This window comes from Variovorax sp. J22G73, assembly GCF_030317035.1.
In the GTDB taxonomy this organism is placed as follows: domain Bacteria; phylum Pseudomonadota; class Gammaproteobacteria; order Burkholderiales; family Burkholderiaceae_C; genus Variovorax.
The window spans coordinates 222,571-337,419 of record NZ_JASZYK010000005.1 but is presented as its reverse complement, the minus strand read 5'-3'; the positions used below and the strand labels follow the sequence as shown (position 1 = coordinate 337,419).

General features: G+C 68.6%; 95 protein-coding genes and 2 pseudogenes (2 of these 97 cut by a window edge). 41 read left to right on the top strand and 56 right to left on the bottom strand.

From position 1 onward, the window contains the following. The 3 genes in view from QTI51_RS21005 to QTI51_RS20995 are tightly spaced (at most 47 nt apart) and all read right to left on the bottom strand, a layout consistent with a single transcriptional unit that may run on beyond the window. Positions 1–340 carry the beginning of a lyase family protein gene (locus QTI51_RS21005; protein WP_286515550.1) on the bottom strand. It extends 1,118 nt beyond the left edge of the window, so 340 of the gene's 1,458 nt are visible here — the first part of the coding sequence; it begins with the start codon at positions 338–340; the stop codon falls past the left edge of the window. Between the two features lie 19 nt (positions 341–359). Next, complete coding sequence (locus QTI51_RS21000; RefSeq protein WP_286515549.1) at positions 360–1,469, bottom strand: mandelate racemase/muconate lactonizing enzyme family protein; 1,110 nt, start codon at positions 1,467–1,469, stop codon at positions 360–362. Between the two features lie 47 nt (positions 1,470–1,516). Further along, positions 1,517–2,458, bottom strand: a complete 942-nt coding sequence (locus QTI51_RS20995) for a Bug family tripartite tricarboxylate transporter substrate binding protein (RefSeq protein WP_286515548.1) — start codon at positions 2,456–2,458, stop codon at positions 1,517–1,519. Positions 2,459–2,607: 149 nt separating this feature from the next. On the opposite strand from QTI51_RS20995, the gene QTI51_RS20990 reads away from it, so the two are divergent. Continuing rightward, positions 2,608–3,522 (top strand): LysR substrate-binding domain-containing protein, encoded by a 915-nt coding sequence (locus QTI51_RS20990; RefSeq protein WP_286515547.1) that lies wholly within the window; start codon positions 2,608–2,610, stop codon positions 3,520–3,522. A 39-nt stretch (positions 3,523–3,561) separates the two neighbouring features. Here the strand turns inward: QTI51_RS20990 and QTI51_RS20985 are convergent, their stop codons facing one another. From QTI51_RS20985 to QTI51_RS20960, 6 genes are read right to left on the bottom strand one after another with little or no spacing between them, the layout of a single operon-like run. After that, positions 3,562–5,112 (bottom strand): Ldh family oxidoreductase, encoded by a 1,551-nt coding sequence (locus QTI51_RS20985; RefSeq protein WP_286515546.1) that lies wholly within the window; start codon positions 5,110–5,112, stop codon positions 3,562–3,564. Continuing rightward, positions 5,113–5,910 carry an ABC transporter permease gene (locus QTI51_RS20980; protein ID WP_286515545.1) on the bottom strand — a complete coding sequence of 266 codons (798 nt, stop codon included), beginning with the start codon at positions 5,908–5,910 and terminating at the stop codon, positions 5,113–5,115. Beyond that, positions 5,897–6,769: an ABC transporter permease gene (locus QTI51_RS20975; protein WP_286515544.1), complete on the bottom strand. Its 873-nt coding sequence runs from the start codon at positions 6,767–6,769 to the stop codon at positions 5,897–5,899. Before QTI51_RS20975 ends, QTI51_RS20980 begins: the two co-directional genes overlap by 14 nt. Beyond that, positions 6,766–7,584: an ABC transporter ATP-binding protein gene (locus tag QTI51_RS20970; RefSeq protein WP_286515543.1), complete on the bottom strand. Its 819-nt coding sequence runs from the start codon at positions 7,582–7,584 to the stop codon at positions 6,766–6,768. Before QTI51_RS20970 ends, QTI51_RS20975 begins: the two co-directional genes overlap by 4 nt. Continuing rightward, entirely contained in the window at positions 7,572–8,666 is a 1,095-nt protein-coding gene (locus QTI51_RS20965; protein WP_286515542.1) for an ABC transporter substrate-binding protein, read from the bottom strand. Before QTI51_RS20965 ends, QTI51_RS20970 begins: the two co-directional genes overlap by 13 nt. A 41-nt stretch (positions 8,667–8,707) precedes the next feature. Then, positions 8,708–10,039 (bottom strand): LLM class flavin-dependent oxidoreductase, encoded by a 1,332-nt coding sequence (locus QTI51_RS20960; protein ID WP_286515540.1) that lies wholly within the window; start codon positions 10,037–10,039, stop codon positions 8,708–8,710. Between the two features lie 343 nt (positions 10,040–10,382). On the opposite strand from QTI51_RS20960, the gene QTI51_RS20955 reads away from it, so the two are divergent. Further along, a complete protein-coding gene (locus tag QTI51_RS20955; protein WP_286515539.1) occupies positions 10,383–11,063 on the top strand; it encodes an XRE family transcriptional regulator in 681 nt (226 codons plus the stop codon). A 36-nt stretch (positions 11,064–11,099) separates the two neighbouring features. On the opposite strand, the gene QTI51_RS20950 is transcribed toward QTI51_RS20955, so the two are convergent. The 6 genes from QTI51_RS20950 to prpR form a co-directional block, all read right to left on the bottom strand. Then, positions 11,100–12,665 (bottom strand): esterase/lipase family protein, encoded by a 1,566-nt coding sequence (locus QTI51_RS20950; protein ID WP_286515538.1) that lies wholly within the window; start codon positions 12,663–12,665, stop codon positions 11,100–11,102. Positions 12,666–12,682: 17 nt separating this feature from the next. Further along, positions 12,683–14,908 (bottom strand): TCAD7 domain-containing protein, encoded by a 2,226-nt coding sequence (locus tag QTI51_RS20945; protein ID WP_286515537.1) that lies wholly within the window; start codon positions 14,906–14,908, stop codon positions 12,683–12,685. A 13-nt stretch (positions 14,909–14,921) separates the two neighbouring features. Continuing rightward, positions 14,922–15,269: a GYD domain-containing protein gene (locus QTI51_RS20940; RefSeq protein ID WP_116913113.1), complete on the bottom strand. Its 348-nt coding sequence runs from the start codon at positions 15,267–15,269 to the stop codon at positions 14,922–14,924. A 26-nt stretch (positions 15,270–15,295) separates the two neighbouring features. Beyond that, the gene (locus QTI51_RS20935; protein WP_286515535.1) at positions 15,296–16,948 is read right to left on the bottom strand and encodes an ABC transporter permease; all 1,653 of its coding nucleotides are present in this window, start codon (positions 16,946–16,948) and stop codon (positions 15,296–15,298) included. Further along, positions 16,945–18,240, bottom strand: a complete 1,296-nt coding sequence (locus tag QTI51_RS20930; RefSeq protein WP_286515533.1) for a CHAT domain-containing protein — start codon at positions 18,238–18,240, stop codon at positions 16,945–16,947. The genes QTI51_RS20935 and QTI51_RS20930 overlap by 4 nt, the downstream gene beginning before the upstream one ends. 187 nt (positions 18,241–18,427) lie before the next feature. Next, positions 18,428–20,386 (bottom strand): propionate catabolism operon regulatory protein PrpR, encoded by a 1,959-nt coding sequence (gene prpR, locus QTI51_RS20925; RefSeq protein WP_286515532.1) that lies wholly within the window; start codon positions 20,384–20,386, stop codon positions 18,428–18,430. A gap of 214 nt (positions 20,387–20,600) precedes the next feature. Between prpR and QTI51_RS20920 the strand changes: the two genes are divergently transcribed. From QTI51_RS20920 to QTI51_RS20885, 8 genes are all read left to right on the top strand, one after another. Next, the gene (locus QTI51_RS20920; RefSeq protein WP_286515531.1) at positions 20,601–21,578 is read left to right on the top strand and encodes a Bug family tripartite tricarboxylate transporter substrate binding protein; all 978 of its coding nucleotides are present in this window, start codon (positions 20,601–20,603) and stop codon (positions 21,576–21,578) included. 7 nt (positions 21,579–21,585) lie between these two features. Next, positions 21,586–22,485: an isocitrate lyase/PEP mutase family protein gene (locus QTI51_RS20915; RefSeq protein ID WP_286515530.1), complete on the top strand. Its 900-nt coding sequence runs from the start codon at positions 21,586–21,588 to the stop codon at positions 22,483–22,485. 266 nt (positions 22,486–22,751) lie between these two features. Then, positions 22,752–23,711, top strand: coding sequence for a helix-turn-helix transcriptional regulator (locus QTI51_RS20910; RefSeq protein ID WP_286515528.1), 960 nt, complete (start codon positions 22,752–22,754; stop codon positions 23,709–23,711). 18 nt (positions 23,712–23,729) lie between these two features. After that, positions 23,730–24,140 carry a RidA family protein gene (locus QTI51_RS20905; RefSeq protein ID WP_286515526.1) on the top strand — a complete coding sequence of 137 codons (411 nt, stop codon included), beginning with the start codon at positions 23,730–23,732 and terminating at the stop codon, positions 24,138–24,140. Beyond that, positions 24,137–24,835 (top strand): DJ-1/PfpI family protein, encoded by a 699-nt coding sequence (locus QTI51_RS20900; protein WP_286515524.1) that lies wholly within the window; start codon positions 24,137–24,139, stop codon positions 24,833–24,835. The genes QTI51_RS20905 and QTI51_RS20900 overlap by 4 nt, the downstream gene beginning before the upstream one ends. Before the next feature lie 117 nt (positions 24,836–24,952). Next, on the top strand, positions 24,953–25,954 hold the full coding sequence (locus QTI51_RS20895; RefSeq protein ID WP_286515522.1) for a tripartite tricarboxylate transporter substrate-binding protein: 1,002 nt from the start codon (positions 24,953–24,955) through the stop codon (positions 25,952–25,954). Continuing rightward, the gene (locus QTI51_RS20890; RefSeq protein ID WP_286515520.1) at positions 25,951–26,748 is read left to right on the top strand and encodes a creatininase family protein; all 798 of its coding nucleotides are present in this window, start codon (positions 25,951–25,953) and stop codon (positions 26,746–26,748) included. Before QTI51_RS20895 ends, QTI51_RS20890 begins: the two co-directional genes overlap by 4 nt. Beyond that, positions 26,745–27,095, top strand: coding sequence for a DUF3817 domain-containing protein (locus QTI51_RS20885; protein WP_286515519.1), 351 nt, complete (start codon positions 26,745–26,747; stop codon positions 27,093–27,095). Before QTI51_RS20890 ends, QTI51_RS20885 begins: the two co-directional genes overlap by 4 nt. 91 nt (positions 27,096–27,186) lie before the next feature. Here QTI51_RS20885 and QTI51_RS20880 read toward each other — a convergent pair whose 3' ends face one another. Continuing rightward, positions 27,187–28,296: an ABC transporter ATP-binding protein gene (locus QTI51_RS20880; RefSeq protein ID WP_286515518.1), complete on the bottom strand. Its 1,110-nt coding sequence runs from the start codon at positions 28,294–28,296 to the stop codon at positions 27,187–27,189. A gap of 36 nt (positions 28,297–28,332) precedes the next feature. Continuing rightward, entirely contained in the window at positions 28,333–29,106 is a 774-nt protein-coding gene (locus QTI51_RS20875; RefSeq protein WP_286515516.1) for a FadR/GntR family transcriptional regulator, read from the bottom strand. Between the two features lie 143 nt (positions 29,107–29,249). Between QTI51_RS20875 and QTI51_RS20870 the strand changes: the two genes are divergently transcribed. The 7 genes from QTI51_RS20870 (at position 29,250) to araD (ending at position 36,814) form a co-directional block, all read left to right on the top strand. Further along, a complete protein-coding gene (locus QTI51_RS20870) occupies positions 29,250–30,617 on the top strand; it encodes an ABC transporter substrate-binding protein (RefSeq protein WP_286515514.1) in 1,368 nt (455 codons plus the stop codon). An 11-nt stretch (positions 30,618–30,628) separates the two neighbouring features. After that, positions 30,629–31,525 carry a carbohydrate ABC transporter permease gene (locus QTI51_RS20865; RefSeq protein WP_116913128.1) on the top strand — a complete coding sequence of 299 codons (897 nt, stop codon included), beginning with the start codon at positions 30,629–30,631 and terminating at the stop codon, positions 31,523–31,525. Next, on the top strand, positions 31,522–32,349 hold the full coding sequence (locus QTI51_RS20860; RefSeq protein ID WP_286515513.1) for a carbohydrate ABC transporter permease: 828 nt from the start codon (positions 31,522–31,524) through the stop codon (positions 32,347–32,349). The genes QTI51_RS20865 and QTI51_RS20860 overlap by 4 nt, the downstream gene beginning before the upstream one ends. 7 nt (positions 32,350–32,356) lie before the next feature. Continuing rightward, positions 32,357–33,160 carry a shikimate dehydrogenase family protein gene (locus tag QTI51_RS20855; RefSeq protein WP_286515512.1) on the top strand — a complete coding sequence of 268 codons (804 nt, stop codon included), beginning with the start codon at positions 32,357–32,359 and terminating at the stop codon, positions 33,158–33,160. A gap of 16 nt (positions 33,161–33,176) precedes the next feature. Next, the gene (locus QTI51_RS20850; RefSeq protein ID WP_286515511.1) at positions 33,177–34,172 is read left to right on the top strand and encodes a Bug family tripartite tricarboxylate transporter substrate binding protein; all 996 of its coding nucleotides are present in this window, start codon (positions 33,177–33,179) and stop codon (positions 34,170–34,172) included. A gap of 15 nt (positions 34,173–34,187) precedes the next feature. Then, complete coding sequence (locus QTI51_RS20845; RefSeq protein WP_286515510.1) at positions 34,188–34,997, top strand: aldolase/citrate lyase family protein; 810 nt, start codon at positions 34,188–34,190, stop codon at positions 34,995–34,997. A gap of 68 nt (positions 34,998–35,065) precedes the next feature. Further along, positions 35,066–36,814, top strand: coding sequence for an L-arabinonate dehydratase (gene araD, locus QTI51_RS20840; RefSeq protein ID WP_286515508.1), 1,749 nt, complete (start codon positions 35,066–35,068; stop codon positions 36,812–36,814). Between the two features lie 3 nt (positions 36,815–36,817). On the opposite strand, the gene QTI51_RS20835 is transcribed toward araD, so the two are convergent. After that, positions 36,818–37,867: a LacI family DNA-binding transcriptional regulator gene (locus QTI51_RS20835; RefSeq protein WP_286515507.1), complete on the bottom strand. Its 1,050-nt coding sequence runs from the start codon at positions 37,865–37,867 to the stop codon at positions 36,818–36,820. Positions 37,868–37,998: 131 nt separating this feature from the next. On the opposite strand from QTI51_RS20835, the gene QTI51_RS20830 reads away from it, so the two are divergent. From QTI51_RS20830 to QTI51_RS20815, 4 genes are read left to right on the top strand one after another with little or no spacing between them, the layout of a single operon-like run. Beyond that, positions 37,999–38,937 (top strand): 2-hydroxyacid dehydrogenase, encoded by a 939-nt coding sequence (locus QTI51_RS20830; RefSeq protein ID WP_286515506.1) that lies wholly within the window; start codon positions 37,999–38,001, stop codon positions 38,935–38,937. A gap of 34 nt (positions 38,938–38,971) precedes the next feature. After that, complete coding sequence (locus QTI51_RS20825) at positions 38,972–39,943, top strand: Bug family tripartite tricarboxylate transporter substrate binding protein (RefSeq protein ID WP_286515505.1); 972 nt, start codon at positions 38,972–38,974, stop codon at positions 39,941–39,943. 14 nt (positions 39,944–39,957) lie between these two features. Next, positions 39,958–40,758 (top strand): HpcH/HpaI aldolase family protein, encoded by an 801-nt coding sequence (locus QTI51_RS20820; protein ID WP_286515504.1) that lies wholly within the window; start codon positions 39,958–39,960, stop codon positions 40,756–40,758. Positions 40,759–40,768: 10 nt separating this feature from the next. After that, positions 40,769–41,548: a sulfite exporter TauE/SafE family protein gene (locus tag QTI51_RS20815; RefSeq protein WP_286515502.1), complete on the top strand. Its 780-nt coding sequence runs from the start codon at positions 40,769–40,771 to the stop codon at positions 41,546–41,548. Between the two features lies 1 nt (position 41,549). Here the strand turns inward: QTI51_RS20815 and QTI51_RS20810 are convergent, their stop codons facing one another. Genes QTI51_RS20810 through QTI51_RS20770 form a run of 9 tightly spaced genes read right to left on the bottom strand, consistent with a single transcriptional unit; the run spans position 41,550 to position 50,552 of the window. After that, positions 41,550–42,731: a mandelate racemase/muconate lactonizing enzyme family protein gene (locus QTI51_RS20810; protein ID WP_286515501.1), complete on the bottom strand. Its 1,182-nt coding sequence runs from the start codon at positions 42,729–42,731 to the stop codon at positions 41,550–41,552. Between the two features lie 39 nt (positions 42,732–42,770). Beyond that, positions 42,771–43,820 (bottom strand): tagatose 1,6-diphosphate aldolase, encoded by a 1,050-nt coding sequence (locus tag QTI51_RS20805; protein ID WP_286515499.1) that lies wholly within the window; start codon positions 43,818–43,820, stop codon positions 42,771–42,773. Between the two features lie 6 nt (positions 43,821–43,826). Beyond that, complete coding sequence (locus tag QTI51_RS20800; RefSeq protein ID WP_286515497.1) at positions 43,827–44,750, bottom strand: sugar kinase; 924 nt, start codon at positions 44,748–44,750, stop codon at positions 43,827–43,829. A gap of 1 nt (position 44,751) precedes the next feature. Then, entirely contained in the window at positions 44,752–45,816 is a 1,065-nt protein-coding gene (locus tag QTI51_RS20795) for an ABC transporter ATP-binding protein (protein ID WP_286515495.1), read from the bottom strand. 20 nt (positions 45,817–45,836) lie between these two features. Further along, a complete protein-coding gene (locus tag QTI51_RS20790; protein WP_286515494.1) occupies positions 45,837–46,811 on the bottom strand; it encodes an alcohol dehydrogenase catalytic domain-containing protein in 975 nt (324 codons plus the stop codon). Between the two features lie 11 nt (positions 46,812–46,822). Further along, the gene (locus QTI51_RS20785; protein ID WP_286515492.1) at positions 46,823–47,635 is read right to left on the bottom strand and encodes a carbohydrate ABC transporter permease; all 813 of its coding nucleotides are present in this window, start codon (positions 47,633–47,635) and stop codon (positions 46,823–46,825) included. Positions 47,636–47,646: 11 nt separating this feature from the next. After that, positions 47,647–48,516, bottom strand: a complete 870-nt coding sequence (locus QTI51_RS20780; protein ID WP_286515491.1) for a carbohydrate ABC transporter permease — start codon at positions 48,514–48,516, stop codon at positions 47,647–47,649. A gap of 19 nt (positions 48,517–48,535) precedes the next feature. Beyond that, positions 48,536–49,267 (bottom strand): SDR family NAD(P)-dependent oxidoreductase, encoded by a 732-nt coding sequence (locus QTI51_RS20775; RefSeq protein WP_286515490.1) that lies wholly within the window; start codon positions 49,265–49,267, stop codon positions 48,536–48,538. Positions 49,268–49,271: 4 nt separating this feature from the next. After that, the gene (locus QTI51_RS20770) at positions 49,272–50,552 is read right to left on the bottom strand and encodes an ABC transporter substrate-binding protein (protein WP_286515489.1); all 1,281 of its coding nucleotides are present in this window, start codon (positions 50,550–50,552) and stop codon (positions 49,272–49,274) included. Between the two features lie 164 nt (positions 50,553–50,716). Between QTI51_RS20770 and QTI51_RS20765 the strand changes: the two genes are divergently transcribed. Then, positions 50,717–51,739, top strand: a complete 1,023-nt coding sequence (locus QTI51_RS20765; protein WP_286515488.1) for a LacI family DNA-binding transcriptional regulator — start codon at positions 50,717–50,719, stop codon at positions 51,737–51,739. Positions 51,740–51,816: 77 nt separating this feature from the next. Here QTI51_RS20765 and QTI51_RS20760 read toward each other — a convergent pair whose 3' ends face one another. The 5 genes from QTI51_RS20760 to QTI51_RS20740 all read right to left on the bottom strand — a co-directional run bounded on the left by QTI51_RS20760 (position 51,817) and on the right by QTI51_RS20740 (position 56,696). Continuing rightward, on the bottom strand, positions 51,817–52,503 hold the full coding sequence (locus QTI51_RS20760; protein WP_116913147.1) for a GntR family transcriptional regulator: 687 nt from the start codon (positions 52,501–52,503) through the stop codon (positions 51,817–51,819). A gap of 131 nt (positions 52,504–52,634) precedes the next feature. Continuing rightward, entirely contained in the window at positions 52,635–54,089 is a 1,455-nt protein-coding gene (gene hydA, locus QTI51_RS20755; protein ID WP_116913148.1) for a dihydropyrimidinase, read from the bottom strand. 25 nt (positions 54,090–54,114) lie between these two features. Next, positions 54,115–54,834: an amino acid ABC transporter permease gene (locus QTI51_RS20750; protein WP_286515487.1), complete on the bottom strand. Its 720-nt coding sequence runs from the start codon at positions 54,832–54,834 to the stop codon at positions 54,115–54,117. Positions 54,835–54,880: 46 nt separating this feature from the next. After that, entirely contained in the window at positions 54,881–55,711 is an 831-nt protein-coding gene (locus QTI51_RS20745) for an ABC transporter substrate-binding protein (protein ID WP_286515486.1), read from the bottom strand. 88 nt (positions 55,712–55,799) lie between these two features. Further along, positions 55,800–56,696, bottom strand: coding sequence for a dihydrodipicolinate synthase family protein (locus QTI51_RS20740; protein WP_286515484.1), 897 nt, complete (start codon positions 56,694–56,696; stop codon positions 55,800–55,802). A gap of 104 nt (positions 56,697–56,800) precedes the next feature. Here QTI51_RS20740 and QTI51_RS20735 point away from each other — a divergent pair, with 104 nt between their 5' ends. From QTI51_RS20735 to QTI51_RS20725, 3 genes are read left to right on the top strand one after another with little or no spacing between them, the layout of a single operon-like run. Continuing rightward, positions 56,801–59,767, top strand: a complete 2,967-nt coding sequence (locus QTI51_RS20735; RefSeq protein ID WP_286515483.1) for an FAD-dependent oxidoreductase — start codon at positions 56,801–56,803, stop codon at positions 59,765–59,767. A gap of 23 nt (positions 59,768–59,790) precedes the next feature. After that, positions 59,791–61,050 carry a M20/M25/M40 family metallo-hydrolase gene (locus QTI51_RS20730; RefSeq protein ID WP_286515740.1) on the top strand — a complete coding sequence of 420 codons (1,260 nt, stop codon included), beginning with the start codon at positions 59,791–59,793 and terminating at the stop codon, positions 61,048–61,050. Between the two features lie 19 nt (positions 61,051–61,069). Continuing rightward, positions 61,070–61,804: an amino acid ABC transporter ATP-binding protein gene (locus QTI51_RS20725; protein WP_116913153.1), complete on the top strand. Its 735-nt coding sequence runs from the start codon at positions 61,070–61,072 to the stop codon at positions 61,802–61,804. 78 nt (positions 61,805–61,882) lie between these two features. On the opposite strand, the gene QTI51_RS20720 is transcribed toward QTI51_RS20725, so the two are convergent. Then, positions 61,883–63,268 carry an FAD-containing oxidoreductase gene (locus QTI51_RS20720; RefSeq protein WP_286515480.1) on the bottom strand — a complete coding sequence of 462 codons (1,386 nt, stop codon included), beginning with the start codon at positions 63,266–63,268 and terminating at the stop codon, positions 61,883–61,885. A gap of 269 nt (positions 63,269–63,537) precedes the next feature. Here QTI51_RS20720 and QTI51_RS20715 point away from each other — a divergent pair, with 269 nt between their 5' ends. From QTI51_RS20715 to QTI51_RS20695, 5 genes and pseudogenes are all read left to right on the top strand, one after another. After that, complete coding sequence (locus tag QTI51_RS20715) at positions 63,538–64,227, top strand: GntR family transcriptional regulator (protein ID WP_286515478.1); 690 nt, start codon at positions 63,538–63,540, stop codon at positions 64,225–64,227. 74 nt (positions 64,228–64,301) lie between these two features. After that, positions 64,302–65,096 (top strand): transporter substrate-binding domain-containing protein, encoded by a 795-nt coding sequence (locus QTI51_RS20710; RefSeq protein ID WP_286515477.1) that lies wholly within the window; start codon positions 64,302–64,304, stop codon positions 65,094–65,096. 24 nt (positions 65,097–65,120) lie between these two features. Continuing rightward, positions 65,121–66,533, top strand: coding sequence for an amidase (locus tag QTI51_RS20705; protein ID WP_286515474.1), 1,413 nt, complete (start codon positions 65,121–65,123; stop codon positions 66,531–66,533). 308 nt (positions 66,534–66,841) lie between these two features. After that, a pseudogene (locus tag QTI51_RS20700) lies at positions 66,842–67,508 on the top strand (transposase); the annotation flags it as partial. Positions 67,509–67,781: 273 nt separating this feature from the next. Beyond that, positions 67,782–69,071 (top strand): O-antigen ligase family protein, encoded by a 1,290-nt coding sequence (locus tag QTI51_RS20695; RefSeq protein WP_286515473.1) that lies wholly within the window; start codon positions 67,782–67,784, stop codon positions 69,069–69,071. Here QTI51_RS20695 and QTI51_RS20690 read toward each other — a convergent pair. The 5 genes from QTI51_RS20690 to QTI51_RS20670 form a co-directional block, all read right to left on the bottom strand. After that, entirely contained in the window at positions 69,068–70,201 is a 1,134-nt protein-coding gene (locus tag QTI51_RS20690) for a glycosyltransferase family 4 protein (protein ID WP_286515472.1), read from the bottom strand. The two genes, QTI51_RS20695 and QTI51_RS20690, sit on opposite strands and share 4 nt — an antisense overlap. Before the next feature lie 12 nt (positions 70,202–70,213). Continuing rightward, positions 70,214–71,020, bottom strand: coding sequence for a WecB/TagA/CpsF family glycosyltransferase (locus tag QTI51_RS20685; RefSeq protein WP_286515470.1), 807 nt, complete (start codon positions 71,018–71,020; stop codon positions 70,214–70,216). Between the two features lie 67 nt (positions 71,021–71,087). Next, positions 71,088–73,469, bottom strand: a complete 2,382-nt coding sequence (locus tag QTI51_RS20680; RefSeq protein WP_286515468.1) for a beta propeller repeat protein — start codon at positions 73,467–73,469, stop codon at positions 71,088–71,090. 11 nt (positions 73,470–73,480) lie between these two features. After that, positions 73,481–75,706: a polysaccharide biosynthesis tyrosine autokinase gene (locus tag QTI51_RS20675; RefSeq protein WP_286515467.1), complete on the bottom strand. Its 2,226-nt coding sequence runs from the start codon at positions 75,704–75,706 to the stop codon at positions 73,481–73,483. A gap of 39 nt (positions 75,707–75,745) precedes the next feature. Further along, positions 75,746–76,843, bottom strand: coding sequence for a polysaccharide biosynthesis/export family protein (locus QTI51_RS20670; protein ID WP_286515466.1), 1,098 nt, complete (start codon positions 76,841–76,843; stop codon positions 75,746–75,748). 356 nt (positions 76,844–77,199) lie between these two features. On the opposite strand from QTI51_RS20670, the gene QTI51_RS20665 reads away from it, so the two are divergent. The 8 genes from QTI51_RS20665 (at position 77,200) to QTI51_RS20630 (ending at position 84,873) form a co-directional block, all read left to right on the top strand. Next, entirely contained in the window at positions 77,200–78,489 is a 1,290-nt protein-coding gene (locus tag QTI51_RS20665; RefSeq protein WP_286515465.1) for an MATE family efflux transporter, read from the top strand. Then, positions 78,483–79,475 carry a glycosyltransferase family 2 protein gene (locus QTI51_RS20660; protein ID WP_286515464.1) on the top strand — a complete coding sequence of 331 codons (993 nt, stop codon included), beginning with the start codon at positions 78,483–78,485 and terminating at the stop codon, positions 79,473–79,475. Before QTI51_RS20665 ends, QTI51_RS20660 begins: the two co-directional genes overlap by 7 nt. Further along, positions 79,472–80,500 carry a UDP-glucose 4-epimerase GalE gene (gene galE, locus QTI51_RS20655; protein ID WP_286515463.1) on the top strand — a complete coding sequence of 343 codons (1,029 nt, stop codon included), beginning with the start codon at positions 79,472–79,474 and terminating at the stop codon, positions 80,498–80,500. The genes QTI51_RS20660 and galE overlap by 4 nt, the downstream gene beginning before the upstream one ends. Positions 80,501–81,206: 706 nt before the next feature. Then, positions 81,207–81,434, top strand: a complete 228-nt coding sequence (locus tag QTI51_RS20650) for a hypothetical protein (protein WP_286515462.1) — start codon at positions 81,207–81,209, stop codon at positions 81,432–81,434. 75 nt (positions 81,435–81,509) lie between these two features. Continuing rightward, entirely contained in the window at positions 81,510–82,286 is a 777-nt protein-coding gene (locus QTI51_RS20645) for a helix-turn-helix domain-containing protein (RefSeq protein ID WP_286515461.1), read from the top strand. A 128-nt stretch (positions 82,287–82,414) separates the two neighbouring features. Further along, complete coding sequence (locus QTI51_RS20640) at positions 82,415–83,455, top strand: Bug family tripartite tricarboxylate transporter substrate binding protein (protein ID WP_286515460.1); 1,041 nt, start codon at positions 82,415–82,417, stop codon at positions 83,453–83,455. 18 nt (positions 83,456–83,473) lie between these two features. Continuing rightward, positions 83,474–84,382 carry a PhzF family phenazine biosynthesis protein gene (locus QTI51_RS20635; RefSeq protein WP_353506542.1) on the top strand — a complete coding sequence of 303 codons (909 nt, stop codon included), beginning with the start codon at positions 83,474–83,476 and terminating at the stop codon, positions 84,380–84,382. Beyond that, positions 84,379–84,873 (top strand): RidA family protein, encoded by a 495-nt coding sequence (locus QTI51_RS20630; RefSeq protein ID WP_286515458.1) that lies wholly within the window; start codon positions 84,379–84,381, stop codon positions 84,871–84,873. Before QTI51_RS20635 ends, QTI51_RS20630 begins: the two co-directional genes overlap by 4 nt. Before the next feature lie 34 nt (positions 84,874–84,907). On the opposite strand, the gene QTI51_RS20625 is transcribed toward QTI51_RS20630, so the two are convergent. Together QTI51_RS20625 and QTI51_RS20620 are read right to left on the bottom strand one after the other, a co-directional pair. Continuing rightward, entirely contained in the window at positions 84,908–85,183 is a 276-nt protein-coding gene (locus QTI51_RS20625; protein WP_286515457.1) for a hypothetical protein, read from the bottom strand. An 81-nt stretch (positions 85,184–85,264) separates the two neighbouring features. After that, positions 85,265–86,095, bottom strand: coding sequence for a helix-turn-helix domain-containing protein (locus QTI51_RS20620; RefSeq protein WP_286515455.1), 831 nt, complete (start codon positions 86,093–86,095; stop codon positions 85,265–85,267). 129 nt (positions 86,096–86,224) lie between these two features. Here QTI51_RS20620 and QTI51_RS20615 point away from each other — a divergent pair, with 129 nt between their 5' ends. Next, positions 86,225–86,593 carry a nuclear transport factor 2 family protein gene (locus tag QTI51_RS20615; RefSeq protein WP_286515437.1) on the top strand — a complete coding sequence of 123 codons (369 nt, stop codon included), beginning with the start codon at positions 86,225–86,227 and terminating at the stop codon, positions 86,591–86,593. A 59-nt stretch (positions 86,594–86,652) separates the two neighbouring features. After that, a complete protein-coding gene (locus QTI51_RS20610) occupies positions 86,653–87,174 on the top strand; it encodes a GNAT family N-acetyltransferase (RefSeq protein ID WP_286515436.1) in 522 nt (173 codons plus the stop codon). 78 nt (positions 87,175–87,252) lie between these two features. On the opposite strand, the gene QTI51_RS20605 is transcribed toward QTI51_RS20610, so the two are convergent. The 15 genes and pseudogenes from QTI51_RS20605 to QTI51_RS20540 all read right to left on the bottom strand — a co-directional run bounded on the left by QTI51_RS20605 (position 87,253) and on the right by QTI51_RS20540 (position 114,027). Next, complete coding sequence (locus QTI51_RS20605; protein ID WP_286515435.1) at positions 87,253–88,014, bottom strand: SDR family NAD(P)-dependent oxidoreductase; 762 nt, start codon at positions 88,012–88,014, stop codon at positions 87,253–87,255. Positions 88,015–88,078: 64 nt separating this feature from the next. Next, positions 88,079–88,399, bottom strand: coding sequence for a hypothetical protein (locus QTI51_RS20600; RefSeq protein ID WP_116913183.1), 321 nt, complete (start codon positions 88,397–88,399; stop codon positions 88,079–88,081). A 2-nt stretch (positions 88,400–88,401) separates the two neighbouring features. Then, on the bottom strand, positions 88,402–89,001 hold the full coding sequence (locus tag QTI51_RS20595) for a YbjN domain-containing protein (RefSeq protein ID WP_286515434.1): 600 nt from the start codon (positions 88,999–89,001) through the stop codon (positions 88,402–88,404). 43 nt (positions 89,002–89,044) lie between these two features. Then, the gene (locus QTI51_RS20590) at positions 89,045–89,983 is read right to left on the bottom strand and encodes a peptidylprolyl isomerase (RefSeq protein WP_286515433.1); all 939 of its coding nucleotides are present in this window, start codon (positions 89,981–89,983) and stop codon (positions 89,045–89,047) included. After that, a complete protein-coding gene (locus QTI51_RS20585) occupies positions 89,980–90,747 on the bottom strand; it encodes an HlyD family secretion protein (RefSeq protein WP_286515432.1) in 768 nt (255 codons plus the stop codon). The genes QTI51_RS20590 and QTI51_RS20585 overlap by 4 nt, the downstream gene beginning before the upstream one ends. Before the next feature lie 13 nt (positions 90,748–90,760). Further along, entirely contained in the window at positions 90,761–92,572 is a 1,812-nt protein-coding gene (locus tag QTI51_RS20580; RefSeq protein WP_286515431.1) for a putative porin, read from the bottom strand. Between the two features lie 71 nt (positions 92,573–92,643). Then, complete coding sequence (locus QTI51_RS20575) at positions 92,644–93,381, bottom strand: energy transducer TonB (RefSeq protein ID WP_286515430.1); 738 nt, start codon at positions 93,379–93,381, stop codon at positions 92,644–92,646. Positions 93,382–93,391: 10 nt separating this feature from the next. Next, the gene (locus tag QTI51_RS20570) at positions 93,392–93,802 is read right to left on the bottom strand and encodes an ExbD/TolR family protein (protein WP_116913185.1); all 411 of its coding nucleotides are present in this window, start codon (positions 93,800–93,802) and stop codon (positions 93,392–93,394) included. 13 nt (positions 93,803–93,815) lie between these two features. Beyond that, positions 93,816–95,636, bottom strand: coding sequence for a DUF2341 domain-containing protein (locus QTI51_RS20565; RefSeq protein WP_286515428.1), 1,821 nt, complete (start codon positions 95,634–95,636; stop codon positions 93,816–93,818). A gap of 66 nt (positions 95,637–95,702) precedes the next feature. Continuing rightward, positions 95,703–97,367: a ShlB/FhaC/HecB family hemolysin secretion/activation protein gene (locus QTI51_RS20560; protein WP_286515427.1), complete on the bottom strand. Its 1,665-nt coding sequence runs from the start codon at positions 97,365–97,367 to the stop codon at positions 95,703–95,705. Between the two features lie 296 nt (positions 97,368–97,663). Continuing rightward, a complete protein-coding gene (locus QTI51_RS20555; protein ID WP_286515425.1) occupies positions 97,664–111,439 on the bottom strand; it encodes a filamentous hemagglutinin family protein in 13,776 nt (4,591 codons plus the stop codon). Positions 111,440–111,609: 170 nt separating this feature from the next. Continuing rightward, entirely contained in the window at positions 111,610–112,464 is an 855-nt protein-coding gene (locus tag QTI51_RS20550; RefSeq protein ID WP_503011533.1) for a FecR family protein, read from the bottom strand. 24 nt (positions 112,465–112,488) lie between these two features. After that, positions 112,489–112,617: pseudogene (locus QTI51_RS39095) on the bottom strand (FecR/PupR family sigma factor regulator); the annotation flags it as partial. A 73-nt stretch (positions 112,618–112,690) separates the two neighbouring features. Then, positions 112,691–113,251: an RNA polymerase sigma factor gene (locus QTI51_RS20545; RefSeq protein ID WP_286515423.1), complete on the bottom strand. Its 561-nt coding sequence runs from the start codon at positions 113,249–113,251 to the stop codon at positions 112,691–112,693. An 11-nt stretch (positions 113,252–113,262) separates the two neighbouring features. Continuing rightward, the gene (locus tag QTI51_RS20540) at positions 113,263–114,027 is read right to left on the bottom strand and encodes a secretin and TonB N-terminal domain-containing protein (RefSeq protein WP_286515422.1); all 765 of its coding nucleotides are present in this window, start codon (positions 114,025–114,027) and stop codon (positions 113,263–113,265) included. A gap of 265 nt (positions 114,028–114,292) precedes the next feature. Here QTI51_RS20540 and QTI51_RS20535 point away from each other — a divergent pair, with 265 nt between their 5' ends. Beyond that, positions 114,293–114,721 carry a hypothetical protein gene (locus QTI51_RS20535; protein ID WP_286515420.1) on the top strand — a complete coding sequence of 143 codons (429 nt, stop codon included), beginning with the start codon at positions 114,293–114,295 and terminating at the stop codon, positions 114,719–114,721. 24 nt (positions 114,722–114,745) lie between these two features. Here the strand turns inward: QTI51_RS20535 and QTI51_RS20530 are convergent, their stop codons facing one another. Further along, positions 114,746–114,849, bottom strand: partial view of a hypothetical protein gene (locus tag QTI51_RS20530; RefSeq protein ID WP_132749050.1) — the 3' end only. It continues 274 nt past the right edge of the window; only the last 104 of its 378 coding nucleotides appear in the window; its start codon lies off the right edge, out of view — the gene reads right to left on this strand; the stop codon is at positions 114,746–114,748.

Genomic DNA, 114,849 nt, shown 5'->3' with positions numbered 1-114,849 from the left:
AGATGGTGGCTGCGATGTCCTGCCTGCTGCGCCCGAGGTGCAGAAGCGAGGCCTCCGGGCCGGCGAGCGCCTCCAGGCGCTGCTCGTAGTCGAGGTAATCCGACGACGCTGCAGCAGCAGCTGCGTCCGGTGATGCCTGCGCGCTGGCCATGCGGGTGTCGATCTCTTGCATGGCGGCCGCCAGCCTGGCGCACACCTCGCTGTCCAGGATGCCCGTCGACGCCAGCATCGACAGCGATGCGCGGTTGATCTCGCCGAGCATGCCGGCGCTGCGCGTGCCGCCGCGGAACTCGGAATTGGCATCGCGCCGGGGTTGGGTCATGTTGGTGAAGTCCGTCAAGTCCGTGGAACTCGTGAAGTCAGTTGATCCGGTACCGCTTCACCATGTCCCAGTCGAGCCGAATGTCGAACCCCGGGCCCTGCGGAATGCTCAACGTGCCGCGATCGATCCTGGGCGGGTTGACCCACATGCCCGGAAAGATCGGATCGCGGTCGGGATCCGGAAAGCACTCCACGCAGATGCCGTGCGGCAATGCGCCGAGCATGTGGGAGGCGATCTGCGGTTCTTCGTGGTGCGCCATCTTCACGCCCACCAGCGCGCAGGCCGCGGCGGCCCGACGCCATTCGGTGATGCCCCCGCCCTCGGAGGCGTCGAAGTTGACGATGTCGACCGCGTCGGCATCGAGCAGGCGGCGCACGCCCGCCGCGCTCACTTCGCTCTGGCCTGCGTTGATCGGGATCGATGTCGCGCGCCGCACCTGCGCCATTCCGCGCGCGTCGTCGTGCCAGTGGCACGGCTCTTCGAACCACGCGATCTCATAGGGTTCGACCAGCCGCGCAAAACGTGTCGCGTCGGCCACGCTCCAGCCGCGGTTCGCATCCACCGCGATCAGGAAGTCGTCGCCGCCGCCCCTGCGGGCGTGCTTGACGCGCTCCGCATCGATTTCCGGCGAGGCCTTGCCGACCTTCACCTTGCAGCCGGCCATGCCCACGGACTTGAGCCATTCCATCTCGGGCGCCAGGTCGGCCGGGACCTTGCCCGGCAGGTAGTAGCCCGCGATCGCGATGATGGGCAGCTCTTGCCGGTAGCCGCCGAGCAGGTTGCACACGTTGGTGCCGAGGGCCTTGCCCTTCAGGTCCCAGAGCGCCGTATCGACACAGGCGATGGCATTCATGACCAGCGGCCGATTCGCGGCGCCGATGGTCAGTTGAAAAAGCTGCTCCCATAGCAGCTCGTGCGCGAAGATGGATTCGCCCAGCAGCAGCGGTGCCATCGCACCTTCGATGAGGGCGGCGATTTCGAGGCCGTGCTCGCGCTCGTCACCGTTGTAGACCTCGCTCACGAGCCCGGTGTCGGTGTAGATGCGCGTGATGATGGTGGCGCGGGTATCGACCTGGTAAGAGCTACCGGAAAACACCTTGGCAAGCGGGATTCGCACGGCAATGGCCTCGACGCGTTCGATTTTCATGGTCAGTGTTCAGTTGGTTCTTGGGGTGGCGGGGGAATGCGCGCGCATCAATCGATGGTTGCGCCGGAGCGGCGCACGATGTCGGCCCACTTGGTCGACTCGGACTTGATGTAGGTGGCCAGCCCCTCGGGCGTCGAGCCGATCGGGACGATGCCGTCGTTGAGAAACGCCTTTTTCAGGTCGCCCTCTTTCAGCAGCGCGTTGATGTCGGTGTTGATGCGCTGGACGATGCTCGCGGGCGTTCCCTTGGGTGCCAGCAGCGCGTACCAGACGCCCGAGTCGTAGCCGGGCACGCCGGCCTCCGCGATGGTCGGAATGTCGGGCAGCGTCGGCGCGCGCTTCGACGACGACACCGCAATGGCGCGCAACTTGCCGGCCTTGATCTGCCCGGAGCCCACGCCGTAGCTCACGAACATCGCATCCACATCGCCCCCGAGCAGGGCGGGCATGGCCGGGCCGGTGCCCTTGAACGGCACGTGCAGCAGGTCGATCCCGGCCATGGACTTCAGCAGTTCCATCGACAGGTGCGGGCCGCTCCCGTTGCCCGAAGAACCGAACGAGTATTTGCCTGGATTGGCCTTGGCCAGCGCGATGAACTCCTTCAAGTCCTTCGCGGGCACCTTCGGGTTCAGGGCGAGGAAGTAGGGCGCGGAGGCGACCAGCGCGATCGGCTCGAAGTCCTTGGCGGGGTCGTAGCTCAGCTGCTTGTAGAGCGTCTGGTTGACGGCCAACTGCGACGTCAAGGCAAGTACCAGCGTGTAGCCGTCGGCCGGCGATTTCGCCACCAACTCCATGCCGATGTTGCCGTTGGCGCCGCCGCGGTTGTCCACCACGATCTGCTGGCCGAGCTTCTTCGACAGGTAGATGCCCAGCGGGCGCGCCGCCGTGTCTCCGCCGCCGCCGACGGGGTAGGGAACGATCAGCCGGACCGGGTGATCCGGCCACGACCCCGCCGCCCATGCCGTGCCGGTGCTGGCTGCCAACAACATGGCCGCTGCGCTTGCAAGTGCGGTCCTGCGTGTCTGATTCATGTCTGTCTCCTTGTGCCTGTTGTCTCTGGGTGCTGCTGGCTGGATTCTTGACGCCGGAGATCATTCTGTAAAATGACATATTTCGTCCGTTTCATAACCCAAAGAATATGATTTCGCTGGCGCAATTGCGGGCCGTGTTGGCGGTCGTGGACAACTCGCTGAGCGTGTCCAGGGCCGCGGCGGCCATCCACACCACGCAGCCCGCGGTGAGCAAGCTGGTGCGAACGCTCGAAGTGGATGTCGGCGTTGAAATGTTCGTTCGTAGGGGCAACCGCCTGGTGGCACTGACCGATGCGGGCCAGGAGGCGGTGTCGCTCGCGCGCCGGGCGCTCAACGACGTGCACGCCATCTCGACGCTGTCTCGGTCGTACCGATCGGAGCGTTCAGGCAGCCTGCGCGTGGGCACCACGCTGATTCATGCGCGCTATGCCTTGCTGCCCATCGTGCAGCGCTTCAATGCGGAGTACCCGGAGGTCGATTTCGAACTCGTGCAAGGCGCCCCCGCAGAGATCATCCGGTGGGTGAGCGAAGGGGCGGTCGACTTCGGCATATCGACCTTGCCGCGTTCGATTCCCGACGGCATCGAGGCCTTCGAGGCCTACGCGATCTCGCGTTGCCTGGTGGTCCCCAAGGGCCATCCGCTGGCGTCCGCAAGGCGGCTGACGCTGGAGCGAATCGCCGAGTACCCGCTGATCGCCTACGACGAGTCGTACAACTCGGGCTGGGTGGTGCAGGAAGAGTTCCGGCGTCATGGGCTCGCGCCGCGCATCGTCGTCCGCGCGACGGATGCCAATGTGATCAAGGCGTACGTCGCGGCCGGCCTGGGCATTGCCGTGCTCCAGGAGATGGCCATCGAGCGCGAAACCGATTCCGCGCTCGTCACGCGGAACACCAAGGGCCTGTTCCCGGACTCGTCGGCGCAGATCAGCATCCGCAGCGGGAAGTACCTGCGGGCGTACATGCAGGCCTTCATCGACATGGTGCTGGCGGCGAAGACGATCAGGCTGCCGAAGAGCCCTTGAGTTTGCGTGACCGGCAACCTGACGCCAGCAGCGCCAGCATCACGAATCTTCGAGGCGTACCGTGATGTTCGAACCGCCTCGAAGCAGCGTGTTGAAGATCGGGCAGCTCGACGTGAAGTGGTCGACGAGGTCTTGCGCAACATCGCGCGCGACGCCCTCGATCTGAAAAACCAGCTTGATGAAGTCGTACCGCGTGCCATCGTCGTCGGAGCGCTTCAACGACGTCTTCACCTTGGCAAGCCGAACCGCGGCGCCCGTTTCCTCGGCCCGCTTGTAGACAAGGGCCAGGCCGCAGGACCCCAGCGAGCTCAGCAGCAATTCAGCGGCGTTGACGGCGACACCCGGCCCGCCGTTGGACGCCTTCGCATCGGTGACGAAGCTGAAGCGGGCATTGCTGGCGGTGAACCGTCCGTGGGTATCGCTGGATGCCACGACGACATGGGCGTCGTGGACGACGTCGTGAGGGACATCGTGAAGGGTGACTGGGGTGGCGGACATCGTTGTCTTCGAGTGGGTGGGTGTGATCGGGTGTTGTTCGGCGTGCAGCGGTTGCTGCACAGGGCCTGGAAGAGGTAGGCCGGCAAGGTCGCCAATGCGCGTCAACGCGGCGACCAAGGCGGGGGCGATGGAAACCCCTTCATCGAGCGCCTGCGCAAGGCTGCGGATCGCGCGGTCGCCGGGCACGCGGGCCGCGGCGCCACCGGCCTGCTGGTAGATGTCGACCCATTCCTGCATCTTGCGGGCGTAGGCCTCCGGCCCCGCGATGTCGGGGCTGGCGACGAAGCCGAAGGCGCCGCATCCGGGTGCGGCAGACGGCTCCGCCAGGTCGGGGCTCGCGTTGGTCAATACGTCCGCCAGCACCTGCACGATCATGGCCAGCGCCAGCCCTTTGTGGCCCGCCATCGGCTGCATGGCACCCTGCAGCGCGGCCGCCGCGTCGGTCGTCGGTCGGCCTGATGAATCGATGGCCCAGTGGTCGGGAATCGGCCGGCCTTCGCGGTGCGCGTCGAGCACATGGCTGAACGCGACCTGGCTGGCTGCGAAGTCGATCAGCAGCGGCGCGGCGCCCGGCCGGGGCGCGGCGAATGCGATCGGGTTGTTGCCGATGGCCGGCCCGCTCGCGCCGATGCCGGCCATCACGGGTTGCGTCGACTGCATGAGCAGGGCCACGCTTCCCGCTTGCGCCGCGCGATAGACGTGGGTGGCGAGCGCACCCAGGTGACCCGCATCGTGGATCAGGAAGGGCACGAACCGGTGTTGCGCATTCAGCTGGCCTTGCGCGAGCATCAGCGCCTGTTCCCCAGCCCAGGGGCCGAAGCCCCGGTTCGTCTCGATGTGGAACACGCCGGCCTGCCAGCGGCCATGGACCGTCGCGTCGGCATGGAGCACCTTGCGACGCAACTGGTCCCAGTAGGTGGGCCAGCGCGCGAGCCCGTGCGTGTAGATGCCGAAGGCGTCCGCCAGCAGCAACTGCCGTGCGCCCCGGCGGGCCGCTTCCGTGGGAAGCGCGGCCTGCACGAGCAGCGCCGTGAGCCAGCGCTCCAGGTCCGCAAGGGCCCAGCGCGCAGCGGTGGTGTGGGGGCTCGGCATCTAGCGGCTCCAGCGGTGCTGCGCGTTGGCGATGAGCGAATCCGCCGCGTAGCCGACGGCCATGGTCAGCAGCACGCAGGCATAGACCTTCGACGTTTCGAAGTACCGCTGCGCGAGCACGATGACCTCGCCCAGCCCGCCGCCCGTGACCATTTCCGCCGTGAACACGGTGATGAGGCCGATGGGGAACGCGATGCGCAGCCCGGTGAGGATGGAAGGCAGCGTCGCAGGCAACACCACGCGCACGATCAGCGCGAGCGGCGACGTGCCCATCGAGCGGGCCGCCCACAGCATCTTGGTCGGAATCTGTTCGGCGGCGGCCTTGGCCGAAAGAAGAAAGGGAAACACGCAGGTCACCACGACCAGCACGATCTTGGACGCGTCCTCGATGCCGAACCACAGCGTGACCACGGGAATCAGCGCGATCTTCGGCATCGGAAAACCGAGCGCGGTGATGGGTTCGAAGGCCCAGCGCAGCCACTTGAAGCGCGCCAGCAGGTAGCCCAGGGGCACGCCGACCGCCAACGCGATGCCGATGCCGAGCACGGCGCGGTACAGGCTGGCCCACAGCGCGGGCAGCAGGTCGCCGCCCGCCAGGCCCGCGCCCAGCGCCTGGAGCACATCGCTGAACGTGGGCAGGAACAGCGGACGGACCCAGCCCGCCCGGGCCACGAATTCCCAGGCCAGCGCCAGCAGGACCAAGGGATAGACGGCGAGCCATGCGGCGCGCCCCAGGCCCACGGCATGTTGCGCCGTCTGCCGGACTGTGTGGCGAGCGGTGTGCTCAGTCCTGCCCATCCGACACCTCCTGCCAGCGCAGCGCGCGACGCGAAAAGCTCACCAGCGCAAGGTCGCTGAGGTAGGCCACGGCCACCACGACGACCAGCGACGCGAACATGTAGTCGTAGTTGCCCGAATCGCCGTACTGGAAGATGAGCTTGCCGATGCCCTGGTTGGACACGATCATTTCGCACGCGATCACCACCAGGAAGGCGAACCCCAGCGCGATGCGCAGGCCGATCAAGATCGCAGGCACCGTCGCGGGCAGCAGCACGCGCACCAGAACGGCCAGCTTCGAAGCGCCCATCGATTGCGCGCTCCACCGCAACACCCTGGGCACATCGCACGCCCCGCGGTAGGTGTAGAGCACGATGGGCAGCAGCGAGGTCACCGCGACGATCACCACGTTGGTCGCGGTGCCGACGCCGAACCACAGCACCAGCAACGGAATGAGCGTGGTCTTGGGCAGCGCGTAGGTCGCCTTGAGCAGCGGGTTGAAAAAGCCTTCGGCCCCGCGGCTCGTGGCCATCCAGAGGCCGAGCGGCACGCCGACGACAAGGCCCACGCCCAGGCCCACCGCACCCGAACGCAGCGTGGCGCCGAGGTTGGCGGCCAGTTCGCCGCCCTTCAGCAGGTCCGCGAAAGCCTTGGCCACGGCCGCGAGCGATGGCAGGAACGCCGGATCGACCCAGCCCCATCGGGTCGCGCATTGCCACAGCGTGAGCAACGCGGCGAGCGTGAGCAGGCCGCAGGCTCGTCGCTTCCAGATTGAAGACGTCGAAGACGTCGAAGATGAGGAGGACGGTGACAACGTCGACGCGGTCACCTGCGAGAGTGGCGACGAGGAGGGCGGCAACGAGGCATCAGCGCTGCTCAAGCCTGTGCCCCCGACGTGGAAAGCGAAGCCTTCACCTGTTCGCGCACCGACAGCCAGACGCGGTTGTGCAGCTCGGTGAACTCGGGCGACAGCATGATCTGCTCGCGCTCGAGCGTGTGGTCGATGGTGCTCGCGTAGTGCGCCACGACCTGGCCCGGGCGCTTGGACATCACGTAGATGTCGTCGGACAGGTACGCGGCTTCGTGCAGGTCGTGCGTGACCATCAGCACCGTCATGCCCGATGACTGCCACATGCGAAGCAGCTCGTCCTGCATGAGTTCGCGCGTCTGCGAGTCGAGCGCGCCGAAGGGTTCGTCCAGCAGCAGGATGTCGGGCTGGTACGCGAAGGTGCGTGCCAGTGCAACGCGCTGGCGCATGCCGCCGGATAGCTCGCGGGGATACCGCGCGCCGAAGCCCTCGAGGTGCATGAGCTTGAGGTAGCGCTGAACGGTGTCGCTCACCTCGTCCCTGGACGCGCCCTTGGACTTGATGCCGTACGCGATGTTCTGCGCCACGGTGAGCCAGGGGAATAGCGCGTACTCCTGGAAGACCACGCCGCGGTCGATGCCGGGGCCGGTCACCGGCTTGCCCAGCGCCTGCACCACGCCCGAGCTGGCCGACTCGAACCCGCCGAGGATGTAGAGCAGCGTGCTCTTGCCGCAGCCGGACGGCCCGACCAGGCTCGCGAACCTGCCCCGCCTGACCTCCAGCGTGGCCTTGTGCAGCGCGAGCACGTTCTGGCTGCCGTTGCCGAAGGTCTTGCTGACCTCGCCCAGGAAGATGCCCGCGTCCTGCGACGCCGTCAAAGCTTGCATGCCGCGGGCAGGAACGAGGGGTCCACGCTCTTGGCGAGCGACACCGCGTTGGGCAACAGCCCGAGCTTGTGCATCGCGTCGACCGGGGCCTGCACGTCGCTGACAGAGATGCATGCGTTGACGTCGCGGTAGAAGTCCGCCGGCTTCAGGAAGTACTCGTCGAGCTCGGCCTCCGGGCTCTTGATGAGCTCCGCCGTGACCTTGACGACGGTCTTGCGGTTCGCGGGGTCGTAGATCCACGCGCGCGCCTCGACAAAGTCCGCCAGCCACGCCTTCACGGCCGGGCCCTGCGTCTTGAGGAACTGGTTGCGCGCCGCCTGGAAGAGCACGGGGTAGGGCGGCACCACGCCCACCGCGTCGAAGACGAAGCGGATGCCGCCCTTCTTCTTTTCCTGCACCTGGAAAGGCATGGCGAGCACGCCGACGTCGATGCGCTTTTGCCGCAGCGCCGGGCCGATGTTGCCGAAGGGCATTTCAACCACCCGCACGTCGCGCTTCGGATCGAGGCCCGCCTTTTCCAGCGCCAGCCGCAGGATGATGTCGACGCTGCCGTTGAAGGCGTTGACGGCCACCGTCTTGCCCTTGAAGTCGGCCACCGTCTTGATGGGGCTGTCTTCCAGCACGACGAAGGGGTTCGAGGCATAGCCCTTCACGCCGTCCTGGTGAATGGCCGCGATGGCGCTCACGCCACCGGCCACGCCGCCGGTCTGGACCAGCGTGGCCAGCGTGGTGAAGGCCAGCGTGCCGATGTCCGCCTGGTCGGCGGCCAGCAGCGTGGCCACGCCCGGCGTTCCCTTGGCGGTGGTCGCCTCGAGCGTGTACTCCTTGCCGTAGCGCTTGAGCACGTTGGCCTTGAAGTACTCGCTGAAGATCACCGTCTCGATCTCGCCGGGGCCGACCACGCCGGCTGACGCATAGCGGATGACCGGCACGGATGCCGCTTTCACGATGGACGGCATGGCCACCGCGCCGCCCAGGATGGCGGACGCCTGGAGGAAGCGGCGGCGGGATGTGGCGGTGGTGGTGGCGGTGACGTCGGCGGTGCGTTCTGTCGAAAGGGTCGAAAGGAAGGAGGCGTTCATGGTCAATGGCGTTGGATGGGGAACATTCGGCGCGGCCGGATTCAGTTCGGCAGGGCAAGGCCGAGTTGGTCTCGAAGGGTGGGGCCCTCGTACTCGGAGCGGAACACGCCGAGCGTCTGCAGCTCGGGCACCACGAGCCGCGTGAAGTCCTCGATGCCGCCCGGCAGGTAGGGCATCTGCACCATGAAGCCGTCGCACGCGCGCTCGTCGAACCAATGCTTGAGCGTGTGCGCGACCTCCGCGCCGGTGCCGTTGAAGTCGCGCAGCGGGCCGATGGCATAGCGCATGCCGATCTCCGTCAGCGACAGGCCCTGCTTCTGGCTCAGCTCGGCAACTTCCTTGTAGTGGCCTTGCACGCCGGGCGGCGCAATGGCGGGCAAGACCTCGTCGAGCGGGAACTCCGAGAGATCGATGTCCAGGTGGTACGACAGCGTCGACAGGCCCGCCTCGGGGCTGGTCAGGCGGTCGAGAAGCGCCTGCTTCTGCTGCGCGATGTCATGCGTTTCGCCGACGACCGGCACCACGCCCAGCAGCACATGAACGTCGTCGGGGTTGCGCCCGTGCCGTGCCACCCGCTCTTTAATGTCGCGATAGAAGGCTTGCGCCGAGGTGATCGACGAGTGGGTGACGAAGATCACCTCCGCCCACTTCGCCGCAAAGTCCTTGCCGCGGTCCGACGCGCCCGCCTGGATGAACACGGGCCGCCCCTGCGGCGGCCTGCTGACGTTGAGCGGGCCTTCGACATCGAACCACTCGCCCTTGTGCGAAATGGGCCGCACCTTGGCCGGGTCCGCGAACATGGGGGTCGCCTTGTCGAGCACCACGGCGTCTTGCTGCCAGCTCTCCCAGAGCTTGCACGCCACCTCGAGGAACTCGTCGGCGCGGTCGTAGCGCTGGTTCTTGTCGGGCAGGCCGGTCTTGCCGAAGTTGGCGGCTTCGGCCGGCTGGAACGAGGTCACGATGTTCCATGCGGCGCGCCCCGCGCTCAGGTGGTCCAGCGTTGCCAGCGAACGCGCCAGCTGGAAGGGCTCGATGTAGGAGGTCGAAATGGTGCTGGCCAGGCCCAGCCGCTTGGTTGCCGTGGCCACCGCGGTGAGCACGACCACCGGGTCGAGCCGCAGGGCACCCAGCGCGCCATGAATCAGCTGGCTGGCGGCGCTGTTTCTGAACTTGTGGGGCACTGCCAGGATGTCCGGGATGAACAGCATGTCGAACAGGCCGGCTTCCAGCTGGCGGCCGATTTCCTGGTAATAGTCCAGCGAAAGAATGTCCGTGCGGGCGCTGGGATAACGCCAGCCGCCGTGATGGCCTGAAACAGGCCCTGCCATGACATAGGCGGCGAGCTTGATCTGGCGCGAATTCTGCGATTTCATTTGCTTGACCTGGATGCGGTTTTCACGAACTTGCCGACATGCGGCGCCCGCGCTTTGCATATCTGTTTATCGAATAAAGATATGAGAATTTCTGACGAAGCCATATCGCCTGCGACCTGCCGGACCGCCCCCGCACAAGGGCTCTGAGCGCGTGCAAGGCACTGCGTTTTTGCGTCACAATCGGGCCGTTTTTCGGCGAAATTTTCGATTTGTAAAAAACTCTGATTTCGCCGTCGGGTTTAAATTGTAGGCGCGCACTTATGGCCTCGTTAATTTGCTTTAATAAAACGTTTTCATAAGCATATTTTTCGATATCGAAATTATTTTGCGTAAATAGAAATTCATGAGCACTGCTTCAGCTGATATTGATTTGCCCGCCATCGACGAAGATTTCGCGACGCGGCTGCGCCAGATCATTGCGAAGGTGGGAAATGCGAGCACGCTGGCGCGCCGCGTGGGGGTGTCGAACAGCGCGCTGACGCGCTACCTCGCGGGCAGCGAGCCATCGCGCCGGGTGCTGGTGGCGCTCGCCGATGCGGCGGACGTGTCGCTGGAATGGCTGATGCGCGGCACAGGGCGCGCGCAGCCCTGGGCGCCGACCGACCTTCCCAAGACGATGACCACGCTGCCCCTGTACCGGCTCGCCGGCAAGGAGCCGGGCGTTTTCGGTGATTCGATGCCGACGATTTTTCGCGCCCAGGCCTTCTGCAGCGCATGGCTGCGCGACCAGGACCTGGACAGCGAGCACCTCGCCGCGATGAAGATGCCGGGCGACGCGATGCGCCCCACCTTGAGTTCGGGCGACATCATCCTCATCGACACGCGGCACAACCAGATCACCGACGGGCGCATCCACCTCATCACCGACCACACGCGCAACCTGCTGCTGCGCCGCCTGCAGGTGCACATCGGCGGCCAGGTGCGCGTGCTGGCGGACAACGCCGACTACAAAGAAACGACGGTCGATGCGGACCAGCTCACGGTCTTGGGGCTGGTGGTCTGGCGCGGCGCGGTGCTGCGCTGACCGATCACGCCGGCCGAGGCCCAGCGGCGTAAAGGATCAAGCGAGCCACGCCAACAGCCGCTCAGACACCTTCTCGTGCTGGAACAGCGTGGTGTGCGACACACCCTCTCTCGGCTCGAACAGCAGCACCCTTCCTGCGTCCAGCGGAAAGCGGCTGCTGCCGTTCGTCTGGAACACGCCCTCGGTCGGCACCACGAGGTCGTTGCCGGCCTCGCCGAAGACGGTGTCCAGCAGCAGGTCGGTGCCGCCGGCCACCAGCCCGCGCAGGCCGGTGTCGATGGCGGAATAGTTCGAGGCGATGGCGAAGTAGTCGGCGGGCGCGGCCGTGCCGGCATTGACCCGGCCCAGGAACTCGCCCTGCGGCCGCATGCTCGCCAGCCCGTCGAGTCCCTTGAGCGCGCCGTGCGCAATGACCTTCACGACGGTGACCAGCGCCTCCAGCGTCTCGGTCACCGGGCCGGTGGGGAACAGCGCGAGCAGCGTGGTCAGCCGGTCGACCATGGCCACCATGTGGTCGGGGTCGGCCAGCACCGTGCCGTTGTTGGGCGCGGCGCCGAACACCAGGCGGCGCACCCGGGCGCGGGCGGTGTCCATGCCCGGCGCGGGCGGCGTCTCGGCCAGCACGCGCGAGACCAGGCCGCCGCGGCTGTGGCACACGATGTCGAGGTCGATGCCACCGGGCGGCAGCTGCCCGAGCAGCCACCGCACGTTGGCGTCGGGGTCCACGCTCACGCTGGGGTGGTCGAAGGCGATCACGCGGCCGCCGTAGCGCTGGTGCAAGGCGTCGAGCGTTGGCGACGGCAGCGCGCCGAAGCCCGCGCTCGACGTGCTGAAGGTGCCGTGCACGAACAGCAGCGCCGGGCCCTGGGCCGCCAGCGCGGCGAGGGTGTCGGGCGTGTGGCGCACGTCGGGCGCGCCCTGGTAGTCCTGCGGGGTGAAGCTGCGCACGGCGTAGGGGCGGTTCTTGTCTTCCCACTGGCCCACGAAGTGCTCACCGACGGCGCCCAGGACGGGGTCGGTCAGCGGATACACGAGCACCTTCAGCAGCTTGCGCCCGACCAGGCCGAGCACGCTGCGCTGCGTGCCACTGTCGGACGCGAGCGCCGGTGGCGGCGCCACCTGCGCCGGGATGCGGAAGCGCTTGACGCCGCCGCCTCCGCCGCGCGATACCGGAGCCGACGGCGCTGATGGCGACCCCGACGATGGCGCTGTTGCTGTCGGTGTTGCAGGCTCAGGCAAGTGCCAATGCAGCGCGCCCGCGTCGTCGACCGACAGCACCAGCTGGCCGGTGTCGTCGCCCAGGTCGGGCACCTCGAGCTCGATGTCGCCGGCGGCCGCGCCGGCGCTGCGCCCGGTGGTGCCACCCGCCGCCGCGGGCTTGAGCGTCAGGTCGATCAGGCGCACCTGCGACACGTCGGCCGCCGCCAGCGCGGCGTCCAGCGCGTCCATGCCCTGGTCGAGCCCGCGCACGCTGGCGCGCGTGGTGGCGGTGGTGCCGCCGGCACGCAGCTCGGCCGCGCCGGTGAAGCCCGGCGTGCGCAGGGCATAGCCGGGGCCGATGGACACGGCCTGGTTGGTTCCGTTCAGGAGAGTGGCTGCCATGGTTGAAAAACCTCCGTTCAGGGCGCGCGCCGCAGCGTCAGCCGCGGGTGGCCGTAGTACACATACGAAAGAAAGGTCGGGATGGGCGTGCCCGCCGTGCCCGGGTATCGGGCGCGCAGGTCGCGCAGGATGGCGCCCACCGGTTCGCCTTCCGCTGGCGCTGCGGGCACCGCGGATGCGTCGGAAGCCTCGGTTGCCGCAGGCAGTGCCCGTCGCCAGAACTCGATGGCGATGTCGTGGGCGACGTCGTCGTCCACCTCCCACAGCGCGCCCAGCACGCCGCCGAAACCGCCGCGAAGCGAGTTGCCGGGGAACCCCGCCATGTCGCCCAGCAGCTCGCCCCCGATGCCCAGCATGCAGGCGTTCAGGAACAGCAGCGGCTGCCGCTCGCCGCCGTATTTGGCGGCACGAAAAAGCGTGGAGCGCAGCGGCGCGCCGTCCTGCAGGAACATCGCGGAGCCGTCGGGCCGCGTGGGGTCGAAGTCGCCGTGGCCCGCCAGGTGCACCGCCTCGACCGCGACAGGGCCCGACTTGCCCTGCAGCGTCGCGTTGAGCAGGTCGCGCATGCCCTCGGCCGTGGCCTTGAGCGTGACGCCGGGGTAGCTGCCGCTGAGCGCCTCGACCTCGGCTTCGGCCTTGGGCAGCTTGCGCAGGCCCGAGGCCGCGCTGTACCACGCGGCCATGGTCGCCATGTTGCGCACCTGCAGCGAGGCGATGGGGTGCGCGGCCGGCCGTGCCGCGGCATTCGCCGCCAGTGGCGGCGGGGCGCTGTCGCGCAGCCACCGGCCGGCCAGCGTCTGCGCGCCCAGGTAGCTGGGGCGCGCGGCGTCCAGCGGCGCGTCCATCCACGCGAGCTCCCAGGGCACGTAGGGCTCGGCGCTCACGATGAGCAGCGACACCGGCTCCGGCGCCAGCCGGCCGCTCAGCTCGGCCAGCGCCTGGAAGAACTCGCCGGGCAGGCGCTCGGCCACCAGCCGGCCCAGGCTCTCCAGCGCGGTGGCCAGCAGGGCGCTGTTGCCGTACTGGCGCACCTCCTCGACGACGGAGCGCGCGAAGGTCTTGGCGTCCTGGCCCAGGTCCATGTCGAAGGGGCCGGTGGCGGTGGCCAAGGCATGCGGGCTGATGAGGCGGCACACGTACTGGCCGCTGGCGGCGTTGCGGTCGGGCTTGCCGATGTCCAGGGTGAGGTCGGGCACCTTGGCATCGGCCACCAGCGCGACCGGCGTGGCGGCCGCGGGCATGGCCTGCCAGGGCTGGCCGAGGGGGCGGGGATCGAGCCGGTCGCCGTGCGCCGCGGGCATGATCGCCAGCGCCCGCGAGGCGGTGCCGCAGACCGTGCCGCCCAGCACGTAGCGCACTTCCAGCATGGTGAGAAAGGGCTGCGCCGGGTTCTCCGGTTCCACGCCGACCAGCTTGAAGCTGACCTGCGCCGTGGCCACGTCGGCGGCGGTCACGCGCAGCGGCCGGCTCCAGCCTTCGGGCGCCTGCACGCCGGGGCCGGCCGACAGTTCGACCTGGAGGTCGAGCGCCTGCACCTCGGCCGAGAAGGGCAGGTCGACCGCCGCGCCGCTCACCTGGGCCTGCGCCTGCGCGCCGAACCCGACGACCACCTCGAACACCTCGCCCGCGGCCTTGGCTTCGGGGGCTTCGATGCGAGGCCAGGCCTTGATCGGTCCCGCGGGCGGTGCCACCGGTGTGGGCATGGGCGTGGGCGTCGGCCGCGCGGCACCGGCGGTGGCCGGGGCCAGTGGATCGGCGCCGCGCAGCGCCATGTCGGCGGGTGCCGGCGCGCGTGCCGGCAGCACGAACGCGTCCGCGGCCACGCGCAGCGACACGCCCACGGGCTCGCCGTTCAACAGCGTCACGCCGTTGCGCATGACGACCGCGCCGGCGCCGATGTCGATCGGCGGCTGGCTGTCCGGCTCGTGCAGGTCGAGCACGTCGAGCAGCGGCAGCGCCGGCGGCGCATGGCTGCACGCGACGAGCACCTCGCGCAGTTCGCGTGCGTACCAGAGCACGTGGGTTCCCCACTGGCGGCGGATGGCGGCGCCGCAGTCGTCCGCATTGCGGGCCAGCCTGGCAGCGACTTCTTCGATGGGGCGGCCCACGCGCGCGGCCACTGCCGTGATGCGCGCGCGGGCCGCGTCCTGCGCGGCGTCCAGCCAGTAGCCGTTGAGCGCCAGGCGCTGGAGCACGGCGCCGGCGCTCATGCCGGCGTCCAGGTCGATGGCGGGCATCAGCATTGGGGTGTGCCTCCTACGGTGAAGGCTGGTCGCCGGCCTGCGGCGGATGCAGCACGTCCTGCGCCTGGCGAACGGCCGCCAGCGTGGCCTGCTGCGTGAACAGCGTGCTGGTGCGCACGTTCTGGATGCGGCCCTGGCCGTAGATGAGCATCACGCACGAGAGCGCGGTGGCCTCGTCGGGAAACTCCGAGATGGCCACGCCGTCGCAGTCGCCGAAGGCGTAGTAGAAGCCGTGCAGCGTGCCGCCGAAGGCCTCGATGGCGGTGCGCACGACGTCCGCGCGGTCCGATGACTCTTCGTTCTCGAGCATCTGGCGGATCTGCTCGTCCTTGTAGCGCCATTGGTGCAGGTAGAGCGGCATCGGGTTCTTTCTTTGCTGTCTTCGTTTCAGCGGGCCAGTTCGGACTTCTCTGCGGCCTGCGCCACGGGCACCGGCGTGAGTACGCTGTCGGGCAGGTTCAGCTCGTACGCGGCGATGGGGGGCACCGGCAGGCTCAGCGCCTTCGGTTCGCCCGATGCCGCTGCGGTGTCGCGCGCCGGGGGCTCGCGCCGGCGCCGCGCCAGTTCCGGAATGGCCGCGCCCATCGCCGCCCCCAGCACCAGGCCCGCGACGACGGCCGCCAGCGTTCGCCAGGTCCAGAAGTCGGCGAACGTGTCGGCGGCGAACCCGCGCGACACCACCGCCGAGAGCAGCCAGGCGGCGCCGAACAACGCGGCGTCCAGGCCGCGCCGCGTGCGGGCGTCGTCCACCGCCGCCCACCGGTGGTCCTGCGTGAGCCAGGCGACCAGCGCACCGGTCAGGAAGGTCGAGGGCAGGGTGGACGCGGCCTCCGCCAGCCGCTGCAGCGCGCCCGGCATGCCGCCGTAGATCAGCGCGCCCGCCGCGAGATTGACCAGCACCGAGAAACCGAGCGCGCACGCCCCCGCCGCAACCACGAAGCCCGGCGGCGTGCGGCGGTGCAGCCCCGCGCTCGCGAACCCGAAATAGAACTTGGGCAGGATCGCGATGGCCAGCGTGCCCAGCACGATCACCAGGATCACCGCGATGCGCTGGCCCACCGACAGCCCCGCGCCGTCGTCGGGCGGCAGCACGACGAAGAAGATCCACAGGCCCGCCAGCATCAACAGCGCCGCGTAGCCGAAGGCGCGCGCGAGGTTGTCGGGCTCGCTCGCGCAGGCCGTGAACCCCATGCGCTCCAGGGCCGCGTTGCGCCCGGCCTGCCGCGCGTTGGTGGCCAGCACGCCGCGCGCGGCGAGCACGCAGGCGTCGCGGTAGAACAGGCCGATGTCCTCGCACACGTCCGAGATCATGTCGCTCACCAGGTGGCGCAGGCGGTCGTCCAGCTCCTTGTTGCCGTCGATGCCGTGCTCGGCGGCGATGACCTTGATTTCTCCCAGCTGCTCGATGGAGGCCAGCGTGCGCGACACCCGGAACGAGAGCCGGTCGAAGCGCTGGCGCAGCCGGTAGAGCTCGTGCGTCACCTCGCGCGTGTAGCGCGCCAGCGCGCGCTCCTGGTCCCAGCCGCGCAGCTGGATGAAAAGCTCCGCGGCCCTGCGCATCTGCTGGTGCAGCGGCTGCGCCAGCGGCAGCCAGTCGCGCTCGGCGTCGATGCCGCGCATGCGCAGCATGTCGCGGGCCTGGGCCTGGACGTCGCTGCCGGCCTGGAAGGGCATCTCGGCCAGGAACTTGGCGAGCGACAGCGCCTGCTGCGGAATGCCGGCCGCGCCATGCAGCCGCGCGCGCACCCGCAAAGACAGCGGCGCAATCGCCCGCAGGCAGGCGACCAGCGCCAGCGCCAGCCACAGCACCAGCGTGCGCGCGCCCGACCCCCGTGGCGCATCGGCGCCCATGATGCGCAGCAGCACGCCGTAGCACAGCATGAACATCAGAAGGTACAGGCCGGCATGCACGGCCACGGCCGTCCAGTAGCGCCGCGCGGTGGTGTAGCTGCGCGACCAGCTCGGGCGGTTGAACCCGGCGGAGGCCATCAACACCGTCAGTCCGGCCGCGAAGACCATGCTGACCGACCACAGCGTCATCGGTCGCCCCAGAGTTCGCGCAGCTTGGACTGCGCCAGGCTCATCCGCGCGGGCGGGGCGGCGGCGGGCACCGCGCGAGCTGCGCCGACCGTACCGACCGTACCGACAGTCCCGAGTACACCGAGCGCCTCCTGCTGCATCGGCGCGTCCGGCATCGCATCGAACAGCGCGAACGACCCCGAGCGGGTGAACAGCACCGGAATGGCCCACTCCGCGTCCGAGTTCATGCGGATGTACTTGCGCGCCACCGTCAGCGCGCGCTCCACCGTCTGCCCCTTGGTGAGCGACTTGTAGAAGTGCTCCGAGAAGCGCGACGCGGCCGTGTTGGTGATGGCGAACTGCATCGCGATGGCCATCGGCACGCCTTGCTCGACCAGCGCCGCGCCCACGCTGGAAGAGGCGTTGCCCTGCGCGCTCTCGCAGCAGTTGAGTACCGCCAGGTCGACATCGCCATCGGCCAGGATGTCCGCCAGCCGCGAGGCCGACACCTTCACCGGGCCGCCGAGCCCGTCGTCCATGACGACGAAGCCTTCGCTGCGGGTCTGGCCGTCGGCGTCGGTGTAGCGGTCGGTGCCGCCGTGCCCGATGAAGTGAAAGATGTGCCAGGGCCCGCGCTGCATCATGTCGAACAGGCCGTCGGGCGTGGCGCGCAGCACCCAGTTGAACTCCACCTGCAGGCCCGGCGCGCGCAGGATTTCTTCCATGTGGCGGCGCTCGGCCTCGGTGTCCAGCCAGGTCCAGGTGCCGCCCGGGTTGGCGATCATGCCGAGCACGCGCACCGGGCCCTGGCCGCGCACCGGCGCGCGCTGCTGCGTGCTGTGCAGGTAGCGCACCAGCGGCGACTTGCTGCTCAGGCACAGGTAGTGGTCGGGCTTGCCCGCCTCGTCGAACACGTACTCCCACGGCAGGCAGGCCAGCTCGGGCGGGTCGATGCGCAGGTTCAGCCGCAGGCCAGTGTCGTCCTTGCCGAGCAGCAGGGCGCGGCTGCCGGTGTAGGTGGCCGACACCGAGCGCGAGTCCCTGAACACGGCCTTGAACACCTCGGCCCCGAAGTCGCGCAGCACTTTTTCCTCGGGCGAGATGATGGGCCCGCCGCGCAGGGTGAGCCGGCTCTTGAGCACCGCGTTCTCCAGCTCCAGCAGCAGCACGCGGTCGGCCGGGCCGCCGAAGGGCCACTGGAGCACTTCGCGCTCCGACGACCCGGCCGGCGAGTTGGTCACCTCGGCCAGGTAGCGGTCGCCCTCGCGCCAGATGCGCAGGTCGAAGTTCTCGTAGCGGGTCTCTGTAGGCATTGCCAACCCCCGGATGGCAAGGAATGCAGGCGCTGGCGTGCCGGTGCGCCCGCGGCATCGATGCCGGATGCTCGAATCACGAAGACCGCACTATTGCCGGGACACCGGCGCGCTTCAATCCCTCAAACAGTCGATGTCGCGGTCTTTGGCATATTGCTGATGGGGGATGAGGGGCCGGAGCCTGCTTTCAGGCGCCTGCGTCGCGCAGCCGCCGCCACAGCGTCGAGCGGCTGATGCCGAGAACGGCGCAGGCCTGCGCCTGGTCGCCCTGCACCGACTGCAGCACCTCGCGCACGCGGCGCGCTTCGGCGTCCCGGCCGGCGCCCTTGAGCACGCGCTCGCGCAACGGCGCGGGCCGCGCCTGCGTGCATTCGGGAAACACTTCGAGCAGGCGCGCGCGGTCCAGGTCGCCGGCCGGCGCCAGGTAGCCCTGGCACCCCAGCAGCCGCTCGACGAAGTTCTCCAGCTCGCGCACGTTGCCGGGCCAGCCGTAGCCCGCGGCCACCTCCAGCAACGCGTCGAGCCAGCGCGAGGCCTGTGCCATGGCCACGCCCGCCTTGCCCGCGCGGCGCGCCAGCAACTCGGCGGCCAGCGGCGCGATGTCGTCGGCGCGTTCGCGCAGCGGCGGTGTTTCCACGCGCAGCACCGCTAGCCGGTAGTACAGGTCGCGGCGGAACTGGCCGCGCTCCACCTGCGCCGCCAGGTCGGCATGGGTCGCCGCGATGACGCGCAGGTCGACCGGCACGGCCGCCGTCGCGCCCAGGCGGAGCACTTCGCGCTCCTGCAGCACGCGCAGCAGCCGCGTCTGCAGTGCCAGCGGCATGTCGCCGATCTCGTCGAGAAACAGCGTGCCCGTGTGCGCCGCCTCGACCAGGCCGGTCTTGCCGCCGCGCCGCGCGCCGGTGAAGGCGCCTTCCTCGTAGCCGAAGAGTTCGCTTTCCAGCAGGCTTTCGCCCAGGGCCGCGCAGTTCACCGCGAGAAAGGGCTGGGTCGCGCGCCGGCTCGCGGTGTGAATGCCTTGCGCCACCAGTTCCTTGCCGGTGCCGCTCTCGCCCACGATGAGCACGGTGGCGTCGCTGGCCGCGCAGTGCGCCGCCAGCTCGCGCACGCGCCGGGCCGCGGGGCTGTCGCCGCTAAAGGCCTCCAGCCGGTAGCGCGCGGGCGCGCCGCGCTGACGCTGGTTGGCGCGCAGGTGGCGGTCCGCGCGCTGGATCACGGCCGGGTCGCGGCACACCAGCAAGGCGCCGGTGACCTCGCCGGCCTCCACGATCGGTGCGCGCCGCACGACCAGCGTGCGCGCGCCGAGCTGCAGCACCTCGTCGGCCGGCGCTTCGCGCAGGCGCAGCGTGGCGCCCAGGTCGAGCACGGGTTCCACGTCGCCGAGCACGCGGCCGGTGAGCTCGTGGGCGGGAACGCCCATCAGCTCGGCCATGGCGGGGTTGAGCGCCTCGATGCGCTGGTGCAGGTCGACGGCCACCACGCCGTCCTGCAGCTGGCCGAGCACGGTGTTCAGCCGCTCGTGGCGCGCGCGTTCGGCGCGGCCGAGGCGCGCGAGGTGAATGGCGTCTTCCAGCGCCTGGCGCACGGCGTCGTCCGAATACATCAGCACGCTGGCAATGCCGGCCTGCTCGGCCAGGTCGGACACCAGGCCCGGCGCGACCACGGCGCCGACGCCGGCCGCGCGCAAGGCCTGCACGCAGGCCGGCGCGTCGTCGGGGCCGCGGTAGCTGAACTGCGCGATGCCCATGCCGAACAGGGCATCGAGCTGCGCCAGGTGTTCCGACGGCCCCTCGAACGACACCAGCCCCACGCGCGGCGAAATTGCGCGGGCGGCGGCCAGCGCGCGCATCAGGTCGAAGCCGCGCACCTCGACGATGACCACCGGAATGTCCAGGTGCCGGCGCAGCCATTCGCCGCTGGCGCCCGCCGCCACGATGACGTCGACCGGCGCGCGCGCATGCAGCGCACGCACCGCGTCGACCGCCTCGTCGAAAGCGTGCGCGACCAGTTCGACCTGCGCCTGCGCCGCCACCGCGGGTGCCAGCCGCGCGAGCACGCGGCCCAGCCGGTGGCGGGCCACGGCCACGATGCGCGGCGGGCGCTGCGTGACGAAGGGGTGGATGGGGGGCAGGGCGGCATCGTTCATTTCGCGGATTTTATGGTTTCAAGAATGAAACAAAAATGAAATGGATGCCTTGAAAATGCCCTCGAAAACGCGCTGCCTGACGCCGGTGACTCCTTTGAATTCAACGACTTATGCGACTAATCCGTCCGCACTTCCCACGTGGCACAGCGTTTGCGAATTCACGACGGTGACCTGCCCGCAGGCCATGACTTTCCACAAACAAAGGAGCCAACAGATGAACTTCCGCCGTCTTTCCACCCTGACCTGCGCCACCGTGGCCGCGTTGGCTTTCGCGCTGCCCGCGGGCGCGCTGGCGCAAGGCTGGCCCACCAAGCCGATCCGGCTCGTCGTGCCGTTTTCCGCCGGCGGCGCCAACGACCTGATGGCACGCGCCGCGGCCGAGGGTGCGTCCCGGCAGCTCGGCCAGCCCGTGGTGATCGACAACAAGCCCGGCGCGGGCGCGATCCTGGGCGCGGACGTGGTCGCCAAGAGCGCGCCCGACGGCTACACCTTCCTGGTGAGCGCGGCCGGCGTGGTGTCGAACAGCATGATCAAGAAGAACATGCCCTACAAGGACGACGCGCTGGTGCCGGTGGCGATGATCGCGCTGGCGCCCTCGGTGGTGGTGGTGCCCGCCAACGCGCCGTACAAGGACCTGAAAGAGTTCATCGCCGCGTCGAAAAAGTCGGGCAGCGGCTTCCACTGGGCCACGGCCGGCACCGGCAGCACGCCGCATTTCGTCGAAGGCCTGCTGGAAACCAAGTACGGCGGCAAGCTCGACGTGGTGCCCTACAAGAGCGGCTCGGAGTCGATCACCGCGGTGCTCGGCAACCAGGTCGAGGCCACGTCGGAAGCCAGCATCGTCGTGCTTCCTTATTTGAAGAGCGGCAAGCTGAAGGCGCTGGCCGGCACCTGGTCGCAGCGCATCTCGGCCTACCCGGAGCTGCCGACGGCCGCGGAAGAGGGCTTCCCCGAAATTCGCATCGCGCACTGGGCCGGCGTGCACGCGCCGCGCGGCACGCCGGATGCCATCCTCGACAAGATGGCCGCGGCCATCGACACGGCCATGAAGTCGCCCGAGACCGCCAAGCGCCTGAAGGACATGGGCATCGAGCCCATCGGCGGCACGCGCGCGAGCTTCACCAAGTTCGTCGACGAGGAGCGCACGCGCCTGGGCGGCGTGGTGAAGGCCACGGGCATGAAGGAAGACTGAGCACCGAATGAACGACACCAAACTCAACACGCCCCCCAAGCCCGACGCCAACCCGAAGCAGGCCCTGCGCCGCCTGGCCGACGCGCGCCGCGGCGTGCTGGTGCCCGGCGCCTTCAACGCGATGTCGGCGCGCATCATCGAAGACCTGGGCTTCGAGGCGATCTACGTCACCGGCGCCGGCGTGACCAACATGTACCTCGGCCTGCCCGACCAGGCCTTCATGGGGTTGCATGAAATCGCCGAGCACACGGCGCGCATCCGCGACGCGGCGAACCTGCCGCTGCTGGTCGATGCCGACACCGGCTTCGGCAACGCGCTGAACGTGCGGCACGCGGTGCGCGTGCTGGAGCGCGCGGGCGCGGACTGCATCCAGCTCGAGGACCAGGTCAGCCCCAAGCGCTGCGGCCATTTCTCGGGCAAGGCCGTGATCGACACCGACGAGATGCTCGGCAAGATCAAGGCCGCCGTCGATGCGCGGCACGACAGCGGCCTGCTCGTGATGGCGCGCACCGACGCCGCGGCCGTGCACGGCTTCGAGGCGGCCATCGAGCGCGCGCAGCGCTTCAGCGAGGCGGGCGCCGACATCCTGTTCGTCGAGGCCGTGACGCTGGCCGAGGAAGTGCGCGCGATGCCCCGGCGCCTGGACAAGCCGCAGCTCATGAACATGGTCATCGGCGGCAAGACGCCGACCTTCGGCGCGGATGAACTGGGGCAGCTCGGCTATGGCTTCGTGCTGTACGCCAATGCCGCGCTGCAGGGCGCGGTGGTGGGCATGCAGAAGGCGCTGGGCGTGCTGCGGGATTCGCGGCAGCTGACGGAAGAAGGCGGGCTTGTCGCTACTTTCGAGGAGCGGCAGCGGTTGGTCGGCAAGCCGGAGTGGGATGCGTTGGAGCGGCTGTACGTGTAGGCGACGCAGCGCGGGAGCGCAAGGGTGGAAGGGGTGGGGCCTTCAGGTGGCTTAGCTCTTGGTCGACGAGGGGCTCGGGCTCGACGGATCGTGGTTGTTCGCAGAAGATCAGCAATGCCCGCTCGGCAGTTGCGCTGCCGGAATCTGTAGGCGCCTGCCGGAATCCGGCATCGCCCCGCGCCGCATGCCCTAGCCTCCACAGGCTGTGAACCTCTGCGTGGTGCAAGCGGTGATCCAGCGGATTGTTGTCTTCACACGGAGAGACCATGCAAAGCAGAAGCTACCGAAGCGACTCCTTGCCCGAGGGCAACCGGATACTGAACAGCGAGTGGTCTCGCCACCGGGTCAGCGTTCAGCACGGGCAGTCGCTTCGGCTGCGTTTCTCGATCCGATCGATCACCCCGGCCATGTCGGTCAGTTCCCTGTGCTACGGGGCGCAGGCCGTGGTGCGGCCCGAGGAGCGCGCCAACGTGCTGCTGGTGCAGATGCCGCGCGCGGGCTTCGGCCTGGCGAGCTTCGACGACGCGAGCACGCCCATGGACGCGGCCCACTACGCCCTCATCGATGCCCGCAGCGTGGCGCAGGTGGTCTACGGGCGCGAGGCCGACATGCTGGTGCTGCGCGTGGCCATGGAGCGCGTGAACGCCCGGCTGGAAGAAGACCTGGGCTACCGGCCGGCCACGCCGCTGTCGTTCGCGCGCGGCATGGCGCGCGGTTCGCCGGCGTGGGCGGCATGGGAGCCGGTGGCCGCGGCGCTGGCGGCGGTGGAAGCCAGCGCGCTGGCGGATTTTCCGGCGCCGGCGATGTCGGCGCTCGAAGGCATGGTGCTGTCCACGCTGCTGCTCGCGCAGCCGCACAACCACAGCGAGGCGCTGTTGCGCCCGCAGCCCGCCATCGCGCCGCGCCATGTGCGGCGCGCCGAGGAATTCATTCACGCGAACCTGCATCTGGCGCCGGCCACCGCGGACATCGCCGCCCACGCCGGCGTGAGCACGCGTGCGCTGTTCGACGGCTTTCGGCGCTTCTTGCAGACCACGCCCGCGGCCTACGTGCGCGCGGCGCGGCTGGCCGCGGCACGCGCCGACCTGCAGCGTGGCCACGGGAGCGTGGGCGACGTGGCCGCACGCTGGGGCTTCCCGCACGCCGGGCACTTCGCGGTGCTGTACCGCCGCCAGTACGGCGAGGCGCCTGCACGCACGGTGCGAGCCCACCCCTGCGATTCCTGACCCTCCGAAAACCTTGCCATGCACGCAATCACGCACATTCCCTCGCCCGGGCGTTTCAAGACGCCGCCGCTGTCGGGCGCCACGCGCCTCGGCGACCTGTTGTTCGTCTCGGGCACGCCCGGCTACCACGACGACGGCCGCATCGACGAGGGCGACTTCGTCGCCCAGTTCGACCAGGCCATGGCGGCGCTGGCGCAACTGCTGCGTGCGGGCGGCAGCACGCTGGGCGCGGTGCTGAAGGTGAACGTGCTGCTCGTGCGAGCCGACGACGTGGCTGCCATGAACGCGCGCTACGCCGAAGTCTTCGGCCCGGGGCCATACCCCGCGCGGACCACCAGCGTGGTGCTGTCGCTGCCCGACCCGCGCATGCTGGTGGAGATCGAATGCACCGCGGTGGCCACGGCGCCAGCGGTGGAGGCCGTGCAATGAGCACCGCGCCTTTCCAGATCGGCATGCTGGTCTTTCCCGGCATGACCAGCCTCGACTTCGCCGGCCCGCTCGACGTGTTCGCCCGGCTGCCCGGTTCGCAGGTGCATGTGCTCGCGAAGACGCTGGAACCGGTGGTCACCGACATCGGCATGCGCGAGCTGCCCACGCTGCGCATGAAAGACGCGCCCGCGCTCGACCTGCTCTTCATCGGTGGCGGGCCCGGCGTCAATCCGTTGATGGAAGACGAGGAAACGATCGACTTTCTCGTTCAGCGCGCGCCGCATGCGCGCTGGATCACCTCGGTGTGCACCGGCGCGCTGGTGCTCGGGGCGGCCGGCCTGCTGCGCGGCTACAAGGCGGCCACGCACTGGACGGCCATGGAGGTGCTGCCGTACTTCGGAGCCGAGCCCGTGCACCGGCGCGTGGTGGTCGACCGCAACCGCATCACCGGCGGCGGCGTCACGGCCGGGCTGGACTTCGCGCTCACCGTGGCCGCCGCGTTGCACGGCGATGCCCACGCGCAGGCCATGCAGCTGGGCATGGAGTACGCGCCGCAGCCGCCCTTCGACACGGGTTCGCCGGCCACCGCACCCGCCGAGCTGGTGCAGCGCGTGCGCATGAAGGTGGCGAAGTCGACCGAGGCCCGCATGGCGGCGGCACAGCGCATCGCGCTTCGCCAGGGCTGGGCATGCTGACGCGCACCTGAAATCGCTGCCGGCAACCGTCGGCGCCTGCCGGAACGCGGCGGGCCGTGTGCAGGCAACTCCTACGCTTCGAAGCACATGGCGCACGGTGCGCCGAGGAGTGTCTTCATGACGGTTGCATCGGGTGGGTTGCGTGTGTGGTGTGCATGGCGTGCATGGGGTTGGTGGCGCCGGCTGGCTGCCGTGTGCCTGCTGGGGCTGCTCGCGGGCTCGGCGGCCGCCGAACCCTACAAGGGGCCCATCACGCTGGTGGTGGGCTACCCGGCTGGTGGGTCCGCCGACATCGGCGCGCGCATCCTCGCGGAGAAGCTGCCCGCCTTGCTGGGTCAGCCGGTGATCGTGGAGAACCGCGCGGGCGCGGGCGGGCAGATTGCCGCGCGCTACGTGAAGGCGGCTTCGCCCAACGGCTCGGTGCTGTTCTTCACCAACGGGCACACGGTCGTCACCGTGCCGCTGGTGCTCAAGGCGCCGGGCTTCGACACACGGGCCGACCTGCAACCGGTGAGCCCCTTCGCCACCTTTGAGCTGGTGTTGGCCGCGCATGCGAAGACCGGCGCGCACGACGTGAAACAGCTGGCCGCGTACTTCGCCGCCAACCCCAGGGAGCGCAACATCGCGGTGCCGGCGCCGGGCAGCGCGCCCGAGTTCCTGGTGGGCCGGCTCGCGCAACTGACCGGCACCGACCTGCAGCCCATCGCCTACAAGGGCAGCGGCCCGGCAGTGCAGGACCTGCTGGGCGGGCAGGTGGCCGCCGCGGTCGTGCCGGTGAGCGACGTGCTGCAGTACCGCGCGTCGTTGCAGCTGCTGGCCGTGACGCGCAAGACCGCGCTGCTGCCCGACGTGCCCTCGTTCGCCGACGCGGGCATGCCTGAGCTCGCGGCTTCCGACTTCCTGGCGGTGTATGCGCCGCACGGCATGGCCGCAGATGAGGTGGCGCGCATCCACGCCGCGGTGCAGAAGGTGGTGGCCATGCCCGACGTGTCGCGGCGCATGCTGTCTTATGCGCTGCAGCCGCAGGTGGGCACGCCAGCCGACCTGGAACGCACCTTCACGGCCTCGCAAGGCACGGTGCGCAGCTTGATGACGGCCGTGAACTACAAGCCGCAATGAGTGCCGCAGTGGACACCTCAGTGGAGGCCGCGCCAGGCCAGGCTCGCCAGACCCGCTGGGAACGGCTGAAGAGCACCGAGTTCGATCGCGCGGCCCTGGCGCACACCGTGGCGGTCCTGCCCATCGGCTCCACCGAGCAGCATGGCCCGCACCTGCCGGTGGAGGTCGACAGCCTGCTGGTGACGGAGGTTGCGCGCCGCGCCGCCGAGCGCGCCGATGCCCCGGTGCTGGTGCTGCCCACGCTCTGGGTGTCGCTGGCCGAGCACCACATGCACAACCCCGGCAGCCTCACGCTCGACTTTTCCACGCTGCTGGCCTTCGTGCGTTGCGTGGTGCGGTCGTTGCAGCGCCAGGGCTACCGGCGCGTGCTGCTGCTGAACGGCCACGGCGGCAACATGGCGGCGCTGACGGTGATCGTCGACCTGCTGGGCGTCGAGCTGGCGATGCCGCTCGCAACGGCCACCTACTGGATGGTGGCCGCGCCCGCGTTTTCGCGCATTCTCGAGGGGCAGCCCAACCTGCTGCACGCCTGCGAGGCCGAGACCTCGATGGTGATGCACCTGCGCCCCGAGCTCGTCGATGCGGCCGCGGCCTGCAGCGTCGACGCACCGCCCACCGGTTTCCTGCAGGCCGGCGGCATGCACCGCTGGCGCAACATGGCGCACTGGTCGGCGTCGGGCGTCGTCGGCACGCCGCACCTGGCGTCGGCGCGCAAGGGCGCGCTGCTGCTCGAGGCCGCGGCCGACGCGCTGGCCGTGCATCTTGGCGATGAGCGGCTGTGGGCGCCCGAATGACGCATGGTGACGGCGTGGTGCGCGAAGACCGGGCCGGCCGTGTCCGTTGGCTGAAGGTGCTGCGTGGCCTGGGCCTGGCCGAAGGGATCACGCTGCTCTTCCTGCTCGGTGTTGCCGTGCCCATGAAGCACCTGGCCGGTGCCCCGGGGCTGGTGTCTGCCGCGGGGCCGGTGCACGGGCTGGTGTTCCTGTGCTACCTGTGGCTTTCGGTGCGGGTCGCGCTGGCGGAAGGGTGGGGCTGGCGCTGGACGCTGCGCCTGTGCGGTGTCGCGCTCGTGCCGATGGGCACCTTCTTCAACGACCCGTTCATCCGGCGCAGGTTGGACGAGATGGCCGACCCGGCTTGACCCGCGCCCTCCGCATGGCAGTGCGGGTCGGTCGGCTACGCCGGCACTTGCCAGTTCGCCGTGGCGGCGGGAATCGTCGGGGAGCCGTTTTCTAGGACATGGCCGCCGTTTCCGGAATGTCCTCGGCCACGAGCGCCTGCTCGTTGCCGTCGAAGAAATGCAGGGCTTCCGGCGCAATGGACAGCGTCAGCTGGCGCGGTACGTCTGTCTGGGTGCCCGGCGTAAGCAGCACCAGCTCGCCCAGCGATGAGCGCAGGTAGCAGAAAGCGCGGTCGCCCAGCTGCTCCACGGCCAGGGTCTCGCACCCGTCGAGCGCAATGCTCACCTGCCCCGGCGCCGGCTGGCCGATGCGCAGTTGCTCGGCGCGGAACCCCAGGGTCGCCACTTCGCCGCTCAGCCGCTGCGGCACCTGCAGCGTGACGTTGCCCATGCGCAGCAGCGTGCCGCCTTCATTGCGCTGCGCGGCATCGACCTTGAACAGGTTCATGCGCGGCGTGCCGATGAAGCCCGCCACGAACAGGTTGGCCGGCGCGTGGTACAGCGCCAGCGGCGAGCCCACCTGCTCGATGCGGCCCTTGCGCAGCACCACGATCTGGTCGGCCAGCGTCATGGCCTCGGTCTGGTCGTGGGTCACGTACACCGCGGTGGCCTTCAGCGTGCGCTGCATGCGCGCGATTTCGAGGCGCAGCTTCACGCGCAGCTCCAGGTCCAGGTTCGAGAGCGGTTCGTCGTACAGGAACACCTCGGGCCGGCGGATCATCGCGCGGCCCATGGCCACGCGCTGGCGCTGGCCGCCCGAGAGCTGGCGCGGGTAGCGCTCCAGCAGCGGCGTGAGTTCGAGCGTGCGCGCGATGTCGTCCACGCTGCGCGCCTGCTCGGCCGCGTCGACCTTGGCCATGCGCAACGGGAAGGCCAGGTTCTGCCGAACCGTCTTGTGCGGATACAACGCGTAGTTCTGGAACACCAGCGCGCAGCCGCGGTCTGCCGGCGGCACGTCGTTCATCACGCGCCCGCCGATCAGCACCTCGCCGCCGCTGGGCGTTTCCAGTCCCGCGATGATGCGCAGCAAGGTCGACTTGCCACAGCCCGAGGGGCCGAGCAGCACCGTCACCTGGCCGTCCGGCATGGTGAGGTCGATGCCGGGAATGACCTCGACATCGCCGAAGCGCTTGCTGATGGATTGCAGTCGTATGTCGGCCATGTCGCGTGTGTCCTTTGGGGGCGTGGTCGCCGGAAGTCAGCAAGAAGGGGGAAGGGAGGGCGCGGCAGCGGCTTCCGCCGCCTTCGCCACGCCGCGCTGGATGTTCGACTCGGTCAGCCCGAGCAGTGCCTCCATCGCGCGGCGTGCCTCGGCGGGCTTGCGTGCCCAGATCTGGTCGAGCACGTCGCGATGCAGCGGCAGGCTCTTGCGCGGGGCACCGGGCTGGCGCGTCGAGAGTTCGAACGAGGTGCGAAGGGCCGCCTCGATGGTGGCGCCGAATGCCACGAGGAACGGGTTGCCGGTGGCGTTGAGGATGGCGCGATGGAACTCCAGGTCGGGTCCGGCATAGGCCACTGCGTCCATGCCCGCGGCGTCCATCATCCGGTACGCCCGCTCGATGGCGGCAATGCTGGCGTCGGTCGCCGAAGCGGCCGCGATCTCGCAGGCCGCGGGCTCCACGATGCGCCGCAGCTGCATCAGGTGCCGCGCCATCTGCGCGCGGTCGTTGCCCGACCAGGTCCAGCGCAGCACGTCTTCGTCGAGCATGTTCCATTGGGCGTGCGGAAGCACGCGCGTGCCGGCCTTCTGGCGCGACGCGATCAGGCCCTTGGCCTTGAGCCGCGTCAGCGCTTCGCGCACCGAAGTGCGCGCCACGCCAAGCTGTTCGGCCAGTTCCACCTCGGTCGGCAACGCGGCGCCGTCACCCCATTCGCCCGCCACCACGCGGCGCGCCAGCGCCTCGGTCACAGCAAGGGGGCCGCGCCGCGAAGCGGTGGGTTGGTTTTCAATTTCTTCTTTATGGTCGGACATATTATTTTCGGAAATAAGCTTATCCCACCTGAATTGGCCCTTTGTTTCGGGTTATCCATGAGGAATTAGAATCTATTTGTCTGTCATATTCAACTCAAGCGCCAGCAGGCGATACCGATGATCCGGCAGAAAGAGACAAGACCATGAGCCTCCCGACCTCTCTCGACATCAACTCGCAACGCCGCCGCCTGCTGAAGGTGGCTGCCGCCAGCGTAGCGGCTGGCGCCGGCGGCACGCTGGCGTTTCCTGCGCTTGCGCAGGCCAAGCCGTTCGCGGGCGTGAAGCTGCGCGGCGCGGCCTACCAGCACGGCTTCTTCAACATCCTGCGCAAGTACATCCCCGAGTTCGAGCAACAGACCGGCATGACGGTCGACCTGCAGCTCTCGGCCTTTCCGGTCTACAACCAGCAGGCCGACCTGGAGCTGTCCTCCGGCGGCAATTCCTGGGACTTCTGCAACGTCACTTTCATCCTGGCCGCGCGCTGGGTGGCGGCGGGCCTGCTGGCCAACCTCAGCGACTTCACGGCCGACAAGAAACTCACGCCCGCGAGCTGGAACCCCGACGACTTCGTGAAGGGCGCGCAGCTGCCGTACCAGGACAAGGCCGGCAAGAACTTCGGCTTTGCATGGGAGGGCGGGGCGATGCTCATGGGCATCAGCCGCATGGACCTCATGAAGAAACGCGGCGTGCAACCGCCCGCGACGTTCGACGAGCTCATGAAAGCGGCCGAGGCCATCCACGGGCAAGAGGGCGTGACAGGTTTCGTCAGCTCCAATCTGCACCATTGGTTCCTGCCGCCCTATGTGCAGGGCTTTGGCGGCGACCTGTTCGTGAACCCGCCGAGCGACATCAAGCCGGCGCTCGACAGCGCCGCCTCGGTCGCGGCGACGGACTTCTATTGCAAGTTGCTGAGCAAATACAGCCCTCAGGGCGTGCTCGGCTACACGGAGGACCAGGCGCGCTCGGCACTGATCGGTGGGCGCTCCAACATCTTCATCCACTCGTCTTCGTGGGTCAGCGCCATGCTCACCTCGCCCGACAGCAAGGTGAAGGACACGGCGCTCGTCACGCGCATGCCGGCCGGCCCGAAGGGTGATTTCCCGGCGTCGAACAGCCAGGGCCTCGGGATTCCCAAGAACGCGAAGAACAAGGAAGCCGCGTGGGAGTTCATCAAGTGGACGCTGAGCCCCGAACTCACCGCGCGCATCGTGAAGGACACGGGCCACCCCTCGATCTGCCGGCGCTCGGTGATCGAGAGCGCCGAATACAAGCGCATCAACACCATCAACGGGCAGGACCTCGGCAAGCTGTACCTCGAGGTGCTGGAGCAACCCGGCAAGACGAAGAACTACATGGCCTACCGCACGGTGAAGGAGTTCCCGCTCGTGGGCGATGTCGTCAACAAGGCCGTGGAGCGCGTGGTGTCGGGCCAGGTGCCGGCCGCCGAATCGATGAAGCAGGCGCAGGAGCAGGCCCTCTCGTCGCTGCGACGCGCCGGCGTGAAAGTCTGAGCCTTTCCACGATGCCAGCCGCTTCCTATGAAGGCCAGCGTCGCCGCTTCGTGCGGATGGCGATTGCGCCCAGCCTGCTTTTCCTGCTGGTGGTGGCCGGGCTGCCCACGCTGTTCCTGCTGGTGACCAGCCTCACGCCGGGGGCGCTGGTCAACCCGGGTTCCCTGGGCGATTTCTCGGAGCCGCTGCGCAACTACCAGCTGCTGCCTGGCGACGAACGCTTCGTGGGCTCGCTGCTGGTGCAGGCACGGCTGTCTGTCTACACGGTGGTGCTCCAGGTATTGCTGGGCACGGGCCTCGCGTTGCTCGTGCATTCCGGGCAGGAGCGCTGGCAGTCGCTTCGGCACCTGTTCGTCATCCCGATGGTGCTGCCGCCCATCGTGGTGGCGGTGATCTGGAAGCTCATCTACACGCCCGACATCAGCCCCATCTACCAGGCCGCGCGCATGCTGGGGGTGGCGCTGCCGGCCATGACCACGCACGTCGACTTCGCGCTGTGGGCCATCGTGATCGCCGACACCTGGGAATGGGCGCCGTTCACCTTCCTCATGGTGCTGGCCGCGCTGCAGACCTTGCCGGCGGAGTACGTCGAGGCCGCTCGAATGGACGGTGCGGACGCGTGGCGCGTGTTCGGCCACATCGTGCTGCCCTATATCGCGCCCGTGCTGCTGGTGTGCACGTTGTTCCGCCTCATCGACAGCATCAAGGCGTTTCCGCTGATCTTCCTGCTCACCGGCGGCGGGCCCGGCTCGGTGACCGAGGTGACCAACTACTACGCCTACCTGGTGGCCTTCAACTTCGGCGAACTCGGCTATTCGAGCGCCATCACGGTGGTGCTGCTGGTGGCCACGGTGGTCATCAGCTGGGGCGCGATGCGCCTGAGCCAACGCACGAAAGGTGCCGAATGAGCAAGCCTTCATTCAGGCGGCGCTGGCCGCTGGCACGCTGGGCCGTGCCGCTGGTCCTGTTCGTCATGCTGGTGCCTTTCCTGTGGCTGCTGCAGATGTCGTTCAAGCCGACGCCCATGATCCTGGAGTTTCCGCCGCGCATGTTGTTCATGCCCACGCTGGAGCACTACGTGGGGCTGTGGCAGGCGGGCTTTCCGGAATCCTTCGTCAACAGCCTCGTCACGAGCGTGGTGTCGACCTTGCTGGCACTGGTCCTGGGCATTCCGGCCGCGTACGCGCTGTCGCGATGGACGGGGCGGGGGCGCTTCGGGCTCGGCCTGGGCATCCTGCTCACGCGCATGGCGCCGCCCATCGCCTTCACCATCCCGTTCTTCCTGGCCTACCGCTGGCTGGGGCTGCTGGACACGCGCACGGGGTTGATCCTCATCTACATGACCTTCAACCTGCCGCTGGTCATCTGGATGATGCAGCCCTTCTTCGATGCGGTGCCCGCCTCGCTCGAAGAGGCGGCGCTGATGGACGGTGCGGGCTTTGCCACCGTGTTCATGGAAATCGTGATGCCCATGGCCACGGCGGGCATCGCGGCCACGGCCATCCTGTGCTTCCTGTATGCATGGAACGACTTCTTCTTCGCGCTCATCCTGACGCGCACCGACGCGCGCACGGCCCCCGTGGCGGTGGTGAACTTCATGAACTACGAAGGCTGGGAGTGGGGCAAGATCGCCGCGGGCGGCTCGCTGGTGATGGCGCCGGTGCTGCTGTTCTCGATGCTGGTGCGGCGCTACCTGGTCAGCGGGCTCACTGCCGGCGCGGTGAAGGGCTGACGCGGTGGTGCCGGCGAACCTCAGCGGTGCCACCCGCCTCGTGCCCATCCTTGCGCACCCGGTCGATCATGTGCGCGCGCCGCGCTTCTACAACCCGGCCTTCGCGGCCGCCGGCCTCGACTGGTGCCAGGTGCCCATGGGCGTGCACCCCGACGACTTCGCGGCCATCGTGGCGCAGCTCGCGCGCGTGCGCAACCTGCAGGGGCTGAACCTCACGATCCCGCACAAGGCCGCCGCGCATGCGCTGTGCGCGCGGCTCGGCCCCGAGGCACGGCGCACCGGCGTGGTCAACACGATGCGGCTCGACGCAGACGGCCAGTGGTCGGGCGAGAGCTTCGACGGCGTGGGCTTCGTCGAGGCGGCACGCGCGAACGGCGTGCTCCGAACCGATGGCGCCGTGATGCTCGTGGGTGCGGGCGGCGCGGGCACGGCCATCGCGTTCGCGCTGGCGGCCGAGGGTGCGCGCACCATCCACATCGTCGACCGCGAGCCCGGGCGGGCCGAACAGCTGGTGGACGCGCTGCGCAAGGCCTTCCCGGGCATTGCCGCCGACACCGAGGCAAAAGGCATCGGCCAGGCCGGCCTCGCCATCAACGCCACCTCGCTCGGCCTCCACGAGGGCGATGCAATGCCCTTCGATGCCGCGCTGCTGCGCACCGACGCCGCGCTGTTCGACATCGTTGCCGCGCGCGACACCGAGCTCATGGGCGCCTGCGCTGCGCGCGGCCTGAAGGTCATCGGCGGCAAACCCATGATCGATCACCAGATCGCCGCGCAGATCGCCTTCTGGCGCGGCGACCCCCCGCATTGAAAATCCAGGAGACCTCATGCTGAACAAGACCAACCGCCGGGCCGCCGTGGCCCTTTCCGCCTTGGCCGTTGCGGCCATGGCGTTGGCGGCGAGCTCCGCGCTGGCGCAGTCGTATCCGGCCAAGCCCGTCACGCTCGTCGTACCGCAGCCGGCGGGCGGCGCCGCCGACCAGTTCGCGCGGCCCTTCGCACAGTTGCTGTCGCAGCGCCTGGGCCAGCCCGTGATCATCGACAACCGGCCCGGCGCCAACGGCAACATCGCCGCCGCCTACGTCGCGCGCAACCAGGCAGCCGACGGCTACACCATCTTTTTCGGCTCGGTCAGCACGCTGGCCGTGAACCCGCATCTCTACAAGGCCACCGGCTTCGATCCGCTGAAGGATTTCCAGCCGATCACCCTCACCAACCAGACGCCCAACGTCCTCGTGGTCGGCGCGGCCACGCCGTACAAGACGGTGGCCGACGTGGTCGCTGCCGCGAAGAAGGCGCCGGGCACGCTGAGCTTCGGCTCGGCCGGCAACGGCAACACCATGCATCTCACGGGACTGCAGTTCGAGGCAAAGACCGGCACGCAACTGATCCACGTGCCCTACAAGGGCGGGCCTGCCGCGCTCAACGACGTGATGGGCGGGCAGATCCCGATGATGTTCCACAACCTCTCGGCCGTGCTCGGCCAGGAAAAGGGTGGCCGCGTGCGCGTGCTGGCCGTGGCCGACACGCAGCGTTCCAAGCTGTTGCCGAACGTGCCGACGATGGCCGAGGCCGGTGCGCCCGGCGTGGTGCAGCTGGCGTGGAGCGGAATGCTGGTGCGCAGCGGCACGCCCGCGCCCGTGGTCGAGCGCCTGCACAAGGAGATGGTCGAGATCCTGAAGACGCCGGCCTTTCGCAAGTCGCTGGAAGAGCAGGGCTTCGACGTGCTCTCATCGACACCCCAGGAATTCACCGACCGGCTGAAAGCCGACTACGCCGCGATGGCCGAGGTCATCAAGGCCGGCAACGTCCAGATCGACTGAAAGAACGAACACACCATGCCTGCACGCAACGCCTTCAAGCACGCACTCGCCGCCAAGATCCCGCAGATCGGCCTGTGGTCGACGCTGCCCGACCCCTACATCTGCGAACTGCTGGCCGGCGCCGGCTTCGACTGGATGCTGCTCGACGCGGAGCACACGCCCGGCGACCCGACCACCATGCTGCGCCAGCTGCAGGCGGTGCAGGCCGAGCGCGATCGCCCCACCAACGCCGTGGTGCGCCCGCCATGGAACGACACGGTGCTCATCAAGCAGTACCTGGACATCGGCGCGCAGACGCTGCTGCTGCCCTTCGTGCAGACGCGTGAAGAGGCCGAGGCCGCCGTGGCCGCCACGCGCTATCCGCCGCACGGCGTGCGCGGCATGGGCGGCACGGTGCGCGCCTCGAAGTTCGGCCGCGACGCGAAGTACGTGGCCGAGGCCTCGAACGAAATCTGCGTGCTCGTGCAGGTCGAGACGGCCGAGGCGCTGGAGCGGCTCGAAGACATCGCCAATGTCGACGGTGTAGACGGCGTGTTCATCGGCCCTGGCGACCTGTCGGCCAGCATGGGCGTCGCAGGGCAGGTCAATCACCCGACCGTGCGCGCCGCCGTCGACAAGGCCATTGCGCGCGTCCTGGCGTGCGGCAAGGCGCCCGGCATCCTCATGAACGACGAGCCGCGCGCCCAGGAACTGCTGGACCTCGGCGCGCTCTTCGTGGCGGTGGCGAACGACCAGGTGCTGCTGCGCAAGACCGCCGACGACGTGGCCGCGCGCTTCAAGCAGCGCGGCGCGCCGAAGACGCCCGACGGGCCCGCCACCTACTGACCCGCACCCGATTTCCAGAGACCCCACGCATGCCCAAAGAAGACGCTCCCGCAAAGACAACGACGACCATGAACAAGAAGCCTCTCGACGAGCTGCGCAGCCAGCGCTGGTTCGCGAGCGACGACATCCGCGGCTTCGCGCACCGCCAGCGCATGCAGCAGCAGGGGCTGGCGCGCGAGGAGTTCATGGGCCGTCCCGTCATCGGGATCATCAACACCTGGAGCGAACTCTCTCCATGCCACGCCCACCTGCGCGAGCGCGCCGACGCGGTGAAGCGCGGCGTGCTGCAGGCCGGCGGCTATCCGCTGGAGCTGCCTGCGCTGAGCCTGGGCGAAGTGATGGTCAAGCCGACCACCATGATCTATCGCAACCTGCTGGCCATCGAGTGCGAGGAGCTGCTGCGCAGCCTGCCCATCGACGGCGCCGTGCTCATGGGTGGCTGCGACAAGACCACGCCGGGGCTGATCATGGGGGCGCTGTCGATGGACGTGCCCGCCATCTTCCTGCCCGCCGGCCCGATGATGAACGACCGCTACAAGGGCCAGGCCGTGGGCGCCGGCACGCACACCAAGAAGTTCTGGGCCGAGCGCTCCGTCGGCAACATCGGCCAGGCCGAATGGATCAAGCTGGAGGCGCACATGACGCGCACGCCAGGCACCTGCAACACCATGGGCACGGCCAGCACCATGACCGCCATTGCCGAGGCCATGGGCCTCACGCTGCCGGGCGCGATGAGCATCCCGGCCGTCGACTCGGAGCACAGCCGCATGTCGTGGCGCTGCGGCGAGCGCATCGTCGGCATGGTGTGGGAAGACCTGAAGCCTTCGCGCATCGTGACGAAGGCCTCGTTCCTCAACGCCGTCACGGCCTACATGGCGCTGGGCGGCTCCACCAACGCGGCGGTGCACTTGCCCGCGATGGCGGGGCGCGCGGGCATCGAGCTGACCATCGACGACCTGGATGCCGTCGCGCGCCGCGTGCCCGTCATCGCCAACCTCTATCCGTCGGGCGAGAAGCTGATGGAAGACTTTCACTACGCGGGCGGCCTGCCGGCGGTGCTCAACAAGATCGCGTCGCACCTCGACCTGTCGGCGCTCACCGTCACGGGTCGCACGCTGGGCGAAGACATCGCGCAGTGGCCTTCGGAGGACGACGGCACCATCCTCGACCCGGCGGCGCCGCTGAAGCGGGGCACGCCCGAGTGCCCCGAGGCCGGCATTGCGCTGGCCGTGCTGCGCGGCAACCTGTGCCCCGATGGCGCGGTGATCAAGCCCTCGGCGGCCACGCCCGAACTGCTGCGCCATGAGGGCCGCGCGCTGGTGTTCGATTCCAACGCCGACATGCTCGCCGCCATGGCGGATGACGACCTCGATTGCGACGCCAGCACCGTGCTCGTGTTGCGCAACGGCGGGCCCGTGGGTGGCCCGGGCATGCCCGAGTGGGGCAACCTGCCCATCCCCAGGAAGCTGCTGAAGCAGGGCGTGCGCGACATGCTGCGCATTTCCGACTCGCGCATGAGCGGCACGCATTACGGAACCTGCGTGCTGCACGTGTCGCCCGAGTCGGCCGTCGGCGGACCGCTGGCGTTGCTGAAGACGGGCGACGTGGTGCGCCTGGACATCGGCGCGCGCAGCCTCGATATGCTGGTTTCCGACGCGGAACTCGCCGAGCGCCGCAGGCATTGGACAGCGCCCCCGCAGCCTTACACGCGCGGCTACACGAAGCTGTTCCAGCACGAGGTCACGCAGGCCCATCTGGGCTGCGACTTCCTGAGCCTGGCCGGCAACGCGCCGACGCCGGAGCCGCCGATCTACTGAGCCTCAGCGCACGATGCGCGAGCTGTCGCGCACGACGAGCCGGCAGGGCACGACGTGCAATTGCGGCGGCGCGGGCTTGCCTTGCGGCGCCTGCGCCATCAGCTCCAGCACGACGCGCGCGGCCTTCATGCCGATCTCGTAGGGCGCGGGACGCATGGTGGTGAGGGCAGGGTGCAGGCGCGCCGCGATGGGCGCGTCGCCGAAGCCCGACACGGCGCAGTCGCGCGGCAACTCGAGTCCGAGCGAGGGCGCCTGCAGGATCGCGCCGGCGGCCATGCTGTCGTTGGCGAACACGATGGCTTGCGCGCGCGTGCGTTTCGGCTCCTGCTGCAGGCGGTGCATCACCTCGGCGCCTGCTTCGAATTCATCGGCCGCCTCGGTGGTCGTGACGATGTCCACCTTCAGGCCGGCCTCGCGCATCGCGGACGCATAGCCCATCGAACGTTGCTGCGCGCGAAAGTCCTGCGCCACCGGACGCATCGCGAAGCGGATGCGCCTGGCGCCTTGCGCGATGAAGTGCCGCGCCAGTTCCACGCCCACCTGCTCGTGCGGAAAACCGACCTGGTGAAAAGGCCGCCCCGGCACCACGCCCCAGGTCTCGACGACCGGCACGCGCACCGCGCGCAGCAGCGCCTCGGTGTCGGGCGTGTGGTCGTCGCGCGTGACGATGAGGGCACTCGGGTGCCAGCCCGCGAAGGCGCGCACCGCGCGCTCCTCGAGCTGCTGCGAATAGTCGGTGTTGGCCAGCAGCAGTTGCAGGCCGGCCGCGTCGAAGCCGTCGTTCATGCCGCGCACGAGGTCGGCGAAGGTGGTGCTGGCCGTGTTCTGCATCACCGCGCCCACCACGCGCCCCTGGCCCGAGGCGAGCCGTCCCGCGACCTGGCTGGGCACGTAGCCGGTGGCCGCGATCACCTCGCGCAGCCGCTCGCGCACGGCCTGCGACACCTTGTCGGGCGCATTGAAATAGCGCGACACCGTGATCGACGACACGCCCGCCAGCGCCGCCACATCGTGGATCGTGTGGGTGGCCAGCTTGCGTCGTGGCGCGCGCACGCGCGGCTCTTCTGCGGGGGAAGCGGGGAGGGGTTTCTTCGGGGGCACAGGCATTGACTCGAACGGCGCCGAACTATACATTCGAGTGCGATGTTAGCGGTAACATTCTTCACTCATACAACGCCGATCCGATGCTTCCTGTCCTGCTCGCCATCACGCCCTTTCCTGCAGATCTCCTCGAACGACTCGCTTCCGACTACGAGGTGATCGCGTGGAAGGAAGTGGCAGACGGCCCGGCCTTCCTCGCGTCGCGCGGCAAGGAGGTGCGCGCGCTCATCACCAACGGCATGGTCGGCGTGCCGGCCGGCATGGCCGACCATCTCACAGGGCTGGGCCTTGTCGCCTGCAATGGCGTGGGCTACGACGCCATCGACATCGCATGGGCGCGCAGCAAGGGCATTGCCGTGTCGAACACACCCGACGTGCTGTCGACGGACGTGGCCGACCTGGCGCTGGCCCTGCTGCTGGGCGTGTTCCGCCAGCTGCCGGCGGCCGACCGTTTCGTGCGCGACGGCGCGTGGCTGAAGGGGGCGTTTCCGCTGGCACGGCAGCTCGCCGGCAGCAAGATCGGCATCGTCGGGCTGGGCCGCATCGGCCGGATGATCGCGCAGCGATGCGCGGCCTTCGACACCGTCGTGGGCTACAACGGCCGCACGCGGCAGCCGGGCGTGCCCTATGACTATTTCTCGACGCCGACGGCGCTGGCCGAGTGGGCCGACGCGCTCATCGTCGTCACGCCGGGAGGCCCGGACACCAGGCACCTGATCTCCGCGCAGGTGCTCGACGCGCTCGGTGCGAACGGCGTTCTGGTGAACGTGGCACGTGGATCGGTCGTCGACGAGGCGGCACTTGTCGAACGCCTGCAATCGAAGCGCCTCGCGGGCGCGGGGCTCGATGTGTTCGCGAACGAACCCGGCGTGCCCGAGGCCCTGCTCTCGCTGCCGCACGTGGTGCTGACCCCCCACATCGCCAGCGCCACGGTACAGACGCGCCGCGCCATGGCTGCCCTGGTGCTGGACAACCTCGTGGCCTTCGCCGAAGGCAAGGCATTGCCCACCGCCGTCGACTGAGCTTTTGCCCCACGTACTGAAGGAGACGACAGACATGAAAAGACGATTGGCCATCGCAGCCTCTCTCGCATTCGCATCGGTGCTCACGGCCCGCGCCGAAGGCACCTTCCCCGACCATCCGCTCACGCTGGTCGTGCCCTACCCCGCGGGCGGCGTGGCCGACCAGATCGCGCGGCCGCTCGCGCAGGCGCTGGCGCAGCGGCTGGGCCAGCCCGTGATCATCGACAACCGCGCAGGGGCCAACGGCAACATCGGCTCGGCCTGGGTGGCGCGCAGCCAGCCGGCGGACGGCTACACGATGCTGCTGGGGTCCACCAGCACGCTCACGGTGAACCCCGCGCTCTACAAGTCGCTGAGCTACGACGTGATGAAAGACCTGCAACCCGTCACGCTCACGCACCAGATGCCCAATGTGCTCGTCGTGGGGGCGGCCACGCCGTACAAGAACGTCGCCGATGTCGTGGTGGCCGCGAAGAAGAAGCCCGGCGACCTCGTCTTCGGCTCGGCCGGCAACGGCAACACCATGCACCTCACGGGCGTGGAGTTCCAGGACAAGGCCGGCGTGAAGCTCACGCACGTGCCTTACAAGGGCGGCCCGCCCGCGCTCAACGACGTGCTCGCCGGCCAGATCCCGATGATGTTCCACAACCTGCCTGCCGTCGTCTCGTACAAGAAAGCCGCCAGCGTGCGCGTGCTCGCGGTGGCCGACACCAAGCGCTCGCCCGTCATGCCCGACGTGCCCACCTTCGCCGAGGCTGGCGTGCCCGGCGTGGTGAACATCGTGTGGAACGGCATCCTGGTGCGCAGCGGCACGCCCGCGCTGGTGGTGGAGCGCCTGAACAAGGAGATGCGCAGCATCTTGCAGTCGCCCGAGTTCCGCAAGCCGCTGGAGGCGCAGGGCTACGAGGTGCTGTCGTCCACGCCGCAGGAAATGGGCGCGCTGATCGCCAGGGACACCCCCGCCATGGCCGCCGTGGTCAAGCAGGCCGACATCCAGATCGATTGAACCCCACACATCGCATGAACGACCCTCTTCACAACGCATTCCGCCACCGCCTCGCCCAGCCCGGCACGCCGTTGGGTACCTGGCTCATGTCTGGCATCGCCAGCACCGCCGAGGCACTGGGCCGCGCCGGGTTCGACTGGCTGCTGGTCGACCAGGAGCACGTGCCCATCGACGAGCGCGACACGCTGCACATCCTGCAGGCGCTGGCCGGCACGCCGGCCGCCGCCGTGGTGCGCCTGGCGGCCAACGACCCGGTGCTGTTCAAGCGCGCGCTCGACCTGGGCGCGCAGACGGTGATGGTGCCCTTTGTTGACAGCGCGGAAGACGCGCGCCGCGCCGTGTCGTATGCCAAGTACCCACCCGAAGGCATTCGCGGCTACGCGGCCGTGCACCGCGCCAGCGGCTACGGCACCGCGAAGGACTACAACGCGCGCGCCAACGCGTCGGTGTTCACCGTGATCCAGCTCGAGACCCCGCGGGCCGTGGCCGCGCTCGAGGACATCGCCGCGGTGAAGGGCGTTGACGCGCTGTTCCTCGGTCCTGGCGACCTGTCGGCCAACATGGGCCACATCGGCGACATCCTGCACCCCGAGGTGCAGGCCGTGATCGCCGACGTGGCCGCGCGCTGCCGCAAGATCGGCATGCCCTGCGGCATCGTGGGGCCGACGCCCGAGGTGGTGTCCACCTTCGTCGCCATGGGCTATTCGTTCGTGGCGGTGGCCTCGGACATGGGCATGATGATGCGGCAGGCCACGGCCTTCATCCAGGCCATCCGGCCGAGCCTGGCGCGCGGCTTCGACAGCAGCGTGTATTGAAGCCGGGGTGGTGTCGGAACTGTGCGCCCAGGCCGGCCCGGTGCTGGTCTTCATGCTGTGCGTGGCGTTGGCCACCTACACGCAGAACCTCACGGGCTTCGCCTTCAGCCTGGTCCTGCTGGGGATGGTGTCGGTGTTGCATGTCGCGAGCGTGAGCGACGCGGCCAACGCGGCCATGGTGCTGAGCCTGGTCAATGCATGGACCTATTTCCGCGCACGGCCCGGCGTGGTGCCGTGGCGCCTGATGAAGCCTGCGCTCAACGGCAGCACGGTCGGCGTCATCGCCGGGCTGATGCTGCTGGCTTGGCTCAGCGGCAGCGCGGTGTCGTGGTTGCGCGGGCTGCTGGGCGTGTCGATCCTCGGATGCGCGGCGCTCTTGGTCTTGCAGGGCAAGCCGCTGGCGCGGGTGTCGGGGCCCTGGAGCTTCGGGCTCATCGGCGGGCTGTCGGGCATTCTGGGCGGGCTGTTCGCAAGTTCGGGGCCGCCCATCGTCTTCCACATGTACCGCCAGCCGCTGGACCGCGAGCTGGTGCGGCGCGCGCTGCTGTTGATGTTTGCATTCAACTCGTTGGTGCGCCTGGTGATCGTGCTGGCGGCGGGGCATTTCTCGCTGCGCTCGGCGCTGCTGGCCGCGTGCGCGCTGCCGGTGGTCTACGGCGCCACGCGGCTGCATCACAAGCTGCCCAACCGGCTGAAGCCCGAAACGCTGAAGTGGCTGGTGGCCGGCCTGCTGGCCGCCGCAGGCTCGACGCTGATCGCGACCGCGTGGGTTGCGATCGCTCAGGGCTGAATCAGACCCCGACCATCGGCACCTCGACCACGTAGCCCTTGCACGCGGCCAGGTCCGGCACCACGCCGAGACCGGGTTCGTTCGACAGCTGCACCCAGCCGTCGTTCACCTTGAAGTTGGGCACAGCCAGCAGCTCGCGCAGCGGATTCGGGTTCGAGTCGACCTCGACATAACCCGGCCCGCCCACGGCCGTCTTCACATGCATCGACGCGACCAGCCCGATGCCCCCACCGAGCCAGTGAGGGCAATACCACTTGCCTGCCGCAATGGTCTGCTTCGCCACTTCGAGGCACCCGCTGGGCCCGCCCCATTTGCCGAGGTCGGGCTGGATGACGGCCATGCCTTCGGTGGAAATGAAATCGCGGTACTGCGCGAATCCGGCGAGGTTTTCTCCGCCTGCGAGCGTGATCGGCTGGCGCTGCGAGAGCTCCTTCCAGCGCAGCGCGGGCTGGTCGGCGCGCAAGGGCTCTTCGAGCCACAGCAGGTTGAAATCTTCCATGCGCTCGCCGGCCTTGCAGGCTTCGTCGAAGTCCCAGGCCTGGTTGGCGTCGACCATCATCGTGGCCTCGTTGCCGAGTGCGTCGCGCAGCGTGCGCAGGTTGGCCAGATCGCGCTCGGCGCCGAAGCCGACTTTGAGCTTGAATGCGCGATAGCCTTCGTCGCGCTTTTGCAGCGCGAGCTTGTCGGGCTCCGTGGGGTTGAGGCCCGAGGCGTAGACCTGCACGGCCTGCGCGTGGGCCTGAGCCTGTGCACCTCCCAGGGCCTGCCACAGGGGCAAGCCCTGCCGGCGCGCGTGCAGGTCCCACAGGGCCGTGTCGACGCCCGCGACGATCTGGTTCAGCGTGCCGTGTTCGCCGGTCTGCAACGCGAGCACCGCGAAGCGCTTCGTGAGTTCGTCGAAGCACTCGCGCGGATGCGACCACGCGCGGCCCATGACGGCGGGCCTGCAATACGCCAGCGTCATGCGCGCGCGGTGCTCGGCCCCCACGGTCGGGAAGTTGCACCAGATCTCGCCCCAGCCCTGCACCCCGTCCGCGTCGGTGACGCGCACCAGCACGGCCGGGCGGTCGCGCATGATGCCGAACGAGGTCTGCACCGGCGGGTCGGCCGGTGCGCGGAACACGAAGACGTCGAGCCGTTCGACAGTGAAGGAGGTGCGTGGGTCCGTTGCGTTCGAAGTCATGCGTCGATTGTCATGCGCGTGGTTGCCCCGCGCACGTTGTCAGGCATAGGCGGCGCAGAACTCGCCTTCGGTCTTCATGCTGTCGAAGGCGCTGTAGTCTGCGTGCCAGGCGTTGCCGGCGCGCAGCGTGAGCGCTTCGAGCTCGGCCAGCGTGGCGCTGCCTTCGTCGCGAAGCTGCTCGGCGCAGCGTTCGAGGTCGGGAAAGTTCTGCAACGCGGCCCACCACACCGCGCGGCCCGCGAGAAAGCCATGCGCGCCGGCCGCGTAGGCGTACTCCATCACGCGCACGAACTGCGGCGAGGTCACGCCCGCGGACAGCATCACCCACGGAATGTTCGCTCCCTTGCAGATCGCGCCCATCTGGTCGAACCAGGCCTGGGCGGCCTTGTGGGCGGCGCTGCCGTCGCGCGCGGGCAGCGTGGCGCCGGGCAAGGGGCTTTCGAGCTTGAACAGGTCGACACCGTATTCGGGCTTGGCGAACTCGCGCACGCTCTCGATGACCAGCTCCGGCATCTTCTCTGGCGACTCGATGTAGTCGACGGTGTGGCGCTCGCTCTTTGGAAAGGGGTACACGAGCAGCTCCAGCACCAGCGGAATGTCCCACTGGCGGCACTCTTCGCCGATCTTGCGCACGTAGTCCTTCTGGTGCGCGATGACGTCGGGCTCGGCGTCGGGGCGGTACCACGCCAGCACCTTCACGCCATCGCCGCCGGCGCGCTTGATTTTCTCGACGCTCCAGTCGTTGATCGAGTGCGAAAGCCGCCCGCCCGGCGTGTCGCGGAAGCGATGGTCTTCCAGCGTCACGACGAGCCCGGTGTGCGCGGGCAGCTTCTGCAGCGCGGCCGGAAAAGCGTAGTTGGGGTCGAACAGCATGGCGCTGGCGTGGGCGCCGAGCGCATCGACCAGCGTGCGCTTCACGTTGGCCATGTCGGCGAACTTGACGTCGGCCGGCGCGATGCCCAGCTTGGCGCCGATGAGCTGCGCGATCGGCGGGCGCTGGTCGAGCGCGACCATGGTGAAGTGGCCTTCGGGCGTGGCCATGCGGCGCATGCCCCATTTCTTGCCGAGGTGGAGGGCGGGCGTGGTCATGGTGAGTTACTCCTGGATGGAATCGACGAGGGACATCGCGGTGGCGAAGTCGGGCACGCCGGCGCGTCCGCCGGGCCGTGTGCACTTGATTGCCGCCACCGCGGCGGAAAACTGAAAGGCGCGGCGCACGGGCCAGTGCGCACCGAGCGCAAAGGCCAGCGCGCCATGAAAGACGTCGCCGGCACCGGTGGTGTCGACGGCTTTCACTTCGAAGGCGGGCAGGGCGTGCCGGCCCGCGGCGTCGGCCCAGCGGATACCGCGCTCGCCCAGCGTCACGGCGGCGAGCCTGCAGCCGCGCGAGAGGGCGAAGGCCAGCTGTTCATCGACGTTGCGTGCGTCGGTGGCGTAGCCTGCGAGCCCGGGCTCGGAGAACACGGCGTAATCGGTGCGAGGCAGCAGCTGGTCGAAGATGGCCGCGTCCGCCACGTCGCCGTCGAGCACGGTGGGCATGCCGCGTTCGCGCGCGGCACCGAACAACGCGAGTGCGCCTTCAGGCCAGCGTGGGTCGGCCAGCACGGCGTCGGCTTCGGCCAGCGCATCGAGTGGGAGCCATGCGGGGTCCGCGGGAAGGTCCGCGCCGCGAAAATTCACGATCATGCGTTCGCCGCGCGTGTCCACGACGATGCCGGACAGCGATGAGCGGGCGCCTGGAAACAACCTGAAGTGCGACACCTCGACGCCGAGGGCGGCGAGCTGGGACTTCATTTCGTGGCCCGCGCTGTCGTCGCCTGCGCGCCCCCAGAACCGCACCTGGGCGCCCAGCCTGGCTGCCGCGGCGGCTGCGTTGGCGGCCATGCCGCCGCCGCCTTCCCGCACATCGTTGGCGCGGGTCTTGCCGCCGCCGTGCGGCAATGCATCGACTTGCCACGTGATGTCCAGCGCCGAGAGGCCGAGGCAGATCACGCGGGGTGCGGGGCGTTGCGTTGTCATGTCATTCACCCAGCACGGCGCCGTCTTGCACATCGAACAGATGGCATTTGTGCACGTCGAATGCCAGCGTGATGGTGTCCTTCGGCCGCACCTTCAACTCGGGTGCGACACGCGCCACATGCCGCGTGCCGGCGCGATCGAAGTAGACGAGCGTGTCCGATCCCAAGGGTTCGACGACGCTGACCTGAACGCGCAGGCCGGGCGCATCGGCCGGCAGCACCCGCATGTGCTCGGGGCGAACGCCCAGCACCGCGGGACCGGTCACCCCCGCGCAAGGCGGAGGCATCGGGAACAGCGTGCCGTCGTCCATGCGCACGTTCGTGCCCTCGGCCTGCACGTTGAAGAAGTTCATCGTCGGCGAGCCGATGAAGCTCGCCACGAACTGGTTGGCCGGCGACTTGTAGACCTCTTCGGGCGTGCCGAACTGCTGCACCACGCCGGCCTTCAGCACCACGATGCGGTCGGCCATGGTCATCGCCTCGACCTGGTCGTGCGTGACGAAGATCATGGTGGTCTTCAGCTGCTGGGAGAGTGCCTTGATCTCGGTGCGCACTTCGCCGCGCAGCTTGGCGTCGAGGTTGGACAGTGGCTCGTCGAACAGGAACACCTTGGGGTTGCGCACCATCGCACGGCCCATGGCCACGCGTTGGCGCTGGCCGCCCGACAGGGCCTTGGGCTTGCGATCGAGGTACGGCTCGATGCGCAGCATGCCCGCCGCGCGGTCGACGCGACGCGTGATCTCGTCCCTGGGCGTGTTGCGCATCTCCAGGCCGAAGCCCATGTTGTCGCGCACCGTCATGTGCGGGTAGAGCGCGTAGTCCTGGAACACCATCGCGATGTCGCGCTGGGCCGGGGCCACGTCGTTCACACGCGTGTCGCCGATGTAGAGGTCGCCGTCGTCGATGGGTTCCAGCCCCGCGATGATGCGCAGCAAGGTCGACTTGCCGCAGCCCGAGGGACCGACGAACACCACGAACTCCTCGTCGCGGATCTCCAGGTCCAGCGAGGGGATCACGACCACGTCGCCGAAGCGCTTGACCAGGCCTTTCAATCGGATGGACGCCATGCGTTCGCTTTCTTCTGTGCTCAGGCGAAAGCCAGCAGGGGCTTCACCAGTTCGCCGGCCACGAAGCGGCCGAACATCTCGGGCAGTTCGTCGATGCCGAACTGGGCGTCGACCAGCTTGCGATAGCGCTCCTTCTCGCCGCGCAGCAGCTCCACGTTCAGCGCGAAATCGCTCTTCGGGAAATAGAAGGTGCGCACCATGTAGAAGTCCTTGCGGCGAATGGCCTTGTTCTCCTGCACGGGCCAGGGCTTGTCGCTCTCGCCGATCAGGATGAGCACGCCGCGCGGCAACACGATTTCCATGCCCAGGCTGCGCGCGGCATGCGCACCGCTGCATTCGACGATGAGCTTGAAGCGCTTGCTGCTGTCGCCCACCGGATGACGGCTGGCGCCGAACGCCTCGGCAAGCTGCAGCCGCTCTTCCTTCAGGTCCGACACGTGGACGTCGGTGTAGCCGAGGTTCTGCAGCGCGATGAGCGCGCCGATGCCCACCGGGCCGGCGCCCGTGACCAGCACCGGGCCCGTGGTCTCGGGCGGCACCAGCGGCTTGACGAAGCGGATGCCATGCGCGGCCGTGCCGATGGTGTCGAGCAGCAGCGGGGCGAGCTCGTCCTCGATGTCGTCGGGCACCGGCAGCAGGCACTGCTCGGGCACGCTCAGGAACTCGGCGTAGCCACCGGGGCGGTTCCAGCCCACGAGCACCGATTCGTTCAGGCACATCTGCGTGTCGCCCGCGCGGCACGAGTCGCAATGGCCGCAGTGCACGGGGATGTAGACCAGGCAGCGCTTGCCGTCGAGCGCATGGCCCGGTTGCTGCACCACGCCGAAGATCTCGTGGCCCGGCGTGATGGTCGCGCCGTTGAACCACAGCTTGGTGTCGGAGCCGCACAGCGCGGTGCGGCGCACGCGCAGCAGTACCTCGCCGGCGGCAGGCACGGGCATGGGCGCCTCGCCGATGGTGATGTTCTTGTCGCCATGAAAGATTGCAGCTTGCATTTTTGAGTCTCCTAGCCTTTGACCGCGCCCATGGCCAGGCCCGACACGAGCCTGCGCTGGACGATGAATGCGAGAACCAGCGGCGGAAGCGCGATGAGCGAGGCCGCCGCCATCAGCGCGCCCCAGTTCGATGCGCCTTCGCCGATGAAGTTGAACGACGCCGCGATGAGCGTCTTGGTGTCACCGTTCGACAGCACGAGCGCGAACAGGAAGTAGTTCCAGGAGAACACGAACGACAGGATCGACGACACGACCACGCCCGGCATGACCAGCGGCAGCGCGATGCGCCACAGGATGCGCGGCACGCTGCAGCCGTCGACCTGCGCACTCTCGAGCACGCTGCGCGGAATGTTGTCGAAGAAAGGCAACAGCACCCAGATCACGATGGGCATGGTGATGGCCGCGTGCGTGAGGATCAGCGCCCAGTAGCTGCCGATCATTCCGGCCTCGCGGAACATCACGTACCAGGGCAGCAGGAACAGCGTGCCCGGCGCCATGCGCGCCAGCAGCGTGACCGTCGCCGGCCAGGTGATGCGCGTCCACGACACGGCGAACGCCGCGGGAATGCCCAGCACCAGCCCGATGAGCGTCGAGCCCACCGTGATCACCGTGCTGTTCCACGTGTAGTGCAGGAAGGGCGTGGTCCCGAACAGCGTGCGGTAGTTGTCCAGCGTGGGGGTGAACACCACCGTCGGTGGGTAGGCCGTCACTTCCGCCGAAGGCTTGAAGGACGAGAGCACCATCCACGCGATGGGCAGAAGAATCAGCACCGCCACGAAGGCGATCTGCACGAGGCCGAGGCGTTGCACGAGCTTGTCGTTCATGGCGTGGCTCCTCACCAGGCCACGCGCTTGCGCGCCTGGGTGAGCACCATGACCGCGCCCAGCACGATGGCCGACAGCGTGATCATCAGCGCGCTCGAATAGCCGATGTCGAACAGCTCGAAGCCCTTGCGAAAGCCGTAGATGTTCAGCGTGTTCGACGCATTGCCGGGCCCGCCCTGCGTGGTGATGTAGATGATGTCGAAGAAGCGCAGCAGGTCGACGCTGCGCAGGATGGCCGCCGTGACCAGCGTGGGCGCCAGCAGCGGCAGCGTGATGCGCCAGAAGGTCTTCCAGCGCGAGGCGCCGTCGATCTGCGCGGCCTCGTAAACGTTGGGGGGCAGCGACTGCAGTCCGCCGAGCACGATGAGCGCGACGTAGGGCGTCCACTGCCAGGTGTCGATCATGGCGACCGTGGGAATCACCCACACGGGCGAAGCCAGCCAGTCGGAGCGCGGCAGCCCGACGGCCTGCAACAGGTAGTTGGCCGCGCCGATGGACGGGTCGAGCACTACCAGCCACATCATGCCCACCACCACGGGCGGCAGCACGAAAGGCGAGATCATCAGCGTGCGCACGATGCCCGACAGCTTCTTGGAGCCGTGCAGCAGCAGCGCGATCCACGTGCCCAGCACGAGCTGCAGCACCAGCGACAGCACATACAGCACGAGCGTGATCTTCAGGCCGTTCCAGAATTCGCCGTCGCCCGCCATCTCGACATAGTTCATGCCCCAGTTGAACTTGGGCTTGCCGCCGAAGCTGTACGAATGCAGGCTGAACCACACTGTGTAGGCGAAGGGAAAGGCGATCATCGCGGTCGTGAAGATCACGGCCGGCAGGGAGAGAAACGCGAGCTGGCCGCGCGTGCCGATGGATTGGCTCATGGGGCTGGTTCTTTCTTCTTCAGCCCGCGAGGAAGCCGCCGTCGACCGCCAGCACCGTGCCGGTCACGTAGTGTGCGGCGGGCGAGGCCAGGAACACGGCGCTGCCCGCGATGTCGTCGGGCTGCGCCCACTGGCCCAGCGGAATGCGAGAGCGGATGCGCTCGTAGTGCGCCTTGTCCTGGCGGCCGGCTGCGTTGATGGCAGTCTCGACGTAGCCGGGCGCGATGGCGTTCACGCGCACGCCGCGCTCGGCCCAGGCCAGCGAGAGCGACTTGGTGAGCATCACCACGCCGCCCTTGCTCGCGCAGTACGCCGGAATGAACGGCAGCGCCACGAAGGCGTTCATCGACGCCACGTTCACAATGCTGCCCTTGCTCTTTTCGAGCAGCGGCAAGCTCGCGTTGCACAGGCGGAAGGTGCCCGTGAGGTTCACGTCGAGCACGCGCTGGAAGGTCTCGATCTCGAACTCCTTGAAGCGCGCGAGGATGCCGGCGCAGTTGACCAGCGTGTCGAGGCGATCGAGACCGCCGGCGAACGCGGCGACCGCATGGTCGTCGGTGACGTCGAGCGTGCGCAGGGTGAGCTGGTCGCCGGGTTGCAGCGAGCTGGCTTCAAGGGCCCGCTCGTCCACGCCGGTGGCGATGACGTGGCAGCCCATTTCCATGAAGCCACGCGAGATGGCGGCGCCGATGTCGCCGGCGCCACCGACCACCAGCACGCGGTGGCCTTCGCAGAAGTCGAAGACGGCCATCGGGTCAGTCTTTGGCGATCAGCGCGTCGAGCTGCTTGTCGGCGTCGGCGCAGGCTTGTGCGGGCGTCTTCTGGCCCAACAGCAGTTCGGTGGCGGCCTGGCCGATGAAGTCGCGCGAGGCCGGGTTCTGCACGATGGGGTAGCCCACTTCGGAAGTGCCGGTGCGGCTCAGCTCGTTGACGGCCGCGACCCATTCGGTGCGCACGGGCTGCTCGTCCATCCACGCCTTGTAGCCCGGCGACTTGGTGACGGCCGTGCGCGGCGGCGCCACGCCGTCGACCGCGAGCTTGGCCTGCACGGCGGGGCTGGTGGCCCACTGCACGAAGTACCAGGCGGCTTCCTTGTTCTTGCTGTGCGCCGACACCGACATGGTCCAGCCGATGACCGTCGGGTGCGAGCCGCCGGGGCCTGCGGGCAGCACGGCCACGGCCGTGTCTTTCAGGCGCGCGCCGCCGTCCATCACATTGCGCAGCTCGTTGGACGACTCGAATGCCATCGCGGCCTTGCCCTCCTTGTAGAGCGAGGAGATCTGATAGAAGCTGTAGTTGACGACGCCGGGCGGGCCGTAGTCTTTCAGCAGCTTCGAATAGAGCGCGAGCGAGGCCTGGCCTTCCTTGCTGCACAGCTGGGACTTGTTGTCCTTCATGTAGCTCCCGCCCATGTTGTGCAGGAACACGCTGTAGGTGAAGGGAAGGGCGGGCTTGAGGCCGCGCGAGACAAAGGGGGTGACGCCGGGCTCGCAGCTCTTGAGCTTGGCGGCCACCCCTTCGAGTTCGGGCAGGCTCCTGGGCAGTTGCACGCCGCACTTCTGGAACAGGTCCTTGCGGTAGTACAGCACCGGGCCTTCGACATTCATCGGGATGCCGGTGAGCTGCTTCTCGTAGGTCGCGTCCTTGAGCATGCCGGCGCTCATGTCCGCGAAGTCGTAGTCCTTGGCGCTGGCGGTCTTCACGAACTCGTTCAGGTCGGCATACCAGCCGGCCTTGGCAAACTGCATGCCTTCGCGCGAGGGGAGCGACATGAACACGTCGACCTCGTCGCTGCGCGAGTTCATCACCGTGACCAGGCGCTGGCGCATCTGCTGTTCCTGGTACGAGTCGACCTTCAGCGTCATGCCGGTTTGCGCCTCGAAGTCGCCCTTGTACTTCAGCAGCGCGTTGGCCACCGGGTTGTTGTTGGCGAGAAAGGTGATGGTCTTGCCCTGGTGCTTCTTCCAGTTGAAGTCCTGCGCATGCACGCCGAAAGCGCAGGTGGCCGCGACAGCGAAAGCGATGACTTGTCTCATGTCTTTGTCTCCTGTGAATGCCATGTAACCGTTTACAAAATTATCTGGACCATCGCAGAAGCTGTCAACGCGCCGGGATGGCTATCCGCGGGGAAATTGATAGGTGATTTCCCTTGAAATACGCTGAAAACGGCTACGTACCGCTTCCTGTAAACTGTTTCATCATGAAGCCAAAATCAGTGGGTATCCGCGACGTCGCCAAGCACGTGGGCGTCTCCACGGCTTCCATCTCGCGCACGCTGAACAACCCCGAATCGGTGAGCCCCGACCTGCGCATGCGCATCGACGCGGCCATCGAGGAACTGGGCTACATCCCCGACGCGGCGGCGCGCGCGCTGTCGTCACGCCGCACGCGCACCATCGGCGCGATCATTCCCACGGTGGACAACGCCATGTTCGCGCGCGGCATCGAGGCGCTGCAGAGCTATCTGTCGTTGCAGGGCTACCTGCTGCTGCTGTCGACCAGCGGCTACGAACCGGAGACCGAAGCGCGTCAGGCGCAGAACATGGTGAGCCGCGGCATCGACGGACTGATCCTTCGCGGCGACATGCACACCGACGCGCTGCGCCGGCTGCTCGCGTCGCAGCGCATTCCGTTCGTGAACGTGGGCGTCTACCACCCGGACAAGCCATACGCGTCGGTGGGAGGCAACAACGAGGCTGCGGCGTATCGCGCGTGCCGCTACCTCATCGAGCTCGGGCACACCAAGGTCGGCATGGTCGCCGCGATTTCGTCGAACAACGACCGGGCGACGGCGCGCGTGTCGGGCGTGCGGCGCGCGCTGCAGGAAAGCGGGCTGGCGCTGCGGCCCGAGTGGTACATCGAAGCGCCTTATCACCTCGACGATGCAAGGCAGGGCGCGCGGTCGCTGCTGTCGTCCGCGCAGCAGGATTGGCCCACGGCCGTGGTCTGCGGCAACGACGTGATCGCCTACGGCGTGATGCTCGAGGCAGAGCGGCGCGGGCTCAATGTGCCCAACGATCTGTCCGTGATGGGGTTCGACGACCTGGAATGGAGCCGGCACCTGCGGCCCAGCCTGACGACGATGCACGTGCCGACGGACGAGGTGTGGACGCGGGCCGGGGAGTATCTTGTGAAGTCGTTGTCCGGCAAGGCGGCCGCCTTGCATCACGAGGTGGATGTGTCGCTCGTGGTGCGGGAGTCGACGGGCAGGCCGCGGCGCTAGCCGGGTGCGCCCCGCAGATCACCGGAATCTTGTCATTCCGTTGATGCGCGCGACTTGCCCTGCGGATCGGTCCGCGCCTACTCGGTCAGCGCGCGCTTGACGTCTTCCTGCAGGCTGCGCAGGTGGTCGCGCATGGCCACGCGGGCGTGTTCGGCGTCCCTGGCGCGCAGGGCCTTGATGATCTCGCCGTGCTCGTCGTGGTTTTCCGGCTGCCGGTGCAGCGGGCTGTGCAGGCGGAACAACCGGGCATTGACGCGCAGCTCTTCCACGAGGCGCGGGAACACCACGTTACCGCTGGCCCTGGCAATGAGCAGGTGGAACCGGTCGTCGAAATGCCAGTGCTCGGTTTCGCTGTGCTCGCCGGCGTTCAGCGACTGGATGTCTGCTTCCAGCGCGTCGATTTCGGCGTCGGTGATCTTGCCCACCGCCAGCGCGATCGCTTCGCACTCGATCACTTCGCGGGCGCGCATGCAGTCGAAGTACTCCTTGGTGCCCAGCGCGCGCACCGCGTAAGAGCGTGCGTCGCGCCGCACCAGCAAGCCCTCGCCGGCCAATCGCACGAGCGCTTCGCGCATCGGGGTGCGCGAGATGCGCAGGTCGTCCGCAAGGCGGGCTTCCTGCAAGGGGCTGCCGGCCGAGATCTGGCGGTCGAGGATGAGCGTGCGCAGCCGCTCGTAGGCCTGCTCGGCCAGGCTGGCGGACCGCACCTCCAGGGGCGCGATCGTGATGGTGGCGGGCTGCGTAGGGCTTGGAAGGCTGGGCATGCGGAGAAGAGCGAAGGCCACGAAGGAGGCTGCAAACAAGGCCGCGAACAAGGCCTTAAAAAAGGCTGCAAGGCAGGCCGGATGGGGCGAAGGAGCTTAGCAGGGCCGCATCGCGGCGCGGCCCCGCCGCATCAAAGCCACTTGTCCAGCGGGTTGCCGTCGTTCGGTGCGCGCGGCCGCAGGCAGGGCAGGAACTGGCCCGAGCCGGGTTCGGCCAGGAACTCGCCGTCCTGCCACACCACGCGCCCGCGCGAGACGGTCACGCCCGGCCACGCACGAAGCTGCATGCCTTCATAGGGCGTGTAGTCGACGGCGTGGTGGAGCATGCTGTTGGTGAGCAGCTTTTCCTGGCCCTGCGCGAACACGTCCCACACGACGAAATCGGCGTCGCTGCCCACGGCGATGGTGCCCTTGCGGGGGTACAGCCCATACAGCCGCGCCGGGTTGGTGGCCGTGAGCTCGACGAACCGGTGGATGTCGATGCGGCCCTTGAGCACGCCCTCGCTCATCAGCAGCGGCAGGCGGGTTTCCACGCCGGGAATGCCGTTGGGAATGCGGTCGAAGGACGCATCGTCGCCTGCCACGCGCTTGCCGTCGCTGCCACCCATGTTGAAGGGCGCGTGGTCGGACGAGAAGATGGTGAAGATCCCGCTCGACAACCCGTTCCAGATGAACTGCTGGTTGGCCTTGTCGCGCGGCGGCGGGCTGCAGATGCAGCGCGCGCCATGCATGGGGTCGTCGGGGTCGATGCCCAGGTCCTCGGCGCTCAGGAACAGGTACTGCGGGCAGGTTTCCGCATGGATCGGCAGGCCGCGCCCGCGCGCCCAGTGAATCTGCTCGACCGCTTCGCGGCCCGACACGTGCACGATCAGGATCGGCGTGTCGACGAGTTCGGCCAGCGCGATGGCGCGGTGCGTGGCCTCGCGCTCCACCGCCATGGGGCGCGAGCTGCCGTGGTAGCGCGGCGCGGTGAGCCCGGCGTCGAGCAGCTGCTCGGTGAGCCAGGCGATGCAGTCGCTGTTCTCGGCGTGGATCATCGTCATGGCGCCGTGCCGCCGCGCGGTGGCCAGCACGTCGATGATCTGGCGGTCGTCCAGCTTGAGGTCGTCGTAGGTCATGTAGATCTTGAAGGAGGTGTACCCCTTCTCGATCAGCGCGGGCAGCTCGCGCTGCGTCACGTCGCGCGTGGCGTCGGCCACGATCAGGTGGAAGGCGTAGTCGATCACGGCCTTGCCTTCGGCGCGGCGGTGGTAGTCGTCCACCGCCTCCTGGATGCTGTGGCCCTTCTGCTGCGCGGCGAAGGGCAGCACGGTGGTGGTGCCGCCGCAGGCCGCGGAGCGCGTGCCGGTCAGGAAGTCGTCCGCGAAGCGCGAGCCGTCGCTGGTCGGCTGGTCGAAGTGGCAGTGGCCGTCCACGCCGCCGGGCGTGACCAGCCGCCCGCGCGCGTCGATCTCGCGGTCGGCGCTGGCGTCCAGGCCTTGCGCGATGGCGCAGATTCGGCCGTCGCGCACGCCGATGTCGGCGGTGTAGCGGTCGCCCGCGGTGGCGATGTCGGCGTTGCGCAGGATCAGGTCGTAGGTGCTCATGAGGCGTTCTCCGGGGGCTTTCTTGCTAGCGCTGCTCGAGCGCCGGTTCGGCGGGCACCACCGGTGCGCTCGCGTTGCCGTAGGCACGGCCGTAGTGGCGCTCGATGCGCCGCTGGATGAAGTCCCACGCGGTGGTCATCAGCAGGTAGTAGATGGCGGCGACCACGAACAGCTCGAGCACCATGAACTTCTCCTGGATCAGCACCTGCGTGCGGCGCAGCAGCTCTTCCATGGAGATCACGGAGGTGATGGAGGTGGTCTTGAGCAGGCCGTTGATGCTGTTGCCCAGCGTCGGCACGATCAGTCGCATGGCCTGCGGCATCACGATGTAGCGCATGGTCTGCGCGCTGCTGAAGCCGACCGCGCGCGCGGCGTTGGTCTGGCCGGCGGAAATCGACTGGATGCCGCCGCGCACGATCTCCGCCAGGTAGGCGGCCTCGTTGAGGATGAGCCCCAGCAGCGCCGACTCGATGACCGACAGCTTCAGCCCCAGCTGGGGCAGGCCGGTGTAGATGATGATCAGCTGCACCAGCAGCGGCGTGCCGCGGAACACCCAGATGTAGAAGTGCGCGGGTCCCGCGACCCAGCAACGGCTGGACAGGCGGGCCAGCGCGAGCGCGCAGCCCACGACCAGCCCGCCCCCGATGGCCGCGAGCGTGAGCCACAGCGTGGTCACCGCGCCGCTGAGGATGTACGGATTGAACAGGTAGTCGACGAACCCCGACCAGCTCCAGCCTTGTCCCATGAATTTTCCTTGGTGTGCCCGATGGCGATGGCGATGTCGGCGCGGCTCAGCCCGCCGGACCCTTGACGCTCACCGCGCCGTCGACGGCCTTGACGCCGTACTGGTCGAACAGCTTCTGGAAGCTGCCGTCCGCCTTCATGTCGTTCATGACCTTGGCCACCGCGGCCGCGAGGTCCTTGTTGCGCGCGGCCAGCGCGACCGGCGTGGGGAACAGGCCGTGCAGCACGCGCTCGAAGTCGCCGCGCTTCTGGTATTCGGCACCCGTCGAGTCGATCGACAGGGCCACTTCGACCTGCCCGGCGCGCAGCGCCTGGAACGCCATGGCGAAGTTCTCGAAGGTGCGGATGGTCATGCCCTTCATGCCCTTGTCGGTGAGCTGCTTGTCGAGCTCGCGCGCCTTGCGCTCCTCGAAGCCGCCGAGCTCCACGCCGATGCTCTTGCCCGACAGGTCGTCCGGCTTGGCGATCTTCAGCGGGTTGCCCTTGGCGGTGCTGATGCTGATGGCCTGGTCTTCGTAGATGAGCATCTGCATCAGCTTGGCGCGTTCTTCCGTATAGAAGATGCCGGTGTTGATGACGTCCCAGCGACCGGCCTGCAGGCCGGGGATCATGGCCGAGAACTCGATGCGAACGTATTCGGGCGTGAGGCACAGGCGCTTGGCAATGGCCTCGCCGAGCTCCACGCGCATGCCCTTGAGCGTGCCGGTCTGGTCGACGAACTGCATCGGCGGCAGGGTGGGGTTGACCGACATGGTCAGCGTGCCCTTCTTGACGAGCGCCGAGTCCGGCACGGGCGACTTGCAGGCCTGCGCGTTCGCGGCGCCCGCGCAGAAGACGAAGAGTGCGGTTGCCGACGCGAGAGCGGGGAGCAGTTTCATGGTGGTGTCCTTGGGGAGTGAACGAACGAGGCGACGAGGTGAAACGTGAAAAAGGGCAGGGCAGGGCGGGGCGGGGGCGCGGTGGCGCTCAGGCGCGGATCGAGTCCAGCAGGTCGAGGCGCGCGAGGGCGCTGCGCAGGTCTGCGGCGTCGGCCTCGGGCAGGGGCAGGCGGGGGGCGCGGGGCTTGCCGACGGGCAGGCCCATCATCGTGAGCCCGTCCTTGGACGCAGCCACGTAGCGGTGGCCGCCGACCCAGCGCACGATGGGCAGCATCTCCTTGTAGAGCGCCAGCGCCGCGGGCATGTCGCGTTCGTCGGCCACCAGCTCGAACAGGCGTGCCGACATCTTCGGAATGAGGTTGGAGCACACGGCCACCCAGCCCTGCGCACCGAGCCAGAATGACTCGTAGCCGAGGATGCCGGCGAACACCGTCATGCGGTCGCCGCACAACTCGATGATGTCGCGCACGCGGGTCACCTCGAGCGTCGACTCCTTGATGTACCTGCAGTTGTCGATGCGCGAAAGGCGCGCCACCAGTTCGGGCTTGAGGTCGACGTTGGCGGTGGCCGGGTTGTTGTAGACCATGATCGGAATGCCGATCGACTCGCCCACCTTGCGGTAGTGCGCGAACAACTCGTCGTCGGTGGGCGTGCTGTAGAAGGGCGGAATGATCATGACGCCGTCGGCGCCCATGGTTTCCGCTTCGCGGCTCAGCCGCACGCATTCATCGGTCCACTCCGCGCCGGTACCGATCAGCACGGGCACGCGTTTTGCAGCAGTGCTCACGCAGGTTTCGATCACCAACTGGCGCTCATCGGGCGTCAGCGACAGGAACTCTCCCGTGCTGCCCAAGGGGATCAGCCCGTGGATTCCCTCCTCGATTTGCCAATTGACCAGCTTCTTCAGGGCCGGCACGTCCACGTGCAGGCCGTCGTCGGTCATGGGGGTGATGAGCACCGTATAGGTGCCGCGGAACGCTGTCATGGGGCAGTCCTTGGAAAATCGGATGACGAAGTATACGTATACGTGTAGTATACGTATACATTCAATCGCGTCAACGCGGTTTCCGTTTTCCCTCGCACCTGCACATGAGCGCCAGACTGACCCACCCCTCGATCGCCCCGGCCGGACGTCCCGTGCGCTTCTGGTACGACGGCCAGCCGGTGGACGGCCTGGAAGGCGAGACCATCGCTGCGTCTCTCGCGGCAGGTGGCATCAAGGCGATGCGGCACACGCGCGGCGGCGAGCGCCGTGGTCTTTATTGCGGCATGGGCGCCTGTTTCGATTGCCTGGTCACGGTGGACGGCCAGGCCAGCCAGCGCGCCTGCCTGACCAAGGTGGCCGACGGCCAGCAGGTGCGCTCCACCTTGCCGGCCGGCACGCCGGACGATCCGCTGCAGCCGCTCACGCCCGAGGCCGGCGCGGAGCCCGCACGGCGGCAGGTCGACGTGCTGGTGGTCGGGGCCGGCCCCGCCGGGCTCTCGGCGGCGCTGGCTGCGCGCGAGGCCGGTGCCGATGTCCTCGTGCTCGACGAGCGCCTGGAATCCGGCGGCCAGTTCTACAAGCCGCTCGCGCCGTCCCATCGCGCAGTGACGCCGGCGGACCGGCAGTTCGCGCAGGGGCTGGCGCTGGCGGAGCAAGTGCGCGCTGCCGGCGTCACCGTCCTCCAGGGCGCCCAGGTCTGGGCCGCCTTCTCGCCGACCGAGGTCGCGGCGCTCATCGACGGGCGCGCCACGGTCATCGAATGCCGCCAGCTCGTGATCGCGCCCGGTGCCTACGAGCGCCCCGTGCCGTTCCCCGGCTGGACCTTGCCCGGCGTGATGACGACCGGCGCCGGCCAGACGCTGGCGCGCGCCTACCGCGTGTCGCCGGGGCGCCGGGTGGTCGTCGCGGGCAACGGCCCTCTCAACCTGCAGCTGGCCGCGGAACTGCTCGCCGGCGGCGCCGAGGTGGTCGCCGTGCTGGAGTCGGCGCCGCGCCCGTCACTGCGCCACTGGCGCCAGTTGCTGAGCGCCGCGCGCACCGCGCCGGACCTGCTGGGCGACGGCTGGCGCTATCTGCGACAACTGCGCGCGTCCCGCGTGCCGGTGCTGTGGGGGCACGCCGTTGTCGCGGCGCAGGGCAATGCCGACAGCACGAGTGGTCTTGCCCGCGTAGAGATTGCGCGATTCGACGCCCGCGGCCATGCGGTGCCGGGCTCCACGCGCACGCTCGAGGCCGACACGCTGTGCCTGGGCTACGGCTTCATCCCGTCCACCGAGCTCGCACGCATGCTCGGCTGCGCGCATCGTTTGGCCGACCGGCACCTCGGCCACCTGGCCACCGTCACGCAGCAAGACGGCGCCACCAGCGTGCCCGGCGTGTACGTGGTGGGCGACGGGGCCGACCTGGGCGGCTCGCGGGTCGCGCTGGCGCGCGGCACGCTGGCCGGCGCGGCGGTTGCGCGCAACCTGGGCCTGCAGGCGAAGGCATCGGCAAACCTGGCCGACGCGCCTGCGCGGCTGCATCGCGCCGAGTGCTTCCAGCAGGCCCTGTGGTCGATCTACACACCACCGCCCGTCACGCTGGCCGCGGTGCCGGACGACACCCTGCTGTGCCGCTGCGAAGAAGTCACCTTCGGGTCGGTGCGCGAGCAGATCCGCGCCGGTGCAGACACCCTGGCCGCCATCAAGCGCAACACGCGCCTCGGCATGGGGCGCTGCCAGGCGCGTTATTGCGCCGTGACCGCCGGCCGGCTGGTCGCGGAACTCACGGGCCGGCCGCCGGAGGTCGAGCAGTACTTCGCGCCGCGTCCGCCCGCCAAGCCGGTGCCGGCCGGCGCGCTCGGCTTCGAAAAGCCCGAATGGGGCGGCCACAAGCCCGCCATCACGCCCAACCTCGCGCGGCCGGTCGAGCACACGCCCTTCGAGCCGCTGCGCACCGACGTGCTGGTGATCGGCGCGGGCGTGCTCGGCGCCTGCCTCGGCTACTTCCTGTCGAAGGCGGGGCAGGACGTCACGGTGGTGGACCGCGACGACCTCAACCTCCAGGCGTCGGGCGCCAACGCGGGCAGCCTGCATGTGCAGTTGCTGTCCTTCGACTTCGGCGCGAAGGCGCAGGAAGGCGGCGGCCCCGCCGCGGCCACGCTGCCGCTGGGGCCGATGTCGGTGCGCCTGTGGCAGGAGATAGAGGCCGACTGCGGCGAAGACCTCGAGATCAAGATCACCGGCGGCCTCATGGTCGCCGACAGCGAGGCCGGCATGCGCTTCCTGGAGTCCAAGGCCGCCCTGGAGCGCCGCCACGGCATCGACGCGCAGGTGATCGACGGCGCCGACCTGCGCCGCCTCTCGCCCGCGCTGTCGGGGGAGTTGCTGGGGGCCGAGCTGTGCCCGATGGAAGGCAAGATCAACCCGCTGCGCGCGACCTACGCGGTGGCGCGGCGCGCGCAGCAGCAGGGCGCGCGCGTGCTGCGCGGTTGCGACGTGCAGGCCATCGAGCGGCTGCCGGGCGACGGCGCTGGCTACGTCGTGCGCACTTCGCGCGGCGTCATCCATGCCGGGCGCGTCGTCAACGCGAGCGGCGCCTGGTCGAGCGCCATCGGGCGCATGCTGGGCGTGACCATCCCGGTCAAGGGCGCGCCGCTGCAGATGATCGTGACCGAGCCCGCGCCGCCGCTCGTCAACCACCTGGTCGCGCATGCCGACCGGCATTTGAGCCTCAAGCAGGCCGCCAGCGGCGGCCTCATCGTCGGCGGCGGCTGGACCGCCGCCTTCCATGAAGACATGCGCCTGAACCGCGCCGTGCGCGACAGCATCGAGGGCAACCTGTGGGTCGCGCGCCGCGTGCTGCCCGCCGTGCGCGGCCTGCACGTGATGCGCTGCTGGGCCGGCATGAACGTCAACATCGACGGCGCTCCCATCCTCGGCGAGGTGCCGGACTGCCCCGGTTTCTACAACGCCGTCACTTCCAACGGCTACACGCTCGCGCCCGTCACCGCGCAGCTCGTCACCGAGCTGATCGTGCGCGGCCGCACCGACTTCGACATCACCCCCTTTCGCATCGAACGCTTTCTCTGACAGCCATGACCGACACGACCGACATGACCGACAACGCTCCCGCCTCCAGCCCCGCGCGCGATTCGCTGCGCCAGTTCATCGACGTCCACTTCGACGAGCAGGTGAGCACGCTCACCGAGCTGGTGCGCTGCCCTTCAGACAACCCGCCCGGCGACTGCGCACCGCATGCCGAGCTCACCGCCCGCCTGCTCGAGGCCATGGGCTTCGAGGTCGAGCGCCATGCGGTGCCCGCCGAGTACGCCGCCGCGCACGGCATGCGCAGCGTGACCAACCTGATCGTTCGCGAACGCTTCGGCGACGGCCCCGTCATCGCGCTCAACGCCCACGGCGACGTGGTGCCTCCGGGTGCCGGCTGGAGCGTCGACCCCTATGGCGGCGAAGTGCGCGACGGCTGGCTGTACGGCCGCGGCGCCGCGGTGTCGAAGTCGGACTTCACGACCTACGCATTCGCGATGCGCGCACTCAAGCACCTGGCCGCATCGGGCACGCCGCTGGCCGGCACGGTCGAGCTGCACCTCACCTACGACGAGGAAACCGGCGGCGTGACCGGCCCCGGATGGATCCTGTCGAAAGGCCTCAGCCGCCCCGACTTCGTGCTCTCCGCCGCTTTCTCGCACCACGTGGTCGTCGCGCACAACGGCTGCCTGCACCTGGAGGTGTCGGTGCGCGGCACCTCGGCGCATGCGGCGCGGCCCGACACCGGCCACGACGCGATCGAGGCCGCCGCCACGCTGCTGCCCGCGCTGTACCGCTACCGCGACGGCCTGGCCGACCGGCCCTCGCGCACGCCGGGCATCACGCACCCGACCATGGTGGTCGGCCTCATCGCCGGCGGCATCAACACCAATGTGGTGGCCGACGCACTGAGCCTGCGAATCGACCGGCGCATCGTGCCCGAGGAATCGCCCGAGGCCGTCGAGGCCGAACTGCGCGAAGTGATCGAGTCGGCCTGCCGCGCGCTGCCCGGCATTTCGGTGGAAATCCGCCAGATCCTGCTGGCCCGCCCGTTCGCGCCGGCACCGGGTGCGGCCGAGCTGGCCGCGCTGGTGTGCCGTGAGGCCAGCGAAGTGATGGGCAAGCCGGTCACGCCCATCGGCGTGCCGCTGTACACCGACGCGCGCCTCTACAGCGAAGCGGGCATTCCCACCGTGATGTACGGCGCGGGCCCCGAGTCGCTGCTCGAAGCCAACGGCCACCGCGCCGACGAGCGCGTGCCGCTGGACGCGTTGCGCAAGGCCACCCGCGTGGTCGCCAACACGCTGCACCACCTGTTGACGCGCTGAGGCGCACGGGAACCAAGCCATGATCGAAATCAGCCACGTCACCAAGAGCTACGGCGCCTTCCAGGTGCTGACCGACTGCAGCGCCGACATCCGCAAGGGTGAGGTGGTGGTGGTCTGCGGGCCCTCCGGCTCGGGCAAGTCCACGCTCATCAAGTGCGTCAACGCGCTGGAGCCTTTCCAGCAGGGACGCATCACGGTCGACGGCGTGTCCGTCGGCGACCCCAAGACCGACCTGAACAAGCTTCGCGCGCGCGTCGGCATGGTGTTCCAGCACTTCGAGCTGTTTCCGCATCTGTCGATCGAGGACAACCTCTCGATCGCGCAGGTCAAGGTGCTCAAGCGCTCGGCCTCAGAGGCCCGCACCGCAACCATGGCGTTGCTGCAGCGCGTTGGCATGCGCGCGCATTCGCACAAGTTTCCGAGCCAGTTGTCGGGTGGCCAGCAGCAGCGCGTGGCCATTGCGCGTGCGCTGGCCATGGACCCTGTCGCGATGCTGTTCGACGAGCCCACCTCGGCGCTCGACCCCGAGATGGTCAACGAGGTGCTCGACGTGATGGTCGGCCTCGCGCGCGAGGGCATGACGATGATGTGCGTCACGCACGAGATGGGATTCGCGCGCAAGGTGGCGAACCGCGTCATCTTCATGGACCGCGGCTGCATCGTGGAAGACTGCGCCAAGGACGAGTTCTTCGGCAATCCGTCGGCACGCTCCGACCGCGCGCAGCAGTTTCTTTCGAAGATCCTGCAGCACTGACGTCGAGGTTTTCAAAGCGTCGCCTTGCCACCAGGTCGCCGATGCCATGGCGGCAAGGCGGTCACCGACCTTCGTCCGTCAGGGACCTTTCGCGTCGAGATCGAGCAGGACGGTAGGAATCAACTCGGACACCGTCGGATGAATCGGAACAGCCCAGCGCAGCGTGTCGATCGTCTGGCCTGCGTTCATCATGTCCAGGATGCCGTGGATGGCTTCGTCTCCGCCCGTTCCCAGGATGGCAGCGCCCAGGATTTTCCGGGAGTCGGCATCGGCGACAACTTTCATGAATCCCTGGCTCTCGCCTTTTTCAACCGCGCGGCCGACGCGGGTCATCTGCCGCTTCGAATACAGGAGTTGCCGTCCGCTCTTCGCCGCTTCCGCGTCGGTCATTCCGACCCGCGCAAGCGGGGGATCGATGTACAACGCGTAGCCAGGCAGTCGCTGACTCAAGCGTCGATCGTCGCCGTCCAGCAGGTTCGCGGCGACGATCTCGAAGTCGTTGTATGCCGTGTGCGTGAAGGCACCGCGGCCATTGCAATCGCCCAATGCCCAGACACCTGGAACGTTGGTCTGCAAATGGTCGTCTACAGTGATGTAGCCACGAGCGTCGACGGCGATGCCCGCCTGTGCCAGGCCGAGGTCGTCCGTGTTGGGGCGCCGGCCCATCGCAAGAAGGACGTGGGAGCCGACCACCGAAGGTTCGCCCTGCCTGCAGTCGACGTGAACGCAGACGCCTGTTTCGTGCGCCTTGAAGCTGATGCAGTCTGCGCTGGTGCGTATCGCGATGCCTTCCGCCTCGAGGATCTCGCGAACCGTCTCTGATACATCGGGATCTTCGCGCGCGATCAGGCGGTCCGCGCGCTCCACCACCGTGACCTCGGCGCCGAACCGGCGGTACATCTGTGCGAACTCGAGACCGATGTAGCTTCCGCCCACGATCACCAGGTGGCGCGGCAGCAACTCCAGCGCAACCATGTCGGTGTTCGTCAGAAAGGGAACTTCGTTGACGCCGGGCAGGTCGGGAACCACCGCGCGTCCGCCGACGTTGATGAAGATCTTTGGCGCTGCGAGTCTCTCGCCATTAACTTCGACGACGTGCTTGTCGACGAACCGGGCGTGGCCTCGAACCAGCTCGACATTGCTCATGCCCGCCAGCCAATCTTCGTTGCCTTTGCGTGAATCGAGGATCACCTTGCGCGCCCGGGCCGCCACTGCCGGCATGTGCATCGTGACAGGCGCCGCAACGCTGAAGCCATAGTCGCCGCCGCGGCGCGCCGTGTGGACCGCATAGGCACTGGCAATGAGTGTCTTGGTGGGCTTGCAACCCGTGTTGACGCAAGTGCCGCCAACCAGATGGCGCTCGATCAGCACGACCTTTTGTCCCGCCGCGTTCAGACGCCCGGCAAGCGAGGGGCCCGCCTGGCCGGCGCCGATGATGATTGCGTCCACTGCTCGTTCGGGCATCGTGTCTCTCCTTCGTTTTCTGAAGACCTTGAGTTGCTGCCTCGGAGGATTCGTCGTGGCTCTGGCTCAACCGCACCGAATCTTCCCTCACTTTTGCGACGGAGGGGGATTTCGGTATGGAGGCGCACATCGGCGTGGACGCAGGCTCGGGGCCGGTTCACACGGAACACCACGGTGGCCAACGAGGCAGACGTGTGCCTGTGGGGGCATGCCAAAGTGGTGCATCAAACTGATGAATCAGTTGGCACGGGATCTGCTTGACCAGATGCATGCCAATACCGTCAGCCATCGACATCAGCGAACGCATCGTCAAGGCCGTGCTCGCAAACAAGCTCGCCCCCGGCGCCCGCCTGGGAGAGCAGCCGCTGTGCGAACTCTTCGCGGCCCCGCGCGCCGTGGTGCGCGAGGCGCTCACCACCTTGTCGGTGCGCGGCATCGTCAAAGCCAGCGCACGCCGCGGTTGGTACCTGGTGGAGCTTTCCTTCGAGGAAGCCGAAGCGGCATTCGACGCACGGCTGGTGATCGAGACCGGCCTCATGCGCTGCGCGAAGCTGCCGGGCGCCACCGCGCTGAAAAAGCTGCGCGCACACCTGAAGACACAACGTGCCGCCGTGGGCGGCGTCGATGCCGGGCTGCGCAGCTTCCTGCTGGGGGACTTCCACGTGTGCCTCGCCGAATGCCTGGGCAACACCGTGCTCGCCAACACGGTGCGCGACCTCACGGCGCGCACCATGCTGATCGCCTCGCGCTACCAGTCGGACGAAGAGGCCTCGCACTCGTTCGGCGAGCACGTCGCCATCGTCGACGCGCTCGAGGCCGGTGACATGGCGCTGGCCGAGGAGCTCGTCTCGTCCCATCTGTCGACCTGGCAACTCAAGCTGCGCATGCCGGCCGAGACCGCACCCGATCCGCTGGCCGAGCTCCGCCGCGCGCTGGAGCCGATGACCGCGCTCGCCTGACCGATCGCTCGATGGTTCAGTCGCTCGACCCCCCGAATTTTTTCGACGCCTTTTTTCAAACCCTGGAGAACGCCATGACGCCCACCCCACGCCGCCTTTCCCTTGGCCTGCTTGCCGCACTGGCGTTGCTCGCCACGAGCACCTCGCAGGCGCAGACCGCGCTGGATGCAATCACGAAGAGCAAGACCATCAAGATCGCCGTGCCCACCGACTTTCTACCCTACGGTTCGGTCGGCACGGACATGACGCCCCAGGGCCTGGACGTGGACGTAGCGCGCCTCGTCGCCGCCAAGCTGGGCGCCAAGGCCGAGCTGCTGCCGGTGACCACCGCCAACCGCATTCCCTACCTGCAGACGCGCAAGGCCGACCTGGTGATTTCGACGCTCGGCCGCAATCCGGAGCGCGAGAAGGTCATCGATTTCACGGTGGCCTACTCGCCGTTCTTCATTGCCGTCTTCGGCCCCAAGGCAATGGCGGTCAAGACGCCCGCGGAGCTGGCCGGCAAGTCCATCTCCGTCACGCGCGGGTCGGTCGACGACGCGGAGCTGACCAAGGTGGCCCCGCCCTCGACCGAGCTGCGGCGCTTCGAGGACAACAACGCAACCATATCTGCCTTCGTCGCGGGCCAGGTCCAGCTGGTGGCCACGAGCGCGCAGGTCGCGAGCACGATGATGACGAAGAACCCGCAACTTGGCAGCGAGTTCAAGTTCGTGCTAAAGGATTCGCCGAACTTCATCGGCGTGGCCAAGGGCGAGGATGCCCTGCGCAACAAGGTCAACGAGATTCTTGTCGAGGCGAAGAAGAACGGCGAGCTCGACAAGCTGTCCGTCAAGTGGCTGGGCCGGCCGGCGGGCGACCTTCCCCAATAAGCGGTCGGCAAACGGTCACTCGACGTGAGCGATCTGTGGCGCCTTGGCGCAACGCAACTGGCCGAAGGGTATGCGCAGCGTCGCTTCACGCCCGTGGATGCGCTGGAGGCCTGCCTGCGGCGCGCCGATGCCTGCGAGCCGGTTCTCAACGCGCTAGTGGCGCGCGACACGGCCGGGGCGCGGCGTGCGGCGGAGTGCAGCGGCCAGCGCTGGGCCGAGGGCAGGGCGCTCGGCCCGCTCGACGGCGTGCCGGTGAGCGTGAAGGACAACCTGCATGTCGAAGGACTCCCTACGTCGTGGGGCAGCCGGCTGCTGCAGGGCTTTGTCGCACCGCATGACGAGTTGCCGGTGGCGCGGCTGCGCGCGGCGGGCGCGGTGCTGTTCGCCAAGTCGAACCTGCCCGAGTTCGCGATGCAGGGGGTCACGTCGAATGCACTGCACGGCACCACGCGCAACCCCTGGAACCCGGCGCTGACGCCCGGCGGATCGTCGGGCGGCGCCGCGGCGGCCGTGGCCGCGGGCATCGGCCCTCTGGCGCTGGCCACCGACGGCGGCGGCTCGATCCGCCGGCCCGCGTCGCATTGCGGCCTTGTCGGGTTCAAGCCGTCCGCAGGGCTGGTGCGGCGCGAGGGGGGATTGCCCGCGATGTTCCTCGACTACGAAGTGGTCGGCGGCATCGGGCGCTGCGTGCAGGACGTGCTTCACCTGGCGCAAGCCATCTCGGGCGCGAGCTTGCAAGCGAAGGCCGCGCACCCCGCGCGCCTGCTTTTCGTGCCGCGGTTCGGTGCCCACCCGGTCGACCCGGGCATCGCGGAATCGGTGCGCCGAGCGGCACAGGGTTTCGCCGGCCTGGGGCATGCGGTGGAGGAGGCGCCGAGCGTGGCCTGGTCGGAATCGATCAACGCGGTGTGGCCGATGCTCTCCAACGCCGGCCTTGCCTGGATGCTGGACCGCGCGCGGCAATGGCCGGAGTTCGGACTGGGCGCGCACGGTTTGCCCGATCTGTCCCTTTGCGGCGCCGCCGCGCGAGCGAGCCGCGAAGCGGGCAGCGCGCTGGGCGCGCCCGCGCTCTTCGATGTGCTGTCGGAAGTGCGCGAGCTGCAACGCCAGTTGGACGCCGTTTTCGAGCAGTACGACTTCATCCTCACGCCCGCGACGGCCGCGCTGCCCTGGCCGTGCGACCAGAGCCATCCCGGTGAAATTGGCGGCCTGGCGGTGGGCCCGCGAGGGCACGCGGTGTTCACGGCCTTCGCCAATGCGGCGGGCCTGCCGGCAATTGCATTGCCGAGCGCCAGCGTCGAGGGACTGCCTGCGGGTTTCCAGCTGGTTGCAGCGTCGGGCCGCGACGCCGAATTGATGGCGCTGGCGCTGCAGTACGAAAGCGCATTTCCGTGGGGGCGTATGTGGTCGTCCGTTCAGGGGAGCACCGGGATCTAGGAGTCTGCGCGGCAGAACCTCGGCGCGCCGCGATGGCTGAGAGCCAGCCCTACGGATAGATTGGGCAGATGAGCTATGAACCCTATGAATCGCAACAGCAGATGCTCCTGCGCGAGGCGTTGCAGGATTGGGTACCCGAAGGGCACCTGGCCTACTTTGTCGGTGATGCGATCTATGGGCTGAATCTGAGCGCATTCCATGCACGCTGCGAGGCCGGTGGCTCGAGCAACCAACTGCACGAGAACGGTCAAGGCCAATGCCGGGCGCCACAGGCGATGAACTACGGCTACATGGTCAAGGCGGAGGGCGAACTCAAGGCACAGATCGCAGCCGTGTTCGTTCGAGCGAAGTCAACCGATGAAGCCGAACGCAATGAGCCGGAGCTTGATATCCCGGCAGAGATCGTGCGCCGACAGGATCGTCTGGATGCCATCGCGCAGGCGCGTGCCCGACTGGAGCGGCGCCAACGCGAGGCGGAACTCGAACGCGGACGCGACCCCGACGACAAGCCAAGAGGCGGGCGCTACAAACGCGAATTCGGCGCGCCCGAAGACAAGACGCAGGACAACTTCACCGATCCCGACAGCCGCATCATGAAGCGCGCCGGCGGCGGGCACAGGTGCCGCAGCAAGTGCTGGCCGATACGGGTTACCGCTCGGAGCGCGTGTTCGAGGTACAGGCCGACTGCGGCACTCAGTTGGTCGTCTCATTGGATCGAGAAGACAAGCCGCAACTGCGCTTCGATCCGAAGCGCAACCCGCGCACGACGCAGATGGCGGCCCTGCTTGCAGCGAACAGGGCAATGCGGCATATCGAAAGCGCAAGTGGATCGCCGAGCCGCCCGATGGATGGATCAAGACCGTGCGTGGGTTCCGCCAGTTCAGCTTGCGAGGCCTGCATCGCGTCGCGGCCGAATGGAAGCTCGTGTGCCTGGCCTTGAACCTGCGAAGAAGGTGCACCCTGCAGGCCGGTTGAGATCGGCATCGCCACATACCCGCGCGCTCCTCGCCCCAAGCACCGCCTCGCCCTCCAGCCTTGCGTAGCTTCGCGGCAGTTGCCTGCTACGCAGGTTCTGTCGAGGGCGCCGCGAAACTTCTGCCGCGCGGACTCCTAGGCCAAGGGTTTGTCGCCAGCATTTGAGCGTCCAGCCCGGTGACGCGCTCCGCGTCGATATTTTTATCTCGTGCGTGAGTGTTCCGAAAATAGAATCTGAACGATGCGTAGCTCGCGATCAGCTCAGCATCGCCAATGCACAACGAACACTCTTCCACTCCGTTCCACATCAGGACAGACCTACTCGCAAGTCTTGCGTTGTTCTGTCTCTTGGCGTTTGCGGTACTGTCGCCAGTTTTCACCGATGGGTCGGTTGCTGGAGTTGAGGCGGCAGGGGAGGGGAACCTGTTTCGCCAGCTGGTGTACATCTCGATTTTCGGGATAGCACTCGTCTGCGGAAGACCGGTCGGCGTTCCCTGGCGTCTGTCTGTCATCCCTGTGAGCATTCTTTTGACGCTCGCGTGGTGCGCTCTCAGCATCGGATGGGCCATCAACCCATCGGTCGGCGCGCGTCGGCTGTTCCTGACTGTCATCGTCGTTGTCAGCACGTTCCTGCTGGTCGATCGAAGCGGCTTTGTGCGAACGCTGAAGTTGGTGAGGGTGTTGATGGTGCTGGTGCTGTTGGCGAATTACGTGGCTGTGGTGGGTTGGCCGGACTGGGCGATCCATCAGGCCACCGAGGCGGACCCGAGCGTCGTGGGCGCCTGGCGTGGTGTTCTGCAGCAAAAGAACTTTGCCGGCGCTGCCTGCTCGCTCACTGTCCTTTTCTTCCTGCTGGACGCGCGGGAGGTCCGAGCCATCGTCCGGTGGACGGTCACTGCCGCTGCTGGCTATTTCCTCTTCCGAACAGAGTCGAAGACCTCGATGGCATTGCTCGCAGCCAGCGCGGTGGTCGGATTGGTATCGCTGAGGTACGACGTGCGCTACCGCAATGTGCTATTAGCGGTCGGAGCGGTGCTGGTCCTGCTGATCGCCTTTATCGTCCCCGCATATTGGGCCGACATCGTCGCGCCTTTTGCTCGCGAAGACACGCTCACCGGCCGGGTCCAGATCTGGCCACCTCTTTTTCAGTTCTGGCGTGAACACTGGTTGCTGGGCTCCGGCTTTGGATCTTTCTGGAACATCGGGTTCCCTGAGCCTATCGCTGCATACACCGGAGGCTGGGTGGCCCAGATCACCAGCGGGCACAACGGGTTCCTCGACCTGGTCGTGCAGATCGGACTTCCCGGGCTTTTGCTGGCGCTGTGTGCCGTGATCGTTGCGCCCATGCGGGTATTGCTGACCGACGCCGGTCTGGACCGTTCGAGGCGCAGCCTGCTGACAGCGCTCGTGGTGTTTGGTGTCGGGCACAACCTCACCGAATCCAGTCTGTTCGACCGCGATGCGGCGGTGCACGTGTTCCTGATGCTCGCCATCGCGTTGCTGGCTGTTGAGACACGTTCGGCATCGGCGCCTGCGGACACGCTGGCTGGAGCGACTGCCTAACCGATGAAAGAGTCGCGGTGGCTCGTCGTGCCATCGAGCATGCGCATTTCCGATGCGTAGGTCGAAAGCATTTCCTCGACGGACGGGTACATGCTCCCAAGCTTCTCAACTCGGCTGCGCAGCTGTTGACGTAGCGTCTCATCGAAGGCAGCGCTGCGGATGGCATCACCAATCTGCTGAGGCGATGCAGGGTCGCAAAGCACCGCTGCCGACGACCCATCCGGCAGTCCGACAGCTTCCACTTGCGCCGGCACGCGGCTCACCACGAGGACGGCGCGTGCCGATACGGCCTCCAACAGCGCCAAGCTGTTGCCCTCGTAAAAACTGACCTGAACAAACACGTCGGCGGCATGCAGCAACTCGCCGACATCGGGCCTGCTCACCGTTCCAAGCAAATGGACGCGCTCGCCGAGGTTGCGGCGCCGAATCAATTCCTCGCAGGCCTCGCGTTGCGGTCCGTCGCCGGCCAAGACCAACTGGACGCCATCTACCGCAACGATGGCTTCGATCACACCCAAGACGTTTTTCTCTTCGGAAAGGCGACCCAGCATGAGGACCATGGCACCATGCAGCGGCACGCCGAAGCGGCGCCTGATGACTTCTGGCGCATGGCTCGATGCACTGATTGGCGTTACCCCGTTGCGGATCACACGCAGACTTTGCCGATAGCGCGTGGGATGTTTGTCGAACGATTGCGCGACCGAGTTTGACACGCAGAAAACCCTGGCATACATGCCGGCGGCTCCCGCCATTCTGTCCAGCGCCCGTGCAACCCTGCCGTGAGTGACGTACGGGTTGTGGTGCGTGGCGACAGCCTTGCCTCGGCAGACCGTGGCAGCCACGGCACTCAGTACGTTGGCCAAAGGCATCACACCGAGGACGACGCTGGACTTGCGATGGCGGGTGAGTCGCAGAAAGCGACTTGCCGCGCCCAGCAATGACATCGCTCCACCGCCCGCGCTGAGCACCTCGATCTGCGGGCGGGGATCGTGGTCAGCGCCTTTTTTCAGCGCCACGATCGAGCACGTATAGCCCAGAGAATCGAAGTGCGCTTTCAGCGCGAAGATGTAGTCGAGCGTCCCGCCTTTGGACGAGTGCGTGGTCAGAAAGACGATGGAGGGCTTCGACATGGCGTGGTCTCTTCAGTGGCGGTAGTGCTTGAGGCGGCGAAACCGCTGCGAACTGGTGTCGTACGTCTTCGTGAGAAGGTGGTAGGCGGCTAGCGGGTTCGTAACCAGATAGCGCCCTCCCAGTCGCACGGGTTCCTTCATTGCGCGGTGCAGCCATTCCAGTCCGGCTTGCCGCATCCATTGGGGCGCGCGCGTGACCGTGCCGGCGCAGTGGTCGAACAGGCCGCCGCAGGTACGGATCCAGGTGAGCCCCTTCAGCCGCTCGCGGTTGCGAATGGCGAAAGCTTCTTGATATGGGCTGCCCAACCCGACCCAGAGTACATCCGTGTCCAGCGCGCGGATTTCTTCGCAGATGGATTCCTCTTCTTCTGGCTTGAAGTACCCGTGCCGCAGTCCAACGATGTCGAGCCCATCATGGATGGCGCGCAGGTTGTCTGCCGCGCGAAGCGCGATGCCGGGTTTACCGCCCAGGAAATAGAACTTCAGGTCATTCCTGATCGCTGCCTGTGCTGCGTCGTGAATGAAGTCCGTGGTTGCCACGCGTTCAACTAACGGACTCTTGCACAGCAGCTTCGTGGCAAAGATGAGCGGCATGCCATCTGCATCGACGATGTCCGCCTGAGTGATCAGACGCCTGAACGACGGTTCAGCATGGAATCTTGCAATGACGTAGCCATTTGACGATGTCACTACACGTGGATGCGTCAGGTGTCCTCGCGCGACCTCGCTGTGGTCAGCGAGCATCTGAACGGCCATCTGCGTGCGGGTTCGCCGTATGGTGACGATGCCGCCGACCACCAGGCTTTCTGAAATTAGCATCTGAGTTCTGTGGGTGAGGCGCGCAAGGCTGGAGTGCCCTTGCGCGCGGGGTCAAGAAGGCTCGCGGTCACTGGACCGCCACACATTCGTCGTTGGCTGCGAACTGGTAGGGCACCGGGGTGCAGGGCGACGGCTCACCGTAGGCCCAGCCCGAGCCCTTGAATCCGAGATAGACGCGGCCGAAGCGGTCTGGATCGCCTTCGATCACGGTCACCTGGTCCAGTGACCCGACGGGAAAGCCACCGACGCGCTGCCAGCGCCGGGCGTCATCGACGGAGCGCCAGATGCCATAGCGGCCGGCCACACGTCCAGCAAGAAAAATTGCGGGGTAGGCCGCATCCGCGGCGGCGCGTCCAAACGCTACGTCTTCCACCTGGTCGACGCCGTCGAGGGCGGACCACGAAGCGCCGCCGTCGCGCGAGCGTCGCAAGCGTGTGTCGAAGTGGCCGTAGACGCCCGAGGTGAAAAAGAGGTGACCAGCATGGCCAGGCACAGCCCGCAACTTGGCGCTTTTGGTGCTGTACGGCGCGATCTCTCCCACGAACGCGCGCTTCCATCGGGCGCCGCCGTCGTCGGACACCCATAAACCCGCCAGCGCGGCGTTGTAGCCGTCGCCGCTATGCACCAAGTAGAAAGTGCCGCTTTGCTCGCGATCGGCCGCCAACGTCTTGCGGTGCAAATGGAACGCAGAGTGCGAACCTGTCAGGGGTAGAACCTCACCGGGCAATGTCACGCGCGACCAGCTGGCGCCGCGGTCTCTGGAATAGTAGGGCGAACGATTGAACGAAGGTGCCCAAACGATGTTGGTGGTGTCCCCTGCGGACACGGCGATGGAGCCGAAAGACATGCGCCAGGGGTCGGACGGCGCAGTACCTGGCGGCTGAGGCAGCTTGGCGAATCGGTACCAGCTGCGGCCGCCGTCCGTGCTGTAGCCGGCCAACACCGCGTCGCCGTCACCCGAACAGCAGCCAGTGCGGGTGTCGGAGGCATTGGTTGCTAGAAAGAGGGGATCGGCCGGCGACCACGCCACCTGCTGTGCCGCGATCAGCACGCGTTCCTTGGGACCGTATCCGGTGGAGAAGGTGTCGAGATCGCCCTTTACATGAATCCCAAAGTCCCATGCGGCGAAAACCGCTGCCCGGCCTGCAGGCTTGATGACATCGTTGGCCACGAGCTCTTCGATTCCGCGGGTCTGGCTGACCCACTGGATGCGCTTCGGCGTGCCGGCAGTATCCGCGTAGTAGACGCCGGTGCCCGTGCCAGCCCAGAGCCGGCCGGGCACCCGGGGGTCGAACTGCACGTGCGCCATCGCAAAATAGGACTTGTTGCTCACGTGCAACCAAGGAGGATCGCCCACGCCGACCTCTGAGCGATGTTTGAGCTCGCTCCAACGGCTGCCCAGATTGCGCGAGACAAAGCTGCGACCACCTTCATCGAACACATACACATGCGACGAGTGATCATCAATGGCCAAAGTGGTGAACGCGAGCGCAGGTAGCTCGGCTGTGTTCGAGAGTTGGCTCCAGGCGCCATCCCGGTAGCGCCACAGCGAGCGCGAAGTACGGTCCACGCCAAAGAAGGTGCCGTCTGGCGCGAAGGCACCTTGGCCGAGTTGACGGGGGCTGTCTTCCGAGCTGTTCGGCAGGCGCGAAAAACTAGCCCCTTTGTCACGGGAGATATACACGCCTTCGCCTGGTATCGCAGCCCACACGGTGCTGGCCTGCAACCCAGCATCGGGAGCAAACCAGAGCACGCTGCAGCCACCCCCTGCTGCCGGCTGAGCTGTGGGGGGCGCTCTGCCTGCTGGCAGCGTCACCCGTTGCCAATGCGCGCCGGCATCGGTCGATCGCCAGACGCCGCCTGCGGGTGTGGCGAACAGGACCAGGTCGGCGTTTGCGGGGTCCACTGCCATGAAAGGCCCGCTGTCGCGATAGGGGCTGTTGGGATCGAACTCGACAGCGGTCGAGCCCAGAGGTGCTGTCTTGACGAACCGCGCGCCTCGGTCATCAGAGCGGAGCACACGGCCTTTGAACGCCATGAAGATTCGCTCGGGATTCGAGGGCGCCACCACCACCTCGAAGACGCCGTCATTGGCGGCATTCTGGAAGTGCAGGTCTGCCGGCATGCTCGATGCGGTCACCAGTTGAGTCCAGCGGTTCCGATCGGCCAACCAGAGATAGGCGCCGTATACATCGGCACGTGCCACGCGCGTGGCGCCTGTGCGGTCCGCGCTGAGTCCTGTGATGAATCCGCCACCACCGATTGCTACTGGCTTCCATCGGTAGCTTTCGGGCGCCGAGATGTCGGCCAACGCCGGCACGACCGCCCAGCACGACAGCAGGCCCAGGCATGCAGCTGCGCGTACACGTGCAAGCGACGCGGCGAGCCACGTAAGTGCACAGCGCAGCGTGACGCGCGCGCTGGCAGTTAGCGTCGACAGGGCGCACACGCTGGCAGGCCTCAGGCGCGCTCGGTGCCGAGCAGCAGTGGGGATTTGACTGGGCCGCTTCGGTAGGAGGCGCCATAGGCCACGTCGGTCGGCTTTGCGTCGTTGAACACGAGCCCGGTGAGGGGGGTGCCGCTTTGCTGAAATCGCTGTTGCGTTTCAAGCAGCTGCCGGACACTCGTCACGCCGCGGCGCGCCACGCAATAAACCAGGCCGACATGCTTCGCGATGATGAGCGCGTCGGCCACCGGGAGAGTAGGGGGCGTGTCGATCACCACGTAGTCGAAGCGACTGGACAGCTCGTTGAGCACGAGCGAGAGCGCATCCGTGGCGAGCAGGTCGGCTGGATGGGTGCGCAAGCTGCCGGTCGACATGAAGTGCATCGTCCCAGCGACATGCTGCGTGGCGTCCTCCAGTTTCATTTCTGACGTGATGGCCTCGGCCAGTCCGCCCGCGCGCTCGCGTCCAAAGTACTGGTGAAGGGTGCCGCCTCGCACGTCAGCGTCGATCAGCAGGACGCGTTTGCGAGAACTGGCGATCAGTGCGCTCAGGTTCGCCGCCACGAACGACTTGCCTACCCCAGACGTCGGGCCGACGATGGCGATGATGTTGTTGGGCGCATTGCGGATTGAGAAGTCGATCGCCGTGCGGAATGTCCGCAGGCTTTCCATGGCGCCAGTCTCCGACGCGTTTTCCGCCAGCAAGTGCAACCGAGGGTCCTTGCGCGTCGCAGCCTTCAGCAGGCGTACTTGCAAGGCGCTGTGCGGCACCACGGCGGTGACGGGCAGGTCGATGGCTCGAGCCAACTCGTCGCGGTCGTCGATGGTGTTGATGAAGGAATTCCGAAAGAGTGCAGTGAACATCGCCACCAGCAGTCCCGCCACGGCAGCTGCTGCCGCGATCAGCTTGCGGTTGGGTTTGACCGGTGTGGTGGGGATCACGGCGCTGTCGATGAGCCGGGCGCTGCCGATGCTGCTGGCCTTGGCCAGCCTCAGTTGCTGAGCCGTTGCCAGCAACGAGGAGTAGAGATCCGTATTGACCTTGACGTCTCGGGTCAGCTGCGCGGCGTCCTGCTCCGTCGCAGGTATTTTCTTCAGCTTCTCGTTCAGTGAGGCGATTTCGGCCGCGCCCGTGCGGATCTGCTGATTGACTGCCTCGACAAGGGGGTTCTCGCTCTGGTAGCGCGTTAGCAGTTCGTCGCGCCGCTGGCGCAGTTCGACCATGCGGACCTGCGACTGGACCGACAGTTGGAGCGCTGCCTTGACTTCCTCTGCGACATCGACTGTGCCCCTGTTATTGCGAAATGCGCTGTATCGCGCTTCCGCGGTTTCGAGCGAAGTTTTCAGGCCTGGGAGCTGGCTCTCGACGAAGGCGAGCGATCGCTCGGCATCTTCAGATCGCAGGCTGACGTTCTGCTGCAAGTACTGACGTGCAATCTCGTTCAGGATGGCCGCTGCTGCGTTCGCCTCAGGGTATTGCAGGCTGACCGAAATGATGCCGGAGGCCTTGTTGTTCTCGGCAATGACGAGTGCCTTCTGTAGCTTCTCGACGGCGTCCACCCTGGACGTTCTCTTCAGCACGAACTCCGCGCCGGGGCGCCCCTGGATTTCGTCGATCTTCAGGATGACTTCCCCTTCGGGAATCTGCAGCTGCAGCTGTTCGCCCACGCGGGCGCGCCCATAGACATGACCACCATACTGAAGGTTGTAGGTCCCTGGCGCCTCGGCCTGGACGACAAAGGCCTTCTTCGTCATGGACGCCGGCACGTCGAACCGTTGCACAGCAATCGACTCGCTGCCCCAGGTGGTGCCGCCATAGCCGAACAGCCCCGGCTCTGAGAGTTCGGGATTGTGTTCCGCCACGTACGCCCCAACCACCGGCAAGCGCTTCGGTGCAGCTTCGATGTAGAGGCGGAACGCCTCAACCGCTCCCGTCACAACGGCGCGTGAGCGCAGCAGCTCGAGCTCGGACGTCGCTGCTGTCTTGAGCTCGAACAGGCCCGACAGATTGGCCGGCAAATTTTTCGGGGCCGCATCACCAAGGTCGACCTTGATGAGGAGGTTTGCCTGGTAGACGGGCGGCACCAGCATCGCAACGATGCAGCCGGCCGCGAAAACCAAGGCCGTGATGCCGCCCACCATCCATTTGCTTTGCCAGAGCACGCGCGCGACATGACCCAGGTCAAGCAGATCGCGTGCAGGCTGCGGCCGAGCGCCGCCGTCTTGAGAGGAACGCTTCATTGTCGGAGTCCGGTCATTGAGTTCATCGGCCGGTGCGACCTATTTCGTCGTGTTGACGTTGTAGTAGGAGGCAGTAGCGCTCGCTGCATTCGGCAGGATGAGCGACATGATCCGGTTGAATCTGGCGAGCCCGGAGGCGTCGACGAAGACGACATCGCGCGGCGTGAGCTGGAATTCGTCAGCGAGCGCCAGCGCGACAGGTGACTGCGCATCCAGGTTGTAGACCAGGGGCGTCTTGCTATTGGCGTTGCGTACCACGTAGACCTGTGTGCCCGCGGCGCTCAACTGGTTGAGCCCTCCGGCTTCACCGAGTGCCTGCGTGAGCGACATGCGACCATCCACGAGCGGCAGGGCCTTTGGTGCGTTGACTTCGCCCAGTACGTAGACCTTGTTCTCGTCGCGGCTGCGCACGCGAACGACGTCGCCGTTGGCCAGTACAACGGACGAAGGACTGATGCCTTGGCGCACCAGCAGCGGCAAGTTGATCGTGCGGGTCACACCTCCCCGGCTGACGGCGATCGCGCTCTGGTCGGCCATGGGAAGCAGGCCGCCGGCACGCGTGATTGCCTCCAGCAGCGTCATGGGGACGTCGTCGATCGCCTGGTTGCCGGGTGTCTTCACCTCTCCGTCAACATAGACCTTCTTGCTTCTGAACGACAGCACCCGCAGCGTCAGATCTGGTTTCTTGATCGACTTGAACAGGCGGGCAGAGAGCTTGTCCCTGGCCTGTGTCTCGGTGAGGCCGGCCATCTCGATGCTGCCTACGTAGGGAAATTGGATCTGGCCGTCTTGATCGACCACGTAGGCGGCTGGCGTCTGCGCGCCGTTGGTGCTCGACAAAGCCTGCGCGCCGGTTGTCGCGATGTTGAGTTCGGGATAGTTCCAGACGAGCACGGACAGCAAATCACCCTTGCCGATGACGTACGAGGCCGGCGCCTTGACGAACTCGCTGACATCCTGCTTCGCCGCGAGGTCTCGCGCGCTTTGCTCCCGCGCAATGAGCTGGGGCGAGATCATCTGGACAATAGGCTGAACCTGGGCGGTGTCGCTCGTTGTCGGACGCTCGCCGTTGCCGATCCGCATCCCCGACTCCATGTTCGCGCAGGCCGCCATCGCGCACGACGTGGAGATGATCATCAAAAGGCGGGCTGTGCAGAGCAAGACGTTCCTTCCTGGATTGGCGGTAGCGGTGCGTGCGCGCCGGGCGGCTGGCCGGTTGCCACAAGCGTGGATCTGTCCATCGACCACTGAATCGGCCATCGAATCTATCGTGACTCGCCGCTTTCAGTAACCTATTAGTTGACATTTTGAAGACATTTCAGCAGAACAGTGCTTTGGAGCGTATGTTCACTGAGACGTCGTGCGAGAACGCCGAACTAATCGCAGTATTAGGAATAATGTACGCGTTTCATTCGTTTTGTGAAACGTTTGGATGTACTATCGCGCCGATCTTCAGCCAAGAGGCGCCTCCTTGACCACGGTTGGACCCGTCCATGCCCCCGTTGCTCGACTCCAGGATTTCGCGCTACCTCCTCGCCGCAGCCGGCCCTGTTGCTTCGGCCGGCGCCCAGTTCGCGCTGTCGGTGGTGCTCCTGCACTCTTTAGGTGCGGAGGCTTTCGGGGCGTTTTCGTTTCTGCTGGTCGCGACTCAGTTCGGAGCAGGAATCACGGGCGCACTTTTCTGTGCTCCGCTGCCCTTGCTGATGTCGATGAAAGACCACGCCGCTCGTGACGGCGACGTCAGATCGCTTTTCGCCGCCAATGGGCTCGCTGCAGTCGTTTCTGCCACCGTGTTTTTAACGGCAGGGCTCGCGGTCGGAGTAGGGTGGGACGCCTCGCTCCTGTGCGCCGGCTTCGCGGCTTCTTCCTTGTTGCGATGGTTTGCCAGGACGCATGCATATGCCTTGGGTTTTCCGCTCCGCACCACCGCTTCCGACATCACCTACAGCGCGGCTCTGCTCTTGGGCGTCGTGGCCGTGTGGATGGCCCCGCAGCACGCACTTGCCGCGGCGTTCGGCGCGCTCGCTCTCAGTGCTGTCGCCGGTCTGCTGCCGTTCGGGGGCAGCTATTTCCGGAGCCAGTTCGCGGACCTGAGGCCGCGTGACCTGCCTGGCTACCTGCGCATCTGGCGCCAGCATTCCGGGTGGTCGCTGCTCGGCGTGCTGACCACCGAAGCCACGGCCAACGCCCATGTGTACATCGTCACCTTTGCTTTTGGCGCGACCGCCTTCGCCCCTCTGGCCGCGAGCGCTTTGTTGATCCGGCCAATCAGCGTGGTCATTAACGCGCTTACCGAGTTCGAGCGGGCGCAGATGGCGCGCCAGATCGGCGCAGGTGCGCGCGGATCGGCCATCGGATCGTTGCGGGTTTTTCAGTGGGCGCTCATCGCCACGTGGGTGGCCTCAGCGTCAGCGGCTGCGCTTCTGTTCCTTTTCGCACCGAGGCTGCTTTTCCCCGAGCGTTACGACCTCTCAGTCATCGCGGCCAGCGCGGCACTCTGGCTCGCAGTCGCCGGCGTGCGCGCCGCCCGCACGCCGCACGGCGTGTTGCTTCAGGCAGCCGGAGAATTTCGGGTGCTCGCATGGGCCAGCGTCATCTCGTCTGTTGGCTCCATTGCGGCGGTGACGGCCCTCATCTGGCTGAAAGGCCCGCTCTGGTCGATCGCCGGGATTTTGTTCGGGGAGTTGCTGATCGCCGCCTGGATCTGGCGCGCGGTGGGTACGTGGATACGCGGAACAGGCAATGCTGGCAATGCGCCAGCCAAGGAGCACGGCTCATGGTGACGGTGGGAATCAAGGCGCTCAACGAGGAGGCGAGGATCGCAGCCGCCCTCGAACATGCATTGCGCGCGGTGGCCCCGTTCGACGGCGTCGTGGTGCTGGCCGACAGCGGCTCCACCGACCGGACGCTGGAGATCGCCAGCAAATACCCGGTGCGGGTGGTGCAACTCGCCGACCACTCGCAGCGCTGTTGCGGCGCCGGTGCGCAACTCGCGTTCCAACATGTCGACACGGAGTTTTTCTATTTGCAGGACGCGGATATGGAGTTGGATGCGACGTTCTTGCCAGAAGCTATCGACTTCCTGCGGGCCAACGCGCAGGTGGCGGGAGTCGGCGGCCATGTGAACGAACGCATCGTCGAAGGTGAGGAGTTCCAGATTCGGGTCAGGTCCGCGCATGCCGAAAGCCATCGACGGCCTGGCTTTGTCGACCGACTCGACGGAGGCGGCCTGTACCGCGTCGAGGCGATCCGGCAGATCGGATATTTTGCAGACCGGAATCTGCACGCATTCGAAGAGTTCGATCTGGCAGCCCGACTCGAAAGCGCCGGTTGGCGGCTTGCACGGCTGGATCGCACGGCGGTCGACCACTTCGGACATACCATCGGCGGCTACACGCTCATGCGTCGGCGCATTCGCTCGGGCTATACACGCGGCGCTGGCGAAGTGCTGCGGGCCGCACTCGGACAGGCGCACTTTGGCGTCGTGGTGCGTCGGCTCAGCCATTTGCGAAACGCGACCGCCGTCATCTGCTGGTGGGTGCTGCTGGTGTTGAGCGGCATCTGGCAGCCGCTCGCGCTGTTTCCGCTGGTCTTGGTTCCCGTTGCCTTCCTTGCATACCGTCGCGGATCTCTTCGCCTGGGCATCTACTCCTTCACCTACTGGAACGTGGGCGCCTGGGGACTCCTCTCGGGCTTGCTGCGCCGCCGCGTGCATCCCCGTGAGCCACTGGGCGCGCGGGTCATCACCGGCGCCGGGGGGCTCTCATGATTCTCGTGACGGGAGGTGCCGGATACATCGGCTCGCACACGTGTGTCGCGCTGGCCCGCGCGGGCCGCGAGTTCGTCATCGTCGACAACTTCTCGAACAGCGATCCCGGCGTTGGCGACCGCCTCGCGCATATCCTCGGGTTCAGGCCTGAGATAGTGCAGGGCGACATCCGGGATGCGACCTTGCTCGACTGGTTGTTCGCGAGCCGACCTATAGAGGCGGTACTTCATTTTGCTGGACTCAAGTCAGTTGGCGAATCTGTCGAACTGCCTCTGGACTACTTCAGCCACAACGTGACCGGGACGCTCTGTGTGCTGAAGGCCATGCGACGCGCGCAATGCTGGACCTTTGTGTTTTCTTCTTCAGCCACGGTATACGGAGAGGCAGGGGACATGCCTGTGAATGAGGACATGCCCCGTGGCGCAACCAGCCCCTATGGGCGCAGCAAACTGTTCGTGGAAGAGATGCTCGATGACTTTTCACGAGCCGACTCTTCTTGGCGCATCGCCAAGCTGCGCTACTTCAACCCTGCCGGTGCCCACGAAAGCGCACTTATCGGCGAGCGGCCCAATGGAGTCCCGAACAATCTCATGCCCTACGTCGTGCAGGTGGCTGCAGGAGACCGTCCTCTGCTTCGCATCTTTGGCGGGGACTACTCGACACCCGATGGAACTGGTGTACGCGACTTCATCCATGTCATGGACCTTGCTGAAGGCCATGTGTCAGCGCTGGACTATCTGGCGTCGTCGAACGATGGGATCGTAGTGAACCTGGGTACGGGTAAAGGAACTTCTGTGCTTGAGATGGTGGCCGCGGTCGAGCGCGCGAGCGGCAATGCGGTACCTTATGAAATCGTAGGTCGTCGACCAGGAGACGTCGCCTTGAGCTTCGCGGATGTGACCCGTGCGCACGTTCACTTCGGTTGGCGTGCAACGCGAGACATCAACCAGATTTGCCGCGACGCGTGGAGTTGGCAGTTGGCTGCATCGAAGCAAGCTCGGCAAAGCCGGAGAGAACTCATCTGACGAGGTCGAATCAGCGCTGAGGAGCTGTATGTCCAAACCAGCTCGCCAGCATCAACAATGTCCTGCGTGCTGCCGGCGGGGGGAAGTAAAGCAGAGCCGGTCAGTGCTCTCCGTTGGGTGACATTTTCGAGTTCATTGAGCTGCAGGCGGCTAGTGGGTGACAGGTTGGTACGCCACAGCAAATTGACGCGCTAATTTCCTAGCCGTTTCTCCAGTGTCCACAACTCGGCTCTTGGCGTTATCAGAGTGAAGCCAACAAAGCATGAGGTCGGAGTGTCGCGGCGTGCCCGAGGCCCAACAAGCCAGGGCAGATGCGAGATGTTCTCAAAATAGGCAATGAGAGTTGTGTTGACAACCAAATTGTTTATGTTCTGCTAGCTACAGATCGGTCAATTTCGCCGACGACAAATGAATTTGGAAGTTAACATAAGATTCATTGTATGAAATTTAGCTGCGTAGCGGCTGATTAGTAATGTCGTGTTTTGGCCAAAATTTAGATGTCGCATCGTTGCCCCGATCAACTTTTGGCTCCGAGATATGGCGATGGCCACACCCACGGCAACTATCACCATGTCGATGCGCGAAGTTGATCGCCTCAAGACGGTCCGGCTGGCGTCTCCCACGGTGGCCAGCGCAGCCCCGCAGCCAGAGGTCATGCATGACCGCCTGTGGGCAAGCGCGTGCTAGACGGCCATGTATCACGCAGATGATCGAGTACGAGCTGCACGCGCTGCTCGAGGCGGCGGCGCTGGGCGACATTGATGCCGCGCTCGTCGTTGGCGGGTCCGCGATGGCGCAGGTCGCCGGCGCGCCTGAAGAACTCTTGCGCGACGGCATGCATTGGGACGCCCTGCGCGCGAGCACCCTGCAGGCGCTAGTGCGCAGCTTCAGAACGACCGCTTTTCCCATACTGCCGGCGGCCGGCGTCCGATAATCGCCAGCCGGGCATCGACTGCCCGCCCGTCTTCATCCGCCCGCACCTGCCCTCTTTCGCCTTGGAGGCCGCCCCGTGACGCCACGTGCCCATCTGTCCCCCAAGCTCGCGCTGACCGCGCCGCGCGGCTTCGCGTTGCGCTACAGCGGCCAGTCGCGCTACCACTGCGACTGGCACCAGCACGACTGCGCGATGCTGCTGTGGCCGCAGACCGGCGGACTGAAGACGGCGTGGATCGACGACCCGTCGGGCGCCGCGGCCGACCGTACCGGCAGCGCGCAGCTGTCGCGCTCCATGGCCGTCCTGTTGCCGGCGGCCACCGCGCACAACACCCGGGCCAGCACGCAGAAGCAGCGCCACGGCGAGCTCTACCTCGCACCCGAAGTGCTCAAGGGCCGTGGCAGCTTCGGCGCGTTTCGCCTCGACGGCGCCACGCTGGCCATGCTCGACGCGCTGGTGTCCGCCACGCTCGACCCGCGCAGCGCCGAGCCGCTGGTCGACGCCATCGTCATGCAGATCGCCATGGGGCGCAGCCTGCCGCTCCTGCCCGACGCCGCGCCACCGTCGCTCGGGCAGCGCATGGTGCGGCGCTTCGGGCTCGCGCTGGAGTGGGACCAGCAGGTGCCGCTGGTCGACGCGGTCGCGTGCGAGCTGGGCGTGTCGCAGCGGCAGCTGCAGCGCGCCTGCCTGCAGGAGTTCGGTGCCTCGCCCATCGACGTGCGCCGCCGCCTGCTCGCGGCGCGTGCGCGCGAGCTGATGGCGCAGGGCCAGACGCTCGCGCAGGCCAGCCTGCAGCTCGGCTTTGCCAGCAGCGGGCACCTCGGCCGGCTGCTGCGCGCCATCTCGCATTGAGGCACTGAAGCGCTGAGCCGGCGGCCTCTCGAAGCTTGTCGCTTCCTGGATCGGCCGCTGTCGCGTTCCGGTTCGTGCCCGGCGCGGTGTTTTCCTAGCATCGGCCCACACACCCCTGGAGCCGATTCATGCATGGACTTTTTCAGCGTGCCGCCCGCGTGGCCGCAGACCGTTTCGCACCCCGTTTCGCACCCCGTTTTGCCGCCCGTCTTGCAGCGCTGCCGCTGGCGCTGCTCGCCCTTTCGGGCGTGAACGCCTTCGCGCAGGACTGGCCCACCAAGCCGATCACCGTCATCGTCCCCTTCCCCGCCGGCGGAGGCACCGACCTGGTGGTGCGCTCGGTGCAGGTGGCGCTGCAGAAGCAGCTGGGCCAGCAACTGGTCATCGACAACCGCGCGGGCGCCGGCGGCACCATCGGCTCGGGCATGGTCGCGCGCGCCAACCCCGACGGCTACACGGTCGGCATCGCCACCACCAGCACGCACGCGGTGAGCACCGGCGTCTACAAGAAGCTGTCGTACGACCCGGTCAAGGACTTTGCCTACGGCGGCCTCATCGGCACCTCGCCCTATGTGCTGGTGGCCAACCCGCAGTTGAAGGCGACCGACATGAAGTCGTTCGTCGCCGCACTGCGCGAGCGGCCCGAAGGCGCGAGCTTCGCGTCGGTCGGCGCCGGTACCGTGTCGCATTTGCTGGGTGAGAAGTTCAAGGATGTCGTGAAGGCGCCAAAGTCGCCGCTGGTGCACGTGCCCTACCGCGGCGCGGCCCCCGCATACACCGACCTCATCGGCGGCCAGGTGCAGTTCATGTTCGACAACCCGGTCGGCCTGGCGCCCTACATCCACGCCCACAAGCTCACCGCCATCGCCTCCACGGCGCCCGACGCATTGCTGGTCGGCGTGCCCACCTTCGCGCAGGCCGGCGTGCCCGGCTTCGACCAGACGCTGTGGTACGGCTTCGCCTTTCCGAAAGACACGCCGCCCAAGGTGGTCGAAAAGTTCAACCGCGCGCTTGCCGCCGTGTTGAGTGACCGCACCGTGGCGGCCGACCTGGCGTCCAAGGGCGTGAGCGCGACCCCCGGCAGTTCCGCGGCCATGCAGGCGACCGTGGCGCGCGACGCGCCGTTCTGGCGCGGCATTGCGCAGGCGGCCGGCGCCACGGCGGACTGAAGCAGGGAGCCCGCCGACATGAACATGAGCGCTCAGCAGCCTTCCCCAACGCGCGATGTCGCAGGCATCCGCGTCTTCGTCAACGGCCCCCGGGGCGGCAACCCCGTGCCGCTGGTGCGCCACGCCACGGGGATGACCTCTGCCGACATGCAGGGCGTGGCCCGGCGCCACGGCCACGAGTCGGCCTTCGTCTTCGAGCCGAACGAGCCCGGCATCGACTGGAAATTTCGCTTCTTCGTGCCTAACCATGAGATGGAGATGTGCGGCCACGCCACCGTCGGCGCCCTGTGGGCGTTGCGCGAATGGGGCGAATGGACCACGCCCACCGCGCGCATCCGCACCCTGAGCGGCGTGGTCGACGCCCGGTGGGACGCGCCACGCGCCCGCGTGTGGATCTCGCAGCCGAAGGTGAGGCTGTCGGCGGTCGACGCGCACTTCGGCGATCGCGTTTGCCAGGTGCTCGGCGCGCAGCAGCCGGCCGGGCGCAACCCGCCGGTCGTCAACGCCGCCACCAGCCGCGTGAAGACGCTGGTGCGCCTGCCCGACATCGCCGCGCTCGATGCGCTGGTGCCGGTGCTCGGGCAGGTGGAGGCCGCGTGCGCGGCCATCGATTCGACCGGCCTCTACCCCTACGCCGTCGAAGCCGGCGCCGATGGCGCCGCAGTCGTTGCCGCCCGCCAGTTCCCGCGCTCCTCGGGCTACCCGGAAGACGCGGCCACGGGCATTGCCGCGGCCGCGCTCTGGGGCTACCTGAGCAGCACCGACGCCATTCCGGTCGGCACGCCCGACGCGCCGGTGGTCACATCGATCCGCCAGGGCGAAGCCATGGGCAGCCCGTCGGCCATCGACCTGCAGGCGCGCTTCGGGGCGCACGGCGAAGTGATCGGCTGCTGGCTCAGCGGCCAGGTCGAATGGGCGGTGCTGTGAGCGCGCTCACCCCGGAGGAGCGCCTGCGCTCGGTGGGCCTGGTGCTGCCGCCGGCGCCCACGCCCAAGGGCAACTACGCGCCCACCTGCGTGGTGCCGCTAGCCGGCGACAGGCATTGGGTGCACGTGAGCGGCCAGACCTGCCGCATCGACGGCCGTGCTCTCGCGGGGCGCTGCCGTGACGACCGCGACATCCTCGAGGCCACGCACGCCGCGGAGGTGGCCGCGCTCAATGCGTTGTCGGCGCTCGCGGGCCTGCTGGCGGCGGCGGGAGGCCTGTCGAACGTGGAGCAGATCGTTCGCGTGCGGGGGTATGTGAATGCCGACGCCGACTTCGGCCGGCACAGCGCCGTGCTGGACGGCGCATCGAACGTGCTGGGCGTGGCCTTCGACGGCCACCGCCCGCCGGCGCGCACCGCGGTGGGTGTGAGCAGCCTGCCGGACGACGCGTGGGTGGAGGTGGAGCTGGAGGCCGTGGTGCGCATGGGGTGACCGTGCGTCGGCTCCGGCTTGCTACCCACCCTCTTCAGTCTTCGGACTCTTCCTCGTCGTCCTCGTCTTCTTCCGCTTCTTCGGCGCGGCGAACCGTCACGAAGTTCTCCGCGTCTTCCACGAAAGACAGCGCCTTGCCGTCGGGCGCCATGCCGCGCACTTCGGTCTGCGGGCCGTCGCCGTTCTGGTAGTCGACCGACACCAGCGCAAAGCAGGCGAGGGCCTCTTCCATCTCGCCGTCGTCACCGCCGTCGTACACGGCGACCCAGCCTTCGGCGGGCATGATTTGCAGGATCTTCACTTCTTCCATGGGTTCTTTCGGGGCTTCAAAAAACGTTGCGGCGTGCAGGATATCCGACGCAAACCCGCCTCCGACGGCCGTCGCATTGACTTACTTTCGCGCGTTGCCAGCGGCCTTGCCTTGGCAGTCGCTTCGTGCCTCCCGCTCTTCCGACGCCTCCCGCACCGCCCCTTCCGTGAACGCATCCGCCGGATGCATCACCTCCAGCGCGATTTCCTGAAGCGTCACGTCCACCGGGCTGCCGAACACCGTGATGGCGCTGATGAACGAAAGCCGGCCGATGGACGTGTCGATGTCCAGCGTCATCGCGGGGCCGCCGGTCGATTCGTCCACCGGCGCCATGCCGCCGGGCCAGGCCAGGGCCTCGCGCAGCAGCGCACCCAGGCCGGGGTCGCCGGTCAGGTCGAACTGGCGGCGCATCTGCACGACGAAGTGCGAGCGCCATGCCGCCAGGCGCTGCACGCGCGGGGCCATGCCCAGCGGGTGCAGCATCAGGCGCACCACGTTGGTCGGCGCTTGCAGCAGCGATGCGTCGATGCCCTCGTACATCGCCGGCACGCCGCCGTTGCTGCGCACCACGTTCCAGTGCCGGTCGATGACGAAGGCCGGAAACGGCCGGTGCCGCGCGAGCGTGACGTCGATGATGGCGCGCACCGGGTCGAACGACGGGTGCTCGAAAGGCCGCTGCTCGAACACCGGCGCGAAGCCTGCGGCGGCCAGCAGCACGTTGCGCTCGCGCAGCGGGATCTCCAGCTCCTCGGCCAGCCGCAGGATGAGTTCGCGGCCCGGCTGCGCGCGGCCGGTTTCCACGAAGCTCAGGTGGCGCGTCGACACCTCGGCCTGCAGCGCCAGCGCCATCTGGCTCAGCGCGCGGCGCTCGCGCCAGCCGCGCAGGCGTTCACCGAGCTGAAAGGAAGGCATCGGGGCTTGGTCATGCATCGGCGCAGCATAGGCCAGGCACGCCCCGGCGTCATGACGTGCAGGTAATCGACGCGAGGGCGCGCCGGGGCGCACAGTGGCGGCCTCCCCTGTTTTTTGAAAGGCCCCGCCATGCCCACACCCGAGACGCTCGAACGCTTCATTGCCCTGGTGGAAGCCGACGCCCATGCCGAGGCCGTCGAGGCGTTCTACGCGCCCGATGCCGCGGTGCACGAAAACCAGTCGCCGCCGCGCATCGGGCGGGACACAGCGATCGCGCGCGAGCACGCCATCCACGCCAAGGCCCGCGCGATGCGCTCCCGCTGCGTGCGGCCCGCGCTCGTGCAGGGCGACCACGTCGCGATCCGCTGGGTGTTCGAATTCGAGTGGCTCGACGGCACCGCCACGCGCATGGAAGAAGTGGCGTGGCAGCGCTGGGAGGGCGAGCGCCTGGTGGCCGAGACCTTCTTCTACGATCCGGCGCAGAGAACGCCGCGCTGAAAGCCCGGGCGTTCTGCCGAACACCTTTCTTGCCGCAGCCGCATTTCAAGACGCATTTGATGAACCCGGACGAACGCTTTCACATCCGCCGCCTCACCCCGCACGACGCCCCCGCCTTCCAGGCCTTGCGCTTGTCTGCCCTCGTTCAAGAGCCCACCGCCTTCGGCTCCAGCTACGAGGAAGAAGAAAACCTCACGCCCGAGTCCGTGGCCGCCCGCCTTGCCGTGCACGCGGACAACGGCGTCTTCGGTGCCTTCGACGGCGACGTGCTGTGCGGCATGGTGGTGCTGCGGCGCGAGGGCATGCGCAAGCTGCGGCACAAGGGAATGATCTTCGGCATGTACGTCGCGCCCGAGGCGCGGGGCCGTGGCGTGGGGCGCGACCTGCTCCTGCAGGCGCTTGCGCTGGCACGCTCGGTGCCCGGGTTGCGCCAGGTGAACCTGGGCGTGAACGCGGGCAATGCCGCCGCCATCGCGCTGTACGAGTCGCTGGGCTTCGAGACCTTCGGCAGGGAGCCGGGAGCGTTGAAGGTCGGCGAAGACCTGCACGACGAGCTGCACATGTGCTGGCGAATCAGGTGAAGCGCAGCACGTGAAACGCCGCGGGGCTCGGGACCAGGACCAGGACCAGGATCGTGCAGGTCCCTGCCCGCGCCGGCCCTATGTCAGGTTCAACCCACCGTCCGACAGCAGCACCTCGCCCGTCAGGTAGTCCGAGTCGACCAGCATCGCCACCGCGTGGGCGATGTCGTCGGGCGTGGCGGCCCGGTGCATGGGCGCGCGATCGCGCCACAGCGCCTGTGCCTGCGTCCAGTCGGCGGTCAGGGGCGTGTCGACCAACCCGGGCGCGACGGCGTTGACGCGAATGTCCGGCCCCAGCGACAGCGCGAGCAGCCGGGTCATGTGGTTGAGCGCCGCCTTGCTCACCGCGTACGGAATGGACGCGCCCTTGGGCCGCACGCCCGCGTGCGAGCTGATGTTGACCACGCTGCCCGCCCGGAGCCGCCGCGCGGCTTCGCGCAGGGCGGGCTCGGCCAGCGTGACGAGGTGGAACGGCGCCACCACGTTGACCTCGTGCAGTTCGTGCCACACCGCCGACGTGGCGGCGGCAAGGTCGCCGTGCGCGATGACCTTGCTGATGCCGGCGTTGTTGACCAGCACGTCGAGCTGGCCCCACGCGGCGAGCGCCTGGTCGACGAGGCGCACCCGGTCGGCCTCCACTGCGAGATCGGCCTGCACGTACACGGCCTGCCTCATCTGCGCGGCCATGGCGCGGCCGGTGTCGGCGGAGCTGCGCGAATGGAGCACGACGGCGTAGCCCGCGTCGCCGAGCCGGCGCGCGATGGCCGCGCCGATGCCCGACGTGGAGCCGGTGACCAACGCGACACGCAGCGCGCCGTCGGTTGTCGAATTGACGTTCATGTGGAAGATCCCGAGCTGGTTGCGCCCGGATCGTGCCAGAACTCGCAGGGCCGCCCTGCCCTCTTCACTCGCCGTCGCCTGCCGCCCCTTCATGCACGTCATGCACTTCATGCCCGAGATGCCCGACATGCCCCGCCTGGCCTGCATGCGCGCGACGCGCCGCGCTCAGCTCCGCCATCGAGATGTTCAACTCCGCCATGGTCTGCGCCAGCAGCGCGAGCAAGGCGGCGCGCTGCTTCTGCCGCACGGTCTCGGCCCGGCGTGCGCGCTGCGCCTGCCGCCCGGTGGCCGTGATGGCGCGGGTGGTCGGCGAGTCGTGGATGTCGGCGGGCAGCACGAAGCGCGCCCCAGCCGCCGTGCCACCGCTGCGATGCGTGGCGCGCATCGTCAGGCGGCCGCTGCTTCGCCCTGGGCCGCGGCCGCTGTGTTCGCGGCCGCAGTGTTCGCAGCCGCTGCGTTCGCGGCTGCTGCGTTCGCAGCGTCGGGCCGGGTCTCGGAGGCCGGGCCGTAGTTGCGCAGGTGCAGGAAGAACTCGCCCATCATCTGCATCCACAGGCGCACCGCGAAGGCCAGGTAGGCGGGGCTCACGCCGCCGGCCACCACCACGTCCATCTCGAGCACCACGAAGTCGCCGTGCTGCGCCACGCGCGCGAAGCGCTTGGTGCGGTGCCATGCGGCGAGCACGGCCTCGGGCAGCGTGCCGCCCTGCACATGCAGCGGGCAGCTCAGGGTGAAGTCGGTGTACTGCGTGGTGGTCACGGGGTTGCCCCACAGCACCTGGAAGCCGATGCCGTGGCTGGCGCTGTGCAGGCGCACCACGCCGTCCTGCTCGATGGTGGTGACGGCCGCGCCGGCGGCCTTGATGGCGTCGGACACCTGCTCGGGCGTGACGGCGTCGAGCATGTCGGGAAGCGTGTCGGCTTGAGTGTTAGCAAGGGGTGCCGTCGCGATGTCGTCGGCTGCTGCAGGCGTCGTTGTGTTGTTCATGGTTGGCCCTGTGTGTCTGTTGTGTGTGTGTGGTTGGAATGGATCAGTTCGTCTTTTTCAGCGCGGCATCGAGCGCGGCGGCATCGATGCTCAGCGCGGTGGCCGGCGCCACCTGTGCCAGGTAGGCCTGCACCAGCTGCTGTTGCCGCTGCTGGCGCAAGGCGGCCTGCAGCTGCGGCTTCATTTCCTCGAGCGTGGCGGTGCGCGCCGGGGTCACGTCGAGCAGCTTCACGACATGGAAGCCCGCCTCGGACTGCACGGGCTCGCTCACCTGCGCGGGCTTGAGCCGCGCGATGGTGTCGCGCAGCTCGGGCAGCATGCGCGCGAGCGGCAACGTGTCGACCTCGCCGCCGCGCTCGGCGCTGCGCTTGTCCTGCGAGCTGGCCCGCGCCACGGCCGCGAAGTCGCCGCCGCGGGCCTGGCGCGCGAGCTTTCCGGCCTCGTCGCGCACCTTGGCGATGGCGGCGGTGCCCTTGTCGGGCGTGGCCAGGAAGATCTGCGCCACGCGGTAGGCGGCCGGCAGGTTGTAGCCGGTCTTGCCCTGCTCGTAGGCGGCCTTGACCTCGGCGTCCGAAGGAAAGCCCGCGGGCACCTGGCTCACCGACTCCAGGTAGCTGGTGCTGACGATGCGCGCGGCAATCTCGCGCGTGGCGGCGTCGACCTTGGCCTTCACCTCGGGCCGGTCGGCCCAGCCCTTGGCGCGTGCATCGCGCAGCACGGCCTCGCCCAGCAGGCGCTGGCGCAGCCAGCCGTCGAGCGTGGCGCGGTCGGCCTTGACGGCGGCGCGCTCGGCTTCGGGCAGCGCCTGCAGCAGTTTCTCGACCTCGTCCTGGCCGACGGTGACGTCGCCCACGCGCGCCACCACGGCATTGCCGGGCGTGGCGACGGGCGCGGGCGCCTGTGCATGGGCCACGCCGACCGCGCCGACGGAAGACGCCAGCACCACGAGCGCGGCGGCCGACGATGACTGGAAGCGCTTCATGGCTTGTCTCCTGCAGCAGGTGCCGCTGGTGCCGCTGGTGCCGTGGCTGCGGGTGCGGCAGCCGGTGCCGGCGCCCCCACAGCGCGCACGTCGAACTTGCTGTCGTACAGCTTGTCGCCGTACTGCTGCGCGATCTGCTCGAACTTCACGCGGCTCTGCGCGGCGAAGGGCTGGCGCGATGCCAGCACGCTGCCCACGTCCATGGTCTCGTAGGCCTTCAGTATTTCCTGGCCCACGGCATAGAGCTGCGTGTTCTTCGCCTCGCACTGCGTGAGGGCGGTGCGCTGCAGGGTGGCGTCGGCGGCCAGGCGCTGGCGCTCGGTTTCGGAGGCGCGCGCCATCTTCAGCAGCTCGTCATAGGCGTTGCGGTACTGCGCGATCTGCGCGGTCGCCTTCTCGCCGGTGGCCTGCGCCTGCTGGCGCAGTTGCTGGCTGCCGGCGTTGGCGGCCTCGCGCGCCTGGCGTTCGGCCGCGAGCTGCGACTGGCTCTGCGCCAGTTCCTTCTTGAGCGCATCGACGTCCGCCTTGGGGGCCGCCGCGGTGGCCGTGCCGGCCGCTGTGCCCGCGGCACCCGTGGCGGGCTGCCCCGCCTTCAGCGCCGCGAGTTCGTTCTGCGCCTGTTGCAGCTGGGTGGTGGTCGCGCGCAGTTGTGCGCGCAGCCGCTCCTCCATGCTCTGCCCGCCGGCCTGCTGCGCGTGCGCTGTGCCGGCGGTGGCCGCCAGCAGCGCAAGCAGCAGCGCCGGGACTGTGTTTCCTCTGGACACGGCTGGCTCCTTCTTAGAAACGCGCATTGAATTCAAGCTGCAGGGTGTCGATGGCCTGCGGCGGGCCGTAGACCTCCTTGGTCGAGATCCAGCGGCCGGTGAACCACATGTTCTTGTCGATCGCGTACGAGCCGCCCAGGAAGTAGCCGCGCGCATTGGTGCCGCCGCCGTGGAAGGTGGAGTCGTTGTAGCCGTCGGGCATCGCGTCGGGCTCGATGCGCTTGTAGCCGGCCAGCACGTTCCAGTCGCCGCGCGCGGTGGGCGCCGGCTTGCCGTAGGTGGCCTGCACCATGTAGGCGTTGCCGCCGCTCTTGAAGTCCGACTGGCCGGTGCCGCCCGTGGCGCCGAAGTTGTTCACGATGGCGCCGCGCAGGCCCGCGCGGTTCCAGATGTCGCGCGAGTCGTAGGCCGTGTTCTTCACGAAGTTGGCGTCCAGGCGCAGGTTGTTGCCCGCCACCGCGGTGTCCCAGCGCAGGTTCAGGTCGATCAGGCGGAACTTCGAGGCCAGCCCCACGTACTGCGGCTGCGGCGTGCCGGCCGGGTTGAGCGGGTCCAGCGAGATGTCGCGCAGCAGCATGAGCGTGTTGCCCTTCTGCATGAACGCCGGGCGCGACCAGTCGGTGCTGCAGCCGTCGGCGCCGGCATACAGCGCGCAAGGCTGCGAGACCTGCCCGCTGATGTTGCGGAAGTTGTAGTACGCCAGCGCGCCGCGCACGCGGTTGTCTTCGTCGATCTTCCAGTCGGCGCCGAACTGCGCGCCCAGCAGCCACTTGTTCTCGCTCTTCATCTTGGTCTGGCTGCGGCTGGGCGCGTTGTCCGAGGAGTATTCCAGCGGAATCAGGCCCAGCGTGCCGAACAGCGACAGGTCGCGGTTGGAGGCCAGCTTCTTCTCGAACTGCGCGGCGATGCCGTCGAAGTTCAGGTCGTTCGAGTACAGCAGGTCGGTCGACATGAACGGGTTGCCGAAGCGCCCCGCCGTCACGGTGAGCCAGTCGACCGGCTTGTGCGAGATCCACATCTGGTCGAGCCACACGCTCTTCTTGCTCAGGCCGCCACCCAGCGTCTGGGTGGTCGACACGGGGCTCTCGTCGCTGCCCGAGGCCAGGCGCACGCCGGCCTTGGTGTTCTCGGTGAGTTCGGCGTACACGCCCAGGCGGGCCCGCGCGCGGAACAGGTTGCGGCGGTCTTCGCGGGTGTTCAGGATCGAGGGCAGCGCCAGGTTGGTGTTGGGGTTGACGTCGTAGCCCGAGCCCTTGTTCAGCTCGGCCCAGTTGATCTCGATGTTGCTGTTGTTGCCCGCGTAGCCGCGCGACTCGTTGCGCACGCGCACGTCGCCTTCCACGCGGATGCGCTTGCTCCACTCGGGCGTTTCGTTGGGCGCGGCCCAGCCTTCGTCCTTGGCCTGCGCCATGACCTGGGCCTTGACCTCGTCGCGGATCTGGTCGCGCACGGTCTGCGAGATGTAGGGCACGCGCACGTCGCCGGCTTCGAGCCGCACGCCGCCGGCCGAGCCCGCGGCCACTGCCGACGCCGCGGTGGTCGATGCCGCCATGCGCTGCGCCTGCTGCGCGGCCACCTGGGCGGCCATGGCTTCGGTCTGGGCCTGGGCCAGCAAGGCCTCGCCCACGTCCTTGGCCAGGGTGCCGCTCTGGATCAGGCCGCGAATGAGCTTGACCATGGCGCTGTCGGCGGTGCTGGCAGGCGCCGCCTGCGCGGCGGCGTTGCCCGCCGCGAAGACGAGCGCGCAGGCCGCGGCCGCGGCGAGCGCGCATTGGCGCAGGGCCGGCAGGGTGCCCCGTTGGGAGATGTTCTTGAGATGGTTCATCGCTTCGTTCACAGGATTGAATGGGACGCCGCTGGCCGGCCTGGCCGGCTTGGCGGAGGGTTCGGGGTGCTTCATGGCCGGCGCCCCTTCATGGACACGCGCATCGGAAAGCGCAGCGACGCCGGCGGCTTCTCGTCCACGCGGTCGAGGCCGCGCAGCAGCGCGAGCACCGCCTCGTCGATGTCCGGCGTGCCGGTGCCGCGCACCAGTTGCACCCGGGTGGTCTTGCCGTCGGCGCCCAGCCACAGGTCGATCTGGATGTCGTCGAACACCAGCTGGCGCGTGCGCGGGTCGCGCGACAGCGCCTGCTGCAGCAGCGTGGACACATAGCGCGCGTACGAGCCGCTGCCCAGGCCGCCACCGGCGCCGGTGCCGCTCATGCCGCCGCCGCTGCCGGCCTGGATGCCGAAGGCGTCGTTGCCGGCCTGCGCGGCGCTGTCCATCGTCACGGGGTCGCCCAGGTCCTTCGAGGGACTGGGGGGCGTGTCGTCTTTCGGGGGCTCCAGCGGCTCGACCGGCTTGGGCTCCTTCTCGACCACTTCGGGCTTGACCTTTTCAGGCACGGGCTCCGGCGGTTTCTCGGGTTCGGGCGGCGGCGGCGGTGGGGGCGGCAGCATCAGCATGGGCGCGTCGGCCACCACGCGCCGCGTGCTCGCGGTGTCGGCCAGCAGGTGCCACACCAGCGCCACCAGCGCGGCGGCGATCGCCAGGCCGATCGCCCACCCGCCCCAGCGCCGCCACAGCCCGGCCGGGCGCCGCGCGACCGTGCGGTGCGTGGCCGGGGAAGAACTCGCGTCGCGAGGTTTCACTCTGCGTTCCTCACTTCTGCTTGCCGGTCACGAGGCCGATCTGGTTCAGCTCGATGCGACGCAGCAGGTCGAGCACGTCGACCACCTTCGCGTACTGCACGCTGGCATCGCCGCGCACGATCACGGGGAAGTCGGGCGACAGCGCCTTCTCGGTGCGCAGGCGCTCCTCGAGCTCCGGCAGCGTCACCGGGTAGGCATCGAGAAACACGTTGCCCGCGTTGTCGATGGTGATGGCCTTGGTCTTGGGCTTCTCCAGCGCCACCGAGGCGCTGGCCTTGGGCAGGTCGACCTTGATGCCCGGGATGCTGGCGTTGCTGGTGAGGATGAAGATCACCAGCACCACCAGCAGCACGTCCACGAAGGGCGTGATGTTGATGCCGCCGGTGCGCCTGCGCGGCGCGAACTTGGCTGGGGTTGCCATGGCGGTGCGCTCCTCAGGCCCGTGCCGAAGCCGTGGGCCGCGTGCGGCCTTCGCCCTGCTCTTCGGCCAGGCGCGTGACGAACTCGTCGACGAACACGGCCATGTCGGCGGTGATGGCGTCCGAGCGCGAGGCGAGCCAGTTGTAGCCGAACAGCGCCGGAATCGCGACGCCCAGGCCGGCGGCGGTACACAGCAGCGCGGCCGCCATGCCCGGGGCTACCGAGTTGATGTCCACCGCGCCGGCCATGGCCGCCACGACGAACACCAGCATGATGCCGATCACCGTGCCGAACAGGCCCACGTACGGCGCGCCTTCGATGGTGGTCGACAGCCAGTTCATGCGCTTGGACATGCGCTCGATCTCGCGCACCATCACGCCGTCCATGGCGGCGCGGATGGCGCCGATGGTGGCGCTGGACACCGCGCTCAGGTCGTAGCCGCGGTCATGGCGGCGGCGCATCTCGTCCACCGCCACTTCGTACAGGCGCCACAGCGACGAGTCGGCGCGCACCTCTTGCGGCACCGTGTTGTTGGTGGCCAGGCGGTCCAGCGGCGCGCCCGCGGCTTCGCGGAAGTGCTCGATGAAGGTGGTGTTGGCGCGCGCGGTGGCGCCGTAGTGGCGGCCCTTGGCGATCATGATGGCCCATGACACGGCCATCATCAGGCCCAGCAGGCCCACCACGATCCACGCGTCCAGCGGCATCGCGGCCAGGATGAAGCCGAAGTGGCTCTTGCCGGCCTGCTGCTCGTCGGGGCCGAACACGGTCAGTCGAGACTCGGCGCCTTGCGAAACGGCGTCGGCCAGCAGCAGCGCGTCGGTGCGCGCGACCTTCGACAGGCGCACTTCGTCGATGGCGCCGGTGAAGGGGGCGAAGGTTGCAGCGGCTGCAGCAGCCGTGGCAGTCGCGTTCGCGGCCGGGGCCGGGGCAGCGGCCGGTGCATCGGCGCCGATGGCGGCGGCCGTGTTCATCGCGGCCAGCTTGGCCGCCACCGACACCGTGGGGCGCCCGCCGACGTACAGCGCCACGCTGTCGCCTTCGGCCTTCACCGCGATGTGCGACCACTGGCCGGCCTGCACCGGCTGGCCCGGCGTGCTGCGCTGGCCGTTGACCTGCACGAAGGGCACGCCCTGGTCGATGCCCACCACCAGTTCACCCGCGCCGTCGCGGCGGGCGTAGATGGCCTGGCGCGCACCGAGCTGGTCGGGCTTGATCCATGCCGAGAAGGTGAGCGTGCCACCGGCCTGCACGGCCAGCGACGGCGTGGCCGGCAGCATGAGCGCGCCGTTGCCCAGCTGCGCGCCCTTGCCGATCACGGTGCCTTCCACCGGCACGACCGCGGTCTGGCCGTTGTTGGCGTAGGCGGTGGTGTCGCGCGGCGGCACCGCGCCTTCGGCGAAGTGGTAGACCAGCGTGTAGTCGGGGTCGAAGCTGCGCTGGCCGTTGCCCGAGGCCGGAGCCTTGGGGTTGCCGTAGTACATCCACAGCTTCTGCGGCGTGCCGGCCGACACGTTGGGCACGTCCACCCACACCAGCGCAATGCCCAGCAGCGGATCGAACTGCTCGATCTGGTGGTTGAGCACGGTCTTGTCGTCGGCCGCCACGAAGCGCAGGTCGGCGCCGGTCTCGCTCACGCCTTCGAACTTGAAGTTGCCGGTGTGCAGGCGCACCAGCACGGGCACGCGCCCGGCATCGCTGCCGATGGCGCCGGCCTGCGGGCCGCCGTCGATGGTGACGGGCTTGCGGTAGGACCACTCGGGCTGCCACCAGGCGTGGGCCAGGCTCGGCAGGAGCGTGCTCAGCAGCGTGAGCACGATGAAAAGAATGCGTCGCATGACAGGTTCTCCGGAAAACTCGTAGAGAGAAAAATTGAAAAAGGAAAAAGGCCGCCAGCCGCGTCGTCAGTAGTTCGCGGTCAGGCTGAAATTCACGTTCGCGTCGTGCCGCTTGGTGCGCGGGCCGTCTTTCAGCGGGTAGCCGAAATCGACCCGGCCCGAGAAGTACTGCCCCACCTTGAAGGTCGTGCCCACGCCCACCGACGCGAGCTGGAACTTGTCCGCCTGCTCGGGCAGCGGGCTCTTCAGGCGCAGCCGCGCGGCATCGACGAAGCCGTACACGCGCCAGCCTTCGACCCAGCTGCCCAGGAAGGTGAGCGGCTGGCTGCGCAGTTCGAGCGAGCCGACCACGCCGTAGTCGCCGGTGGCCTCGGCCGAGAGGTAGCCGCGCACCGAGTTCATGCCGCCGCCGGCGATCTGCTCGCTGGAGACCAGCGGCGAATCGGTCATTTGCGCGTTCACGCGAAAGCCCAGCTGCTGGCCGCCGTCGAAGGTGTGGGTGCCGTTGAAGTCGGTCTTCAGCACCATGAAGCTGGGCGACGACTTGTAGCGCTTGTAGTCGAAGGCGGCCCAGTCGCTGCCGTACTTGAACGAGCTGCTGGTGCCCACCACCAGCGACAGGCCCACGCCGTACTGGCTCTTCTCGGTCTGGCGCAGGCCGGTGTAGGACAGGGTGATGGGCGCGTACTTCAGCGGCACGGTGTCGCCCGTGCCCTTGAGCTGCAGCGCTTCCTTGTTGTTCTTGAAGTCCACGCCCAGGCTGAAGGCGTGCCACCAGTTGCCCGCGTTGGGCAGCGTGTAGATGGCCTTCACGCCCACCGAGTGGCCCTTGCCCAGCACGCTGGTGCCGCCCACGGTGGCCACGTTGCTGTCCGACGTGTAGGCGTTGGCTTCCAGCGCCCAGTTGGTGCCGGCGAAGGGCGCGTTGTACGAGGCCGAGAACACCTTGGTCTGGCTCAGGTCCTGCGGCGCGCCGAAGAAGCTGATGGAGGCGCTGTGGCCCATCTGCCAGAGGTTGTCGTGGCCCAGCGAGGCGCTGGCGCGCAGCTTGCGCGTGTCGGCGCTGTAGTCGTTGTTCAGGCCGACGCTGGCGCGCCAGGGGCTGCTGTCGTCGACCTTCAGGTCCACGTCCATCGTGCCCGGCAGGCTGCCCTGGCGCACCAGCGGCATCACCTGGCGCTTGGGGCCGCGGTTGAGCGCGGTGAGCTCGGCCTGCGCCTGCGTGAAGTTGGGCACCCCGCCCTCCTTCAGCGCGGGCACCTGCTCGCGCACGTTCAGCGGCGAGTTGTACTCGGCGCCCACCACGCGCACGCGGCCCACGCGGGTCTCGTTGACCTGCAGGAACACCACGCCCTGCGTGACCTGCTGTTCGGGCAGGTCGACGTACACCGACTGGTAGCCCGCCGCCTGGTAGGCCGCGAGCAGCGCGTCGCGCGCGGCCTCCACGTCTTTCAGCGTGCGCTCGGGGCCGAGGAAGGGCGTGACCGCCTTTTCGATGGCGCGTGCGTCGAGCACGGTGTTGCCGCGCACGATGTATTCGGCGATGTCGACCTTGCGGGTCGACTCCGGCGTGGCAGCAGGTGCAGCGGGTGCGGCGCTCGCCGCGGCGGGCGGATTCGCAGGGGGTGCGGAGGGCCCGGAGGCCTGGGCAAGGGCCGCTCCCTGGGCACCCATTGCCATCACTGCCAGCCACACCGCTCTCCAGCGTATCGGTGGGCCGTTCTTCTTCATTTCATGCATTTACAGCTCGGTTCTCAAAGATGAAGCTTGCTTGGCGCGTGCTGACAATGACAAACATCCATCAGCACTTGCTTACGTATCTCTAGACGGGCCACGCGCGCGGCGACTGCCGTTTGTCACGAAAACTTCATCAAGAAAATGGGGCGTGGTCAGGTGCCACTGGTTTGCGGCGCATAAGAAGAAGGGCCTCCGCATGGGAGGCCCTTCGTTTGTGACGCGGCGATGAAATCAGCGCGGCGAGGTGCGTGGATCGACGCGGCTTTCGATGGCCGCTTTCCTTGCCTCTGCTACTGCTTCAGCGCACGCTGCTCCCCCGGCGTGAGCGACTGCCGCTGCGCCGCCGTGAGCGTGCCCGCGCCCAGCACCTGCACCACGCCGTTCGGGTCGTAGGCCGCGCGCGCGTCGCGGTCCTTCGGCGCGCCGTTGGTGCCGGCGCCTGCGCCGCCGCCCTCGCCTTCGTTGCCGAAGCCCAGCACGCGCACGGTGAACACCGAAGGCAGCGCCTGGCGTTGCGCCGTGCGTTCGCGCTGCAGCACGTCCTGCGCGGCGGAGGCCGCCTGCGATGCGGCGGCGCTGGCGTTGGTGAGCGCGCCCACGTTCACCGCCGCGATCGTCGGAATGCCCACCGACTGGCCCTTGACCTGGATGTTCTCCGCGTTCACCACGCGCAGCGCCGCCAGGTTCACGTTGCCCGACACGCGAATGCCGGCCTCGCCCGCGTCGATGGTGCCCAGCGGGGCGATCAGGTCGATGTCGCCCGGCGGCACCTCGGGCAGCGGGTTCAGCGTGGCCAGGCCCGCGCCCGTGTTGGGCGTGGTGGGCGACAGGCTCACCAAGCCCACGTCGTCGTAGGCGCGCCGCTGCGGCGTGTAGACCACGGTCGACTTGGAGCCACGCCCGGCGTTGATGTCGCCCTGCGCCGACCACGCGAAGATGTTGCCGCCGAAGGTGGTGAAGACGCGGCTCTGGCCCAGCAGGATGCTGCCGTTGGAAAAGATCTCGATCTCGCCCGCGCCCTGCGTGAGCACGCCCGAGCCCTCGCCCGGCACGAAGCCGCCGTCCACGCCCACCAGCGTGCGCCCGCCCGGCACCATGAGGCGAATGTCGCCGCCGAAGTCGGTGTGGACGCCCGCGTCCTGCACCTCGTAGTGCGGCACGTTGTAGCCCGGGCTGCCGATGGCGACCCACTCCGCCTTCGAGATGTACTTCACACCGGCCTTGGGCCGCGTCGTGAAGGTGCGGTCGACGTAGTTCTCGTAGTACAGCGCGCTGCTGAACATGGTGAGGTCGCCCTGGTAGTCGATGGCGCGCCCCTGCGCGTCGTGCGTGGGAAACAGCGTGGCGATGGCTTCGCGACCGCGCAGGTAGCTGCCCTCGCGCGGGCCGCCCGCGGCGTTGTACTCGCGGCCCGCGGCCTTCAACTCGGCGTAGTACACCGGGCGCAGGAACGCGCGCTGCTGCTCGGCTGGCAGCGCCGCGAAGAAGGCGCGCGCGTCCATCGACGCGGCGTCGAAGCGCAGGCCCAGGCCGTTGCGCTGGCCCTCGCCGAAGCGCCCCTCGAGCCAGTTGACCAGGTGCAGCTGGCTGGCCAGGCCGTATTCGCGGCGCAGGTCGCGGTTGGGGGCTCCACTACCTGCACCACCACCACCGCCGCCGGCGGACTGCTCGTGCGCCTGCTCGATCTCGGCCTGCTTGCCCGCCAGGTAGGCCGGCGCGCCGGCCTCGTCGCCGCCGTAGCCGAACTGCGCCTTCAGCCAACCCGCCAGCGTGAGGCGGTCGTTGTACACCGCCACGGCCTTGCCGGGCTGGTCCGCCAGCGGCTGGCCGGCGGCGGCCTGGTTGGCCGGGTCGAGGTAGCGCGCCGCAAAGGCCGCGTAGTCCGGCCCGTTGCGCCCCACGCCCGCGGCCACCACGATGCCCGCGCCGCTGCTGCGGTCGCCCGGCGTGATGTTCGCGACGGCGCCGATGCTCTTCAGCTCGGCCTTGTCGGCCATGTACACGTCGCGCCCCGCCGTCACTTCGAGCAGGCCGGGGCCCGCCACGTAGAAGGTGCTGTAGCGCACGTCGCGCCCGGCCTGCACCACCGACACGTCGTCGGGGTTGTTGTGCACGATCAGGTTGCCGCGCGAGCTGCCCTGGTCCACCGTGATGGGCTTGAGCGGCGCGCTCGCGTCGGCGCGGTTGATTTGCGTGGTCCAGCCCAGGGCCTCGACCGGCGCCGTGTCGTACTCGCCCAGGCCGCTGCCCGCGTTGACGATGTCGCGCCCCGCGCGCAGCGCCACCGGGCCGCCGCCTTCGTACCAGGTCGGCAAGGGGCCGGGGATGCCGACCGAGCTGCCTGATCCGCGGTAGACGATGGAGCCGGTGCGCACGCCGATCACGTCGCCTTCTAGCGCATAGAAACGCGCCGGCTGCTGCCCTGTCGCGCCGTAGCCCGAAGCGCTCGGCGACTCGAGGCTGAACAGCGGATACCGCTGGTTGCCCTCGCCGGGCCTGAAGGTGTCGACGAAGACGCTGGCCGGCAGGCCGTCGGGGCTCACGTTGCTGAGCTTGCGAACGCCGAACCAGCTGCGCTCCAGGCTGCCGCTGAAGCCCGGGTTGAACGGGCTCGGCAGGCCGCGCGGGTCGGCGCCCGACTGCGTGAAGGCGTAGCCACCGGCATAGATCGAATCGCCCGCCATCAGCTCCAGCTGGCCCGCGCCCTCATGGGTGAATTGGGGCCCCACGGGCGAAGGCGCCAGCATGACGCCCACGGGCGATTGCACGGCCTTGTTGCTGCCGTCGACCGCGCCGGTGATCGAGTTGCCATAGAACAGGCTGCCGCTGGCCGCGACCGCGCGGAACATCGAGGGCACCACATAGCGCCCGTCGGTGGCCTGGCCGTCGCCGCGAAAGCGCTCGCCGACGATGGCGCTCGACGGCGCGAGGTTGCCGCCCGCGGCGAACAGGTCGATGGCGCTGGCCGGGGTCCACAGCGAGAACCAGCTGTAGCCGTCGCCCTCGCGCCGCACGCCTTCGCCGACGAACGGCGTGCCGTTGTTGAACTGCGCGACGCGGCCCGCGTCGCCCACGCTGCCCAGCACGAGGTCGCCGCGCGTGTCGATGCGCACCGCCGCGTCGCCCGTCACCAGCAGCGGCCCGCCGCCGGCGATGGACGAGGTGGCGGTGTAGACCTGGTAGGCGCGCGACTCCTCGGGGTCGGCGCGGTCGAAGCGCAGCTCGATGCCGCCGACGGAGCCGGCCTGCACGCGCAATGCGCCGCGCAGGTTGACGAAGGTGCTGTTGAGGTCCTGCCGGCTGCCTTGGTACAGCGACTGCGGCGTGGGGTTGTCGCCGATGGGGAAGGCACGCAGCTCGACCACCGGATTGAGCCCGCCGCCGATGCGCACGTCGAGGTCGCCGCCGCCGGTGAGGCTGAGCTGCTGCCGGTCGGCCGACACGCGGCCCGTGCCGGCCACCACCAGGTTCAGGCCGGTGCTGCGCGACACGAAGCTGCCGGCCAGGTCCATGCGCCGGGTCAGCATGCCGGCGTCGCCGCCGGCCTCCAGCACGAGGTTGCCGCCGCCGAGCGTGCCGATGCCGGTGAAGCCGGTCATGTACGGCAGCGTGCCGAACAGGTTGTATGCCGTGCTCGCGCCGGGCACGTAGCTGCCGAAGTTGATCCACCATGCGGTGGGCACGCCCTCGCTGCCGGCCACGGCGCTGCCGGTGCCCTGGCGCCACAGCCAGTTGCCCACGTCGGTGCTCGCGGGCATCGGGCGCACCGGGCCGATGGCTTCGGTGCGCGCCTGGGTCGGCTTGCCGACGAGGTCGCCGCGCACGTCGCCCTGCGCGCGCACCAGCACGTTGCCGCCGTGCTCCGGATACCACGCGCGGTACAGGCTTTGCGCACCGCCGTCCACGAAGGTTTCGAAGGCCGTGCCGTCGGGGCCGAGCACGCTGCCGTCGACCTGGGCGCGCGGCAGGTTGTACGCCGCGGCGACACCCTTGGCCTGCGTGCCGGCGGTGTACACGCCGTAGGGCGAGCTCATGGTGAAGTCGCCGCCCGAGAGCAGGTCGAGGTCGCCGGTGCCCGTGCGCAGCACGCTGAACAGCTGCTGCGTGGCCGGCACCGGCACGGTCTTGGGCAGGGAGCCGAGCGGCGCCCAGGTCACGAGGTTGCCCAGGCCCATATCGTTCAGGCTCAAAAGCGCCTCTTCGCCGCCCCACTCGTCGACATCGATGAGCGTGCCCGGCGCGGCGCCGATCTGGTTCTGCGAGTCGCCCATCCAGTAGTAGTTGCCCGCCACGCCCGGTATCGGCGCCTGCAGCACCAGGCCGTTGCCCATGCCGTAGTGCGTGTCGGCCATCATCAGCCGGCCGTTGGCGCCGCGCGGGCGCAGCGCGCGGGTGTCGGCGGCCTGCGTGTCGGCGCCGGCCACCAGGCGCATCGACCACGACTGCGAGCCCTCGGCCAGCATCGGCGCCAGCGCCAGGTTGCGTCCCTGGTTGCCGTTGGCGTCGGCCGGGCGCAGGTTGACGAAGTCGACGTCGCCGGGCAGCTTCACCAGGGTCTCGGCGGGCACTATCGCGCCCCTGGCCAGCTTGAGCGAGCCGGCCAGCACCACGCCGTTGACGGGCACGTCGGGCAGGCCGTCGCCGTTGTAGTCGGGGCTCGGGGTGTCGTTGATGGCGCCCGGAGGGAACGGCAGCGGCACGCCGGCCGGCCAGGTCATGGCCGCGACGCGGGCGTCGCCCGGCAGGCGGTTGCCGGCGTCGAGCTTCATGCCGGGGCGCAGCGTGACGGCCTGCGCCAGCACGCTGCCCGCCGCATGCAGCACGTTGCCGGCCGCGTCGCGCACCGCGCCGCCGAGCACCGTGCCCGCGGGCAGCACGAAGTCCTGCGAAAGCGTGGCGGTCGTTGCCAGCACGGTGCCCGCGCGCAGGCTCATGGCCTGCATGGGCAGCGCGTAGTTCAGCGTGCGGCCCGGCTGAAAGAAGGTGCCTTCGGCCAGCTCGGCCATGCCGCCGCGCGGCACGACCACGTCGCCGCCCCAGGGCACGCGGCCCTTCACCAGCACCCAGCCGCTGTCGCTCGGCGTGGGCTGCAGCACCGAGGTGTCGAAGCCGTCGGTGATGCTGCCGTACACGTTCAGGTTGCCGCCCGCGCGCAGCACCAGCGCACCGGCCTCGCCCGACCCGTAGGTGGCGGTGAGCGGCGTGCGCGGATTGACGCTCGCATAGCGGTGGCCCGACAGGTCGATGTCGCCGTCGATGTGCAGGTCGCCGTCGGGCGTGGCGCTCGCGATGACCACGCCGGGGCGCAGGTGGAAGGCATCGCCGTAGGCGCGCAGACCGGCGAGCCGGGTGTTCATGAGGTTGCCGTTGGCCAGCACGTTGGCCATGAAGGCGGTGCTGTCGCCATGCTTGGCGTCGAGGTAGGCCTGGTCCACCACCTGGTACGCACGGCCGTCGGCGGTGGCGTCGGTGCCGTAGGCGGCGTCCCTGTAGGTCCACGAACCGTTGACGGTGACGGCGCGCGCGCCGTCGATGCGCAACTGCCCGGTCGCGTCGATGGCGATGTCGTTGCCGCGCGCGCCGCCGATGCGCTGCGCGTTGAGCTCCACGGTGCCGAAGGACTGCGGTGTGCCGTTCGTAGCGTTCGTGCCGTTCATGCCGTCGGTGCCGGCGCGCAGGTCCATGCGCGCGCCGCTTTCCAGCACGAGGCGCCCGCTGCCCGCGTCGATCTCGATGACGGCGCGGTTGGGCGCCTCTATCACCTGGCCGTAGCTGTCCACGCGCAGCACGCGGCTGTGCGCGTCGAGCAAGGCCGCGCCGCCGATGTGCACGCCGTCGCGCGCGGCCAGGCGGATGCTGCCGACCTGCTCGCCGCTCGCGTCCACCGTGCCGTTGACGGCCAGCCGGCCGCCGTCGACCGACACGCTGATCTCGCGCGCCTTGAGTTCGTCGCCCAGCACCAGGTCGCCCTGCTTGAGCTGGAAGCTGCGGCTGCCGAACACGCCGCCTTCGTTCAGGCGGCGGTTCAGGCCCGTGAAGTCGTCGATGCGCTGGCCGCGAATGTCCGCGCCGCCGGCCGCATACGGCACGCGCGTGCCGCCTGCGTCGTAGCCGCCGCTGCTGGCGCCCGCGATGGACCCGAGCAGTTCGATGGTGCCCGCGCTTTGACTCACGTTCTCGGCCAGCGCCAGCACCGTGAGCTTGCCCGCGCGGTTCTGCTCGGCGGACATGTCGATGCGCGAGCCGGCCGACTGGCGCACGTCGCCGGCGCGGCTTTCAAGAATGACGTCGCCGCCCCAGCTGTACTTGGGCACGTCGAAGAAGTCGATGCGCCGGCCCGACAGGTCGATTTGCGCGCCGTCGCCCAGCCGCAGGTCGCGACCGGCCGAGGCCGTGAGCTTGCCGCTGGGCAGCGCGATGCGGCTGTCGAGCGAGAGGTTGCCGCCGGCGTCCAGGCCGATCTCCGCGCCGAGCGCGTCGGCCAGCGCCTGGCCGGACAGCGCGGGCGCGATGCCGCCGGCCGGGGCCGACAGCACGATGTCGCCGCCCGCCTTGATCTTGTTGACCGAGCCGGCCTGCCCGGTGAGCAGCGGCGCCTGAATGCGCAGGTTGCCGCCGCTGAAGGCGTAGCCCTTGAGCGCCTCGTCCCATGCGCCCTGCGACTGGTACACCGACAGCGAGCCGGTGTGGTTGGCCGTGATGCGCTCGCTGGCGTTGAGCACCACCTCGCCGAAGCCGAGCACCAGCCGGTCCGCGCCGTGAACCGTGTCGGGCCGGCTGCTTGGGCCGTAGCCGAACTCGATCTGCCGGGCGTCGATCTGCAACCGCCCGCTGCCGCTGCCCGCGCCGCCTGCGGCCACGAGGCCCGGCGACGTGGCCGAGCCGTTCCACACCAGGATGTCGGTGCGGATGCGTGCCAGCGCATCGGCGCCGCCCGCTCCGTAGAGGGCTGGCGCGGTGAGCACCAGGCGCTCGAGCGACGAGCGGCCGGTGACGGGGTCGATGGTCGAGAGCTCGACCGAGTCGTGAAAGTTGACGGCGTCGCGCGCGGTCAGCACCAGGTTTTCGAGCGCGGGCGCGCCGCTGGAGGTGTCGCCGCGCAGCAGGCGGTCGAGAATGCCCTGGTTCAGCTTCAGGCCCGGGGGCAAGGCGTTGCGCGCGGCGGCGTCGGCCAGCGCGGCCTCGCTGCCGACGTTGATGCCGCCCACCGACAGCACCAGGTTGCGCGTGCCGTAGCGCGAGGCGTCGCGCAGCTCGAAGCTCTGGTCGGTCGAGGCCGCGATGGTGCCTTCGGAGTAGAGCTGCGTGATGCCATGGCACAGCGAGCCGGTGGCGCAGGCCCCGATGTCGATGCGGCCCGCGCCCGTGTCGGGCGAGCCGCTGAAGCTGGGCGCCAGCAGGTCGAGCCAGCCGTTGGACACCGCCAGCACGCCGTTGAAGCCGGGCGCGTACACGAAGCCGTCCTTCGAGTCCCAGGCCGCGCGCCCGCGGCCCAGCGTGTTGATGCCCGCGCCCTGCTCGACGACGATGGCGCCCTGCTTGTCGTTGGTGACCAGAAAGACCTCGCCCGCGCGCAGCACCGCGCCCGCGCGCAGCACGATGTCGGCGGCGGCGGTGGCAAAGCCCGCGACGTTGGCGCGCTGCGAGGTGCCCGTGTAGTCGGTGAAGTCCACGCTGGGCAGCCCGCCGATGCCCAGGCGCGGCGCGCCGATCGCGTTGAGCGCATCGGCATTGACCGAGATGCCGTCGAACCCCGGCGTGCGCGTGGCGCCGTCGGGCAGCACCTCGTAGCGCACGCCGCCGCCCACCAGCAGCGTGCTGCCGCCGAAGCCGCCCTCGCCCGGCGTGTAGTCCACCCGGCCGGCGAAGCGCAGCGCGGGCGCATCGCCCAGGGCGCCTCCCCTCTCGGGCGTTGCGAAGTCGAAGCGCAGCATCTTCGCGTCGCGCTCCAGCATCGGGCGCGGCACGCCGAGGCGCTGGGCCTGCGCGATGGCGAAGCCGGCGTAGGAGGTCTCGTTGTACTGCGAGTAGCTGCGCAGCGTGTCCGCCGGCGTGACGAAGACCTGCGTGGGCAGCGCGTCGTGCACGGCGGTGTTGGCCGTGCCCAGCTGCGCGGCGGCCGCATAGGAGCCGTTGCGCATGGGCACCGTCACGCCCGAAGGCGGCAGGCTGGCGGCCAGGCCGTTGAGCTCCACGCGGAACGCGCCGGGCAGCAGCGCGAAGGTGGACGGCATCAGCGTGTAGGTGCCCGCGGGCAGGCCGGGCACGCCCGCGCCGATGGTGATCTGCCGGCCCAGCGCCGGATCGCCCGCGCCGTGCTCGTTGACCAGCGGCGCATAGCTCGGCTGCGCGCCGGGCACGATGGCGTACACCGGGTTGGTGGCCAGCCCCGGCAGCGTGAAGGTGCCGCGCGCGGTGGTCTGCACCAGCGGGTTCATGCGCGCATCGGTCGAGCCGCCGCGACCCGCGAGGAACGCGGCGCCGGTGAGTTCGCCGCCGCCGCTCAGGTCGAGCACGGCGCCTTCGCGCACGTTCACCGCATGGGCGGACAGCGTGACCGAGGGGTCGTTGCCGACGCCCTTCCACGCCACGTCCTTGCCGTCGTGCATGTAGCTCAGGCCGTCGAGCGTGCCGCCATACGGCATCGTGAGGCCGTTGGCGCTGACCGAGGTGACGCCGCCGGGCAGCAGGTTGACCTCGCCGGTGCGCGAGTCGCCCCCGACGGAGCCCAGCGTGATGTCGCCCAGCGGCGCGCGCAGCACGCCGCCCTGGTTGACCACGGCCGCGGCGAAGCTCAGCCGGCCGAACACCGAGTAAGGCTGCGCGGGCAACGGTGCCGAGGGGTCGCTGCGCTCGATGGTCAGGCTGCGCGCAGGGTCGAACTCGCGCACCAGCGTGCCGTAGGAGTCGACGCCACCGCGCTCGCCCACCATGAAGCTGCCGCTGTCGTTCATCGCGGGGTAGATCTGCGACGCCGCCAGCATGAGGTTGCCCGGCGTGTAGAAAGTGGCCGCCTGCGACAGGCGAAGGTCGCCGCCGGAGCGCATCGCGATCTGGTCGAAAGCCAGGCGCTCGACCGCCAGCGGCGTGCTTACGTTCTGGATGATGGTGCCGCGCGCGCCGGTGTTGACCACGCCGACGATGTCGATCAGCTGCGCGTCGAGCAACAGGCTGGAGCCTTCGTCCACCAGCGGCAGGCCGAGCGCGCCGCCACCCGCGCCGCCGTTCTTCGAGCCGCGCACGGGGTTGGGCATGATGTAGTTGTCGGCCTGCGTGCGTGTGCTGCCGGCCAGGCGGATGTATGGCGCGGCAAGCCTTACCTGCGCACCCGCCTTGGCACCTTCGGCCAGGTCGATGGCGCTGGCCGTCACGCGCAGGCTCTGGCCCATGCGCAGGTCGATGTCGCCGTCGAAGCTCACCAGGCCGTTGGCCATCAGCGACAGGTTGCCGAAGCCGCCGGCGGCAATGCGGTCCACGCCGATGCGGGCGCGGCCGTAGGCCAGGGCCGTTTCGCGCTCGCCGGCCTTCAGGTTGCCCGAGAGGCCGCTGTCGCCTTGCGACTGCGCCAGCACCAGCTCGCGCGGCACGCGCACCGCGTCGTCCACGTTGATGCCCTTCAGGTCCTGGCTGCCCACCACGCCGTAGTTGGGTGTTTCCAGGCTCAGCGCCAGCGTGCCGCCCGCGGCGCCACTGCCCGCGGAGCCGCCTGCCGCCGCGCGCAGGCTGCCGTCCAAGAACAGGCCGCGGTACGAGGCCAGCGAGATCACGCCGCCGTCGCTCGCCACCTCCACGCTGCCGCGCCCGGGCAGGTCCAGGTTCGCCGAGGCGCCCGAGGCATCGAGCCGCGCGCCGGGGCGCACCACCACGAAAGCGTCAGCGGCATCGACCTGGCGCGCGTCGGCGACGTAGGCCGCGCCGATGTCGATGCGCCCGCCCTTGCCCACGCGGCCATAGACGTGGCCTTTCGAATCGACCGCCGTGTCGGCGCGGCCGGCGGCGTCGAGCACCGCGTGCTCGCCGATCCAGATCGACGTGGCATTGGCCGCGCCCGAGGGCCGGTTCACGTCGTTGCCGGTGCCGAAGCCGCCCGGCAGCACGCCGATGCGCCCGCCCCACGCGTTGAGCGTGCCGTCGATGGTGATCTGCGCGTTGCCGGTGAGCGTGAGCGCGCGGCCCGGATCGACCGAGACCGTGGCGCCCTCGCCCACCACCAGCGGCGCCTGGCTGTAGACCGAGCCCGCGTTGAGCGCCAGGTCGGCGCCGGCGCGCTGCGTGAGCACGCCCTTCAGCGGGTCTTCCTGCCACAGCGGCGGCAGCCAGCGCTGCAGCACCGCCGACGGGTCGGCACCCGTGGGCGTGGCGCGCGCCGCGGCCGGGTCGGCGCGCAGCACGGGCATGGCCACGTCGATGCGCGCGCCGCCGGCCACCTGCACGCCCTGCTGGGCGCTCACGCTGTAGCGCGAAAAACCGCTCTGGAACAGGCGGTCGTCCAGCACCAGCAGCGGCTTGACCGCCACGTCGACCGGCAGCCGGTTGCCCGCCATCATCAGCGCGCCCTCGGCCAGCACCACGTCGCGCCCGAAAGCCGTGCCCGCGGCCACCGTGGCGTTGTAGTCGGCCACCGGCATGCCGTTGGGGAACGCGGCCGCGGGCACCACATAGCCCGGCGCCATCTTGCCGCTGATGTTGACGAGCTCGGTGCCGGCCGGCACGGTGAAGCCGCTCAGGTAGATGCTGCCGCTCTTGCTGTAGACGACCACGTACTCCCAGGCCACGGTCGCCTGCGGCACCACCCAGGCGGCGGGCAGCGTGTAGGGGCGCGCGTCGGAGAACACCGGCATCGACTTCAGCGCCTCGCCCGGCGCCACGGTGTTGGCGACGTAGCTGAAGTCGTCAGGCAGCACGGTGCCCGCCGGAATGCGGAAGGCCTCGGCCAAGGTGAGGTGCACCGGCACGGCTTCGCCCGCCGTCAGCCGGCCCGCGTTGGCGAGCACGCCGCCGCCGATGGCGACGCCGATGCCGGTGTCCACCGTCAGCGTGCCGCCGCCCTTCACGCCGTGGCCGCGCAGCTCGCCGTCGAGCAGCAGCCCGCCGGTGCCGCGGCCGTCGCTGTCGTACTGGTTCGAGCGCAGCGCGATGTCGCCGCCGCGCCCGCCCAGCACAGAGGCGTCGGCCATCAGCGCCGCGCCCGACGAGGTGTCGATCACCGAGCCCGCATGCAGCCGCACGTCGCCGGTGCTGCTGATGGCCACGCTGCCGCCGTTCACGTACGGCAGGCCGGCGATGTCCGCGGGGTTGCCGCGCAGGTTGCTCCACAGGCCGCGCGTGTCGAGCATGACGCCGCTTTGCACGCTCACGCCCGGCGTGTAGCCTTCGCGCTTCGCCGTGGCAATCGGCTGGTCGAGCCAGTTCGTGGTGCTGCCGGCCTGCAGCCCGCTCACCATGTTCCCCAGCGCGATGCTGCCGCCGCGCGCCGAAAGGTTGGCGTTGATGTCGACCTGCGTCGCATGCAGCGCGATGGCACCGCCGTTGCTCACCGCCACGTCGGCATCGACCGCGATGCCGCCCGTGGCATAGGCCTCGAAGCCGCCCAGGTGCAAGCCGTTGAGCCAGCCGGCGTCGAGCCTGATCTTGCCGTTCAGCGCCTCGGGCAGCGCGTCTTCGAGCTTCAGGTCCTGGGCAACGGACGATGCCGCGGAAGGTGCCCCGCCTATGTCGATGCGCTCGGCCAGCGCGCTGGGGGTGTCGCGCAGCATGCCGGTGTCGGTGTTGAACGACGGGCGCAGCTGGCCGATGACGAGCTGGCCCGCGCGCGGCGCCGCGGCCTGCGACTGGCGGTAGCCGTCGAGCGCCGCGTCGGGCGCGTTGCGCTGGCGGTCGCCCTGGAACACGGTGGCCGCGACGTCGCCCTCGAGCACCGCCGAGGCGGTGCCGACGATGACGCGGCCCGCGTCGCGCCCGAAGGTGTAGCCGTTTTCCAGCCGCTCGCGCGCGCCGATCAGCGGGTTGTAGAAGTACTCGGTGGTGTTCTTGCCCCAGCGCTCGTGCGGGTTCTCGAAGCCGCGGTACACGCCGCTGTACAGCAGGTCGCCCGGCGCGCTCGCCAGGTTGTAGAGCCGCCCGTCCTTGCCCATGAGCCAGCTCTGCTTGATGACGCCGGTCTGCACGTCCACCGAGCCGCCCGACACGTTGATGGCCGAGCCCGCGCGCGTGACCAGCTCGCCGCCGCCGAAGGCCACGGTGCCGCCCGAGGCGGCCCATTCGCCGATGCCGTGGCCGTCGGTGTTGAGGTAGCCGCCAACTTCCAGCAGCCCGCCGCCGGTGTACCAGCGCTCGGTGGTGTAGCCGTTGGTGCCGGCCGGCACGCGCACCAGGTAGCGGCGGTCGACCCACAGGGTGGCGTTGTTAAGGTTCTTGCTGTCGCGGTTGCCCGGCGCATCGCGCTGCTCGTTGCCCTGGACATTGACCTCGACGTTGTTCGACGCCATGGCCACGCTCACGCCCACCGCGCCCGCCACGTCGATGGCCGCGCGCTCGGCCAGCTGGATGCGGCGCGCGGCGTTCACGTTCACCTGGCCGCCGGTGGCCAGCGTCATCGAGTCGGGCTCGAAGGCCACGTCGCCGCTCGATGCGATCTGCACCAACGACTGGTCGCGGCGGTTGTACACGCCGTCGGACAGGTTCGCGGACTCTTTCAGCAGCGCGTCGCGCTGCACGTCGAGCGCGCTGGCGCTGCTGCTGTCGAGCAGCACGGCGCTCACGCTGCCGGGTGCCAGCGTGACGCGCGCGTCGGCATCGCCGGCGGCATTCAGGTGCAGCGTGCCGCGCGTGGTCACGCTGGTGCTCGACACCAGCACGCCGGCCTGCTCCACCGTGTGGCCGGTCAGCGTGATGTCGCCGGTGAGCGCCTGGATCAGCCCCGAGTTGGAGACGCGGCCCGCGCTGCTGTCCTTCAGGCGCAGCGGCGTGACCTCGTTGCCGCGCGTGCTCGACTGCTGGTTGCTGTCGGTGCCCATGCCCTTCTTGATGACGAAGCTGTCGCCCGCCGCGAGCAGTGTCTGGCCGCCGGGCGTGGCGATGGTGCCGTGGTTGTGCGCCTCGCGCCCGGCCAGCAGCACATAGCCGCCGCCCTCGGTCACGGTCTGCGGCTTGCGCGTGGAAATGCGCGCGCCGGCTTCCACCACCACATCGGCGGTGGCGTTGCCGTTCGACGACGCGGTGGACGTCACGTTCAGGTCGTTGGCCAGCGTGGGCACGAAGCCTGTGCCCAATGCCTGGCTGTAGAGGCCGCGCTTGAACTGCGCGTCGGTCATGCCCACGGCCGACGCCAGCAGGTTGCGCGTGTCGACCTGGCTGCTGCCGCTGAAGACGATGCCGTTGCGGTTGACCACCATGACGGTGCCCTCGGCCTGCACCTGCCCCTGGATCTGCGAGGGCCGGGCCTTGGGGTCGTTCACGCGGTTGAGCACGGCCCAGCTGGGCTGTTGCTCGAACTTCAGCGTGGTGTTCTTGCCGACGTTGAAGGTCTCCCAGTTCAGGATGGCCTTGTCCGCCGTCTGCGTGACGGTGACCACCGCGCGGCCGCCTTCCTGCGAAGGCACCGGCGTGTTGGCGTTGGCCCAGCCGGCGGTGAGGCTTTGGGTGTCGACCTTCAGGCCACCGTCGGCGAGCCCGTCGGGCACGCCGCCCTGTCCGCTCTCCAGCGCCGCGCGCCGCGCTGCCTCTTGCGCCGCCTGTTGCGCCGCGATACCGCGCGCCGCGATGTTCAGGTTGCCGATGGAGCGCTGCAACTGCTCGGCCGCGCGCTGCTGCTGCGCCTGAGGGCTCGTGAGCGTGGACGCGGCCATGCCGTTGGGCAGGCGCCCGGTGGCCACGGCCGTGTTCTGCGCCATGTTCTTCTGCGCCATCCAGGCGCCGCTGAAGGCCTGCTGCGCGTGCGCGCCCTCGGCCGTGGCGCCGGCGGCGAGCATCAGCGCGATGGCGTGTACCAGCGGCGTGAGGCGCGCCTGCGGAAAGAAGAAAGAAGGGTTCGGATTGCGCCGGGACACCGTGCTGCTGCGTTGCATGCGGACTTCCATGGGTTCGTGTTTCATTGCTCGAATCGATGCCACGAAGCACGCGCCCGGAAGGCGAGCGACCCGTGGTCTACCGAGCTATGACAGCGAAGCGGCGGCGGGACTGCACCATGTCACGAAATCTTCATGAAGCGGCCGCGACCGTCCAAGGGCATGCAGGTTCACGCGCGGCCCAGCCCCAGCAACACGATGCCGCCGGGCAGCTCGGTAAGCTCCGCGCCGTACACGTCGCGCACCAGGAAGGCCACGTCGTCGAGCCGGTCGATCGAGAAGCTCGCCTGCACCTTGCTGCGGCCCAGCGCCTCGCTGGTGATGACGAGCCGGCCGTGGCGATAGCGGTTGACCTCGGCCACCACCTCGGCCAGCGGCACCTGGTTGAACACCAGCTGGCGCCGCCGCCAGGCGCTGACGATGCCGGTGTCCACCGCGGCGACGGGGCCCAGCCCGGCGGCGCCGTAGCGCAGCTGGCTGCCCGCGTCGAGCTGCGTGCGCTGCGCGCCACGGGCCACTTCGACGCGGCCCGCGAGGCAGGTGACGCAGACCTCGCCGTCGAGGTTGCGAATGTTGAAGCGCGCGCGCAGCGCCGACACCGTGCCGCCCGCGGCGCTGACCTGCACCTGCGCGGCGCCGGCCGCGTCGGCGAGCACCTCGGCCTCGCCGGCCAGCAGTTCGAAGGCGTCGCCTTTTCCGGCACCACCACTGCCGGCACGGGCCGCGTTGCCGGTGCGCTGCATGTTGATGCGCGTCTGCGTGTTCATCTGCAGCACGGCGCCGTCGCCCAGCGCCACCTCGCGCTGCTCGCCGGTGGCGGTGTGGTAGTCGGCGCCCCACTCGGCCACGGAGGTCCACAAACCCAGCGGCGGCGACACCGCCAAGTAGGCCACGGCGGCCGCCGCGGCGCCGCCGAGCAGCGCGCGACGCCCTGCTACACGCGAAGGCACACGCGCAGGCACAGGCAGGCGCTGGCGCGCGACGCGCTCCTCTTGCTGCTGCACGCGCAGCGCGGCCGGCGCCATGGCCTGCCACACCTCGCGCGCCCGCGTGAAGGCCTGGGCGTGCAGGCGGCTTTGCGCGCACCAGCGCTTGAAGGCGCGCGCGTCGTCCTCGGTGGCCTGGTGCGAGCCGAGCCGCACCACCCAGGCCTGCGCTTCGCGTTGCAGGGTCGTCATCGGTCCACCTCGTGCGGGGTCGGCAGGGCTCGCGGGGCCAGCCGGGCCATCGGAGCCTTTGGATCGGGGTTCTTCAACTGCCATCACGCTTAGACTGTTTTCCCGCCCCGGGACCGAAGCGCTGCACAAAATCCCGGCCCAGCCGCTCGCAGCAATGCTCCAGGCCGGCGCGCAATTCCTTCTCCACCGTGCGCACCGACACGCCATAGCGGGTGGCGATGTCCTTGTGCGGCATCTCGTCCACGCGCGCCGCGTAGACGATGGCCCGGCGGCGGCGCGGCAACTCGGCCAGCGCGCGCTCCAGCGCCTCGAGTTCGTTGCGGGCCTCGGCGCCGCGGGCGGGGTCGGCCATGTCGTCGGCCATGTCGTAGAGCTCCTCGACCTCGCCCACGCTCAGCAGGCGCGCGTTGCTCTTGCGCTGGTCTTCGGCCACGTTGAGCGCAATGCGGAACAGGTAGGCCGAGGGGTAGCGCACCGCGTGGCGCACGGTGGTGTTCTCCACGCGCAGGTAGGCCTCCTGCAATGCGTCGTTGGCCAGGTCTTCGGACCCCAGGCGAATCTGCAGGTGCTTCCTGAACTGGGCGTAGCGCGCGAGAAACAACGCGCGCAGCGAAGCCCTGATCGAATCCGGCATGCGCGCGGCCCTCAGCGTGCGCGCAGCGGCGCGCGCGACACGTAGGGCCGGCAGTCGCGGCCCGGGTCGGGGCGCGGTGTCAGCAGGATGGTCAGGGGCTGCGCCAGCGTGGGCGGCGGCGGCGCGTCGAGCGCCAGCGCGCGCAGGCTGGCCAGCACGGCGCTGTCGCGCTCGGGAATGCCGCTGCCTTCGAGCAGGCGCGTGTCCTCGACAAGGCCCTGCGCGTCGATCCACAACTGCAGGCCGAGCCGGAAGCGGCCGAAGGCGTCGGGCTGGGCGATGCACAGCACGCGGGTGATGGAGCGTTGCAGCACCTGCGCATAGGCTGTCTGTGCGGCCGCTTGCGTCACCTCGGCGGCGCGCGCCGCGCGGGCCTCTTCAGCGCGCGCGCGAGCTTCCACCTCGGCGGGGGCGGTCGGCGTCTCGGGCATGAGCGTGAAGGCGTCGGCGGCGCTGTAGCGCGCGACCAGGCCGGTGCCGTCGAGCATGCGGCGCAGGGCCTCGCGCGGCGCGAGCTCGCCGTTGACGGCGGCGGCCTGCTTGCCCGCCGTGAGGCTGCTGGCCACCAGCACCGAATGGCCGGTGATGCGACCGAAGCGGGCCAGCGCGCTTTCCAGCGGCTGGGCCTGCAGGTCGAAGTACAGCGTGCCGGCGCTCAGCTCGCCGGAGGCGGCCACGCCCTGCGCGGCGGCCAGGCGGGCGCTCATCATCAGTGCGAGAACGAAAAGACACCAGGGCAAGGTCGGGGCGCCGCCGGGTGCGGAATGGCGTGTCATGTGGCGGAGCTGGTGGCGGGAGGGCCAGAAGGGCCAGGAGGGCGGAAGCAACGCAGCGCCTGCGGTCGCCCGCACTCGGCCTGTCTCCGCTCCTGTGGTGTTTGCGCCGAAGGCTAACGGCGGCGCGTGACCGACATGTGACGCCGGGGCCGCACCGGTGTCGCACTGAGGCCGCGCCAGGGCATGCAGTGCCGCACTGTCGTTTCCAGGTCTTCACCGTGACTTGCAACGTGGCTAGCATGCGACCCCACGGAGGACGGTGCATATGAAGAACGGTTGTGGGCGGTGGGCGGCGTGGGCTTGCGGGCTGGGCATTGGCCTGGGTGCCATCTCGGGGGCCTTTGCCGGAGACGTTGCGCAACAGGTGACGGACGACGCGACGGACAAGGTGGCCAGCGCAGCAGCCGACACGCAACCCGTTTGCGCGGAGGTCACCGTCAACGGCGTGCGCACGCCCTCCTACGAATGCCTGACGCAGAAGCTGCAGCCCAAGGCGCCGCCGCAAGGGCCGGACGGCGCGCAGCCGGCCCAGCCCGGGCTGGCTTCCGAAGCCATCGTGCTGCGCCCGTCGAACCAGCTCGGGCTGTTCAACCGCGCGGCGACCAGCACGCGCATGGGCAACACCTTCGGCACGTCGGTGTACCCGCAGCGGCCGCCGCAGGTGCAGCCTTCGTTGCCCGTCGGACCGCGCTGACCTGCTGGCGCGTGATTTCGGGTTTCAGCGCCCCGGCGAACGCAGAACGGACGACTCGAGCACGCGCAGCTGGTAGGCAATCTGATGGAGCTGCTGGGCCACGGTGAGCGTGGCGTTGGCGGGGCCGG

Excerpts from the sequence above, each read along its gene's own strand:
- QTI51_RS20910 (WP_286515528.1), top strand. The coding sequence starts at position 22,752 with ATGCAAAGCAGAAGCTACCGAAGCGACTCCTTGCCCGAGGGCAACCGG.
- QTI51_RS20640 (WP_286515460.1), top strand. The coding sequence starts at position 82,415 with ATGCATGGACTTTTTCAGCGTGCCGCCCGCGTGGCCGCAGACCGTTTC.
- QTI51_RS20765 (WP_286515488.1), top strand. The coding sequence starts at position 50,717 with ATGAAGCCAAAATCAGTGGGTATCCGCGACGTCGCCAAGCACGTGGGC.
- QTI51_RS20555 (WP_286515425.1), bottom strand. The coding sequence starts at position 111,439 with ATGCAACGCAGCAGCACGGTGTCCCGGCGCAATCCGAACCCTTCTTTC.
- QTI51_RS20730 (WP_286515740.1), top strand. The coding sequence starts at position 59,791 with ATGACCGACAACGCTCCCGCCTCCAGCCCCGCGCGCGATTCGCTGCGC.
- QTI51_RS20930 (WP_286515533.1), bottom strand. The coding sequence starts at position 18,240 with ATGCCTACAGAGACCCGCTACGAGAACTTCGACCTGCGCATCTGGCGC.
- QTI51_RS20625 (WP_286515457.1), bottom strand. The coding sequence starts at position 85,183 with ATGGAAGAAGTGAAGATCCTGCAAATCATGCCCGCCGAAGGCTGGGTC.
- QTI51_RS20695 (WP_286515473.1), top strand. The coding sequence starts at position 67,782 with ATGCACAACGAACACTCTTCCACTCCGTTCCACATCAGGACAGACCTA.
- hydA (WP_116913148.1), bottom strand. The coding sequence starts at position 54,089 with ATGAGCACCTACGACCTGATCCTGCGCAACGCCGACATCGCCACCGCG.
- QTI51_RS20825 (WP_286515505.1), top strand. The coding sequence starts at position 38,972 with ATGAAAAGACGATTGGCCATCGCAGCCTCTCTCGCATTCGCATCGGTG.
- QTI51_RS20635 (WP_353506542.1), top strand. The coding sequence starts at position 83,474 with ATGAACATGAGCGCTCAGCAGCCTTCCCCAACGCGCGATGTCGCAGGC.
- QTI51_RS20565 (WP_286515428.1), bottom strand. The coding sequence starts at position 95,636 with ATGCGACGCATTCTTTTCATCGTGCTCACGCTGCTGAGCACGCTCCTG.
- QTI51_RS20985 (WP_286515546.1), bottom strand. The coding sequence starts at position 5,112 with ATGCCGAGCCCCCACACCACCGCTGCGCGCTGGGCCCTTGCGGACCTG.
- QTI51_RS20580 (WP_286515431.1), bottom strand. The coding sequence starts at position 92,572 with ATGAACCATCTCAAGAACATCTCCCAACGGGGCACCCTGCCGGCCCTG.
- QTI51_RS20950 (WP_286515538.1), bottom strand. The coding sequence starts at position 12,665 with ATGGCAGCCACTCTCCTGAACGGAACCAACCAGGCCGTGTCCATCGGC.
- QTI51_RS20620 (WP_286515455.1), bottom strand. The coding sequence starts at position 86,095 with ATGCCTTCCTTTCAGCTCGGTGAACGCCTGCGCGGCTGGCGCGAGCGC.
- QTI51_RS20540 (WP_286515422.1), bottom strand. The coding sequence starts at position 114,027 with ATGACACGCCATTCCGCACCCGGCGGCGCCCCGACCTTGCCCTGGTGT.
- QTI51_RS20935 (WP_286515535.1), bottom strand. The coding sequence starts at position 16,948 with ATGACGCTGTGGTCGGTCAGCATGGTCTTCGCGGCCGGACTGACGGTG.
- QTI51_RS20885 (WP_286515519.1), top strand. The coding sequence starts at position 26,745 with ATGACGCATGGTGACGGCGTGGTGCGCGAAGACCGGGCCGGCCGTGTC.
- QTI51_RS20715 (WP_286515478.1), top strand. The coding sequence starts at position 63,538 with ATGCCAATACCGTCAGCCATCGACATCAGCGAACGCATCGTCAAGGCC.
- QTI51_RS20550 (WP_503011533.1), bottom strand. The coding sequence starts at position 112,464 with ATGGCGCCGGCCGCGCTGCGCGTGCAGCAGCAAGAGGAGCGCGTCGCG.
- QTI51_RS20960 (WP_286515540.1), bottom strand. The coding sequence starts at position 10,039 with ATGAAATCGCAGAATTCGCGCCAGATCAAGCTCGCCGCCTATGTCATG.
- QTI51_RS20610 (WP_286515436.1), top strand. The coding sequence starts at position 86,653 with ATGAACCCGGACGAACGCTTTCACATCCGCCGCCTCACCCCGCACGAC.
- QTI51_RS20685 (WP_286515470.1), bottom strand. The coding sequence starts at position 71,020 with ATGCTAATTTCAGAAAGCCTGGTGGTCGGCGGCATCGTCACCATACGG.
- QTI51_RS20980 (WP_286515545.1), bottom strand. The coding sequence starts at position 5,910 with ATGGGCAGGACTGAGCACACCGCTCGCCACACAGTCCGGCAGACGGCG.
- QTI51_RS20615 (WP_286515437.1), top strand. The coding sequence starts at position 86,225 with ATGCCCACACCCGAGACGCTCGAACGCTTCATTGCCCTGGTGGAAGCC.
- QTI51_RS20650 (WP_286515462.1), top strand. The coding sequence starts at position 81,207 with ATGATCGAGTACGAGCTGCACGCGCTGCTCGAGGCGGCGGCGCTGGGC.
- QTI51_RS20830 (WP_286515506.1), top strand. The coding sequence starts at position 37,999 with ATGCTTCCTGTCCTGCTCGCCATCACGCCCTTTCCTGCAGATCTCCTC.
- prpR (WP_286515532.1), bottom strand. The coding sequence starts at position 20,386 with ATGAACGATGCCGCCCTGCCCCCCATCCACCCCTTCGTCACGCAGCGC.
- QTI51_RS20775 (WP_286515490.1), bottom strand. The coding sequence starts at position 49,267 with ATGGCCGTCTTCGACTTCTGCGAAGGCCACCGCGTGCTGGTGGTCGGT.
- QTI51_RS20590 (WP_286515433.1), bottom strand. The coding sequence starts at position 89,983 with ATGAAGCGCTTCCAGTCATCGTCGGCCGCCGCGCTCGTGGTGCTGGCG.
- QTI51_RS20560 (WP_286515427.1), bottom strand. The coding sequence starts at position 97,367 with ATGAAGAAGAACGGCCCACCGATACGCTGGAGAGCGGTGTGGCTGGCA.
- QTI51_RS20900 (WP_286515524.1), top strand. The coding sequence starts at position 24,137 with ATGAGCACCGCGCCTTTCCAGATCGGCATGCTGGTCTTTCCCGGCATG.
- QTI51_RS20955 (WP_286515539.1), top strand. The coding sequence starts at position 10,383 with ATGAGCACTGCTTCAGCTGATATTGATTTGCCCGCCATCGACGAAGAT.
- QTI51_RS20570 (WP_116913185.1), bottom strand. The coding sequence starts at position 93,802 with ATGGCAACCCCAGCCAAGTTCGCGCCGCGCAGGCGCACCGGCGGCATC.
- QTI51_RS20725 (WP_116913153.1), top strand. The coding sequence starts at position 61,070 with ATGATCGAAATCAGCCACGTCACCAAGAGCTACGGCGCCTTCCAGGTG.
- QTI51_RS20870 (WP_286515514.1), top strand. The coding sequence starts at position 29,250 with ATGAGCCTCCCGACCTCTCTCGACATCAACTCGCAACGCCGCCGCCTG.
- QTI51_RS20875 (WP_286515516.1), bottom strand. The coding sequence starts at position 29,106 with ATGTCCGACCATAAAGAAGAAATTGAAAACCAACCCACCGCTTCGCGG.
- QTI51_RS20880 (WP_286515518.1), bottom strand. The coding sequence starts at position 28,296 with ATGGCCGACATACGACTGCAATCCATCAGCAAGCGCTTCGGCGATGTC.
- QTI51_RS20745 (WP_286515486.1), bottom strand. The coding sequence starts at position 55,711 with ATGAAACTGCTCCCCGCTCTCGCGTCGGCAACCGCACTCTTCGTCTTC.
- QTI51_RS20860 (WP_286515513.1), top strand. The coding sequence starts at position 31,522 with ATGAGCAAGCCTTCATTCAGGCGGCGCTGGCCGCTGGCACGCTGGGCC.
- QTI51_RS20990 (WP_286515547.1), top strand. The coding sequence starts at position 2,608 with ATGATTTCGCTGGCGCAATTGCGGGCCGTGTTGGCGGTCGTGGACAAC.
- QTI51_RS20735 (WP_286515483.1), top strand. The coding sequence starts at position 56,801 with ATGAGCGCCAGACTGACCCACCCCTCGATCGCCCCGGCCGGACGTCCC.
- QTI51_RS20710 (WP_286515477.1), top strand. The coding sequence starts at position 64,302 with ATGACGCCCACCCCACGCCGCCTTTCCCTTGGCCTGCTTGCCGCACTG.
- QTI51_RS20720 (WP_286515480.1), bottom strand. The coding sequence starts at position 63,268 with ATGCCCGAACGAGCAGTGGACGCAATCATCATCGGCGCCGGCCAGGCG.
- QTI51_RS20535 (WP_286515420.1), top strand. The coding sequence starts at position 114,293 with ATGAAGAACGGTTGTGGGCGGTGGGCGGCGTGGGCTTGCGGGCTGGGC.
- QTI51_RS20845 (WP_286515510.1), top strand. The coding sequence starts at position 34,188 with ATGCCTGCACGCAACGCCTTCAAGCACGCACTCGCCGCCAAGATCCCG.
- QTI51_RS20905 (WP_286515526.1), top strand. The coding sequence starts at position 23,730 with ATGCACGCAATCACGCACATTCCCTCGCCCGGGCGTTTCAAGACGCCG.
- QTI51_RS20785 (WP_286515492.1), bottom strand. The coding sequence starts at position 47,635 with ATGAACGACAAGCTCGTGCAACGCCTCGGCCTCGTGCAGATCGCCTTC.
- QTI51_RS20780 (WP_286515491.1), bottom strand. The coding sequence starts at position 48,516 with ATGAGCCAATCCATCGGCACGCGCGGCCAGCTCGCGTTTCTCTCCCTG.
- QTI51_RS20675 (WP_286515467.1), bottom strand. The coding sequence starts at position 75,706 with ATGAAGCGTTCCTCTCAAGACGGCGGCGCTCGGCCGCAGCCTGCACGC.
- QTI51_RS20945 (WP_286515537.1), bottom strand. The coding sequence starts at position 14,908 with ATGCTGATGCCCGCCATCGACCTGGACGCCGGCATGAGCGCCGGCGCC.
- QTI51_RS20595 (WP_286515434.1), bottom strand. The coding sequence starts at position 89,001 with ATGAACAACACAACGACGCCTGCAGCAGCCGACGACATCGCGACGGCA.
- QTI51_RS20805 (WP_286515499.1), bottom strand. The coding sequence starts at position 43,820 with ATGACCACGCCCGCCCTCCACCTCGGCAAGAAATGGGGCATGCGCCGC.
- galE (WP_286515463.1), top strand. The coding sequence starts at position 79,472 with ATGATTCTCGTGACGGGAGGTGCCGGATACATCGGCTCGCACACGTGT.
- QTI51_RS20965 (WP_286515542.1), bottom strand. The coding sequence starts at position 8,666 with ATGAACGCCTCCTTCCTTTCGACCCTTTCGACAGAACGCACCGCCGAC.
- QTI51_RS20920 (WP_286515531.1), top strand. The coding sequence starts at position 20,601 with ATGAACTTCCGCCGTCTTTCCACCCTGACCTGCGCCACCGTGGCCGCG.
- QTI51_RS21000 (WP_286515549.1), bottom strand. The coding sequence starts at position 1,469 with ATGAAAATCGAACGCGTCGAGGCCATTGCCGTGCGAATCCCGCTTGCC.
- QTI51_RS20740 (WP_286515484.1), bottom strand. The coding sequence starts at position 56,696 with ATGACAGCGTTCCGCGGCACCTATACGGTGCTCATCACCCCCATGACC.
- QTI51_RS20660 (WP_286515464.1), top strand. The coding sequence starts at position 78,483 with ATGGTGACGGTGGGAATCAAGGCGCTCAACGAGGAGGCGAGGATCGCA.
- QTI51_RS20670 (WP_286515466.1), bottom strand. The coding sequence starts at position 76,843 with ATGATCATCTCCACGTCGTGCGCGATGGCGGCCTGCGCGAACATGGAG.
- QTI51_RS20890 (WP_286515520.1), top strand. The coding sequence starts at position 25,951 with ATGAGTGCCGCAGTGGACACCTCAGTGGAGGCCGCGCCAGGCCAGGCT.
- QTI51_RS20690 (WP_286515472.1), bottom strand. The coding sequence starts at position 70,201 with ATGTCGAAGCCCTCCATCGTCTTTCTGACCACGCACTCGTCCAAAGGC.
- QTI51_RS20545 (WP_286515423.1), bottom strand. The coding sequence starts at position 113,251 with ATGCCGGATTCGATCAGGGCTTCGCTGCGCGCGTTGTTTCTCGCGCGC.
- QTI51_RS20770 (WP_286515489.1), bottom strand. The coding sequence starts at position 50,552 with ATGAGACAAGTCATCGCTTTCGCTGTCGCGGCCACCTGCGCTTTCGGC.
- QTI51_RS20605 (WP_286515435.1), bottom strand. The coding sequence starts at position 88,014 with ATGAACGTCAATTCGACAACCGACGGCGCGCTGCGTGTCGCGTTGGTC.
- QTI51_RS20750 (WP_286515487.1), bottom strand. The coding sequence starts at position 54,834 with ATGGGACAAGGCTGGAGCTGGTCGGGGTTCGTCGACTACCTGTTCAAT.
- QTI51_RS20665 (WP_286515465.1), top strand. The coding sequence starts at position 77,200 with ATGCCCCCGTTGCTCGACTCCAGGATTTCGCGCTACCTCCTCGCCGCA.
- QTI51_RS20800 (WP_286515497.1), bottom strand. The coding sequence starts at position 44,750 with ATGACAACGCAACGCCCCGCACCCCGCGTGATCTGCCTCGGCCTCTCG.
- QTI51_RS20895 (WP_286515522.1), top strand. The coding sequence starts at position 24,953 with ATGACGGTTGCATCGGGTGGGTTGCGTGTGTGGTGTGCATGGCGTGCA.
- QTI51_RS20970 (WP_286515543.1), bottom strand. The coding sequence starts at position 7,584 with ATGCAAGCTTTGACGGCGTCGCAGGACGCGGGCATCTTCCTGGGCGAG.
- QTI51_RS20915 (WP_286515530.1), top strand. The coding sequence starts at position 21,586 with ATGAACGACACCAAACTCAACACGCCCCCCAAGCCCGACGCCAACCCG.
- QTI51_RS20850 (WP_286515511.1), top strand. The coding sequence starts at position 33,177 with ATGCTGAACAAGACCAACCGCCGGGCCGCCGTGGCCCTTTCCGCCTTG.
- araD (WP_286515508.1), top strand. The coding sequence starts at position 35,066 with ATGAACAAGAAGCCTCTCGACGAGCTGCGCAGCCAGCGCTGGTTCGCG.
- QTI51_RS20865 (WP_116913128.1), top strand. The coding sequence starts at position 30,629 with ATGCCAGCCGCTTCCTATGAAGGCCAGCGTCGCCGCTTCGTGCGGATG.
- QTI51_RS20810 (WP_286515501.1), bottom strand. The coding sequence starts at position 42,731 with ATGACTTCGAACGCAACGGACCCACGCACCTCCTTCACTGTCGAACGG.
- QTI51_RS20760 (WP_116913147.1), bottom strand. The coding sequence starts at position 52,503 with ATGCCCAGCCTTCCAAGCCCTACGCAGCCCGCCACCATCACGATCGCG.
- QTI51_RS20795 (WP_286515495.1), bottom strand. The coding sequence starts at position 45,816 with ATGGCGTCCATCCGATTGAAAGGCCTGGTCAAGCGCTTCGGCGACGTG.
- QTI51_RS20995 (WP_286515548.1), bottom strand. The coding sequence starts at position 2,458 with ATGTTGTTGGCAGCCAGCACCGGCACGGCATGGGCGGCGGGGTCGTGG.
- QTI51_RS20820 (WP_286515504.1), top strand. The coding sequence starts at position 39,958 with ATGAACGACCCTCTTCACAACGCATTCCGCCACCGCCTCGCCCAGCCC.
- QTI51_RS20940 (WP_116913113.1), bottom strand. The coding sequence starts at position 15,269 with ATGCCGCTCTACCTGCACCAATGGCGCTACAAGGACGAGCAGATCCGC.
- QTI51_RS20600 (WP_116913183.1), bottom strand. The coding sequence starts at position 88,399 with ATGCGCGCCACGCATCGCAGCGGTGGCACGGCGGCTGGGGCGCGCTTC.
- QTI51_RS20790 (WP_286515494.1), bottom strand. The coding sequence starts at position 46,811 with ATGCAAGCTGCAATCTTTCATGGCGACAAGAACATCACCATCGGCGAG.